The sequence below is a fragment of the Acidimangrovimonas sediminis genome, from assembly GCF_002871005.1.
Classification (GTDB): domain Bacteria; phylum Pseudomonadota; class Alphaproteobacteria; order Rhodobacterales; family Rhodobacteraceae; genus Acidimangrovimonas; species Acidimangrovimonas sediminis.
In genome coordinates, this window is record NZ_PHSN01000020.1 from 1 (window position 1) to 109,616 (window position 109,616).

The 109,616-nt window shown below is 68.1% G+C and carries 111 protein-coding genes (1 of these 111 running past the window's edge); 57 read left to right on the top strand and 54 right to left on the bottom strand.

Annotated features, from left to right (window positions below; genetic code table 11):
* Window positions 1-92: 92 nt before the first annotated feature.
* From def (CVV76_RS17585) to CVV76_RS17605, 5 genes are all read left to right on the top strand, one after another.
* Window positions 93-614, top strand: coding sequence for a peptide deformylase (gene def / locus CVV76_RS17585; protein ID WP_102226105.1), 522 nt, complete (start codon window positions 93-95; stop codon window positions 612-614).
* On the top strand, window positions 611-1,105 hold the full coding sequence (def, locus tag CVV76_RS17590; RefSeq protein ID WP_102225997.1) for a peptide deformylase: 495 nt from the start codon (window positions 611-613) through the stop codon (window positions 1,103-1,105). Before def (CVV76_RS17585) ends, def (CVV76_RS17590) begins: the two co-directional genes overlap by 4 nt.
* Entirely contained in the window at window positions 1,102-1,599 is a 498-nt protein-coding gene (gene def, locus CVV76_RS17595; protein ID WP_102225998.1) for a peptide deformylase, read from the top strand. The genes def (CVV76_RS17590) and def (CVV76_RS17595) overlap by 4 nt, the downstream gene beginning before the upstream one ends.
* Before the next feature lie 13 nt (window positions 1,600-1,612).
* On the top strand, window positions 1,613-2,509 hold the full coding sequence (gene fmt / locus CVV76_RS17600) for a methionyl-tRNA formyltransferase (protein ID WP_102225999.1): 897 nt from the start codon (window positions 1,613-1,615) through the stop codon (window positions 2,507-2,509).
* Between the two features lie 156 nt (window positions 2,510-2,665).
* Complete coding sequence (locus CVV76_RS17605; RefSeq protein ID WP_102226000.1) at window positions 2,666-2,902, top strand: GlsB/YeaQ/YmgE family stress response membrane protein; 237 nt, start codon at window positions 2,666-2,668, stop codon at window positions 2,900-2,902.
* A 90-nt stretch (window positions 2,903-2,992) separates the two neighbouring features.
* Here the strand turns inward: CVV76_RS17605 and ilvC are convergent, their stop codons facing one another.
* A complete protein-coding gene (gene ilvC, locus CVV76_RS17610; RefSeq protein ID WP_102226001.1) occupies window positions 2,993-4,015 on the bottom strand; it encodes a ketol-acid reductoisomerase in 1,023 nt (340 codons plus the stop codon).
* Window positions 4,016-4,142: 127 nt separating this feature from the next.
* Between ilvC and CVV76_RS17615 the strand changes: the two genes are divergently transcribed.
* Together CVV76_RS17615 and CVV76_RS17620 are read left to right on the top strand one after the other, a co-directional pair.
* A complete protein-coding gene (locus CVV76_RS17615) occupies window positions 4,143-4,601 on the top strand; it encodes an Lrp/AsnC family transcriptional regulator (protein WP_102226002.1) in 459 nt (152 codons plus the stop codon).
* On the top strand, window positions 4,598-5,056 hold the full coding sequence (locus tag CVV76_RS17620; RefSeq protein WP_102226003.1) for an Lrp/AsnC family transcriptional regulator: 459 nt from the start codon (window positions 4,598-4,600) through the stop codon (window positions 5,054-5,056). Before CVV76_RS17615 ends, CVV76_RS17620 begins: the two co-directional genes overlap by 4 nt.
* Here the strand turns inward: CVV76_RS17620 and CVV76_RS17625 are convergent.
* A complete protein-coding gene (locus tag CVV76_RS17625; RefSeq protein ID WP_102226004.1) occupies window positions 4,977-6,050 on the bottom strand; it encodes a Hint domain-containing protein in 1,074 nt (357 codons plus the stop codon). The two genes, CVV76_RS17620 and CVV76_RS17625, sit on opposite strands and share 80 nt — an antisense overlap.
* A gap of 164 nt (window positions 6,051-6,214) precedes the next feature.
* Here CVV76_RS17625 and CVV76_RS17630 point away from each other — a divergent pair, with 164 nt between their 5' ends.
* Window positions 6,215-7,342: an aminotransferase class V-fold PLP-dependent enzyme gene (locus tag CVV76_RS17630; protein WP_102226106.1), complete on the top strand. Its 1,128-nt coding sequence runs from the start codon at window positions 6,215-6,217 to the stop codon at window positions 7,340-7,342.
* Between the two features lie 66 nt (window positions 7,343-7,408).
* On the opposite strand, the gene CVV76_RS17635 is transcribed toward CVV76_RS17630, so the two are convergent.
* The 3 genes from CVV76_RS17635 to CVV76_RS17645 all read right to left on the bottom strand — a co-directional run bounded on the left by CVV76_RS17635 (window position 7,409) and on the right by CVV76_RS17645 (window position 9,757).
* Window positions 7,409-8,608: a UbiH/UbiF family hydroxylase gene (locus CVV76_RS17635; protein WP_102226005.1), complete on the bottom strand. Its 1,200-nt coding sequence runs from the start codon at window positions 8,606-8,608 to the stop codon at window positions 7,409-7,411.
* A 108-nt stretch (window positions 8,609-8,716) separates the two neighbouring features.
* Window positions 8,717-8,944: a hypothetical protein gene (locus CVV76_RS17640; protein WP_102226006.1), complete on the bottom strand. Its 228-nt coding sequence runs from the start codon at window positions 8,942-8,944 to the stop codon at window positions 8,717-8,719.
* A 132-nt stretch (window positions 8,945-9,076) separates the two neighbouring features.
* Entirely contained in the window at window positions 9,077-9,757 is a 681-nt protein-coding gene (locus CVV76_RS17645) for a pyrimidine 5'-nucleotidase (RefSeq protein ID WP_102226007.1), read from the bottom strand.
* A 255-nt stretch (window positions 9,758-10,012) separates the two neighbouring features.
* Between CVV76_RS17645 and CVV76_RS17650 the strand changes: the two genes are divergently transcribed.
* A complete protein-coding gene (locus CVV76_RS17650; RefSeq protein ID WP_102226008.1) occupies window positions 10,013-10,669 on the top strand; it encodes a GntR family transcriptional regulator in 657 nt (218 codons plus the stop codon).
* On the opposite strand, the gene CVV76_RS17655 is transcribed toward CVV76_RS17650, so the two are convergent.
* The 3 genes from CVV76_RS17655 to carA form a co-directional block, all read right to left on the bottom strand.
* Window positions 10,666-11,991, bottom strand: a complete 1,326-nt coding sequence (locus tag CVV76_RS17655; protein ID WP_199178642.1) for a glycosyltransferase family 2 protein — start codon at window positions 11,989-11,991, stop codon at window positions 10,666-10,668. The genes CVV76_RS17650 and CVV76_RS17655 overlap by 4 nt on opposite strands.
* Window positions 11,992-12,003: 12 nt before the next feature.
* On the bottom strand, window positions 12,004-12,645 hold the full coding sequence (locus CVV76_RS25220; protein ID WP_199178643.1) for a GspE/PulE/PilB domain-containing protein: 642 nt from the start codon (window positions 12,643-12,645) through the stop codon (window positions 12,004-12,006).
* An 88-nt stretch (window positions 12,646-12,733) separates the two neighbouring features.
* Window positions 12,734-13,903: a glutamine-hydrolyzing carbamoyl-phosphate synthase small subunit gene (gene carA, locus CVV76_RS17660; RefSeq protein WP_102226009.1), complete on the bottom strand. Its 1,170-nt coding sequence runs from the start codon at window positions 13,901-13,903 to the stop codon at window positions 12,734-12,736.
* Between the two features lie 196 nt (window positions 13,904-14,099).
* Between carA and CVV76_RS17665 the strand changes: the two genes are divergently transcribed.
* Both CVV76_RS17665 and CVV76_RS17670 read left to right on the top strand, forming a co-directional pair.
* The gene (locus CVV76_RS17665) at window positions 14,100-14,558 is read left to right on the top strand and encodes a GatB/YqeY domain-containing protein (protein ID WP_102226010.1); all 459 of its coding nucleotides are present in this window, start codon (window positions 14,100-14,102) and stop codon (window positions 14,556-14,558) included.
* A gap of 215 nt (window positions 14,559-14,773) precedes the next feature.
* Window positions 14,774-15,184 (top strand): DUF4864 domain-containing protein, encoded by a 411-nt coding sequence (locus CVV76_RS17670; RefSeq protein WP_102226011.1) that lies wholly within the window; start codon window positions 14,774-14,776, stop codon window positions 15,182-15,184.
* A gap of 19 nt (window positions 15,185-15,203) precedes the next feature.
* Here CVV76_RS17670 and CVV76_RS17675 read toward each other — a convergent pair whose 3' ends face one another.
* Window positions 15,204-16,076 carry a CHAD domain-containing protein gene (locus tag CVV76_RS17675; RefSeq protein WP_102226012.1) on the bottom strand — a complete coding sequence of 291 codons (873 nt, stop codon included), beginning with the start codon at window positions 16,074-16,076 and terminating at the stop codon, window positions 15,204-15,206.
* Between the two features lie 248 nt (window positions 16,077-16,324).
* Here CVV76_RS17675 and CVV76_RS17680 point away from each other — a divergent pair, with 248 nt between their 5' ends.
* Entirely contained in the window at window positions 16,325-18,619 is a 2,295-nt protein-coding gene (locus tag CVV76_RS17680) for a glycosyl hydrolase family 28-related protein (RefSeq protein ID WP_102226013.1), read from the top strand.
* Window positions 18,620-18,711: 92 nt separating this feature from the next.
* Here CVV76_RS17680 and CVV76_RS17685 read toward each other — a convergent pair whose 3' ends face one another.
* Entirely contained in the window at window positions 18,712-19,218 is a 507-nt protein-coding gene (locus tag CVV76_RS17685) for a HugZ family pyridoxamine 5'-phosphate oxidase (protein WP_102226014.1), read from the bottom strand.
* A gap of 451 nt (window positions 19,219-19,669) precedes the next feature.
* On the opposite strand from CVV76_RS17685, the gene acs reads away from it, so the two are divergent.
* Window positions 19,670-21,628: an acetate--CoA ligase gene (gene acs / locus CVV76_RS17690; protein ID WP_102226015.1), complete on the top strand. Its 1,959-nt coding sequence runs from the start codon at window positions 19,670-19,672 to the stop codon at window positions 21,626-21,628.
* Between the two features lie 20 nt (window positions 21,629-21,648).
* On the top strand, window positions 21,649-22,335 hold the full coding sequence (locus CVV76_RS17695; protein WP_102226016.1) for an adenylate kinase: 687 nt from the start codon (window positions 21,649-21,651) through the stop codon (window positions 22,333-22,335).
* A 1,210-nt stretch (window positions 22,336-23,545) separates the two neighbouring features.
* Here the strand turns inward: CVV76_RS17695 and truA are convergent.
* Complete coding sequence (truA, locus tag CVV76_RS17700; protein WP_102226017.1) at window positions 23,546-24,316, bottom strand: tRNA pseudouridine(38-40) synthase TruA; 771 nt, start codon at window positions 24,314-24,316, stop codon at window positions 23,546-23,548.
* 83 nt (window positions 24,317-24,399) lie between these two features.
* Here truA and CVV76_RS17705 point away from each other — a divergent pair, with 83 nt between their 5' ends.
* Together CVV76_RS17705 and CVV76_RS17710 are read left to right on the top strand one after the other, a co-directional pair.
* On the top strand, window positions 24,400-25,818 hold the full coding sequence (locus tag CVV76_RS17705; RefSeq protein WP_102226018.1) for a YcjX family GTP-binding protein: 1,419 nt from the start codon (window positions 24,400-24,402) through the stop codon (window positions 25,816-25,818).
* Complete coding sequence (locus CVV76_RS17710) at window positions 25,815-26,795, top strand: YcjF family protein (RefSeq protein WP_102226019.1); 981 nt, start codon at window positions 25,815-25,817, stop codon at window positions 26,793-26,795. Before CVV76_RS17705 ends, CVV76_RS17710 begins: the two co-directional genes overlap by 4 nt.
* A 210-nt stretch (window positions 26,796-27,005) precedes the next feature.
* Here CVV76_RS17710 and pstB read toward each other — a convergent pair whose 3' ends face one another.
* From pstB to pstS, 4 genes are all read right to left on the bottom strand, one after another.
* Window positions 27,006-27,776 (bottom strand): phosphate ABC transporter ATP-binding protein PstB, encoded by a 771-nt coding sequence (gene pstB, locus CVV76_RS17715; RefSeq protein ID WP_233193014.1) that lies wholly within the window; start codon window positions 27,774-27,776, stop codon window positions 27,006-27,008.
* An 86-nt stretch (window positions 27,777-27,862) separates the two neighbouring features.
* Complete coding sequence (pstA, locus tag CVV76_RS17720; RefSeq protein ID WP_102226020.1) at window positions 27,863-28,708, bottom strand: phosphate ABC transporter permease PstA; 846 nt, start codon at window positions 28,706-28,708, stop codon at window positions 27,863-27,865.
* A 13-nt stretch (window positions 28,709-28,721) separates the two neighbouring features.
* Complete coding sequence (gene pstC, locus CVV76_RS17725) at window positions 28,722-29,693, bottom strand: phosphate ABC transporter permease subunit PstC (RefSeq protein WP_102226021.1); 972 nt, start codon at window positions 29,691-29,693, stop codon at window positions 28,722-28,724.
* A 120-nt stretch (window positions 29,694-29,813) separates the two neighbouring features.
* Window positions 29,814-30,860: a phosphate ABC transporter substrate-binding protein PstS gene (pstS, locus tag CVV76_RS17730; RefSeq protein ID WP_199178644.1), complete on the bottom strand. Its 1,047-nt coding sequence runs from the start codon at window positions 30,858-30,860 to the stop codon at window positions 29,814-29,816.
* Between the two features lie 245 nt (window positions 30,861-31,105).
* Here pstS and CVV76_RS17735 point away from each other — a divergent pair, with 245 nt between their 5' ends.
* Window positions 31,106-32,539: a M20 family metallopeptidase gene (locus CVV76_RS17735; protein ID WP_102226023.1), complete on the top strand. Its 1,434-nt coding sequence runs from the start codon at window positions 31,106-31,108 to the stop codon at window positions 32,537-32,539.
* A gap of 202 nt (window positions 32,540-32,741) precedes the next feature.
* Here the strand turns inward: CVV76_RS17735 and parE are convergent, their stop codons facing one another.
* The 4 genes from parE to thyX all read right to left on the bottom strand — a co-directional run bounded on the left by parE (window position 32,742) and on the right by thyX (window position 36,444).
* Window positions 32,742-34,700, bottom strand: a complete 1,959-nt coding sequence (parE, locus tag CVV76_RS17740; protein WP_102226024.1) for a DNA topoisomerase IV subunit B — start codon at window positions 34,698-34,700, stop codon at window positions 32,742-32,744.
* Window positions 34,701-34,917: 217 nt separating this feature from the next.
* Window positions 34,918-35,244 carry an arsenate reductase family protein gene (locus CVV76_RS17750; RefSeq protein WP_102226025.1) on the bottom strand — a complete coding sequence of 109 codons (327 nt, stop codon included), beginning with the start codon at window positions 35,242-35,244 and terminating at the stop codon, window positions 34,918-34,920.
* Window positions 35,241-35,480: a hypothetical protein gene (locus tag CVV76_RS24740; RefSeq protein WP_146010327.1), complete on the bottom strand. Its 240-nt coding sequence runs from the start codon at window positions 35,478-35,480 to the stop codon at window positions 35,241-35,243. Before CVV76_RS24740 ends, CVV76_RS17750 begins: the two co-directional genes overlap by 4 nt.
* A 58-nt stretch (window positions 35,481-35,538) precedes the next feature.
* Window positions 35,539-36,444 carry an FAD-dependent thymidylate synthase gene (thyX, locus tag CVV76_RS17755; RefSeq protein ID WP_102226026.1) on the bottom strand — a complete coding sequence of 302 codons (906 nt, stop codon included), beginning with the start codon at window positions 36,442-36,444 and terminating at the stop codon, window positions 35,539-35,541.
* A 199-nt stretch (window positions 36,445-36,643) separates the two neighbouring features.
* Here thyX and CVV76_RS17760 point away from each other — a divergent pair, with 199 nt between their 5' ends.
* Window positions 36,644-37,072 carry a VOC family protein gene (locus CVV76_RS17760; protein ID WP_102226108.1) on the top strand — a complete coding sequence of 143 codons (429 nt, stop codon included), beginning with the start codon at window positions 36,644-36,646 and terminating at the stop codon, window positions 37,070-37,072.
* A 58-nt stretch (window positions 37,073-37,130) separates the two neighbouring features.
* Here the strand turns inward: CVV76_RS17760 and CVV76_RS17765 are convergent, their stop codons facing one another.
* The 3 genes from CVV76_RS17765 to CVV76_RS17775 form a co-directional block, all read right to left on the bottom strand.
* The gene (locus CVV76_RS17765; RefSeq protein WP_102226027.1) at window positions 37,131-37,628 is read right to left on the bottom strand and encodes a MarR family winged helix-turn-helix transcriptional regulator; all 498 of its coding nucleotides are present in this window, start codon (window positions 37,626-37,628) and stop codon (window positions 37,131-37,133) included.
* Window positions 37,629-37,823: 195 nt separating this feature from the next.
* A complete protein-coding gene (locus CVV76_RS17770) occupies window positions 37,824-38,099 on the bottom strand; it encodes an FAD assembly factor SdhE (protein ID WP_199178645.1) in 276 nt (91 codons plus the stop codon).
* Window positions 38,096-38,500 carry a helix-turn-helix domain-containing protein gene (locus CVV76_RS17775; RefSeq protein WP_102226028.1) on the bottom strand — a complete coding sequence of 135 codons (405 nt, stop codon included), beginning with the start codon at window positions 38,498-38,500 and terminating at the stop codon, window positions 38,096-38,098. The genes CVV76_RS17770 and CVV76_RS17775 overlap by 4 nt, the downstream gene beginning before the upstream one ends.
* 103 nt (window positions 38,501-38,603) lie before the next feature.
* Between CVV76_RS17775 and CVV76_RS17780 the strand changes: the two genes are divergently transcribed.
* Window positions 38,604-39,806 (top strand): pyridoxal phosphate-dependent aminotransferase, encoded by a 1,203-nt coding sequence (locus CVV76_RS17780; protein WP_102226029.1) that lies wholly within the window; start codon window positions 38,604-38,606, stop codon window positions 39,804-39,806.
* A gap of 17 nt (window positions 39,807-39,823) precedes the next feature.
* The gene (locus CVV76_RS17785) at window positions 39,824-40,252 is read left to right on the top strand and encodes a hypothetical protein (protein WP_102226030.1); all 429 of its coding nucleotides are present in this window, start codon (window positions 39,824-39,826) and stop codon (window positions 40,250-40,252) included.
* A 42-nt stretch (window positions 40,253-40,294) separates the two neighbouring features.
* Here CVV76_RS17785 and CVV76_RS17790 read toward each other — a convergent pair whose 3' ends face one another.
* The 3 genes from CVV76_RS17790 to CVV76_RS17800 form a co-directional block, all read right to left on the bottom strand.
* The gene (locus tag CVV76_RS17790) at window positions 40,295-41,677 is read right to left on the bottom strand and encodes an MATE family efflux transporter (protein ID WP_102226031.1); all 1,383 of its coding nucleotides are present in this window, start codon (window positions 41,675-41,677) and stop codon (window positions 40,295-40,297) included.
* Window positions 41,678-41,784: 107 nt separating this feature from the next.
* Window positions 41,785-42,381 carry an SAM-dependent methyltransferase gene (locus CVV76_RS17795; protein WP_102226032.1) on the bottom strand — a complete coding sequence of 199 codons (597 nt, stop codon included), beginning with the start codon at window positions 42,379-42,381 and terminating at the stop codon, window positions 41,785-41,787.
* A 223-nt stretch (window positions 42,382-42,604) separates the two neighbouring features.
* Window positions 42,605-42,811: a cold-shock protein gene (locus tag CVV76_RS17800; RefSeq protein WP_102226033.1), complete on the bottom strand. Its 207-nt coding sequence runs from the start codon at window positions 42,809-42,811 to the stop codon at window positions 42,605-42,607.
* A gap of 248 nt (window positions 42,812-43,059) precedes the next feature.
* Between CVV76_RS17800 and CVV76_RS17805 the strand changes: the two genes are divergently transcribed.
* Entirely contained in the window at window positions 43,060-43,419 is a 360-nt protein-coding gene (locus CVV76_RS17805; RefSeq protein WP_102226034.1) for a hypothetical protein, read from the top strand.
* Window positions 43,420-43,500: 81 nt separating this feature from the next.
* Here CVV76_RS17805 and thrS read toward each other — a convergent pair whose 3' ends face one another.
* Complete coding sequence (gene thrS / locus CVV76_RS17810) at window positions 43,501-45,459, bottom strand: threonine--tRNA ligase (protein WP_102226035.1); 1,959 nt, start codon at window positions 45,457-45,459, stop codon at window positions 43,501-43,503.
* A 263-nt stretch (window positions 45,460-45,722) separates the two neighbouring features.
* On the opposite strand from thrS, the gene CVV76_RS17815 reads away from it, so the two are divergent.
* The 3 genes from CVV76_RS17815 (at window position 45,723) to CVV76_RS17825 (ending at window position 48,829) form a co-directional block, all read left to right on the top strand.
* A complete protein-coding gene (locus CVV76_RS17815; protein ID WP_102226036.1) occupies window positions 45,723-47,048 on the top strand; it encodes an MFS transporter in 1,326 nt (441 codons plus the stop codon).
* A gap of 191 nt (window positions 47,049-47,239) precedes the next feature.
* Window positions 47,240-48,007, top strand: a complete 768-nt coding sequence (locus CVV76_RS17820) for an alpha/beta fold hydrolase (RefSeq protein ID WP_102226037.1) — start codon at window positions 47,240-47,242, stop codon at window positions 48,005-48,007.
* Window positions 48,008-48,118: 111 nt separating this feature from the next.
* Window positions 48,119-48,829, top strand: a complete 711-nt coding sequence (locus CVV76_RS17825) for an alpha/beta fold hydrolase (RefSeq protein WP_102226038.1) — start codon at window positions 48,119-48,121, stop codon at window positions 48,827-48,829.
* Window positions 48,830-49,002: 173 nt separating this feature from the next.
* On the opposite strand, the gene phaZ is transcribed toward CVV76_RS17825, so the two are convergent.
* A complete protein-coding gene (gene phaZ, locus CVV76_RS17830) occupies window positions 49,003-50,280 on the bottom strand; it encodes a polyhydroxyalkanoate depolymerase (RefSeq protein ID WP_102226039.1) in 1,278 nt (425 codons plus the stop codon).
* Window positions 50,281-50,389: 109 nt separating this feature from the next.
* Here phaZ and CVV76_RS17835 point away from each other — a divergent pair, with 109 nt between their 5' ends.
* From CVV76_RS17835 to CVV76_RS17850, 4 genes are all read left to right on the top strand, one after another.
* Window positions 50,390-52,195, top strand: coding sequence for a PHA/PHB synthase family protein (locus CVV76_RS17835; protein ID WP_102226040.1), 1,806 nt, complete (start codon window positions 50,390-50,392; stop codon window positions 52,193-52,195).
* A 160-nt stretch (window positions 52,196-52,355) separates the two neighbouring features.
* A complete protein-coding gene (locus CVV76_RS17840; protein ID WP_102226041.1) occupies window positions 52,356-52,805 on the top strand; it encodes a phasin family protein in 450 nt (149 codons plus the stop codon).
* Window positions 52,806-53,142: 337 nt separating this feature from the next.
* The gene (gene phaR / locus CVV76_RS17845) at window positions 53,143-53,706 is read left to right on the top strand and encodes a polyhydroxyalkanoate synthesis repressor PhaR (protein ID WP_102226110.1); all 564 of its coding nucleotides are present in this window, start codon (window positions 53,143-53,145) and stop codon (window positions 53,704-53,706) included.
* 121 nt (window positions 53,707-53,827) lie between these two features.
* Complete coding sequence (locus CVV76_RS17850) at window positions 53,828-54,442, top strand: GNAT family N-acetyltransferase (RefSeq protein ID WP_102226042.1); 615 nt, start codon at window positions 53,828-53,830, stop codon at window positions 54,440-54,442.
* Between the two features lie 7 nt (window positions 54,443-54,449).
* Here the strand turns inward: CVV76_RS17850 and CVV76_RS17855 are convergent, their stop codons facing one another.
* Window positions 54,450-55,817, bottom strand: a complete 1,368-nt coding sequence (locus CVV76_RS17855; protein WP_102226043.1) for an aminotransferase — start codon at window positions 55,815-55,817, stop codon at window positions 54,450-54,452.
* A gap of 308 nt (window positions 55,818-56,125) precedes the next feature.
* Here CVV76_RS17855 and CVV76_RS17860 point away from each other — a divergent pair, with 308 nt between their 5' ends.
* On the top strand, window positions 56,126-57,091 hold the full coding sequence (locus tag CVV76_RS17860; protein WP_102226044.1) for a LysR family transcriptional regulator: 966 nt from the start codon (window positions 56,126-56,128) through the stop codon (window positions 57,089-57,091).
* 76 nt (window positions 57,092-57,167) lie between these two features.
* Here the strand turns inward: CVV76_RS17860 and CVV76_RS17865 are convergent, their stop codons facing one another.
* The gene (locus CVV76_RS17865) at window positions 57,168-57,743 is read right to left on the bottom strand and encodes a YqgE/AlgH family protein (protein ID WP_233193007.1); all 576 of its coding nucleotides are present in this window, start codon (window positions 57,741-57,743) and stop codon (window positions 57,168-57,170) included.
* Between the two features lie 416 nt (window positions 57,744-58,159).
* Here CVV76_RS17865 and CVV76_RS17870 point away from each other — a divergent pair, with 416 nt between their 5' ends.
* Complete coding sequence (locus CVV76_RS17870) at window positions 58,160-58,846, top strand: protein-disulfide reductase DsbD domain-containing protein (RefSeq protein ID WP_233193008.1); 687 nt, start codon at window positions 58,160-58,162, stop codon at window positions 58,844-58,846.
* 132 nt (window positions 58,847-58,978) lie between these two features.
* Here the strand turns inward: CVV76_RS17870 and moaB are convergent, their stop codons facing one another.
* Both moaB and CVV76_RS17880 read right to left on the bottom strand, forming a co-directional pair.
* On the bottom strand, window positions 58,979-59,521 hold the full coding sequence (gene moaB, locus CVV76_RS17875; RefSeq protein WP_102226046.1) for a molybdenum cofactor biosynthesis protein B: 543 nt from the start codon (window positions 59,519-59,521) through the stop codon (window positions 58,979-58,981).
* The gene (locus tag CVV76_RS17880; RefSeq protein WP_102226047.1) at window positions 59,518-60,390 is read right to left on the bottom strand and encodes a uracil-DNA glycosylase; all 873 of its coding nucleotides are present in this window, start codon (window positions 60,388-60,390) and stop codon (window positions 59,518-59,520) included. Before CVV76_RS17880 ends, moaB begins: the two co-directional genes overlap by 4 nt.
* Before the next feature lie 213 nt (window positions 60,391-60,603).
* Between CVV76_RS17880 and CVV76_RS17885 the strand changes: the two genes are divergently transcribed.
* From CVV76_RS17885 to CVV76_RS17905, 5 genes are all read left to right on the top strand, one after another.
* On the top strand, window positions 60,604-61,566 hold the full coding sequence (locus CVV76_RS17885) for an aspartate carbamoyltransferase catalytic subunit (RefSeq protein ID WP_102226048.1): 963 nt from the start codon (window positions 60,604-60,606) through the stop codon (window positions 61,564-61,566).
* Window positions 61,563-62,174, top strand: coding sequence for a hypothetical protein (locus CVV76_RS17890; RefSeq protein ID WP_102226049.1), 612 nt, complete (start codon window positions 61,563-61,565; stop codon window positions 62,172-62,174). Before CVV76_RS17885 ends, CVV76_RS17890 begins: the two co-directional genes overlap by 4 nt.
* On the top strand, window positions 62,171-63,469 hold the full coding sequence (gene pyrC, locus CVV76_RS17895; RefSeq protein ID WP_102226050.1) for a dihydroorotase: 1,299 nt from the start codon (window positions 62,171-62,173) through the stop codon (window positions 63,467-63,469). The genes CVV76_RS17890 and pyrC overlap by 4 nt, the downstream gene beginning before the upstream one ends.
* A gap of 1 nt (window position 63,470) precedes the next feature.
* Window positions 63,471-64,106 (top strand): glycerol-3-phosphate 1-O-acyltransferase PlsY, encoded by a 636-nt coding sequence (plsY, locus tag CVV76_RS17900; protein ID WP_233193009.1) that lies wholly within the window; start codon window positions 63,471-63,473, stop codon window positions 64,104-64,106.
* Window positions 64,107-64,170: 64 nt separating this feature from the next.
* A complete protein-coding gene (locus CVV76_RS17905; protein WP_102226052.1) occupies window positions 64,171-64,581 on the top strand; it encodes a DUF805 domain-containing protein in 411 nt (136 codons plus the stop codon).
* Between the two features lie 22 nt (window positions 64,582-64,603).
* Here CVV76_RS17905 and CVV76_RS17910 read toward each other — a convergent pair whose 3' ends face one another.
* The 4 genes from CVV76_RS17910 to CVV76_RS17925 all read right to left on the bottom strand — a co-directional run bounded on the left by CVV76_RS17910 (window position 64,604) and on the right by CVV76_RS17925 (window position 68,430).
* Entirely contained in the window at window positions 64,604-65,974 is a 1,371-nt protein-coding gene (locus CVV76_RS17910; RefSeq protein WP_102226053.1) for a glutamate--cysteine ligase, read from the bottom strand.
* A gap of 275 nt (window positions 65,975-66,249) precedes the next feature.
* Complete coding sequence (locus tag CVV76_RS17915) at window positions 66,250-66,768, bottom strand: hypothetical protein (RefSeq protein ID WP_102226054.1); 519 nt, start codon at window positions 66,766-66,768, stop codon at window positions 66,250-66,252.
* Window position 66,769: 1 nt separating this feature from the next.
* The gene (locus CVV76_RS17920; RefSeq protein ID WP_102226055.1) at window positions 66,770-67,594 is read right to left on the bottom strand and encodes a GNAT family N-acetyltransferase; all 825 of its coding nucleotides are present in this window, start codon (window positions 67,592-67,594) and stop codon (window positions 66,770-66,772) included.
* On the bottom strand, window positions 67,591-68,430 hold the full coding sequence (locus CVV76_RS17925; protein WP_102226056.1) for a 16S rRNA (uracil(1498)-N(3))-methyltransferase: 840 nt from the start codon (window positions 68,428-68,430) through the stop codon (window positions 67,591-67,593). The genes CVV76_RS17920 and CVV76_RS17925 overlap by 4 nt, the downstream gene beginning before the upstream one ends.
* A 12-nt stretch (window positions 68,431-68,442) precedes the next feature.
* On the opposite strand from CVV76_RS17925, the gene ubiA reads away from it, so the two are divergent.
* The 3 genes from ubiA (at window position 68,443) to CVV76_RS17940 (ending at window position 72,275) form a co-directional block, all read left to right on the top strand.
* Window positions 68,443-69,426 (top strand): 4-hydroxybenzoate octaprenyltransferase, encoded by a 984-nt coding sequence (gene ubiA, locus CVV76_RS17930; RefSeq protein WP_233193010.1) that lies wholly within the window; start codon window positions 68,443-68,445, stop codon window positions 69,424-69,426.
* 218 nt (window positions 69,427-69,644) lie between these two features.
* Entirely contained in the window at window positions 69,645-71,888 is a 2,244-nt protein-coding gene (locus CVV76_RS17935) for an OmpA family protein (RefSeq protein ID WP_102226058.1), read from the top strand.
* Window positions 71,889-71,948: 60 nt separating this feature from the next.
* Window positions 71,949-72,275 (top strand): hypothetical protein, encoded by a 327-nt coding sequence (locus CVV76_RS17940; protein WP_102226059.1) that lies wholly within the window; start codon window positions 71,949-71,951, stop codon window positions 72,273-72,275.
* Between the two features lie 25 nt (window positions 72,276-72,300).
* On the opposite strand, the gene CVV76_RS17945 is transcribed toward CVV76_RS17940, so the two are convergent.
* The 6 genes from CVV76_RS17945 to CVV76_RS17970 all read right to left on the bottom strand — a co-directional run bounded on the left by CVV76_RS17945 (window position 72,301) and on the right by CVV76_RS17970 (window position 76,672).
* Window positions 72,301-72,753, bottom strand: a complete 453-nt coding sequence (locus CVV76_RS17945) for a molybdenum cofactor biosynthesis protein MoaE (RefSeq protein WP_102226060.1) — start codon at window positions 72,751-72,753, stop codon at window positions 72,301-72,303.
* Window positions 72,754-72,756: 3 nt separating this feature from the next.
* The gene (gene moaD, locus CVV76_RS17950) at window positions 72,757-73,005 is read right to left on the bottom strand and encodes a molybdopterin converting factor subunit 1 (RefSeq protein WP_102226061.1); all 249 of its coding nucleotides are present in this window, start codon (window positions 73,003-73,005) and stop codon (window positions 72,757-72,759) included.
* A complete protein-coding gene (gene pgsA, locus CVV76_RS17955; RefSeq protein ID WP_102226062.1) occupies window positions 72,998-73,603 on the bottom strand; it encodes a CDP-diacylglycerol--glycerol-3-phosphate 3-phosphatidyltransferase in 606 nt (201 codons plus the stop codon). Before pgsA ends, moaD begins: the two co-directional genes overlap by 8 nt.
* Window positions 73,604-73,723: 120 nt before the next feature.
* Entirely contained in the window at window positions 73,724-74,767 is a 1,044-nt protein-coding gene (choV, locus tag CVV76_RS17960; protein WP_102226063.1) for a choline ABC transporter ATP-binding protein, read from the bottom strand.
* Window positions 74,764-75,597, bottom strand: a complete 834-nt coding sequence (gene choW, locus CVV76_RS17965; RefSeq protein ID WP_102226064.1) for a choline ABC transporter permease subunit — start codon at window positions 75,595-75,597, stop codon at window positions 74,764-74,766. The genes choV and choW overlap by 4 nt, the downstream gene beginning before the upstream one ends.
* A 127-nt stretch (window positions 75,598-75,724) precedes the next feature.
* Window positions 75,725-76,672 carry a choline ABC transporter substrate-binding protein gene (locus CVV76_RS17970; protein WP_102226065.1) on the bottom strand — a complete coding sequence of 316 codons (948 nt, stop codon included), beginning with the start codon at window positions 76,670-76,672 and terminating at the stop codon, window positions 75,725-75,727.
* A gap of 206 nt (window positions 76,673-76,878) precedes the next feature.
* Between CVV76_RS17970 and betI the strand changes: the two genes are divergently transcribed.
* From betI to CVV76_RS17990, 4 genes are all read left to right on the top strand, one after another.
* The gene (gene betI / locus CVV76_RS17975; protein ID WP_102226066.1) at window positions 76,879-77,496 is read left to right on the top strand and encodes a choline-binding transcriptional repressor BetI; all 618 of its coding nucleotides are present in this window, start codon (window positions 76,879-76,881) and stop codon (window positions 77,494-77,496) included.
* Complete coding sequence (locus tag CVV76_RS17980; protein WP_102226067.1) at window positions 77,493-78,140, top strand: glutathione S-transferase family protein; 648 nt, start codon at window positions 77,493-77,495, stop codon at window positions 78,138-78,140. The genes betI and CVV76_RS17980 overlap by 4 nt, the downstream gene beginning before the upstream one ends.
* Window positions 78,140-79,810 carry a choline dehydrogenase gene (betA, locus tag CVV76_RS17985; RefSeq protein WP_102226068.1) on the top strand — a complete coding sequence of 557 codons (1,671 nt, stop codon included), beginning with the start codon at window positions 78,140-78,142 and terminating at the stop codon, window positions 79,808-79,810. The genes CVV76_RS17980 and betA overlap by 1 nt, the downstream gene beginning before the upstream one ends.
* Window positions 79,811-80,006: 196 nt before the next feature.
* A complete protein-coding gene (locus CVV76_RS17990) occupies window positions 80,007-80,246 on the top strand; it encodes a YdcH family protein (RefSeq protein WP_102226069.1) in 240 nt (79 codons plus the stop codon).
* Between the two features lie 81 nt (window positions 80,247-80,327).
* Here CVV76_RS17990 and CVV76_RS17995 read toward each other — a convergent pair whose 3' ends face one another.
* Window positions 80,328-80,762, bottom strand: a complete 435-nt coding sequence (locus CVV76_RS17995; RefSeq protein WP_102226070.1) for a DsrE family protein — start codon at window positions 80,760-80,762, stop codon at window positions 80,328-80,330.
* Between the two features lie 121 nt (window positions 80,763-80,883).
* Window positions 80,884-82,176: a serine--tRNA ligase gene (serS, locus tag CVV76_RS18000; protein WP_102226071.1), complete on the bottom strand. Its 1,293-nt coding sequence runs from the start codon at window positions 82,174-82,176 to the stop codon at window positions 80,884-80,886.
* Between the two features lie 275 nt (window positions 82,177-82,451).
* On the opposite strand from serS, the gene CVV76_RS18005 reads away from it, so the two are divergent.
* Together CVV76_RS18005 and CVV76_RS18010 are read left to right on the top strand one after the other, a co-directional pair.
* A complete protein-coding gene (locus CVV76_RS18005) occupies window positions 82,452-82,793 on the top strand; it encodes a hypothetical protein (protein WP_102226072.1) in 342 nt (113 codons plus the stop codon).
* Window positions 82,781-83,305 carry a lipocalin family protein gene (locus CVV76_RS18010; protein WP_102226073.1) on the top strand — a complete coding sequence of 175 codons (525 nt, stop codon included), beginning with the start codon at window positions 82,781-82,783 and terminating at the stop codon, window positions 83,303-83,305. The genes CVV76_RS18005 and CVV76_RS18010 overlap by 13 nt, the downstream gene beginning before the upstream one ends.
* Here CVV76_RS18010 and CVV76_RS18015 read toward each other — a convergent pair.
* On the bottom strand, window positions 83,293-84,165 hold the full coding sequence (locus tag CVV76_RS18015; RefSeq protein ID WP_102226074.1) for a helix-turn-helix domain-containing protein: 873 nt from the start codon (window positions 84,163-84,165) through the stop codon (window positions 83,293-83,295). The two genes, CVV76_RS18010 and CVV76_RS18015, sit on opposite strands and share 13 nt — an antisense overlap.
* Window positions 84,166-84,249: 84 nt before the next feature.
* Between CVV76_RS18015 and CVV76_RS18020 the strand changes: the two genes are divergently transcribed.
* Both CVV76_RS18020 and CVV76_RS18025 read left to right on the top strand, forming a co-directional pair.
* Window positions 84,250-84,483, top strand: a complete 234-nt coding sequence (locus tag CVV76_RS18020) for a DUF2061 domain-containing protein (protein ID WP_102226075.1) — start codon at window positions 84,250-84,252, stop codon at window positions 84,481-84,483.
* Entirely contained in the window at window positions 84,476-85,396 is a 921-nt protein-coding gene (locus CVV76_RS18025; protein ID WP_199178646.1) for a fatty acid desaturase, read from the top strand. Before CVV76_RS18020 ends, CVV76_RS18025 begins: the two co-directional genes overlap by 8 nt.
* 106 nt (window positions 85,397-85,502) lie before the next feature.
* Here CVV76_RS18025 and CVV76_RS18030 read toward each other — a convergent pair whose 3' ends face one another.
* A complete protein-coding gene (locus tag CVV76_RS18030) occupies window positions 85,503-86,477 on the bottom strand; it encodes a GlxA family transcriptional regulator (RefSeq protein ID WP_102226112.1) in 975 nt (324 codons plus the stop codon).
* 82 nt (window positions 86,478-86,559) lie between these two features.
* Between CVV76_RS18030 and CVV76_RS18035 the strand changes: the two genes are divergently transcribed.
* From CVV76_RS18035 to CVV76_RS18060, 6 genes are all read left to right on the top strand, one after another.
* Window positions 86,560-87,471 carry a BKACE family enzyme gene (locus CVV76_RS18035; RefSeq protein ID WP_102226077.1) on the top strand — a complete coding sequence of 304 codons (912 nt, stop codon included), beginning with the start codon at window positions 86,560-86,562 and terminating at the stop codon, window positions 87,469-87,471.
* A complete protein-coding gene (locus CVV76_RS18040) occupies window positions 87,468-88,232 on the top strand; it encodes an SDR family oxidoreductase (protein WP_332888548.1) in 765 nt (254 codons plus the stop codon). Before CVV76_RS18035 ends, CVV76_RS18040 begins: the two co-directional genes overlap by 4 nt.
* Before the next feature lie 12 nt (window positions 88,233-88,244).
* Complete coding sequence (locus CVV76_RS18045; RefSeq protein ID WP_102226078.1) at window positions 88,245-89,720, top strand: carnitine 3-dehydrogenase; 1,476 nt, start codon at window positions 88,245-88,247, stop codon at window positions 89,718-89,720.
* Entirely contained in the window at window positions 89,717-90,880 is a 1,164-nt protein-coding gene (locus tag CVV76_RS18050; RefSeq protein WP_102226079.1) for an acyl-CoA dehydrogenase family protein, read from the top strand. Before CVV76_RS18045 ends, CVV76_RS18050 begins: the two co-directional genes overlap by 4 nt.
* A 268-nt stretch (window positions 90,881-91,148) precedes the next feature.
* Window positions 91,149-93,152 (top strand): acetate--CoA ligase family protein, encoded by a 2,004-nt coding sequence (locus tag CVV76_RS18055; protein ID WP_102226080.1) that lies wholly within the window; start codon window positions 91,149-91,151, stop codon window positions 93,150-93,152.
* Window positions 93,149-93,946: a carnitinyl-CoA dehydratase gene (locus tag CVV76_RS18060; protein WP_102226081.1), complete on the top strand. Its 798-nt coding sequence runs from the start codon at window positions 93,149-93,151 to the stop codon at window positions 93,944-93,946. The genes CVV76_RS18055 and CVV76_RS18060 overlap by 4 nt, the downstream gene beginning before the upstream one ends.
* Before the next feature lie 290 nt (window positions 93,947-94,236).
* Here CVV76_RS18060 and CVV76_RS18065 read toward each other — a convergent pair whose 3' ends face one another.
* The 3 genes from CVV76_RS18065 to CVV76_RS18075 form a co-directional block, all read right to left on the bottom strand.
* Window positions 94,237-94,446 (bottom strand): cold-shock protein, encoded by a 210-nt coding sequence (locus CVV76_RS18065; protein ID WP_102226082.1) that lies wholly within the window; start codon window positions 94,444-94,446, stop codon window positions 94,237-94,239.
* Window positions 94,447-94,696: 250 nt separating this feature from the next.
* Entirely contained in the window at window positions 94,697-96,232 is a 1,536-nt protein-coding gene (gene dacB / locus CVV76_RS18070) for a D-alanyl-D-alanine carboxypeptidase/D-alanyl-D-alanine endopeptidase (RefSeq protein WP_102226083.1), read from the bottom strand.
* A 276-nt stretch (window positions 96,233-96,508) separates the two neighbouring features.
* Window positions 96,509-97,111, bottom strand: a complete 603-nt coding sequence (locus CVV76_RS18075) for a nicotinate-nucleotide adenylyltransferase (RefSeq protein WP_233193011.1) — start codon at window positions 97,109-97,111, stop codon at window positions 96,509-96,511.
* Window positions 97,112-97,317: 206 nt separating this feature from the next.
* Between CVV76_RS18075 and CVV76_RS18080 the strand changes: the two genes are divergently transcribed.
* From CVV76_RS18080 to CVV76_RS18090, 3 genes are all read left to right on the top strand, one after another.
* Window positions 97,318-98,220, top strand: coding sequence for a bifunctional helix-turn-helix transcriptional regulator/GNAT family N-acetyltransferase (locus tag CVV76_RS18080; RefSeq protein ID WP_102226084.1), 903 nt, complete (start codon window positions 97,318-97,320; stop codon window positions 98,218-98,220).
* Between the two features lie 328 nt (window positions 98,221-98,548).
* Window positions 98,549-100,204 carry an energy-dependent translational throttle protein EttA gene (gene ettA, locus CVV76_RS18085; protein ID WP_102226085.1) on the top strand — a complete coding sequence of 552 codons (1,656 nt, stop codon included), beginning with the start codon at window positions 98,549-98,551 and terminating at the stop codon, window positions 100,202-100,204.
* Window positions 100,205-100,371: 167 nt separating this feature from the next.
* A complete protein-coding gene (locus CVV76_RS18090) occupies window positions 100,372-100,848 on the top strand; it encodes an REP-associated tyrosine transposase (RefSeq protein ID WP_102226086.1) in 477 nt (158 codons plus the stop codon).
* A 152-nt stretch (window positions 100,849-101,000) separates the two neighbouring features.
* Here the strand turns inward: CVV76_RS18090 and CVV76_RS18095 are convergent, their stop codons facing one another.
* Entirely contained in the window at window positions 101,001-102,503 is a 1,503-nt protein-coding gene (locus tag CVV76_RS18095) for a TrkH family potassium uptake protein (RefSeq protein WP_233193012.1), read from the bottom strand.
* A gap of 37 nt (window positions 102,504-102,540) precedes the next feature.
* The gene (locus tag CVV76_RS18100) at window positions 102,541-102,963 is read right to left on the bottom strand and encodes a tellurite resistance TerB family protein (RefSeq protein ID WP_102226087.1); all 423 of its coding nucleotides are present in this window, start codon (window positions 102,961-102,963) and stop codon (window positions 102,541-102,543) included.
* 487 nt (window positions 102,964-103,450) lie between these two features.
* On the opposite strand from CVV76_RS18100, the gene CVV76_RS18105 reads away from it, so the two are divergent.
* Window positions 103,451-105,031 (top strand): lysine--tRNA ligase, encoded by a 1,581-nt coding sequence (locus tag CVV76_RS18105; protein ID WP_102226116.1) that lies wholly within the window; start codon window positions 103,451-103,453, stop codon window positions 105,029-105,031.
* Between the two features lie 245 nt (window positions 105,032-105,276).
* Here CVV76_RS18105 and CVV76_RS18110 read toward each other — a convergent pair whose 3' ends face one another.
* From CVV76_RS18110 to lipB, 4 genes are all read right to left on the bottom strand, one after another.
* Window positions 105,277-105,807, bottom strand: a complete 531-nt coding sequence (locus tag CVV76_RS18110; protein ID WP_102226088.1) for a DUF2244 domain-containing protein — start codon at window positions 105,805-105,807, stop codon at window positions 105,277-105,279.
* Window positions 105,808-105,821: 14 nt separating this feature from the next.
* Window positions 105,822-107,492 (bottom strand): cytochrome c oxidase subunit I, encoded by a 1,671-nt coding sequence (locus CVV76_RS18115; RefSeq protein WP_102226089.1) that lies wholly within the window; start codon window positions 107,490-107,492, stop codon window positions 105,822-105,824.
* A gap of 491 nt (window positions 107,493-107,983) precedes the next feature.
* Window positions 107,984-108,397: a c-type cytochrome gene (locus CVV76_RS18120; protein ID WP_102226090.1), complete on the bottom strand. Its 414-nt coding sequence runs from the start codon at window positions 108,395-108,397 to the stop codon at window positions 107,984-107,986.
* Between the two features lie 80 nt (window positions 108,398-108,477).
* Window positions 108,478-109,146 (bottom strand): lipoyl(octanoyl) transferase LipB, encoded by a 669-nt coding sequence (gene lipB / locus CVV76_RS18125; RefSeq protein WP_102226091.1) that lies wholly within the window; start codon window positions 109,144-109,146, stop codon window positions 108,478-108,480.
* Between the two features lie 118 nt (window positions 109,147-109,264).
* On the opposite strand from lipB, the gene CVV76_RS18130 reads away from it, so the two are divergent.
* A protein-coding gene (locus CVV76_RS18130; protein WP_102226092.1) for a peptidoglycan-binding domain-containing protein crosses the window boundary here: on the top strand, window positions 109,265-109,616 show its 5' end (the start). It continues 1,112 nt past the right edge of the window; only the first 352 of its 1,464 coding nucleotides appear in the window; its start codon is at window positions 109,265-109,267; the stop codon falls past the right edge of the window.

Consider the following 109,616-nt stretch of genomic DNA (forward strand, 5'->3'; position numbering starts at 1 on the left):
CGCGTGCACCCCTCTCTCGTAAGGCGCCGGACCGGCGCTTTGCCGCCCTCTCCCCCGTTGCGCGAGGCATCGCGATCGCCTACATCCGGGCCATGAGCCTCAAGACGATCCTGATCCATCCCGACCCGCGCCTGAAGAAGGTGACCGACCCCGTCGGCGCCATCACCCCCGAGGTGGGCAAGCTGGCCGAGGACATGCTTGAAACCATGTACGACGCGCCCGGCATCGGCCTGGCCGCGCCGCAGGTGGGTGTCATGTCGCGCCTGCTGGTCATGGATTGCGTCAAGGACCCGGAGGTCAGCCCGCGCCCGATGGTGCTGATCAACCCCCGGATCACCTGGTCGTCCGAGGATCGCAGCACCTACGAGGAAGGCTGTCTCTCGATCCCCGATCAATATGCCGAGGTCGAGCGCCCCGCCGAGGTGCGGGTGGAATGGACCGGCCTCGACGGCAAGACCCACGAAGAGGAGTTCGCGGGTCTCTGGGCGACCTGCGTCCAGCACGAGATCGACCACCTCGATGGAAAGTTGTTCATCGACTACCTCAAGCCGCTGAAGCGTCAGATGATCACCCGCAAGATGGTCAAGCTCAAGCGCGAGAAGGCCCGTTTGTGAGCCTTCTGCCCATCGTCACCTGGCCTGACCCGCGCCTGTCGCGCCGCTGCAACCCGGTGGCGACCGTGGATGACGGGATCCGCTCCCTCGCCGAGGACATGCTGGAAACCATGTACGACGCGCCGGGCCGGGGGCTTGCAGGGCCGCAGGTGGGGGCGATGTTCCGGCTTTTCGTGATGGACGCGACCTGGCGCGACGGCCGGCCCGCGCCCCGGATCGTGATCAACCCGGCAATCGTGGCCGGGTCGGACGAGACGGTGGCGATGGACGAAGTCTGCCTGTCGATCCCCGGCGTCACCGCGCGGGTTACCCGCCCCGCCCGGGTACGCATGCGCTGGACCGGGATCGACGGCGCGGCGCGAGACGAATGGTTCGACGGCCCCGCAGCGCGCATCGTGCAGCACGAGTTCGATCATCTCGACGGCATCGTCACCTTCCACCGCCTCGACCCCGAGGCCCGCGCCGCCGCCGAGGAAGGCTATTCCCCATGATCCGCCCCTTCGTTCCCTGGCCCGACAAGCGCCTGCGCACCGCCGCCGCCCCGGTGGAGGCCGTGACCGAAGAGATCCGCGCGATCTGGGCCGACATGGTGGAGACGATGGACGCGATGCCGGGCTACGGCCTTGCCGGGCCGCAGATCGGGGTGATGCAGGCGCTGGCCGTCGTCGATTGTTCCGAGAAGCGCGGGCAGGCGGTGAAGATGGCCAACCCACAGGTCCTGCATGCCTCCGTCCAGCTGCGCGAGCATGAGGAGGCAAGTCCGAACCTTCCCGGCGTCTCTGCTGTCGTCGAGCGGCCGCGCGCGGTGACGGTGCGGTTCCTCAACGAGGCTGGCGAGGTCGAGGAGCGCGATTTCGTGGGCCTCTGGGCGACCTCGGTGCAGCACCAGATCGACCACCTGCAGGGCAAGATGTATTTCGACCGGCTGTCCAAGCTGAAGCGCGAGCGGCTGGTGAAGCGCGCGGGCAAGATGGCCAAGGGCTGAGGAGGAGAGGCTGATGCGCATCGTCTTCATGGGGACGCCCGACTTCTCCGTCCCCGTGCTCGAATCGCTGGCCGAGCGGCACGAGGTGGTCTGCGTCTACTGCCAGCCGCCGCGCGCCGCGGGCCGCGGCAAGAAGGATCGCCCGACCCCGGTGCAGGCCAAGGCCGAAGCGCTGGGTCTGCCGGTGCGGCATCCCAAAAGCCTTCGCACGCCCGAGGCGCAGGCGGAATTCGCGGCGCTTGACGCCGATGTGGCGGTGGTCGTGGCCTATGGCCTGATCCTGCCGCAACCGGTGCTGGATGCCCCGCGCCACGGCTGCCTGAACATCCACGCCTCGCTTCTGCCGCGCTGGCGCGGGGCGGCGCCGATTCACCGGGCGATCATGGCGGGCGATACCGAAACCGGCGTGTGCATCATGCAGATGGAGGCGGGGCTGGATACCGGGCCCGTGCTGCTGCGGCGCGCCACCCCGATCGGGGCGGAGGAAACCACCGCCGACCTGCACGACCGGCTGTCCGCGATGGGCGCCGTGGCCATCGTCGAGGCGCTCGACCGGCTGGAGGGGCTGGTGCCCGAGGTGCAGCCGGAGGAGGGCGTGACCTACGCGTCCAAGATCGACAAGGCCGAGGCGCGGCTTGATTTCACGCGCCCCGCGGAAGAGGTCTGCCGCCTCGTGCGCGGTCTCTCGCCCTTTCCGGGCGCATGGTGCGAGGCCGCCGGAGAGCGGCTGAAGCTGTTGCGTTGCCGCGTGGTGGCGGGGGAAGGGGCGCCGGGCGAGGTGCTCTCGAACCTGACGATCGCCTGCGGCACCGGCGCGATCGAGGTGACGCAGGCGCAGCGCGAGGGCAAGCGCCCGATGCCCGCCGATGAGATTCTGCGCGGCTGGCACTTGCCCGAACGTCTTTCCTGACGCACCCCCCGTGTCCGCGGCGGCCGTTGTCCGTGGCCGGGCGCCCCGCCCCCGGTTCGATCCCCATTGGACGCGCGCGCGATCTGCGCTTAGCCTTGGCGGGAAGCGCGGGTTCCGTGCGCGGGTTGACCCGCGCCTTTCGTCAAAGGAGACAGCATGTTCCTGATCTATCTCGTGATCATCGGCGCGGCGGCGGGCTATGTCGCAACGCGGATGATGAACCTGCGCACCGGCCCCGTGCTGACCATCGTGATCGGCATCGTCGGCGCGGTGATAGGCGGATTGCTTCTGAAACTGTTCCTCGTGTTCCTCGGCCTTCTGGCCGCGCTGATCGGGGCGGTCATCGGGGCCGCCGTGCTGATCGGGATTTGGCAGGCGCTGGCCGGGCGCTGAGGCGGATAAGAAGAGGGGCGCCCCGAAGGACGCCCCCAAGTCGGTCAGAGCCGGTGTCCCGGCCTGACGGGGAATGCAAGTGAACGGCCGTCAGTTCTTGGCCTTGTCGACCATGCGGCCGGCCGAGATCCACGGCATCATGGCGCGAAGCTTTTCGCCCACGGCCTCGATCTGGTGCTCGTCGTTGCGGCGGCGGGTGGCCTTGAAGTAGGGCTGACCCACGGCGTTCTCGGCCATGAAGTTCGACACGAAGCGGCCCGACTGGATGTCTTCCAGAACCGCCTTCATCCGCGCCTTGGTCTCGTCGTAGGGCAGGATGCGCGGGCCCGAAACGTACTCGCCGTATTCGGCGGTGTTCGAGATCGAGTAGTTCATGTTCGCGATGCCGCCCTCGTAGATCAGGTCGACGATCAGCTTCACCTCATGCAGGCACTCGAAATAGGCCATCTCGGGCTCGTAGCCCGCTTCGACCAGCGTCTCGAAGCCCATGCGGATGAGCTCGACGAGGCCGCCGCAGAGAACCGCCTGCTCACCGAACAGGTCGGTTTCGCATTCCTGACGGAAGTTCGTCTCGATCACGCCCGAGCGGCCACCGCCGATGGCGGAGCAGTAGGACAGGCCGATCTCCATGGCCTTGCCCGAGGCGTCGTTGTGAACCGCCACGAGGCAGGGCACGCCGCCGCCCTTGACGTATTCGCCGCGCACGGTGTGGCCCGGACCCTTGGGGGCCATCATGATGACGTCGACGCCGGGCTTCGGTTCGATCAGGCCGAAGTGCACGTTCAGGCCGTGCGCAAACGCGATGGCCGAACCTTCCTTGAGGTTGTCGTGGACGTATTTCTTGTAGGTATCGGCCTGAAGCTCGTCGGGCATGGTGAACATGATCAGGTCGCACCAGGCCGCGGCCTCGGCGATGCCCATCACCTTGAGGCCCTCGGCCTCGGCCTTCGCTGCCGAGGGGGAGCCTTCGCGCAGCGCGATCACGAGGTTCTTGGCACCCGAATCGCGCAGGTTGAGCGCATGGGCGTGGCCCTGGCTGCCATAGCCGAGGATTGCAACCTTCTTGTCCTTGATCAGGTTGATGTCGCAATCACGATCGTAATAGACGCGCATCTTTTCCTCCTTGGTGTGCGTTGTGGGGCAGCATAGGGAAAAGCCTGTGATTGCCCGTGCAAAGTTCGATAATTTTGTTAAAAGTGCGCAAGGATCATTCTGAAATTATGTGAATGTCGGAAATATCATGCGTCTCGACGATACGGACCGTCGCATCCTGCGGCAATTGATGGCCGAACCCGACCTGTCGACCCCCGAGCTGGCGGCGCGCGCGGGGGTGACCGCGGCGACCTGCTGGCGGCGGCTTGAGAAGCTGCGCGAGCGCGGGGTGCTGAAGGGGCAGCAGGCGGTGATCGACTGGCGGGCGCTCGGATACGAGGTGGAGGTGTCCCTGCGGGTGACGCTGGACAAGACCCAGCCGCGCGCGTTTGAGGAGCTGATCGCGGGCGCCCGGCAGATCCCCGAGGTGATCGAGATCCAGACCTTCCTTGGCCAGGTCGATCTGCGCATCAACCTCGTGGCGCGCGACATGGCGCATTACCAGGAGGTGTACCGCGAGCGGATCCTCGCGCTGCCGCATATCGCGGATATCGAGGCGCTGATGCATGTCTCGATCATCAAGGCGAACGAGGGGTTGCCGCTGTGATCGCGCTCGACGATCTGGATCGCGCGTTCCTGCGGGCGCTGGTGGGGGATGCCACGCTGTCGGCGGGGGAGCTGGGCCGGCGCTTCGGCCTGTCGCAGCCCGCGGCGTGGCGGCGGCTGAAGCGGCTGACCGAGGCGGGGGCGATCCGTACCCGGCGGCTGGACCTGGATCGCGAGGCGCTCGGGTTCGGCGTGACCGTCTTCCTGGGGGTGAAGCTTGCCACCAAGGGGCGGGTCAGCCTCGAGGAATTCGAACGCGCGGTGACGGCGGTCCCCGAAGTGCAGGTGGTGCAGTATATCCTCGGGGCCTACGACTACCGCCTCCGGGTCGTGGCGCGGGACCTTGCCGATTTCGAGCGTGTACTGCGGCGCCGGATCATGACGCTACCGGGGATCGGGCAGGTGGATGCCAATGTCCTGCTGAGCGAGGAACGGCTGCCGGGTCCGCTTGGCTGACCCGCGGCCAGGCCGCGCGAAGGGCCTCCTGCGCCGTGCGCATCGTGAGGAAGGGCGCAGCGGCGCACGGGACAGGGCCCATGGCCCGGCGGATCCGGAGGCGTTGCGCCGGGGTCATTGCTCCCATCGCCATCTTCCCCGGCCAGAAGCTTTCGCAGGGCACCCCCTCGGCGAGGATCACGGCGTGCCGGGCCAGAACGATGTGGACATAGTCGATCCTTCCGGCTGCGCGCAGAGGCCCGATCCGGGGCAGACAGGTGAGGGCGCGCGCGGGAACGAGCGCGCCGATATCGTCGACCCAGACCCGGTGCTGGGGCGACAGCACGAGGTCGCGCGCCGGGCATCCGGGGCCGAGGGCGCCTGCGCGCAAGCGGACGGGCCGCCGCGCCGGGTTACCGCCCGCGTCGGCGCTGCTGTGAAGCACCAGGCGCACCGGCGCCGTGCCGCCGCCCGCCAGGCAGATCGCCTGACCGGGGCGCAGGTGACGCACCTCGGCCCAGCCGCCGGGAATGGCGATGCGGGTGCCGGCGGCAAAGCACGAGGGGGCCGAGTTGGCATAGGGGTAGAGGCCGGCCTGATTGTCGGCATGTCCGATGATGGTCAGCGCCTCGCCGGTGGGGGGCATCACGTCCTGGGCGACGAAACCCTGTATGTTGTAGGCGTCTTCGGCCATGGACACGAAAAGCAGCGTGTATTGCGTGCCGCTGCTGTCTTCGACCCTCAGGCTGTATTCCTGCTCGATCACCGTGCCGGCGGTATAATCCAGCCCGTTCAGGCTGATCCCCGTGGCAAGGACCTGCGCGGTGCCGGTGTCGTCGTCGAACGTGGCGTCGGTCGCGTCGGCGATGGTGATCGCCTGCGACAGCGCCCCGGGGGCGATCGTCACCGTGTCGGTGCCCAGCACGAACTGATAGCCCCCGTTGTTGGAGAAGCCGGCGGCGTCGCTCGTGGAAATATCCGACAGCGAGAAGATGTTGAGGGTTTGATCTGCCATGATCCCGGGGCCTGTTGAGAGCCGGCGGAGCTTAGGCCCGATGTCCCTAAGGCCGGGTTAAGCGCGGCGCCCACGGCACATTTCTGGGCCTCCGAGCGCCGCCGGGGGTGGTCGTGCAGCAGGTGGCGGGCTACACCTCGTGCAGGAACCAAATGGAGAGGCTCATGCCCGGCTTGCGTCCTGACGTCGACCCCGACGGTCTTCAGGAATTCTCGGTCGTCTTCACCGACCGCTCGCTCAACCACATGTCGGCGAAGTTCCAGCAGGTGATGCGCGACATCTCGGAAATGCTCAAGGAGGTCTACAACGCGGCCTCGGTGGCGCTGGTCCCGGGCGGCGGCAGTGCCGCGATGGAGGCGGTGGCCCGGCAATTCGCCTCGGGGCGCAACGCGCTGGTGGTGCGCAACGGCTGGTTCTCCTATCGCTGGACGCAGATCTTCGAGGCCGGCGGGTTTGCCGCCGAGACCACGGTGATGAAGGCCCGGCAGGACGGCAACGACACCAAGGCCCCCTTCGCCCCCGCGCCGATCGAGGAGGTGGTGGCGAAGATCCACGACGTGAAGCCCGACGTGGTTTTCGCGCCGCACGTGGAAACCGCCGCGGGCATCATCCTGACCGATGCCTACCTGTCCGCGCTGGCCGAGGCCGCGCATGACGTGGGCGCGCTGTTCGTTCTGGACTGTGTGGCCTCGGGTGCCGTCTGGGTCGACATGAAGGAGGTCGGCGTCGACGTGCTGATCTCGGCGCCGCAAAAGGGCTGGTCGGCCTCGCCCTCGGCGGGGCTTGTCATGCTGTCCGACCGGGCGCGGGCCCGGATCGAGACGACGGAGAGTACGTCTTTCGTGCTGGACCTCAAGAAGTGGCTGTCGATCATGGAGGCCTACGAGGGCGGCGGGCATGCCTATCATGCGACGCTGCCGACCGATGCGCTTCTGGGGTTCCGTGACGCCATGGCCGAGACGCGCGAGATCGGCTTTGCCAAGCTGAAGGATGCGCAATGGGCGCTGGGCAACGGCGTGCGGCGGATGCTGGCGGCGAAGGGGGTCACCTCGGTCGCGGCTGACGGGTTCGGCGCGCCGGGCGTGGTGGTCAGCTATACCGACGATCCGGACATCCAGAACGGCAAGAAATTCGCTGCGAAGGGCTTGCAGATAGCGGCCGGCGTGCCGCTGCAATGCGATGAGCCGGAGGGGTTCCGGACCTTCCGCCTCGGGCTTTTCGGTCTCGACAAGCTGACCGATGTCGAAGGCACGCTTGCGCGGCTGAAGAAGGCCGTCGATCAGGTGCTCTGACGTACTCGTCAGGCGCTTCGCTTCTCCTCGCGGGCCCGGCGTCACGGCCCGCGGGCGATTGCGCCGTCAGCTGACCCCCAGGCCTGCACGCATCAGCGTCCTGCGCACCGGTGCGACGGAATAAAGCGTGTTGAGCGCCCCGGCCCGCAGGTCGCGCAGGCCCTGTGCCCCGAGCATCGAGGCCCGGTTCAGCGCGTCGATCCCCGTCACCCGTGCCAGAACCTCGGCGTGGCGGCGGCGGTGGTAGGCCTCCAGCATCTTAGGCGTGCCAAGCTCGGCCGGCGCGGCTTCGGCGAGTTCGAGCAGCACGCGAAGATCGGCCAGGCTCATGTTCAGCCCCTGCGCCCCGATCGGGGGCACCACATGCGCCGCCTCGGCGATCAGGGCGGTGCGTTCGCCCGCCATCCGCGCCGCCAGCTGGGAAATGATCGGCCAGACCGTGCGGCGGCTGGCAAGCCTGAGCGGCCCGAACAGATGGCATGAGCGTTCCGACATCGCGGCCTCGAACGCGGGTTCGGGCAGGGCGGCGAGGCGAAGCGCCTCGGGCCCGCGTTCCATCCAGACGACGGCCGAGCAGGGCAGCCCGCCGCGATCGGGCAGCGGCACCAGGGTGAAGGGGCCGCCCGAGCGGTGGATCTCGGTCGAGACGCTTTCATGCGGGATCGGGTGCGTCACCGCGAAGGCAAGCGCCTTCTGGCCATAGCGCGTCGTACGAACCGGGATCTGCAACGCCTCGCGTACCGCCGAATTGCGCCCGTCCGCGCCGATCAGCAACCTGGCCGAGACGCGGCTGCCGTCCGACAACGTCACCAGTGCGGCGCTCTCGCGGGTCAGCACGGCCCGGGTCGCAGTGCCGGGCCGGAAATCGACATTCGGCATCTCTGCAAGCCGCGCCACCATCTCGCGCCGCAAAAGCCAGTTGGGAAGGTTCCAGCCAAAGGGCTGGTCCGAGATGTCGGAGGCGTCGAAATCCTTGACGATGCGCGGTTCCGGCTCGGCGCCGCCGGCATCGACGATGCGCATGATCTGCAGGGGGGCCGCGTGGGGCTCCAGCGCCTGCCACAGCCCCGCGGCCTGCAGCACGGGGATCGAGGGCTGGAGGAAGGCCGTGGTGCGCAGGTCCGCACCCTCGGCCGTCTCGTCGGTGACGGGCGGCGCGGGGTCGACGCAAATCACGGAATGACCCGCCGCGCCGAAGGCCGCCGCGGCCGTCAGCCCGGCGACACCGCCGCCGGACACCAGGATGTCAGTGCTGATGCGTTCCATCGCCGCCTTCCGTTCCGGGCTTCGTCTCAGCCAAGTCTTCTCTCGGGCCAAATCTATTCTCGAGCCAAGTCTAGCCCGGGAGGGCAGAGCGGGGAAAGCGGCGAAGCGTCACCCGTTGGTGATGGCGATCAGGGTGATCATCATCACGGGAACAAGGGCGAGCGCGGTCATCGACAGCGCGACCACGCCGAACATCATCGTCGCGATCGCCACGAGGCTTACCGCGCCGCCGATCGCGTACCAGATGTTCTCATGCCCCCTGTGCGCGATGTCGCTGGCGATCCATCCCAGGATCGGCAGGGCGAAGAAGGTGCGTTTGAGGGCCGCGGTCATCATGGATGGATCTCCTGTTCACGATCTCGCCGCCCGCTATAGCGGTCACGTTAAGATCACGGAAACGTCAGGAGGCGGGGCGCGACGGAATGCCGCGGCCCGGCCAAGCCTGTCCTCCGGAAGATGGCCGTGTCTTCAGGGATTTGCCGAGAGCGCCCCGAGAAAGCTGCGCAGGTCGTCGGTGTGATGATGGATGTGCGGCACGGGGACCGGAGCCGGGGCCACGAGAATCGTCTGCATCCCCATCGCATGCGGCGCGGCAAGGTTGCGCGGGTCGTCCTCGAACATCGCGCCGCGATCGGGGGCGATTTCCGCCCGGGCGAAGACCGTCTCGAAGGCGTCCCGCTCGGGCTTGGGGCGGAACCCGGCATGTTCCACCCCGAAGACGGCGTCGAACAGGTTGCCGAGGCCGCGCGCCTCCAGCACCCGTTCGGCATAGGGGGCGGAGCCGTTGGTGTAGACGATGCGGGTGCCGGGCAGGGCGCGGATATGCGCCGCCAGCAGGTCGTCGCGCTCCAGATGGTCGAGAGAGATGTCGTGCACTTCCGTCAGGTAGGGGCCCGGGTCGACCCCGTGTTCCTGCATCAGCCCGGCCAGCGTGGTGCCGTAGGTCGCCCAGTAATGCTTGCGAAGGCGGTCCGCCTCGGCCCGGTCGACGCGCAGCGTGTTCATTACCCAGGCGGTCATCTTCACCTCGATCTGGTCGAAGAGGCGGGCCTCGGGCGGGTAGAGCGTGTTGTCGAGGTCGAAGACCCAGGCGCGGACATGGGCAAACTGTGCGGCGTGCGAGCCGAGAGGGGGCGGTGGCGCTGTCATGGCCGCGAAACTAGGCGCGCGGAGGGGCATGGGCAAGGGGCGGCCAGAGGTCGCAGGCGGCGGGCGGGGCGCGGGGAGGGCGGGGCCTTGGTGCCTGGCAGAAGGCTTCCCGTGTGCGGGGAGGGCGGTCTGCCGCCCGGCCACGTCCTTTCGCGCGCCCACCCGGGTGGGCCTGAAGGCGGGGCAGGCTTGAAGGCGGGGCGGGGCAGGTCTAGGCTTTCGGGATCGCCCGGCCAGGGGCGGGAGGACGAAGAGATGCAGGACCTCAAGCCCGTCCAGAAGGACGCCTATTCGCTGATCCTCGAAGCGATCGACTCGGGGCTGTACCGGCCCGGAGACCGGCTGGTGGAATCCGAGCTGGCCGAACGCTTCGGCGTGTCGCGGACCCCGATCCGCGAGGCGTTGCAGCGGCTCGAGACCCAGTCGATGCTGACCCGCGACGGACGCAGCCTGATCGTGGCCTCGCTGGACCACAACCAGCTGGCCGAGCTTTACGCAGTCAGGACCGAGCTCGAGTCGCTCGCCGCCCGGCTGGCCGCGCGCCATGCCAGCGACGAGGAGATCCGCGTGCTGAAGGACATGGCCGCGGCGGACCGGCGGCTGATGGGGGATGCGCAGGCGCTCAGCCGGGCGAACCGGCGCTTTCACAAGCAGATCCACCTGGCCTCGCACAACCGGTTCCTGGTGCAGCAACTCGACCTGGTGCATCGGTCGATGGCGCTGCTTGCCACCACCTCCTTCTCGGCCGAAGGGCGCGAGGAGGTCGCGCTGGACGAGCATGACGCGGTGGTCGCGGCGATCGCCGCGCGTGACGAGGACGAGGCAGCGCGGCATCTGCGTCACCATATCTCGAAGGCGTTCGAGACGCGGCTGAAGCTGGACGCCGGGGAATTGCCGGTACGCAACCGCTAGGGCCGGTTCAGGCCTTGGGCAGGCGACGCGGGGGGCGCGCCTGTTCCGGTGTGGCGGCGGCTGGGCGGGGCGGAAGCCGTCGGGGGCGCGCTGCGGGGGGCGGACCGGGTATCGTCGTAGAGGCCGTGTTTCGTCTTGTCCCAGAAGAAGGGGCGTGCGGCGAGTTCCCAGATCGCCTTGTAGGCGGCCAGCGCGGCGAGGGGGAAGTAGAAGGTCAGCGTCGGGACCCATGGCATCAGGAACCTGTGCCGCTTTCCCGCGACGGCGATCAGCCCGAGGGCGAGGTTGACCGCTTCGGTGCCAAGGAACACCGTGGCCAGGGCGAAGCCGGTCCAGGCCGGGAAAGCGTCGAGCGGGTGCCAGAGGCCGAGGAACAGAAGCCAGTATGTCCAGAGGAGCGGCGCCAGAAGCTGCTGCGACAGCGTTCCCGCGAACAGCACCTGAAAGCCCAGGAAGCGGCGCCACCCCATCTGCCGCAGGGTCTTGCGGGGGCTGCGCATGTGCACCGCCCATGTCATCATGTACCCCTTGATCCAGCGCGAGCGCTGGCGGATCCACGGCACGACCCGGCAGTTGGCCTCTTCGAGGGTTTCGGTGTCGATCACCTCCGTCCGGTAGCCGTGGCGGGCTAGCCGGATGCCAAGGTCGGCGTCCTCGGTCACGTTGTGGGCGTCCCAGCCGCCGAGCGCCTCGAGCGCGGGGCGGCGGAAGAAAAGCGTGGTGCCGCCCAGCGGGATCGGCAGGCCCAGCCGTTGCAGCCCCGGCAGGACGAGGCGGAACCAGACCGCGTATTCCACGGTGAAGCAGCGCGACATCCAGTTGGTCCGCGGGTTGTAGTAGTCGAGCCGCCCTTGCAGGCAGGCGACCTCCGATCCGCGGTCGTGGAACTGGCGCACCACCTTCTGGATCTGGTCGCGGTCCGGGGCGTCCTCGGCATCCCAGACCCCGACGATCGATCCGCGGCAGAGATCGAGCGCGAAATTCAGCGCGCGCGGTTTGGTCTTCAGCGTGCCTTCCGGGGCGACGGCCACGCGCATCCACCGCGGCAGGCGGTGACCGGCCAGCGCGATGCGGGTGGCGGTATCCTCCTCCTCCACCACGAGGATGATATCCAGAAGCTCGCGGGGATAATCGACCTGCCCCAGCCGCCGGATCAGGTGGGGGGCGATGTCGGGCTCGTCGAACAGCGGGACGAGGACCGAGACGCACGGCAGGCGGGCGATCTGCGGCATCGGTGCGAGGGGGGGCTGCGCCGCTGCCCGGTCGCCCCGGGTCAGCATGGCGATTGCGGCGGCGGCCTTGAGGCCCATCAGCGCGACCATGGTCAGCGCGGCTCAGATCGTCATCGCTGCCAGGACGATTTCGGGGAAGCTCAGCATCAGGGGCACCCCCGCCGCGGCGGCGGCGAGGCGCAGGCCGATGCGGCGAGTGCGCCTGGGGCGACAGCTTTCCGCGGGGGCGACGCGGGTTTCGGCGCGCCGGGCGAGCGCGGGCGCGCGCAATGCCATGACCGCCTCGGTCAGTGCGGATTCGGCGGCGACGGCCATCGCCACGGGGCCGAAGAGGGCGGTCAGCTCCGCGCGGTGGCGTTCGAACAATTCGGGGCGTGCGGTCGCGATCACCACCACCCCGCCCGCCCGGCGCCATGGCGCCAGCCCCTCGGCCATGCACCTGTGGGCGCCGAGGCTGTCGATCAGCCGGGGGTCGGGCGGCGTGATGCGCAGATCGACGACCTGGGTTCCGAAAAGCTCCGCCTGTGCGTCGAGCAGCACCGCCTCGTCGACGAGGTCGCGGGCGGAGAGGATATCGGCAAGGCGGGTGTCCTGCCGCGCGGCCAGCGCGAGGACCTCGGCCGCCGCGGCGGGCTGCAGGGCGCCACGGGCGACGAGCAGGTCAAGAAGGCCCCGCGGTCCCTGCCGCGGGGGCCTTGCCAGCGGCATGTGCGCCCCGGCAGCCTGTCTCAACTTGGGATCCATCGTGCACCCTTCCGGCCATGGGGCCAGCATGGGTGTCCTTGCTTAAGGATCGGTTAACAGCACCCCGCAAGCGGCGGGGCGCCGAATGTCAGCCGGCGCGGCGGGCGCGCATTGCCTCGGCGAAACGATCGAACAGGTAATAGCTGTCCTGCGGGCCGGGGCTCGCCTCGGGGTGATATTGCACGCTGAACACGGGCTTGTCGGCCATGCGGATGCCGCAGTTCGATCCGTCGAACAGGCTGACATGGGTTTCCATCACGCCCTCGGGCAGGGTCTGGCTGTCCACGGTGAAGCCGTGGTTCATCGAGGTGATCTCGACCTTGCCGGTCTCCTGGTCCTTCACGGGATGGTTCGCGCCGTGGTGGCCGTGGTTCATCTTGACCGTGCGGGCACCAAGCGCCAGCGCCAGCATCTGGTGGCCGAGACAGATACCGAAGACCGGGATGTCAGCCGCCAGCACGCCCTTGATCGCGGGCACAGCATATTCGCCGGTCGCTGCCGGGTCGCCCGGGCCGTTCGAGAGGAACACCCCCTCGGGGTTCAGCGCCAGCACGTCCTCGGCGGTGGCTGTGGCGGGCAGGACGGTGACGTCGCAGCCGGCCGAGGCGAGGCAGCGCAGGATGTTGCGTTTCGCGCCGTAGTCGATGGCGACCACCTTCAGCCCCTCGCCCTCGCGCTTCTTGTAGCCGTCCGGCCAAGCCCACCGCATCTCGTCCCAGCGGTAGCTTTGGGCGCAGGTCACGTCCTTGGCCAGATCTAGGCCCACGAGGCCCTTCCAGCCGCGGGCCTTGGCCACAAGCGCCTCGAGGTCGAAATTGCCGTCGGGATCGTGGGCGAGGGCGACATGCGGCGCGCCCTGCTGGCGGATCGCGCGGGTCAGGCGCCGGGTGTCGATGCCGCCGATGCCGATCCGGCCCTTGCGGCGCAGCCAGTCGACGAGGTCGCCCGCGGCGCGCCAGTTCGACGGCTCGGTCGGGTCCCACTTCACCACCATGCCGTCGGCGACCGGGTTCGCGGTCTCGTCGTCTTCTTCGTTGACGCCGGTGTTGCCGATGTGAGGGAAGGTGAAGGTCACCACCTGTCCGGCGTAGGAGGGATCGGTCATGATCTCCTGATACCCGGTCATCGCGGTGTTGAAACAAAGTTCGGCAACCGTCACGCCGGTCGCGCCGAACCCCTTGCCGTAGAAGATCGTGCCGTCTGCCAGGGCGAGGCAGGCGGTCGGATGCGGTGCGGATTGCGGCTGGCTGGCGGGCATTGGGCGACTCCCGGGCTTAAATCCGGGGCAAACTAAGGGGAGGCGCTGGCAGGGTCAAGGTCCAGCGGTTAAATGAAATCCCGTTTGTTTTCAATGGGTTTGTCGCGAAGGTATAGGTTGTGTCGAGCGCCGCGGCGCTTTATCTTTGCGGCTTGCCCCCAAACGGGGCCGTCAGACCCGAGGACAAGTCTTCCCGATGAGCCTGCAAGACCGGATTTCCACGGCGCTCAAGAGCGCGATGAAGAACAAGGAGGCCGAGCGCCTCTCGACCCTGCGGCTGATCAATGCCGCGATCAAGGACAAGGACATCGCGCTGCGCGGCGAGGGTGCCGACCACGGGGTCGGCGATGCCGAGATCCTGGCGATCCTGGGCCGCATGGTGAAGCAGCGGCAGGAAAGCGCGCGCGCCTATGAGGAGGGCGGTCGGCTGGAACTGGCCGAGAAGGAGCGCGCCGAGATCGAGGTTATCGAGGGGTTCCTGCCGCGCCAGCTGTCCGAGACGGAGGCCTCTGCCGCGATCGACGCGGCGATCGCCGAGACCGGGGCGGAATCGATCCGCGACATGGGCAAGGTGATGGGTGCGCTGAAGGCCAAGTATACCGGCCAGATGGATTTCGCGACCGTCGGCCCGGCGGTCAAGGACCGGCTGGGCTGATCCATCGGCAGGGCGCGGCCCGCAGGCCGGCGCCCCAGCCGCGGTGATGCGGCGCCGGTCCGTCCGGCGGTTTGATGCCTCACGCTCATGTTGCGGTTTGTTTCAGCGGCCGTGTGTGCTAGCTTCCCGGTGGGGAGAAGACTCGGCCGGTGGTCCTTCGGGAGTGTCCGGCCACAAGGGGGGCAGGGACGCGACAGCGAGGGAGGAGACCCGCGATGCGGCACCTGTTTACGATGCTTGCTGCCGGGGCGGCGCTGGCTGCTCCCGCGGCCCGGGCCGAGGATCCCGGACAGGCGATCCGGACCGTCATCAGCGACCAGATCGCCGCCTTCCGCACGCAGGATTACGCCCGCGCGTTCGGCTATGCCTCACCCAACATCCAGGCCGCCTTCGGCAGCCCGACACGGTTCGGCGAAATGGTCGCCCATGGCTATTCCAGCGTGCTCGACCCCGCGGAAACGCGCTTTCTCGGCCATCATGCAGAGGGCGGGCACGAGGTGCAGCGGCTCATGGTGCGCGGGGCTGACGGGCGTGTCGTCCTGTGGGATTACCACATGGTCGAGGTCGACGGCCGCTGGCGCATCGACGCAGTGACGCCCGTTCAGGCGCAGGGTGTGGGCGTCTGACGCCGGGGGCGGCGAGGGATCAGCCTTCCTTGCGCCATAGCGACCACCACGCGCCCCAGCGCGCGGCCAGCGCGGTGCCATCCTCGGACAGGAGCTTGTCGGCGTCGGGAATGGCGATATCGCGAAGCTCGCCGTAGCGGGCATGCGCAAGGGCGAGGGCCTGTGCGCGTTCGCGGTCGGGCAGGTCCAGCGACTCGACATGGGCCGCGAAGACCGCGAGGTCGTTCATCTGGCCCAGTGTCTCGCCCAGCGGGTCGACGACCGCGCGGTGGGCGGTCATCATCGCGGGCCACACCGGTTCGAGCAGGCGCGCCTGATAGCCATGCGCCTTGATCCGCTTGCGGGTCTCGTGCATCGCGTGGGCATCGCCCGAGGCGCGTGCGGCGTGCCAGTCACGGCGGGCGCGGTCGAAGGTGGCGGCCACCCCGGCCTGCAGCACCAGCCGGCCCTTGCCCGACAGTTTCCATCGTGCCACGCGATCTTCGAGATCCCGGAGCGCCGCGCGATAGGCAGCAAGCCCGGTGTCGAGCACGCCGGGGCCGTGGGCATCCGCATGGGCGCGGTCGAGGGCCGCGCGCAGCGTTGGCAGGGCGTCACCGGGGGCGAGCGCCTCGAGGGTCTGGCGCATCACCTCGCTGTCGCGCGGCGCCGAGATGCCGCGGGCGGCATCGCGCAGCACCTTGTCCTCCTCGTCGGCGGTCGCAAGCCCCGGACGCACCAGCCGGATCAGCCCGCGCAGCTTCTTCACCGTGGTGCGCAGCTTGTGGATATCCTCGGCCGAGAGGGGGCGCCCCTCGTCGATCAGGGCCAGCGCGGGGCGGATCAACCCCGTCGCGATGCGCCGTGTTCCGCGTGCCAGTTTACCGTCGTCGCGGTCGAAAGCGTAGGCCATGGCGTCCCCCACCCAAGTGACCGTTTCTGCTTTGCCGACAAGTGTAACGCAATCATGACGCGGACGCAGGGTTAACGACACGTTAGTCGGCGATTGTTAGCCATTTTTGCGCCAGACGGTCGGGCTGGCATCTCATGGACAGAGCGGCGTCATGCGCGGTGGGGGCGGATCCCGTGCCCCGCCCCGGCCCCGCCTTGCCCTCCGCGCCCCGGCCCCGCCTGCAGAAGACCAAACATGGGGTAAGCTGAATGGATATCACGATCACCGATGGGCTGGCGCTGATGCCGCCGGCCTTCGCCGCGGGGCTGAACCTCTGGTCCCGGACCGACGGAACCCCGGGCACGCCGACCTGGGACGGCCAGGCCAATGCGGCGCTGGTAGCGGCCGATGCCGATTTCGGCGGCTGCGTCGAGATGGTGAAGACCGAGACGACCCAGCGCATGCGCTACATGGGTAACACGCCCCTGGTGCCGGGCCTTTACCTGCGGGTCACCGTGCGGATCAAGGCGGTGGCGGGCAACCTGCCCTCGGTCCGCATCGCGGCCTGGGCCGGGGATGCCGGCGGCAAGAACGTGGTCGCGGCCGACCAGATCGGGCCCTCGGTCGCGCTGACCTCCTATGGCGAGGTCGTCGAGGTCAGCGCGATCATCGGGGCGGGGAACCGCGAGGGTGTCGACATGGTCTGGGGGTCGAAGCCGGTCTTCGGCCATTTCGGGTTCGACCTGACCGGATCGAACGGCGGCACCCTCCGGATCGACGACATCCGGATCGAGGACGCCACCGACGTCTTCGCCCGCAAGCTGATGGATTGGGTCGACGTGCGCGACTATGGCGCCGTGGGGGACGGGACGACCGACGACACTGCGGCCTTCGAGGCCGCGGATTCCGATGCCGACGGCCGGTCGGTGCTGGTTTCCTCGGGGAACTACTATCTTGGCGGCAACGTGACCTTCGAAAGCCCGGTCCGGTTCGAGGGCACGGTGACGATGCCCGACAGTGCCAACCTCGCGCTGACCCGCAACTACGATCTGGCCACCTACGAGGCCGCTTTCGGGGATGAGCTGACGGGGTTCAGGAAGGCGCTGCAGGCGCTGTTCTCGTTCACCGACCACGCCACGCTCGACCTGTCGGGGCGGCGGATTGCGATCGACGCGCCGCTTGACGTGGCGGCGATTGCGGGGCTGAGCGGCCAGGCCTTCCAGATCCGCCGCGTGCTGCGCAACGGCAGCTTCGACGTGCAGGATTCGGCCGCCTGGGACACCCGGGTGGTGACCTCGCAGGCCACCTATGCCACCTCGAACCCGCAGAAGCTGACGGGCGTCGCGAATGTCTCGCAGATCGAGGTGGGCAGCCTCGTGCAGGGCAGCGGCGTGGGGCGCGAGATCTACGTCACCGCCCGCAACGTCGGTGCCGGCACGGTGACGCTGAGCCAGCCGCTTTACGGCGGGGGCGGCGTGCGGACCTACACCTTCAGCCGGTTTCGCTACGTCCTCGACCTGATCAACTTCGCCGCGCTGTCGAAGTTCGAGCTGCACGATATCGAGTTCAACCTGAACGGCTATGCCAGCGCGATCATGATGGCGCCGGACGGGATCATCTTCCAGGTCGGCAACTGCTTCTTCAACAAGCCGAAGGACCGCTGCCTCACCTCGATCGGCGAGGGTGACCAGGGCATGATGATCGACAATTGCCAGTTCCTGTCGAACGAGCAGGCGACCCCGGCGCAGGACCGGACCTCGGGCGTGCTGAACACCAACGCGAACGACATCAAGCTGCGGCAGAACAGGGTGGTCCGCTTCGGCTTCTTCGCGGTGATCGGCGGCAACGGCAGCCTGATCCTGGGCAACCACTTCTTCCACGGCGACAACGAGCAGGACGGCGTGCGCCGGGCCGGGATCGTGCTGACGGCGTCGAACTGCAAGACAACGATCAACGGCAATTACATCGACGATTGCTCGATCGAGTGGACCAACGAATACGATGTCGATCCCAACTTCACCTCGGGCTATTCCTTCGGCGGACTGACGGTGGAAGGCAACATCTTCACCGTCATCAACGTCAACCCGGCGTTCCGGTTCATGGTGATCAAGCCCTACGGGGCCGATCATTACCTGCAGGGCTTTTCCATGCAGGGCAACGTGTTCAAGCCGCTGAACGGGGCGATCGACCGGGTCGAGATGGTCGACACCACCTTTGCCGATCTGAACTATGGCCGGTTCCGCAACATCATCGTGCAGGGCAACAGCTTCAATTCGGTGAACCAGCTGACCATGAGCCCGGTGACCCTGGAGTTCAGCCAGAACAGCGCGGCGTCGGTCTGGACGGTCGGCACGCAGGGCTACATGCCCTTCGGCGGGCGGGCGCGCAACGTGGTCGGGCTGGTCGCCGAGAGCGCGATCAAGGACGCAGGCGGCAACCGCCTCACCGAGTGGCCCTATGTCAAAATCGAGCAGGGTGCGGACAAGCAGGACGTCACCGTGAACTGGTCGCAGGCGGCGCAGGGCAAGGTGCAGATCACGATCCGGGTCGATACGCCAAGCTGACGGCGGTCGGGCGGTGTTGCGGTTCGCCGGTGTGGGGCCGCCGGCGGAGTGCGGTCAGGGGGCGTCGGAAACGGCGCCCCCTTTCGCATGTCTCAGCGCGGCAGCAGGTCGGCGGGCGTCAGATGAAAGGCGCGGCCGAAGCCGCCGTTGAGGGCGGCGCCCGACGGATCGAACACGACGAAGCCGAAATCGGCGAAATCCGCGTAGAGCTTTGCCTTGGGGTGGGAGGCAAGGTAATGCGCGCGGAGCGCGGCGTGGTCGGGCCCGTCGCGCGGGATGAACCGGGCGGTGGCCTGAAGCGACAGCCGCGGGTGCGTCAGTGGATCGCCGCGAGGGCCCGGCTCGCCGATCAGCAGGGCGCAGCGCGGGTCGGCCTTCAGCGCCGCGGTATGGGCCGCCAGCGTCGAGATCAGCGTGACCGGCAGCCCCTCCGGGTCGAGCCCCAGCGCGATGCGGCTGACGAAGGGCGCGCCGCTGGCCGGGTCGGTCACGGCGAGGGCGGCGAAGGTCGCGCCCTGCAACAGATCGCGCGCCAGGGCGCGGGCCGCGTCGTCGGTCGGGCGGATCGGTGAAGGGCGGTCTTGGTCGGACTCTGTCATGGCGGATTTGACTTTGGCTTGGGGCGAACGACACTTTAGGTTGAAGGGAGGGCGGCTTCAACGGATCCTGCGCACCCGTCCGCAGGCCCGCGCGGCGCCGAATCGCCCGAAGGGCGGCAGGGGTGCGACCATAGGTGCCAGGGGGCGCCATGGCCCCGGGCAGGGCCGCCCGGCGCGCCCGGGGCGGTGAAAACCGCCGGCACGGCACGAAGGGCGTGCGAGGCATGGGGCTAAGGCGCTGGAATCGGGGATGATTTTCGGCGGATCGCCGGAAGGTTTGCAGAATTTACCACTCGAAAGTGAAGAAATTTACAGAAAAATCCATATTTAGAAAAGGGTTACCTAACGATTGACTTGACGTTACACTGACTTTCGGGATGGAGGCTTCCGCGCCCGGAAGCATGAGGAGAGACCGCGCGCCAGGGGCCGCGGATGGAGAGGAGAGGCATCCATGACGGATCAGGCACACGCGGCATTCGCCGCCCCTGAGGAATTCATCAAGCACGCCCATATCGACGCGGCCCGCTACGAGGAAATGTACAAGGCCTCGGTCGCCGACCCCGAGGGGTTCTGGGGCGAGCATGGCAAGCGGCTCGACTGGATCGAACCCTACACCAAGGTGAAGAACACCACCTTCGAGTTCGGCAAGGTCGACATCCGCTGGTTCGAGGACGGCGTGCTGAACGTCGCGGCGAACTGCATCGACAGGCACCTCGCCACGCGGGGCGAGCAGACCGCGATCATCTTCGAGCCCGACAGCCCCGCCGATCCGGCGCAGCACATCACCTACCGCGAGCTGCACGAGAAGGTCTGCCGTTTCGCCAACGTCCTTCTGAGCCAGGGCGTGATGCGCGGCGACCGCGTGGTGATCTACATGCCGATGATCCCCGAGGCGGCCTATGCCATGCTGGCCTGCGCGCGGATCGGGGCGATTCACTCGGTGGTGTTCGCGGGCTTCTCTCCCGATGCGCTGGCGAACCGGATCAACGATTGCGGCGCCAAGCTGGTGATCACCTCGGACACCGCGCCGCGGGGCGGGCGCAAAACCGCGCTGAAGTCGAACACCGATGCCGCGCTTCTGCACTGCTCGGACAAGGTGCGCTGCCTCGTGGTCAAGCATACCGGCGACCAGACGACGTGGATCGAGGGGCGCGACGTCGACGTGAAGGCACTGATGGCGACCGCGGCACCGGATTGCCCGGCCCGCCCGATGAAGGCCGAGGATCCGCTGTTCATCCTCTACACCTCGGGCTCGACCGGCAAGCCCAAGGGCGTGGTGCATACCTCGGGCGGCTACCTCGCCTATGCCGCGATGACGCATGAATACACCTTCGACTACCACGACGGCGACGTCTTCTGGTGTTCGGCCGATGTCGGCTGGGTGACCGGGCACAGCTATATCGTCTACGGGCCGCTGGCGAACGGCGCGACCACGCTGATGTTCGAGGGCGTGCCGACCTACCCGGATGCGGGCCGGTTCTGGGCGATCTGCGACAAGCACAAGGTGAATCAGTTCTATACCGCCCCCACCGCGATCCGTGCGCTGATGGGGCAGGGCGACGAATGGGTGGCCAAGTACGACCTGTCGACGCTGCGCCTGCTGGGCACGGTGGGCGAGCCGATCAACCCCGAGGCCTGGAACTGGTACAACGAGCATGTCGGCCGCGGCCGTTGCCCGATCGTCGACACCTGGTGGCAGACCGAGACCGGGGGGCACATGATCACGCCGCTTCCGGGCGCCATCGCGACCAAGCCGGGATCGGCGACCAAGCCCTTCTTCGGGGTGCAGCCGGTGGTTCTGGACGCCGTCGACGGCCACGAGCTGACCGAGACCGAGGCCGAGGGCGTGCTGGCCATCAAGGAAAGCTGGCCGGGGCAGATGCGCACCGTCTGGGGCGATCACGAGCGGTTCCAGGAGACCTATTTCCAGCAGTACAAGGGCTACTACTTCTCGGGCGACGGGTGCCGCCGGGATGCCGACGGCTATTACTGGATCACCGGCCGGGTGGACGACGTGATCAACGTTTCGGGTCACCGGATGGGCACGGCCGAGGTTGAATCGGCCCTCGTCGCCCATGCCAAGGTGGCCGAGGCCGCGGTGGTCGGCTATCCGCACAGCGTGAAGGGGCAGGGCATTTATGCCTATGTCACCCTGATGAACGGGATCGACCCGTCGGACGGCCTGAAGAAGGAACTGGAGGCCTGGGTCCGGACCGAGATCGGCCCGATCGCCAAGCCCGACCTGATCCAGTGGGCCCCGGGCCTGCCCAAGACGCGCTCGGGCAAGATCATGCGCCGGATCCTGCGCAAGATCGCCGAGAACGACTATGGCGCCCTGGGCGACACATCGACGCTGGCAGACCCTTCAGTGGTTGACGATCTGATCGAGAACCGGATGAATCGGGGATGACAGGTGAAAGGAGACCAGCCATGGCTGATGCGCCCGTGACGACCAAGCCGGCGGTCCTCATCCTTCTGGGGCCTCCGGGCGCCGGCAAGGGGACCCAGGCCCGCATGCTGCAGGAGGATTTCGGCCTCGTGCAGCTTTCCACCGGCGACCTGCTGCGCGCCGCCGTCGCCCAGGGCACGCCCGCGGGCCTTGCCGCGAAAGCGGTGATGGAGGCCGGCGGGCTGGTGTCGGACGATATCGTGCTGGCGATCCTGCGTGACCGCATGGCCGAGCCGGACGTGTCGCACGGCATCATCCTTGACGGGTTCCCGCGCACCGACGGCCAGGCCTCGGCGCTTGACGCGCTGCTCGACGAGACGGGGCAGAGCGTCACCGCCGCGATCTCGATGGAGGTCGACGACGGGGCGATGGTGGACCGGGTGGCCGGCCGCTACACCTGCGCCAAGTGCGGCGAGGGCTATCACGACAGCTTCAAGGTGCCGGCGAAGGCTGGGGTCTGCGACAAGTGCGGTTCCACCGAGTTCAAGCGGCGCCCCGACGACAACGCGGAAACCGTGCGCGCGCGGCTGGAGGCCTACCACGACCAGACGGCGCCGCTGATTGCCTATTACGAGGGGCAGGGCGTGCTGAAGCGCGTCGATGCCATGGGCGAGATCGCGGATGTGCGGGCGGAGCTGGCGGGGATCGTCAAGGACGTCGCGGGCTAAGCGGGTCGGTCAAGCCGGGGGCCGGGGGGCGCGGACAGGGAAGCGGGCCAAGGCCTGGCGGTGTGCACGGGTGGAGAGGCCGGGGGGCCAGCCCCCCGGACCCCCCGGGATATTTCCGCTCAGAAGAATGTTGGGTGGGCCTTGGCAAGCCCCTTGCCAGATATGTTGCACGAGGTGGCGGCCTGACCTGTGCAACTGAGCCCGCACGACAATCAAGCGATCGCGGAAATTTGCGAGCGCATTTCTTTCGATGGGTCGCCCGGTGGGCAAAGCTGCCACTCATTCTGGCGGACGCCGCGACCGTCTCGATCCGTGAAGATGGTCTTCGAGGTCGGCACGGCGAGGGGCTGGCCGTGGCCTCGTCGGTTTGTCAGCGCCGGAGCACAGCTTTTCACGATCGGCACACCCGAGGCATCGCGGGGGAAGGTCTTCGGCCCATCGGTCACGTCGAGGCAACGGGCGATGTACGCGCTTGCGCGACCAGCTTGCCGAAGCGCGCGATCCGGGCCGGGAACGGTCGTGGGAGGTAGATCTACACCGAGAGCAAAGCATGGCGTCCGGCTGATAGGCTGCGGAGATCCGCAACCGAGCGACTCGAAGCCTTGCCCGGGAAGCTGGCATTGGAAGGCGTAGTTCGCTCCCGGTTCGGTCGGCAGGAACTCGTCACTTGTATTGATACCCCGCGTCGGGGTGCTGGTGCGGATCTCGTGACCGGGGAGTTCCCAGCGCCTCGGGAATGCCGGTCTGATATTTGAAATTCGGGTCTGGGGCAGGTCGCGACCAGCCCTCCAAGGGTTTCGTCGGTGATCGTTTGATTGGGAAGACGGCACCTGCCGGGAAGATCCCCGCCAAGGTACGCGGGAAAATGAAGGCGATGAAAAGAGAACGCATGTCGTGGCCGAACCGAACGGATGTCCACGTCAGTTGAACATGTACCAGATGCAGTCTTCTGCCCGAAAATAGGCCGCTGCCGCACAAGTCAGCCGAGCAGAGGCGTTTTCGAGTGCCGCTCAAAGACGCCTGCACGCCCCAGACGGCGTGGAGTGCGGATCGTTCCCGGGCCTGTGCGATCGAGACGCCCGAACTTGGCCGCAGATGAGTGGGGCCTGCAAGAGCCGGGCCCGGCGCGGGCTATCGGATCCCTGAACGCACGACACATCTGGTAACGGGCTTGGGGTCTGGCCTGTGCCCCTTTTGTCTTGCCGGGGGCTCAGGCGGTGGCGAAGGGGTCGGGGTCGTAGACCACGCCGCAGAGGTAGAGACCCTGGGGCGGGCAGACCGGGCCGCAGGCGGCGCGGTCGGCCGCCTCGAGCGCGGTTCTCACCTGGTCGGGGTGCCAGGCGCCGGCGCCGACGCGTTCCAGCGTGCCGACGATCGAGCGGACCTGGTTGTGCAGGAAGCTGCGGGCGGCGAGGTGGAAACGGAATTCGGTGCCGTGGGGGTAATCCCGTGCCTCGATGTCGAGCCGGTCGAGCGTCTTCACCGGGGAATTCGCCTGGCACATGGTCGAGCGGAAGGTGGTGAAGTCGTGCAGGCCGATCAGGTGGCGCGCGGCCTCTTGCATCGGCGCGAGGTCGAGCGCGTTGCGGACCTGCCAGACCCGGCCCGCGTCGTGGGTGACGGGGGCGCGCCGCGCGATCAGGCGGAAGAGGTAGCGCCGGCCCATGGCCGAGAAGCGGGCGTGGAAACCGTCGTCGACCGGGGCCGCGTCGACCACCGCCACGGGGGCGGGCTTCAGGTGGTAGTTCAGCGCCTCCATCAGGCGGAACGGCTCCCACGGTTTGGCAAGGTCGCAATGGGCGACCTGCGCCGTGGCGTGGACGCCGGTGTCGGTGCGCCCCGCCGCGCCGATGCCCGGGGCGTCGGGTTCGAGGCGGCGGAGTGCCTCTTCCACCGTCTGCTGCACCGAGGGCTGACCGTTCTGCCGTTGCCAGCCGCAGAACGGGGTGCCGTCGTATTCGATCTTGAGGGCGTAGCGCATCCGGTTCCGTTAGCCGTTGCCGCGCCCCCTGTAAACTGCTGCCGTCCCTGCCTATCTTGTGCGCTGAAGCAGAGGGGCAGGGTTTGGTATTCACCAGCATCACGGACGGCATCACCCGGGGGATCGAGGAGATCGGCGCGCAGGTGTCCGGCGCCTTCATGGAGCCGACGATCCGGCTGGGGGTCACCGGCCTCAGCCGCGCGGGCAAGACCGTGTTCATCACCTCGCTGGTGGCAAACCTGATGGACCGGGGCCGGATGCCGCAGCTGCGGGCCGCCGCGAAGGGGCAGATCCGCACCGCCTATCTGCAGCCGCAGCCCGACGATACCGTGCCGCGCTTCGACTACGAGACGCACCTGGCCGCGCTGACCGGGGATGCGCCGCACTGGCCGGATTCGACCCGTTCGGTGAGCGAGTTGCGGCTGAGCTTCCGGGTGCAGCCCTCGGGGATCCTGGGGTCGGTGTCGGGGCCGCGGACGGTGCATCTCGACATCATCGACTACCCGGGCGAGTGGCTCCTGGACCTGACGCTGATGGAAAAGACCTATGCCGAGTGGTCGGCGGAGGTGCTGGGCCGGATCGGGGCGCGGCCGGGCGGGGCGGAGTACCTCGGCGGGGTGAGCGCCGAGACGGGTGCCGAGACGATGGACGAGGGCCGGGCCAAGGCGCTTGCCGCGGCCTTCACTGCGCATCTGGTCGAGGCGCGCAATGCGGGGTTTTCGGATTGCACGCCGGGGCGGTTCCTGCTGCCCGGGGATCTGGCGGGGTCCCCCGCCGTCACCTTCGCGCCGCTGCCCGCGCCGGACAAGCCCGCCCGCGGCAGCCTGTGGCGCGAGTTCGAGCGCCGGTTCGAGGCCTACAAGCGCGAGGTGGTGCGTCCCTTCTTCCGCAGCCACTTTGCCCGGCTCGACCGGCAGGTGGTGCTGATGGATGCGTTGGGTGCGATCCATGCCGGGCCGCGGGCGGTGGAGGACATGCGCCGGGTGATGGCCGAGATCCTGTCGGCCTTTCGCCCCGGGCGGTCGCGCTGGCTGGCCGATCTCGTGCTGGGCAAGCGGATCGACCGGATCCTCTTTGCCGCGACCAAGGCCGATCACCTGCACCATTCCCAGCACGCGCGGCTGGCCGCGATCATGGAGGCGCTGGTGCGCGACGCCCGCGACCGGGCCGATTTCGCAGGCGCCAAGACGGCCGCCATGGCGATCGCCAGTGTGCGCGCGACGGTGGAGACCAGCGTGGAGCAGGGCGGTCACAGCCTCGACTGCGTGAAGGGGGTGCTGATGGAGACGGGCCGGACGGCGGCCATGTATCCGGGCGATCTGCCCGAGGATCCCGCGCGGCTTCTGTCGCCGGCGCGGCAGGGGGCGGAGCGGTGGCTTGACGCCGATTATGCCGTCATGGGCTTTGCCCCGGCGCGGTTGAACCTGAAGCCGGGAGAGGGGCCGCCGCATATCCGCCTTGACCGGGCGGCGGAGTTCCTGATCGGGGACAAGCTGGCATGACACGGCGGCCGGTTATCTTCGAGCTGGAGGACGAGGCCGATCCCTCGGCCGCGCCCCCGGTGCCCGAGGCCGAGGCGCCCGAGGGCCGGGCGATGCAGGCGGCGGCGAGTTTCGCCGCGCGCAGGTCGTCGCGGCTGGGGCGGTGGTTCTGGGGGTTGCTGGCGTCGATCCTGGGGTTCGCGATCTCGGTCGCGGCCTGGACCTTCGTCACGGACCTGATGGCGCGGTATCCGCTGCTGGGCTGGATCGCGACGGTGCTGATCGCGGCATTCGTGCTGGTGGTGCTGGTGATCGCGGCGCGCGAGCTGTCGGCCTTTGCGCGGCTCAAGCGCGTGGACACGATCCACCGCGCGGCGGAAGAGGCGATCGCGGCGGCGGATCTGAAGGCGGCGCGCGGGGTGGTGGCAAAGCTCGACGCGCTTTATGCCCACCGGCCCGAGGTCGCGCTGGGGCGCGAGCGGCTGGCGGCGCGGCAGGAAGACAGCTTCGACGCCGACGGGCTGATCGCGCTGGCCGAGGACACGCTGCTGGCGCCGCTCGACGCGCAGGCGCTGCGCGAGGTCGAGGGCGCGGCGCGGTCGGTGGCCACCGTGACCGCGCTGGTGCCGCTGGCGCTGGCCGACGTGGTGACGGCGCTGGGGGCCAACCTGCGGATGATCCGGCGGGTCGCCGAGATCTACGGCGGGCGATCGGGGACGCTGGGGTCGTGGCGGCTGACGCGGTCGGTGATGACCCATCTGGTGGCGACCGGCGCGGTCGCGGTGGGCGACGATCTGGTGCATTCGGTGGCGGGGGGGCATCTTCTCGCCAAGGTCTCGCGCCGGTTCGGCGAGGGTTTCGTGAACGGGGCGCTGACCGCGCGGGTAGGCGTCGCGGCGATGGAGGTCTGCCGCCCGCTGCCGTTCCGCGCGGCCCGCAGGCCGTCGGTCTCGGCGGTGATCGGGCGGGCGCTTACGGGGCTGTTCGGACGGACGTGACCTTCGGTTGAGCGAGGAGAGCGGCGCCCGACCCCGGGTGGGCGGCGCTTCGCGACGTCCTGGGTCTTCGCTTTATCGTCTCACGTCCCTCTGCCGGTTGAACGCGCGGCGAGGTGCCAAATGCTCCCTACTGGAGGGAAGGTCGGGCCCTGCCCGGGCTGGTCGCCCGGGCAGAAGGGGGCAGGGTGCGTTTCGACGCACCCCACCACATCAGCCGAAGCGGCCGGTCACGTAATCGTTGGTCTTCTGATTGCTCGGCGCGGTGAAGATCTGCTCGGTCCGGTCGAACTCCACGATCTCGCCCAGGTACATGAAGGCGGTGTAGTCCGAGGTCCGGGCCGCCTGCTGCATGTTGTGGGTGACGATCGCGATGCAGTAATCGTCGGCGAGGCGGGTGATCAGATCCTCGATCTTCGCCGTCGAGATCGGGTCGAGGGCCGAGGCGGGCTCGTCCATCAGGAGAACCTCGGGCTTCACGGCCACCGCGCGGGCGATGCACAGGCGCTGCTGCTGACCGCCCGAGAGGCCGAGGCCCGACTGGTGGATCTTGTCCTTCACCTCGTCCCAGAGCGCGGCCTCGCGCAGCGCGGCCTCCACCCGGTCGTTCATCTCGCTCTTGGAGAGTTTCTCGTAGAGGCGGATGCCGAAGGCGATGTTCTCGTAGATCGACATCGGGAAGGGCGTGGGCTTCTGGAACACCATCCCCACCTTGGCGCGCAGGAGGTTCAGGTCCTCCTTCGGCGACAGGATGTTGCGCCCGTCGAGCAGCACCTCGCCCTCGGTCTTCTGGCCGGGGTAGAGATCGCAGATGCGGTTGAGCGTGCGCAGGAGCGTGGACTTGCCGCAGCCCGACGGCCCGATGAAGGCGGTCACCGTCTTGTCGTGCAGCTTGAGATTGATGTCCTTTAGCGCGTGATGGCCGTTCGCATAGTGGAAGTTCAGCGACTTCACCTCAAGCTTGACGGGACGGTCTTCGACCATCCGGCGGGGCTTGAGAGAAGACAGCGTATCGGTCACGGGGCGGTCTGCAAGATCGTTCATGTGCGTCGTATCCATAGGGCTAGCCTCTAGCGGCGGCGGTCGACAAGGGCGCGGGCGATGATATTCAGCGCCAGGATCGCGAATGTGATGATTAGGGCACCGGCCCAGGCCAGGCGCTGCCAGTCGTCATAGGGGCTCATCGCGAACTGGAAGATCACGGTGGGCAGGCTGGCCATGGACTGGCTCATGTTGGTCGACCAGTACTGGTTGTTGAACGAGGTGAAGAGAAGCGGCGCGGTTTCGCCCGAGATCCGGGCGACGGCCAGCAGGATGCCGGTCAGAATGCCGCTTTTCGCGGCGCGCCAGACGACGAAGGTCATCACCTTCCAGCGCGGCGCGCCAAGGGCGGCGGCGGCCTCGCGCAGGGTGTTGGGCACCAGCGCCAGCATGTCCTGCGTGGTGCGGTTGATCACCGGCAGGGCGATCACCGCCAGCGCGACACCGCCGGCCCAGGCCGAGAAGGTGCCGAAGGGCACGACGAGCAGCGCGTTGATGAAGAGGCCGATGATGATCGACGGCGCCGACAGCAGCACATCGTTGATGAATTTCGCGGCCTCGCCGATCTTCGACCCGCGGGCGTATTCCGACAGGTAGGTGCCGGCCAGAACGCCGATCGGGGTGGCGATGACGATGCCGGTCAGCGTCAGCACGATCGAGCCGTAGATCGCGTTGGCAAGCCCGCCGTCCGACCCCGGGGGAGGCGTCGATTCGGTGAAGACCTTGAGGCTGAGCCCGCCGACCCCGCGGCTTACCAGCGTCCAGAGGATCGCGGCGAGGATGAGAAGACCGATGGCGGCGGCGATGGCCGACAGCGCGACGGCGACCGCGTTGCGGCGGTAGCGGCGGCGGGTGATGGGGTTGAGAGTGCTCATGTCCTGCCTCCTCTCAATACGATTCGGTGCGGCCGATGAGCCACTTGGCCAGCGCCAGCACGGTGAAGCTGATGACGAAAAGGATCAGCCCCAGTTCCACCAGCGAGGCGGAGTAGAGCTTGCCCGAGGCCTCGGCGAATTCGTTCGCGATCGAGGCCGAGATCGTGGTGCCCGGCGCCATCAGCGAAGCCTTTACCCGGTGTGCGTTGCCGATCACGAAGGTCACGGCCATGGTTTCCCCCAGTGCGCGGCCGAGGCCCAGCATCACGCCGCCGACGAGGCCGAGGCGGGTGTAGGGGATGACGATGTGGCGCATCACCTCCCACGTGGTCATGCCCATGCCGTAGGCGCTTTCGCGCAGCATAACCGGCACGGTCTGGAACACGTCGCGGGTGACCGAGGTGATGAAGGGCAGGATCATGATCGCCAGCACGAGGCCCGCGGTCAGCATGCCGATACCGTAGGGCGCGCCGGAAAACAGCGCGCCGACGATCGGCAGGGGCCCCAGCACGTCGATCAGGAAGGGCTGGACGAATTGCTGCATCAGCGGCGCCAGCACGAAGAAGCCCCAGAGGCCGTAGATGATCGACGGGATGCCGGCCAGAAGCTCGATCGCGGTGCCGATCGGGCGGCGCAGCGGCTTGGGGCAGATCTCGGTCAGGAAGATCGCGATGCCGAAGCTGAGCGGGATGGCGATCACCATGGCGATGACCGAGGTGACGATGGTGCCGTAGATCGGTGCCAGCGCGCCGAAGATCTCCTTGGCCGGGCTCCAGCGTTCGGTCCAGAGGAACGAGAGGCCGAAGGTCCTGACCGCCGGGATCGATTCCCACACCAGCGAGAACAGGATCCCCAGAAGCACCACCACCACCAGCGTGGCCGATCCCCAGGCCAGCCAGAAGAACACCCGGTCCTGCCGCTGCAGGCGCCGGGTGGCGGCGTTCGGGTCGCGGGCCGCGTCGGGGCCCATGGTCGTCATCGTCATCGTCGCGCGTCTCCGATGGATTCTGCGATTGTCACTCGGGCGTCAAATACCGGGGCTTTCAACAGCCGAACGGGCGGGGGTTCAACCCCGCCCGCCGCAAGTCAGTCCAAGGCGTTTGCCTCAGTTGCCGGCATACACCGGCTTGCCGTCGGCCTTGATGTCGGACCAAGAGGCCTCGATCAGCTTGACGACGTTGTCGGGGATCGCGACGTAGTCGAGCGCCTTGGCTTCGGGCTTGCCGTTCTTGTAGGCCCAGTCGAAGAACTTCAGCGCGGCGGCCGCGGCCTTCGGGTCCTTCGGGTCCTTGTGGATGATGACCCAGGTCGAGGCGGCGATCGGCCACGACTTCTCGCCCGGCTGGTCGGTGATGATCACGTGGAAGTTCTTCGCGCCTTTCCAGTCGGCGTTGGCCGCGGCCGAGGCGAAGGTTTCCAGCGACGGCGACACGACCTTGCCGTCCTTGTTGATCATCTTCGAATAGCCCAGCTTGTTCTGGATCACGTAGGCATATTCGTTGTAGCCGATCGCGCCCTTGGTCTGCTTGACCATGTTGGCGACGCCTTCCGAACCCTTCGCGCCCAGGCCCGTCGGCCATTCGACGGCGGTGTCCGACCCGACCTGGTCGTCCCAGTCCTTCGAGATCTTCGACAGGTAGTTGGTGAAGTTGAAGGTGGTGCCCGACCCGTCCGAGCGGTGCACGACGACGATCGGCTCGTTCGGGAGCGTGACGTCCTTGTTCAGCGCCTTGATCGCCGGGTCGTTCCACTTGGTGATGTCGCCCATGTAGATCTTCTCGACGGTCTTGCCGTCGAGGACGAGCTGGCCCGGCTTCACGCCGTCGATGTTGTACATCATGACGATCCCGCCCGAGATCATCGGGAACTGGGTCATGCCTTGCTTGGCCAGCGTCGCGTCGTCGAGCGGCTTGTCCGAGGCGCCGAAGGTCACGGTCTTGGCGGTCACCTGCTTGATGCCGCCGCCCGAGCCGATCGACTGGTAGTTCAGCTTGACGCCGGTGGCCTTGTTGTAGGCTTCGCCCCATTTCGCGAACACGGGGTAGATGAAGCTCGAGCCGGCGCCCGAGATGTCGGCTTGCGCGGTCGCGGCCATGCCGAGGGTGAAGGCCGCGGCAGCGGTGCCCGCAACGATGGTCTTGATGAAGCTCACTGTCAGTCTCCTGGTCAGGGACGAGGTTGCCCGGAGAGCAGCCCCCGGGGATGAAGTGAGTGCCGGATACGGTTCGAGTACGACGCCTACATGACACTCGGCATCACCGGGCATCACGTTCAATCACGGAAAGGTGATCAGGCCGGAAGCGGCATGGCCGCGGCTTGTGGCCGGCCTGCGCCGGGCCTAGCGTCGGCGGCCAGAGGGCGGACCGGCCTCCTCCGGCGCCCGTCAAGGAGCAAGCCATGCAGAACACCGACCGCATCTGGGACATCGTCGAGGGGCACGGGCCCGACTTCACGGCGCTGTCCGACAAGGTCTTCGATACGCCCGAGATCGCCTATACCGAATATGCCTCGGCCGATGCCCACGCGGCGCAGCTGGAGGCCTCGGGCTTCCGCCTGACGCGCGGCCTTGCCGGGATTCCCACGGCGATGATGGGCGAGGCGGGCGAGGAGGGGCCCGTGATCGCGATCCTCGGCGAATACGACGCCCTGCCGGAACTGGGGCAGGAGGCCGGCGTGGTGGAGCCCTCGCCCGCGGGCGGCAAGGTGGGGCCGGGGCATGGTTGCGGCCACAACCTCTTTGGCGCGGCCTCGATGCTGGCGGCGGTGGCGCTGCGCGACTACCTGGCCGAGAGCGGGATCAAGGCGCGGGTGCGCTACTACGGCTGCCCGGCGGAAGAGGGCGGGGCGGCCAAGACCTTCATGGTACGCGCGGGCTGCTTCGATGACGTGGACGCTGCGATCACCTGGCATCCCTCGTCGCTGAACGGGGTGGATGACGCGATCTCGCTTGCCAATTCGCGTATCGACTACACCTTCACTGGCCGGTCTGCCCATGCCGCGGCGGCGCCCGAGCTGGGGCGTTCCGGCCTCGACGCGGTGGAGCTGATGAACATCGGCGTCAACTACATGCGCGAGCACATGCCGGATTCGGCCCGTGTCCACTATGCCTATCTCGATGCGGGCGGGGTGGCGCCGAACGTGGTGCAGGCGAAGGCCACGGTGCGCCAGCTGGTGCGTGCCTCGGACCTGGCCACGCTGCAGGATCTGATTGCCCGCGTCGACAAGATCGCCCAGGGGGCGGCGCTGATGACCGAGACGCAGGTGACGCGCAAGGTCGTGTCCGGCGTGTCGAACCTGCTGGAAAACCGGGTGCTGTCGGAGACGATGCAGGCGGCCTTCGACCGTCTCGGCGCGCCGGAGTTCGACGCCGAGGACCGGGCCTTTGCCGAAAAGATCCGCGCGACCCTGACACCCGGGCATATCGCGGCCTCGTTCAAGAAGATGGGCGCGGCGCCGAGGATGGACCTGCCGCTGGCCGATTTCGTGGCACCGCTGGTCCGGCCGCATGTCGGTGGCGAAGGCTCGACCGATGTGGGCGATGTGAGCTGGGCGGTGCCGACCGTGCAGGCGCGGGTCTCGACCTGCGCCGTGGGCACGCCGCTGCACACCTGGCAGATGACGGCACAGGGCAAGAGCCCGATGGCCCACAAGGGGATGATCCACGCTGCCAAGGTCATGGCCTCGACCGCGCAGGCGCTGATCGAGAAGCCCGAGCTGCTTAAGGCTGCCAAGGAGGCGCACGCCACCTATCTCTCGGCCAACCCCTACACCTGCCCGATGCCGGATGAGGTGCAGCCGCCGCTCCAGCCGCGCAAGGTGGCCGCGGAGTAATTGTCAGCCTTTTCAGGCTGCCGGGGGTTTCACACCCCCGGACCCCCGTGGGATATTTCCACTCAGAAGAAGGCCAGAAAGCTCTTGATCTTCTTCTGAGTGGAAATATCCCGGGGGTGCAGGGGGCAGCGCCCCCGCCGCCGCGCTCGACGCAAGTGCCGAAGGGCGTATGAGGCGCGCCAGTGCGAAGCGCTCGGGGCGCTCAGATGTCCAGCTCTTCCACGAACTGGGCGTTCTCCGAGATGTACTGGAACCGCAGTTCGGGCTTCTTGCCCATCAGCCGTTCCACGAGGTCGCCGGTCTCGCCCGGCTCGTCCTCGTCGATTGTCACCCGGATCAGCTTGCGCGAGTTCGGGTCCATCGTGGTTTCCTTCAGGTCCTTGGCGTCCATCTCGCCCAAACCCTTGAAGCGCGACACGTCGATCTTGCCCTTGCCGCCCAGACCCTTGGCCAACCAGGTCTCCTTCTCCGCCTCGTCCAGCGCGTAGATCCGCTTTGCCCCTTGCGTCAGGCGGAACAGAGGCGGGCAGGCGAGGTAGAGGTGCCCCTGGTCGATCAGCGGCCGCATCTGGGTGAAGAAGAACGTCATCAGGAGCGAGGCGATATGCGCCCCGTCGACATCGGCGTCGGTCATGATGATGATCTTGTCATAGCGTAGGTCGTCGAGGCGGAACTTCGTCCCCAGCCCGGTGCCAAGCGCTTGCGACAGGTCGTTGATCTCCTGGTTGGTCCCGAGCTTGGACGAGGCCGCGCCCAGCACGTTCAGGATCTTGCCGCGTAGTGGCAGCAGCGCCTGGGTATTCCGGTTGCGCGCCATCTTGGCCGAGCCGCCGGCCGAGTCGCCCTCGACGATGAACAGCTCGGTCCCGTCGCGGTTCGTGGCCGAGCAGTCCACAAGCTTGCCGGGAAGGCGCAGCTTCTTGGTGGCCGATTTGCGCGCGGTCTCTTTCTCCTGCCGCCGCCGCAGCCGTTCCTCGGCGCGCAGAACGAGGAAATCGAGGATCGCGCCGGCGGATTTGGTGTCGGACGCCAGCCAGTTGTCGAAATGGTCGCGCACCGCCCCCTCGACGAGGCGCTGCGCCTCGGTCGTGGCCAGACGGTCCTTGGTCTGGCCGACAAACTCGGGCTCGGCGATGAAGGCCGAGATCAGGGCACAGCCGCCGCCGATCAAATCCTCGCGGCTGATCTGCGCGGCTTTCTTGTTGTTCACCAGCTCACCATAGGCGCGGATCCCCTTCAGGATCGCGGCCCAGAACCCGGCCTCGTGCGTGCCGCCCTCGGGCGTGGGGACGGTGTTACAGTAGCTCTGCGTGAAGCCGTCGCGCATTGGCGTCCAGTTGATCGCCCATTCCACCCGGCCCGGCACGTTGAACTTTTCCTGAAACTCCACCCGGCCCGCGAACGGCCGGTCGGCATAGGTCGAGGTGCTGCCCAGCGTCTCGTTCAGGTAATCGGCGAGGCCCCCGGGGAAGTGGAAGGTCGCCTCCATCGGCGTGTCGCCATCCTCGATCGCCGATTTCCAGCGGATTTCCACCCCCGAGAAGAGGTAGGCCTTCGACCGCACCATCTTGAACAGCCGCGAGGGCTTGAAGCGGAGGTGGCCGAAAATCTGTTCGTCGGCGTGGAAGGAGGTCGAGGTGCCGCGCCGGTTCGGCGTCTGGCCCAGATGCTGCAACGGCCCCTGAGGAATGCCGCGGGAAAACTCCTGCGCCACCAGCTCGCGGTTGCGCGCCACCTCGACCCGCATCTTGTCGGAAAGCGCGTTCACCACCGAGGCGCCGACCCCGTGCAGGCCGCCCGAGGTCTGGTAGGCCTTGCCCGAGAACTTGCCGCCCGCGTGCAGCGTGCACAGGATCACCTCGAGCGCCGACTTGCCCGGAAACTTCGGGTGCGGATCGAACGGCATGCCGCGGCCGTTGTCGCGGATCGTGATGGTGTAATCGGCCGCAAGCTCCACCTCGATCCGGGTGGCATGGCCCGCGACGGCCTCGTCCATCGAGTTGTCGAGGATCTCGGCCACCAGATGGTGCAGCGCGCGTTCGTCCGTGCCGCCGATATACATGCCGGGGCGCTTGCGCACCGGTTCCAGCCCTTCGAGCACCTCGATCGAGGAGGCGTCGTAATTGGTGGACTCGTCGGCGGAGAGGAGGTCGTCGGCCATCGGGTGGTGTGCTCGGATTCTTGTGGATTGGTTCCGGCGACTATCCCATCCTTGGGGGCGCCGATCAAGGCAAATGCCCAGATCTGGGGGTGGCGCACGCGCAGGTGCCCAGGGCGGCGGCGGCGGCGGTCGGGGCAGGGGCAGAGGTAGGGGGGGGCGAAGGTGCGCTGAAGCGCACCCTACGGTATGGGAGGCGATGCCGCGCGCGCCGCGTGGGTCAGAGCCCCCAGGCGGCTTGTTCCGAGGTCTCCCACCCCAGCGTCATCTTTTCGCCGTCGACGATGAGCGGGCGTTTCATCAGGGTGGGCTGGGCCAGCAGCTGCGCATCGGTGTCGGATTCGCGCAGCCAGTCCGACAGCCCGCGCCATGTGGTGGACTTGCGGTTCACGAGGTTCGACCCGAACTCGGCGATGAAGGGCGCCCATTCGTCCTCGGTCAGCGGCTCGGCGCGGATGTCGTGGAAGGTCACTTCATGGCCCGCGGCTTGCAGCGCCTTCAGGGCCTTCTTGCAGGTGTCGCAGGTGGGGATGCCGTAGAGGATCATTGATTTTCTGCCTTCCGGTCGTCTTGCGTCAAAAGTCTATCGAGCCGTGCAAGCACTTCAGAGATTCCCAGAAAAATGAGAGCTATCGCCAGTATAAGAAAAGGCGAGGCGCGATTGCGAGACGTCCCCGCATAGCGCCGTACTGCCTCATCTGCACCGAAGAGCTTGATCGCAATGTTTGTGACTGATGCTACGCAGAGAAGCCAGCCGCACCCACCAAGAAGCCATTTGAGCATCAACCTCTCCTAATGCGGAAACATTCCATCCTTTTGGCAAAGCGCGCTCAAACGGGCCTCACCCGATCACCCCCATAAACTCCCGCCACTCGCCCTTGGACATGCCCGAGGTCTCTTGCGTGACCTCTTCGCCCTTGAGCATCCGCCGGACGCACTCCAGCGCCTTCGACGACAGGGTCGCGCCGCCCATCCGGTAATCCTCGAACGCGGCGTAGGCCAGCGGCACCCAGTCGGCCACGACCTTGCAGATCGCGTCGGCATAGACGCGGATCTCGTATTGCGCGTGGGCGTCGGCGCGCAGGCGCAGGAAGTGGAAGAGGTTGTGAAGATCCACCTTCCAGTACCATTGGGTGTAGATGTTCGCGGGCAGGTTCATCCGCGCCAGCTCACGCGCGAGGCCCTGCTGGCCCTCTTGGCTCAGCATCGCCTCGTAATGATCGTAGGCGCGGCCGGCGTCGGATTTGAGAAGCTCCAGCACGCGGGCCGCCTCTTCGCCCGTCAGAACCTCGCCCCGGCCCTGGTTGTTCACCGTGGATTGCGCGGCCAGCTGCTCGGGCGCGGGGATATAGAACTCCCGGTCGAGAATCGAATAGCGGGCCGAATATTCGTTCACGTTGGCGGTGCGGTGGCGGATCCACTGGCGGGCGACGAAGACCGGCAGCTTCACGTGCAGCTTCAGTTCGCACATCTCGAAGGGGGTCGAGTGCCAGTGACGCATCAGGTAGCGGATCAGCCCCTCGTCGTTCGACACATGCTTGGTGCCCGCGCCGTAGCTGACGCGCGCGGCCTGCACGATCGCCGAATCGTCGCCCATGTAGTCGATCACCCGCACGAATCCGTGGTCGAGCACCTCGTGCGCCTTGTAGAGATGCGCCTCCATCCCTTCGCTGACGGCGCGGAGCGTCGTCCGGGAGGTGGCGCGGGCGGCCTCGATCTCGGCGATCTGGTCTTGGGTCAGCGGCATGGGGGCTCCTGTCAGCGGGCGAGTCGGTGAGATCAGAGGGCGACTATATCTATGGGGTGCGCCCAGGGGAACATCCATATCCGGTATAGTTTTGCAAAGGCGGCGCTGGGGCAACAGGATCGTCCCCGGCCGGGGCTGACACGGCGGCCCGGTGTGCTATCTCATGGGCCGACAAGGACATGAGATGACGGAGGAACGGATGCAGGTGAAATATCTCCACACGATGGTGCGGGTGAAAGACCTGGAGGCGACGAAGAAGTTCTTCGAGCTTCTGGGGCTGCAGGAGACGCGGCGGATCGACAACGATAAGGGCCGCTTCTCGCTGGTGTTCATGGCGGCGCCGGGGGACGAGGATTGCCCGGTCGAGCTGACCTACAACTGGGACGGGGACGAGGGGCTGCCGTCGGACAGCCGGCATTTCGGCCATCTCGCCTACCGGGTCGAGAACATCTACGAGATGTGCGACCACCTGCAGAAGAACGGCGTGACGATCAACCGCCCGCCGCGCGATGGCCACATGGCTTTTGTCCGCAGCCCCGACAACGTGTCGGTGGAGCTGTTGCAGGCCGGCGACGCGCTGGCGCCGGCCGAGCCCTGGGCCAGCATGGGCAACACCGGCCACTGGTAGGTGCGGCATTGGCGGTGCCCCGGCAACGGGGCGCCGCCGTGAGCCGGGCGCGGCCCGGTCAGTAGATGTAGCGGATCTGGTCCGTCCAGAAGCGTTCCATCAGGCGCAGCGAGCCGTTCAGCCGGTCGAGCCCGTCGATCGCCAGCACGCCCTTGCTTTCCATCCCCTCGGACTGGCGCGCGAAAAGCTCGGTCACGATCTGCCGGATCCGGTCGCCCCGCGGCGTCAGGCGCACGCGGACCGAGCGGCGATCGACCTCGGACCGCTCGTGGTGCATGTAGCCGAGGTCGACCAGCTTCTTGAGGTTGTAGCTGACATTCGAGCCCTGGTAGTAACCGCGGCTCTTGAGCTCCCCCGCGGTCACCTCGTTATCGCCGATGTTGAACAGCAAAAGCGCCTGCACCGCGTTGATTTCCAGCACGCCGAGACGTTCGAACTCGTCCTTGATGACGTCAAGCAGCAGGCGGTGAAGCCGTTCGATGAGGCCAAGGCTGTCGAGGTAACTGTCCATGTAGGCCGGGCCCGGCGCCCGTGCCGCCTGTGCGTGCATGCTCATCCTGGTCTCCGTCGGGGTCTGCGGGGGCACCCTGGCGCGGAAACGGAAAGATAAGGTTAATCCGGCCCTAAGCCGCCGTGCGGCCCATCGCCGGCGGCAGGGGGGACCCCGCCGGGGGCATGCCGTAGCCACGACGGGGCACCCGGCGGGGCTGAGGAGGGGCAAGACCTGTCAGGGCCAGACCTGTCAGGGGGCTCAGGGGCGGGCGCGCAGCCGGTCGCGCGCGAAGACCCCGATCCTGTCGAGCAGCGGGGCAAGCCGTTCGGGTGCCGCCGACTGGCCGGTGATCCAAGGGTAGAGATCCTGGTCATTCTCGTCGAGGAGCACCTCGTAGAGATCGAGCGTCGCCGGATCGAGCGACGCGAGATGCGCGTCCGACCAGGGGCCGAGGATCAGGTCCATCTCCTTGGTGCCGCGGCGCCAGGATCGCATCTTCAGTCGTTTCAGCCGGTTGTCTTGCGTCTCGCTCACAGCGGGTTTTCCTTCAACAGGGTACGCAGGCGCTTTTCCATCCGTCCGATCCGTTCCGCAAGGTCCTGCGCGTCGGTGCGGGCCTTGCGCAGGTCGGTCAGCAGCCTCTCGGCACTGGGGTCCAGCCGCTCCGGCTCCACCGGGCCGTCCAGCCCCTCGCCGCGCCCGGTCAGCAGCCACATGATCGAGACGTTGAGCATGCCCGCCATCATCTGGAGCTTGTTGGCGCGCGGTTCGCGCAGGTCTTCCTCCCAGCCATGGACGGTCTTGAGCTTGACCCCCAGCCGCTGGGCGAAATCCTCCTGCGTCATGCCCGCCGCCTCGCGCGCGCCGGCCAGCCGGTCGCCGAAGGTCGCGGCCTCTTCGCTGTACCAGCCGCCGTTCGTGCTTTCGTCCGTCATTCTCGTCCCTCCACTTCCGCCGGAGCCTCTGGGGCCACTTGATCGTGGTCGGAGCGCACCCTAAGACAGGTCTCCGGCAACATCAAACCGGAGGCCCTCCCCAATGCCGTTCCTGTCCGACCAGCTTTCGCGCGTGAAACCTTCGCCGACCATCGCTGTCACCACCAAGGCGGGAGAGCTGAAGGCCGCCGGGCGCGACGTCATCGGCCTTGGCGCAGGCGAGCCGGATTTCGACACGCCCGACAACATCAAGCAGGCCGCGATCGCCGCGATCAACGCCGGCAAGACCAAGTATACCGCGGTCGACGGCCTGCCGGAGCTGAAGCGCGCGATCTGCGAGAAGTTCAAGCGCGAGAACGGGCTGGAGTATCAGCCGAACCAGATCTCGGTCGGCACTGGCGGCAAGCAGACGCTCTACAACGCGCTGGTGGCCACGCTGAACCCGGGCGACGAGGTGATCATTCCCGCGCCCTATTGGGTCAGCTATCCCGACATGGTGCTGCTTGCGGGCGGCGAGCCGGTCGCGGTGCCCTGCCCGATGGAGAACGCCTACAAGCTGACGCCTGAGGCGCTCGAGGCGGCGATCACGCCCAAGACCAAGTGGTTCATCTTCAACTCGCCGTCGAACCCGACCGGCGCGGGCTATTCGCGCGACGAGTTGAAGGCGCTGACCGACGTTCTGATGCGCCACCCGCATGTCTGGGTGCTGACCGACGACATGTACGAGCACCTCGTCTTCGACGATTTCGAATTCTGCACGCCTGCACAGGTGGAGCCCGGCCTTTATGACCGGACGCTGACCTGCAACGGCGTCTCCAAGGCCTACGCGATGACCGGCTGGCGCATCGGCTATGCCGCCGGCCCGGTGGAGCTGATCAAGGCGATGGCCAAGATCCAGTCGCAATCCACCTCGAACCCCTGCACGATCAGCCAATGGGCCGCGGTCGAGGCGCTCAACGGCCCGCAGGATTACATCGGCGAAAGCCGCGCCGCCTTCCAGCGCCGCCGCAACCTTGTGGTCGAGATGCTGAACGCGGCGCCGGGCGTCACCTGTCCGGTTCCGGAGGGGGCTTTCTACGTCTATCCCGATATCTCGGGCTGCATCGGCAAGACCTCTGCCGGCGGCGCGAAGATCACGGATGACGAGGCCTTCGCCACCGCGCTGCTGGAAGAGACCGGGGTGGCCGTGGTGTTCGGCGCGGCCTTCGGTCTTTCGCCGGCGTTCCGCGTCAGCTACGCTACCTCGGACGAGGCGCTGAAAGACGCGTGCACGCGGATCCAGACCTTCTGCAAGGGTCTGCAATAGGGGCAGAAGGGGCAGGGATGGCGGGCGAACTCCCCGAGTTCTACTTCCGTATCCGCGAGAATGGCGCGGCGGTTTTCCGGGTCGATACCGAGAACCGCCAGCGCCGGATCGAGATGGACCAGATCGCGGTCGTCAACGTCAAGAACGGCGAGATCAAGCCGCAGGGCGACCGCACCCTCTCGCGCGAGGAGACGAAGGCGATCCGCGACTGGCTGGCGGCCCGGCGGGCGCTTTTGGCCCGGCGCGACATCGACGACATTCATCGCGCGGTGGATTACCTCAACCTCACCACGCAATGGGTGCAGTCGAAGGCCACCGATCCGCAGCTGGAGATGGTGACCGACGCGCTTTTGCTGGCGATGCACGATCTGCGCTCGGTCCTCGTGCGCAAGAAGGCCGAGCGGATCATGGGCAAGCAGGGCGCGAAGGACGAGGAGACGGAGTGAGCGCGGTCCAGGCCCGGCCCCGGGGCGGCCATGGCTGGTGGGTCAGGCCGGCACGCCGGGGACGCCCTCGGCCGCGGGCCGCGGTGCGCGGCGCCAGAACCGGGTCATCATCATCGCCGCGGCCAGGCTGAGCCCGACGACGAGGCCAAGCCAGACGCCGACGCCCCCCAGCCCGAGCGGGAAGGCCAGCACGTAGCTGGCGGGGATCCCCACCAGCCAGTAGCTGATCGCCGCCTGGATCATCGGCACCCGCGTGTCACGCAGGCCGCGCAGCAGCCCCAGCGCCATCACCTGCGCCGCGTCGGTCAGCTGGAACAGCGCCGCCACCATCAGAAGGCGCGTGCCGAATGCGAGTATCTCGGGCTTCAACTCGGAATGCGGGTCGATGAACAGGCCCAGAAGCTGGTGCGGAAGCGCCAGCATCGCGGCGACCGAGATCAGCCCGAACCCGGCCGAGAGGATCAGCGCGGCCTGCGCGCTCTGCCGCAGGCCGGCCGCATCGCGCCGGCCCTGGGCGCGGCCGGTGCGCACGGTGGCGGCGGTCGACAGGCCGACATGCACCATGAAGGCGATCGAGGCGATCTGCAGCGCGATCCCGTGCGCGGCCAGCGCCACGGTGCCGATCCAGCCCATCATGATCGCCGTGGCCGAAAACAGCCCGCCCTCGGCGAGGCTGGTGATGCCGATCGGAAGGCCCAGCCGGAACACCTGCCCCAGTGCCTGCCAGTCCGGCCGCCAGAACCGCACGAAAAGCTGGTAGGCGCGGAATTCCTTAGGCACGGTGACGAAGGCCACCGCGAACACCAGGATCAGTGTCTGGGTCGAGAGCGAGGCGATCGCCGCGCCCTGAAGGCCCATCTCGGGCAGGCCGAAATTGCCGAAGATCAGGCCGTAGTCGAGGATCCCGTTCAGCACCGCCCCCGTCATCGTGGCCCAGAGGATCATCCGTGCCCGCTCCATCGCGGCAAGGAAGGCGATCAGCACCTGCACGATCAGCGCGGGCACCACGACGAAGCCGAAGACCCGCAGGTAGGCCTGGGTTTCCATTGCCAGCGCGGGCTTCTGCCCCAGCGCAAGCAGGATCGCGCCGGAATGCCAGGTCACGGGGATCGACACCGCGGCAAAGGCCAGCGACAGCCACAGCCCCATCCGCGTGGCGCGCCGCGCCTCGGTCTGGTCGCCGGAGGAGGCGGCCTCGGCCACCATCGGCATCACCGCCATGGCGAAGCCCTTGCCGAGGATGAAGAGCAGGAAATAGAAGGAAAAGCCCAGCGTGCTCGCGGCCAGGGCCGGCACCGAGTACCAGCCCAGCATCACCGTGTCGGTGATCCCCAGCGCCATCGTCGCAAGGTTCGAACCGATGAGCGGCAGGCCAAGCCCCAGCGTCGCGCGAAGCTCGGCGCGGAATGTCCTGTCCTGCACCATACTTGCCCCTTAGCCGAGCCCCGTGCACCAGTCCAGCGCCAACGTGAGCGACGGTGAAAAGCCGCTCAGGCACGGCTCTGTCCCGTCCCCCCGCCCGTCGGCGCCGTTCAGCCGGCCTTGCGCGCGACGAAGTCGATCAGCGCGGATTGGCCGGAATGGCCCTCGCCCTCGTCGACATGGGCCTCATAGGCCTCGAGGCGGTCGATCTCGAAGCCCGGCAGCTCGGCCCTGAGCTGATCCTCGGTATAGAGGTTCTCCACCGCCTTCGGTCCGCCCGTGCCGTAGTCGAGCTGTTTCGGCGTGTAGCCGTGCAGCAAGAGGATTCCGCCGGGGCGCAGGGTGCGGCGGATCCCCTCGAAGACCGCGCGCCGGGCCTCGGGGCCGACGAACTGGATGAAGATCGCGGCCACTGCGTCATAGGCCTCGGGTGTCCAGTCCCAGGTGCCGATGTCGGCGACGTGGAACTCCACCGTGACGCCGCGCGCCGCGGCAAGCTTGCGGGCCTTGGCGACGGCGTTCGGCGCGCCATCCATCGCGGTCACCTCGTGGCCGAGGCCGGCAAGGTACACCGAATTGCGCCCCTCGCCGTCGGCCACCATCAGAACGCGCGACCCGGGCGGGATGCGCTCCGCCTCAGCCCGCAGGAAGGCCGCGGGTTCGGTTCCGAAGAGGTAGGCATCACTCGCGTAGCGGTCGTTCCACATGGCAGATCCCCCCGTTGCTGTGGCCGTTGCTGTGGCCGTTGTTGCAGACGTTCCCGTGGCCATTTCCGTGGCGGTCAGGTAGGGCGCGGCCCGGACCCCGGCAAGCGGGGCGGGCAGGAACCCGGCGCGGTGATCCGGGGCAGCCGCCCGGCAACGCAAAAGGCCCGGGCTTGCCCGGGCCTCGAAGCGGCGGTCGGCAGGCAGGCGCCCGGCCGTTCCGCTGTCAGAGCAGCTTGAGATCCGAGGCCGAGGACCGCCCGTCGCGGCCGGCCTGCAGTTCGTAGCCGATCTTCTGGTTGTCGTTCAGGCCCTTGAGGCCGGCGCGTTCGACCGCAGAGATGTGCACGAACACGTCCTTGCCGCCATCGTCGGGCGCGATGAAGCCATAACCCTTGGTGCTGTTGAACCACTTCACGGTGCCGGTGGGCATGCCGTTTCTCCCTATCAGTTTCCCCCGGCGGGATTGCCGCGGGCCGTGCAGCCAGGTCCTTCGAGTCTTCCGGCTGCCTGAATCAGGAGGCGGTCGCGCAGAAAGTCTGTTGTCACGCTGAAAAATGATGACCGAACTCACGAAAAAATCAAGAAAACATTCAATGACACGGAGGCCGTCCGGGGCCTTGGCGTTGCAGGGCGCCGCGAAGTGCCTATATCGGCCTGACGTTTGCAGGAGGCGCACGCATGCGCAACGCGGCACTGATCCTCGGCATCATCGGCGGCCTCTGGGGCATGCTGGTGGGCTTTTTCAGCTACGGCTACACCGTGTTCGTCGATATGTTCGGCAACGACGTCGGTGACCTCGCCCATCAGGTCGATAATCCGCAGTTAATTCGTGTAGTTAGCCTGATCGCGCCGATCCTCGCGATCGCCGGTGGCGCGATGGCGCGGTCACAGAACATCGCCGCGGGCGTGCTGCTGATCGCCTCGGCCGCGGGGATGTATTACGCCTTCGGATACGGGGTCTTCACGATGTTCCCGATCGCCATGTGCGGCATCGGCGGCCTTTTCGCGCTGATGGCGATTCGGCCGGACCCGCATTAAGCGCCAGCAAGTCACGTTCCACCCCCGCCCGGCGGAAACCGGCTGCCCGGGCAGGGCCGGCCGGCCGGGTCGATTCGGGCCTCAGCGCAGGTCGGGCGGCGTGCCCTCGGCGGCGAGATCGGCCACCACCTGGTCGAGCGTCACGGTCTCGGTCCGGTTCTCGCCGAGGCGGCGCAGGGACACGGTACGCTCCTCGACCTCCTTCATGCCGACGGCAAGGATCGCGGGGACCTTGCCCAGCGAATGCTCGCGGACCTTGTAGTTGATCTTCTCGTTGCGGATGTCGGCCTCGGCCCGCACCCCCGCGGCCTTCAGCGCGGCCACGACCTCGTGCACATAATCGTCGGCATCCGAGACGATCGAGGCGACGACGGCCTGGCGCGGCGCCAGCCACATCGGCAGGCGGCCCGCGAAGTTTTCGATCATCATGCCGATGAACCGCTCGAACGAACCCAGCACCGCGCGGTGCAGCATGAAGGGCCGGTGGCGTTCGCCATCCGCGCCCACGTAATCTGCATCCAGCCGCTCGGGCAGGTTCGGGTCAAGTTGCAGCGTGCCGCACTGCCAGTCGCGCCCGATCGCGTCGGTCAGCACGAATTCCAGCTTGGGCGCGTAGAAGGCGCCTTCGCCCTCGAAGATCTCGTAGGGGCGGCCGGCCATGTCGCAGGCGTTGGCCAGCGCGGCCTCCATCTTGTCCCAGCTCTCGTCCGAGCCCACGCGCTTTTCCGGCCGGGTCGACAGCTTCACCCGCCACTTGTCGAACCCGAGGTCGGCGTAGATGCCGGCCAGGAACTCGATGAACTTGGCCGATTCCGCCTCGATCTGGTCGGCGGTGCAGAAGATATGCGCATCGTCCTGGGTGAAGCCGCGCACCCGCATGATGCCGTGCAGCGCGCCCGAGGGCTCATAGCGGTTGCACGAGCCGAACTCGGCCATGCGCAGCGGCAGGTCGCGGTAGCTTTTCGTGCCCACGTTGAAGATCTGCACATGGCAGGGGCAGTTCATCGGCTTCAGCGCGTTCACGGTCTTCTCGCGCGCGTGGTCTTCCTCGACCTCGACGATGAACATGTTCTCGCCGTAGTTGTCCCAGTGGCCCGAGGCTTCCCACAGCTTGCGGTTCACGACCTGGGGGGTGTTCACCTCGACATAGCCGTCGGCGCGCTGCTTGCGGCGCATGTAGTCCTGCAGCGTGGTGTAGATCGTCCAGCCGTTCGGATGCCAGAAGACCTGGCCCGGCGCCTCTTCCTGCATGTGAAACAGGTCCATCTCGCGGCCCAGCTTGCGGTGGTCGCGCTTGGCGGCCTCTTCCAGCATCGTCAGATGAGCCTTGAGGTCGTCGCGGTTGCGGAAGGCGACGCCATAGATGCGCTGGAGCATCGGGCGATTGCTGTCGCCGCGCCAGTAGGCGCCCGCCACGCTCATCAGCTTGAATGCGTCGGCGGGCAGCTGGCCGGTGTGTTGCAGGTGCGGCCCGCGGCACAGATCCTGCCAGTCGCCGTGCCAGTACATCCGGATCTTCTGATCCGCCGGGATCGCCTCGACCAGCTCGACCTTGTAGTTCTCGCCGTTGGCCTTGTAGTAGGCGATCGCGCGGTCGCGGTCCCAGACCTCGGTGCGGACCGGATCGCGGAGGTTGATGATTTCCTTCATCTTCTTCTCGATCGCCCCCAGATCCTCGGGCGTGAACGGCTCTTCGCGGTCGAAGTCGTAATACCAGCCGTCCTTGATCACTGGGCCGATCGTGACCTTGACGTCGGGCCACAGCTCCTGCACCGCGCGGGCCATCACGTGAGCCAGGTCGTGGCGGATCAGTTCCAGCGCCGGGGCCTCGTCGGCCATGGTGTTGATGGCGATCTTCGCGTCCGCGTCGATCGGCCACTGCAGGTCCCAGTGCTGGCCGTCCACCTTGGCCGAAATCGCCTTCTTCGCCAGCGACTTGGAGATGTCGGCGGCAACTTCGGCGGGGGTCACGCCGGCGGCGTAATCGCGCGAATTGCCGTCAGGGAATGTCAGGGAGATGCGGGACGTGTCGAGGCTCATCGGCCTGTCTCCTCGTCGGTTTGGCGCCCACGGAGCGCCCGGTTGCGGGTTATGTCCGGGCGTGATGCGCCCGGCGCCCGGCGAAGTCAACCGCGAATGCGGGCGGGGCAGGGGCCGAGGCGATCGCGCCGCGGCCCCGTGGGCACACCCGCCCCTCCGGCGGTCGTCGGCGGGTGGGAAAGACAAGGCGCGGCGTGTCAAAGCTGCGTGGCCGTGGCACCATGCGCGGGAACCCGCCGGGGAGATCCCGCATTGGAACCAGCATGAGCGACACTGCATCCTCACCAGACACCAACGGAACCCGGGACGACGGCCTTGCATGCGCCGTCTTCGACCGGGTCGCCGGCGAAAGCGAGACCGATGACCTCGCTCCCGGGATCCGCGCGCAGGAGCCTGCGAACTTCCTGCGCCATGTCAGCGCGCTGAGCCTGACGAAGGCTGCCGACGGTCTGATCGACCCGAAGCTTGTGCTGAGCTGGCTTCTGACGCAGGGCGGCGCCGGGGCTGGCTTCGTGGGCTTCCTCGTGCCGATCCGCGAGGCGGGCGCGCTGCTGCCGCAGCTGTTCGTCACCGACAGGATCCGGCGGATGGCCCGGCGCAAATGGGCCTGGGCCGGGGGCAGCGCTGTGCAGGGGCTCGCGGCGGCGGCGATCGGTCTGGCGGGGTTCATGCTCTCGGGCCCGGCGCTCGGCTATGCGATCCTGGGGGCGCTCGCGGTGCTGGCGGTGGCGCGCTCGGTCTGCTCGGCCAGCTACAAGGACGTGCTGGGGCGTACCGTCGCCAAGGGGCGGCGCGGCACGGCCTCGGGGATCGCCGGGTCGGTCGCGGCGGGGGCGGTACTGATCTTCGCGCTTGTGCTGCTCTCGGGGCTGGCGCCGCGCCGGGGCGTGGTGCTGGTCGCGCTCGCGCTGGCGGCGCTGTTCTGGCTCGGCGGCGGCACGCTGATGTCGCGCATGGCCGAACCCTCGGAACCCGCCAAGGCGCAGGGCGGGGGCGTGCGGGCCGCGCTGGGTCAGCTCCATCACCTGCGCGACGATTGGCGGCTGCGGCGCTTCGTGCTGGCCCGCGGCCTTCTGACCGCGACGGCGCTGTCGCCGCCCTATATCGTGCTGATGGCGGGCGAGGGGGCCAGGGGCGCGTTGGGCGGAGAGCTGGGCGCGATGGTGCTGGCATCCTCGCTGGCGGCGCTAGTGTCGTCCTACGTCTGGGGGCGGCTGTCGGACCGGTCGAGCCGCTGGGTGCTGATGCTCGCGGGCGTCATGGGCGCGGCGGGCATGGGGCTGGCCCTGGGGTTCGGGGCCGCGGGCCTAATGGGTACGGTCTGGGCACCGGCGGCGGCGCTCTTCGTGCTGAACCTCGCCCACCAGGGGGTGCGGATCGGGCGGTCGACCTACCTCGTCGACATGGCGCGCGAGGATCTGCGCGCACCCTATACCTCGGTCGGGAACACGGTGATCGGGGTGATCCTGCTCGCCTCGGGTGCCTTCGGGGCGCTGGCGGCCGCCTGGGGGGCCGAGGCCACCCTCGCGCTCTTCGCAGCCATGGCGATCGCGGCGGCCCTCGTGGCGCGCGGCCTGCCGGAAGCCTGAGCGCCCGCCCCTGCGATAGGGCGCCGCCCCTTCCGACCCGGACCACCGACCGCCCTTTCATTGTTCCCCAAATACGCAAACCACATCCCGGGCCCCTCGACCGGCCCGATACATGGCACCGGCCCCCTCCGCTCCGCCGCCTTTCATTCGCCGCCCCGCCGCGCTAGGCAGGACGAAACGGAGGGCAGGACATGGCAGAGCCGCAGCATCTGGAACCGCAGTATCTGGAAACGCCGCAGGGCCGGCGCATCGCCTATCACCGGACCGGGGGCACGGGGCCGGGTGTCGTCTTCCTCGGCGGTTTCAAGTCCGACATGGAGGGCACGAAGGCCGTCCACCTTCAGGGTTGGGCCGAACGCACGGGCCGCGCCTTCCTGCGGTTCGACTATTCCGGCCATGGCCAGTCTTCCGGGGATTTCCTCGAGGGGTGCATCGGCGACTGGGCCGAGGATGCGGCCGCGGCGATCTCGGCCCTGACCGAGGGGCCGCAGGTCCTTGTCGGGTCCTCGATGGGGGGGTGGATCTCGCTCCTGATGACGCGGCGACCGGGCGCGCGGGTGGCGGGCCTCGTGGGTATCGCCGCGGCGCCCGATTTCACCGAGGACAGCATGTGGGCGGGCTTTTCCGAGGCCCAGCGGCAGGAAATGGCCGAGACGGGCCGGGTCGCGCTGCCGTCGGAATACGACGACGGCCCCTACATCATCACCCGGCGGCTGATCGAGGAGGGCCGCGACCGGCTGGTGCTGCGCGATCCCCTGCCGCTGGCGTTTCCGGTCCGGTTCCTGCAGGGCACTGCCGATGCCGACGTGCCGCAGGAGGTGGCGCTGCGGCTTCTGGGCCATGCCGAGGGGGCGGACATCCGGCTGACGCTGGTCAAGGGGGCCGATCACCGGTTCTCGACCCCCGAGTGTCTCGCGCTGGTCGAGGCGACGGTGGAAGAGGTGCTGGCGGCGGTCTGAAGGCGCCGGATTACCGGGGAAGTGACGGGGGCGCGGCCACCGGAATGTCATCCCCCGACGTCCCGAAATATCGTAGACATGGCGCGAGCAGACGCGCGGAAAGACCCCACGATGCCTGAACCTCTTGTGCTGATCCCCGGCATGATGTGCGACGCCCGGGCCGTCTGGCACCAGACCATCGCCCTGTCGGCCGAGCGTGCGGTCACCGTCGCGCCGCCGGTTGCGGGCACCACGGTCGAGGAGATGGCGGTCGCGACCCTCGACCAGTCGCCCGCGCGCTTCGCGCTGGCGGGGCAGGGGCTTGGGGCGAATGTGGCGCTGGAGATGCTGCGCCGCGCGCCGGAGCGGATCAGCCGGATCGCCCTCATAGCCTTCTCGGCGCAGGCCGACCCCTCGGCCCAGTCGGTGGCGCGCGAGCCGCGCATCGTCGGCGCGCAGGCCGGGCGCCTGGCCGAGGTGATGCGCGAGGAGGTGCCCGAGGCCTGGCTTGCCGATGGCGATGCGCGGCCCGAGATCCTGGGCATGCTGCGCGACATGGCGCTGACGCTGGGCGAGGGGGTCTTTGTCCGCCAGAGCCGGGCGTTGCAGCGCCGGGGCGACCAGCAGGCGGTGCTGCGGCGCGCGACGCTTCCGGCGCTGGTGATCTGCGGCGCCGACGATCCCGCCACGTTGCCGCGGCGGCATCACTTCATGGCGGAACTGATGCCGCAGGCGCGCTGCGTCGAGATCGTCCTGTGCGGCCACCTGCCGACGATGGAGCAGCCGGAGATCGTCACCGGTGTGCTCGAAGACTGGCTGCGCGCGCCGCTACCGGCACGCTGAGAAGTTCGACAGGCTGCGAAGTCCGGAGCCTGAGATCCTATGCGGTGAGAGGCCCGGCGCACTTGGGTCGGTCGCACTGAGAGGCCCGCAACGCTGAGGAACGGCGCGCCGTTCCCAGTGCCCTGCTCCCGGTTCCCTGCTCCCCGTGCGTCGCGCCCGGGCCCCCGGGCCGTTCAGGCGGAGGCGGCGGAGGTGACGGCGCGCACCTTGGGGCGCGGGGCGTCGGCGTTGGCGTCGATGAAGTTCAGCACGAGCGGGCGGATGTTGTTGCGCCAGGACTTGCCGGCGAAGATGCCGTAATGGCCCGCACCGGGTTCGAGGTGGCTGGCCTTCTTCTCGTCCGGGAGCCCGGTGCAGAGGTCGAGCGCGGCGATGCACTGGCCCGGGGCCGAGATGTCGTCATTCGCGCCCTCGACCGTCTTCACCGCGACCTGGGTGATCTTGCCGATGTCGACGCGCTTGCCGGCCACTGTGAACTCGTTCTTCGCCACCTCGCGGTTCTTGAAGATCCGCTCGACGGTGGAGAGGTAGAATTCCGCCGTCATGTCCATCACGGCGAGGTATTCGTCGTAGAAGCGGTTGTGGGCGTCGCCGTCCGAGGCATCGCCCTTCGCCTCACGCAGGATCTGGTCGAAGAACGCCTTGCCGTGGCGGTCGGCATTCATCGAGATGAACGAGGTCAGCTGCAGAAGGCCGGGGTAGACCGGCCGGCCGACGCCCGCGTATTTCATCCCCACCCGCTGGATCGCCATGTGCTCCAGCTGGCCCATGGTGACCCGCCGGCCGAAATCCGTCACCTCGGTCGCTGCGGCGTCCGGGTCGATCGGGCCGCCGATCAGCGTCAGCGTGCGCGGCTGCGCCTCGGGGTCCTCCTCGGCGAGGTAGGCGGTGGCTGCCAGCGTCAGCGGCGCCGGCTGGCAGATCGCGATGACGTTGGTGTCGGGGCCGAGGTGGCGCATGAATTCCACGAGGTAGAGCGTGTAATCCTCGACGTCGAACTTGCCCATCGAGACCGGGATGTCGCGGGCGTTCTTCCAGTCGGTGACGTAGACCTCGTTGTCGACGATCAGGCTTTTCACGGTGGATCGGGTGAGCGTGGCGTAGTGGCCCGACATCGGCGCGACCAGCAGGATCTTGCGCTTGCAGGGCTTGCGGCCCGACACCTTGAAGTGGATCAGGTCGCCGAACGGGCGGTCGAGCACGGTCTCGACCGAGACCAGGTGATCGCGGCCGTCCTCGCCCGTGAAGGTGCGGATGCCCCAGCTGGGTTTCGCCACCATGCGCGAAAAGGCGCGTTCGGTCACCGCGCCCCAGGCGGCGGTGAGATTGACCAGCGGAGAGGGCACCATGCCGAACATCGGGTAGCCCGCCAGCGCGCGCGCCGAGGCGCCCAGCCACTCGTTCGTGTTGCGCGCGGTCTCCATCAGGTCGTAGGTCATGAGGTTCTTCATCGCGGTCCCTTTCCCAGGCTGCTCCTCCCGGTGGGTTGAGCCATGGCGCCTTTCCCCAAAGGGACTCGGGCGCTATGATTGGACGAGAAGATAGGGGGGAAACCTTAACATGACAACTGATGATGCAGCCGCAGAAACCCGGCTGGACCGTCTGAACGCCAATCTTTCCAAGGTTGACGAGTTGTCCCGACGGCTGGCCACCGTGCTGTCGCAGAAACGGCAGATTCCCTCGGCTCTGCAGGGGCCGAGCCAGGATTTGTTCCTGCGCGCGGCCGCGGCCTACATGGCCGAGATGATGAACAACCCGTCGAAGATCATCGAGCAGCAGGTCGGTTACTGGGGCAAGACGCTGAAACATTACGTAGAGGCGCAGGAGCAGCTTGCGCACGGCAAGTTTACCGCACCGCCCGACCTGACCGCCGCCGACCGTCGGTTCCAGAACCCGCTGTGGGAGACCCACCCGTGGTTCAACTTCATCAAGCAGCAGTACATGTTCAACGCCGAGGCGGTGGAGCGCGCGGTGCATGACCTCGACGATCTTTCGCCGAAAGATCGCTCCCGGGTCGAGTATTTCACACGCCAGATCCTCGACATGATGTCGCCCACGAATTTCCTCGGGACCAACCCCGACGCGCTGGAACGCGCCGTCGCCACGGACGGCGAATCGCTGGTGCAGGGGCTGGAGAACCTGGTGCGCGACCTTGAGTCGAACAAGGGCGACCTGCTGGTCACGCTGGCCGATCGCGACGCGTTCAAGGTGGGCGAGAACCTTGGCACCACGCCCGGCTCGGTGGTCTTCCGCAACCGCATGCTGGAGCTGATCCAGTACGCGCCCGCGACCGAGAAGGTGCACAAGACCCCGCTGGTGATCTTCCCGCCCTGGATCAACAAGTACTACATCCTCGACCTGAAGCCGCAGAACAGCTTCATCAAGTGGCTGACGGAACAGGGCTTCACCGTCTTCATCGCCAGCTGGGTGAACCCCGATCCCAGCTATGTCGACGTGGGTCTCGACCAGTATATCGAGGAGGGCTACCTCGCCGCCTTCGACGCAGTGCAGAAGATCACCGGCGAGAAGAAGCTCAACGCCATTGGCTATTGCATCGGCGGCACCACGCTGGCGCTGACCCTGGCCTACCTGGCCAAGCGCGGCAGGAACCCGGTGAAGGCCGCGACCTTCTTCACCACGCTCACCGATTTCTCGGACCAGGGCGAGGTCGGGGTGTTCCTGGCCGATGATTTCGTCGACGGGATCGAGGCCGAGGTCGGCCATGCCGGGATGCTGCCCGCCTTCTACATGTCACGCACCTTCTCGTTCCTGCGCTCGAACGACCTGATCTACCAGCCCGCGATCAAGAGCTACATGATGGGCGAGGCCCCCCCCGCCTTCGACCTGCTCTACTGGAACGGCGACTCGACCAACTTGCCGGGCAAGATGGCGGTGGAGTACCTGCGCCGCCTGTGCCAGCAGGACGCCTTCGCGGCGAAGGGCTTCGAGGTGTTGGGCGAGACGGTCCGGATTTCCGACGTCAACGTGCCGCTCTGCGCCATCGCGTGCGAGACCGACCACATCGCCGCCTGGCGGTCGAGCTTCAACGGCATCAAGCAGATGGGGGCGAAGGACAAGACCTTCATTCTGGCGCAGTCGGGCCATATCGCAGGGATCGTCAACCCGCCGTCCAAGGGCAAGTACGGCCATTGGGTCGGCGAGACGCCCGCCGGAACGCCAGAGGCGTGGAAGGAGGCGGCGGCGTTCCACCAGGGCAGCTGGTGGCCACGCTGGCGCGACTGGCTGGCGACGATGTCGGGCCCGATGGTGGCGGCTCGCGTTCCGGGCGATTCGGGGGGAGAGGTGCTCGCCCCCGCGCCGGGCACCTATGTCGTCTCTCAGCCAAGTGCCCGTGCCGCCGAATAATTTACCTTGCGTCAGCCATTTGCTGCTGCGTCGCAGCAATGTCACTTGAAATGCTGCACTGCAGCATCTATCTTGATTGCCAGGACGAAACGCGGGACCGCAGATGCGGCCAGACCGTGGCCGCCCGCGAAGTGACACGCGAACCCAAGGAGTTGTTGTTATGGCGAAGACTCAAGATTTCACCAAAGTCATGCAGGACATGATGGCCGCTTTCCCGGTCGACACCAGCGCGTTCCAGGACGCCTTCAAATCGACCGCCGCGTTCGGCGAGAAGATGGCGAAGGTCAACCTCGAGGCGGCCGAGAAGTCGGTCGAGATCTCGAACAAGTGGACCAAGGACACGCTGGGCAAGATCGCCGACATGTCGAAGGCCAAGACCGAGCCGGCGGAATACACCAAGGCGATGACCGAATTCGCTTCGTCGCAGGCCGAGATGGCCGCCGAGAACATGGCGGCCTTCGCCGAAGTGGCGAAGAAAGTGCAGATGGAAACCGTCGAGCTGATGCTCGCTGCGGGCAAGGACATGCAGGAAGAGACCTCGGCCGCCGTCAAGAAGGCGACGACCGACATGTCGACCGCTGCCAAGAAAGCCGCCACCGCGGCGAAATAATCCCCCCAAGGGATGCGAAGCGCCTCGTGCCGGACCTCCTCCCCCGGTATACGAGACGCCGAAGGGCGGGCCCGTGTGGTCCGCCCTTTTTCATGTGACCCAATCGCGCCGAAGCGGGGGCCCGCAGCTGTGGAACCTGCGGTCCGTTAGTCCGTGCAGGTGGAGTCGCGACGTTACGCGGCGGTGCGGTTCCGTGGGGGTCGGCGGGGGGGGCAGCGGGGGGATGGCAAGGGGCGCGATTGCTGCGTCTGCAAACGAGGCCGCGGAAATCCTTTCCTTTTTTTCTGCGCTGCCCTAGGCTTTTCTGCCAGTGCACAGTCCCGGGGAGGGGATGAAGATGGCAGATACGGAAAAGCCGCTTCTGATCAAGCGATACGCGAGCCGCCGGCTCTACAACACCGAGACGAGCGACTACGTCACGCTGGACGACATCGCCAAGTTCATCCGCGCCGGGCGCGAGGTGCAGATCGTCGACCTGAAGTCCGGCGACGACCTGACCCGCCAGTACCTTCTTCAGATCATCGCCGAGCACGAGAGCAAGGGCGAAAGCGTGCTGCCGATCACCGTGCTGACCGACCTCGTGCGAAGCTACACCACGAATGCGCAAAGCGTGGTGCCGCAATTCCTGGCGGCGTCGTTCGAGATGCTGCGCGAGGGGCAGTCGAAGATGCTGGAGAACCTGGGGACGATGCCGAACCCGATGGCCAGCGTGCCCGGGTTCGAGGCGATGCAGCGCCAGCAGGAGGCGTTCCTCAAGTCGATGATGGGCGGCTGGGCGCAGGCCAAGGGCACCCAGCCCGAGGCCGAGAGCGACGCCGCCGGCGCGGGCGACAAGGACGCCGAACTACGCCAGATCAAGAAACAACTCGCCGACCTGCAGTCGAAACTCTCGAAGCTTTGAGCCGGGACGGGGCTCCTCTTCGGCCCCGTTTCCCGGTCGCGCGGCGTCCACCGCGGATCCGGGCTCAGGTGATGCGCCCGTCAAGGCAGGGCAGACAGGGCCGCGCCATGCAGGTGGTCGGGTGAAGACGGCCCGGCTGGATCTGCGCCCGCCGCGGCTTGCGGATATTCCAGACCTTTTCAGCTTCCTCGGTGATCAGGCTGCGATGTCCCTTACCCATGCGGATGCCGACCTGCGGGCCTGCCGGCGCAGCGTGATGGTGCATGAATGGTTTCGCCGCAGGGACGGGTGCGGCCCCTGGGTCGTGCGGGCCGGCAACCCAGGCGGCGGGGACGGCCCGAGAATCATCGGGTGGGGTGGCCTGTACCAAGACCCGTTCGACCCGGGCTGGGGGTTCGAGGTCGGCTACTACTTTCATCCGGCGGGCTGGGGAAAGGGCTACGCGTCCAAACTGGTCGCCTGCGCCCTGCGGGTGGCGGATGACGTGCTTTCGCTGCCGGAGGTTTGGGCCATGGCGCATCCGACAAACGCGGCGTCACGGCGCGTGCTCGAAAAGGCGGGGTTCACAGTCGAGCGGACCTTGCCGGAGCGGGAGCGGCTGCTGTTTCGACGGGAAGGGCCGGGTGAGGGGGCAGGTGAGGCGCCAGGCGGGGAGCGCGGCCCCCACTGCCACGGCATCGATCGACGCGGTCCCGGGGTGGCCCCGGCCCCGACGATGCGGGGCCGGAGATGCTGAAGCGGCGTCAGGCGACCTCGGCAAACACCTTGGTCAGCGCCTTTTCCAGCTTGCCGAACATCTCATCCAGCTGCGCGGGCGTCGTGATGAACGGCGGGCAGAGCACGATCGCCTGCCCCAGCGGACGGCAGATCAGGCCCATGTCGGTGCAGGTATTGGCGATGCGTTCCGACACGGACAGCTTGCCGTCGAACGGCGTCTTGGTGTCCTTGTCCTGCACCGCCTCCAGCGCCCCCATCAGGCCCTTGCCGCGCCATTCGCCGATGTTCTTGTTCTCGGCCAGGCGCTTCATGCCCTCTTCGAACAGCGGCGTCAGCGTGTTCACGTTGTCCGCCAGCCCCTCGTTCATGATCACGTCGATCGCTTTCAGCGCCACGGCGCAGCCGACCGGGTGGCCCGAGGCGGTGAAGCCGTGCGGAAACTCCTCGATCGCCTCGCTGGCGGCTTGAACCCGATCCGACAGCTCCGGCCCGAGGATGATCGCGCCCATCGGGAAGAAGCCCGCGGTGATGTTCTTCGACGAGATGATCGCGTCGGGCACGAAGTCGTAGGTCTGGCAGCCCCAGGTATTGCCGGTGCGCCCGAAACCGCAGATCACCTCGTCCGCCACCAGCGGGATGCCGTAGCGTTTCAGCACCTTCTCGACCGCCTGGAAATAGCCCTTGGACGGCGGGATCACCCCGCCCGCGCCCATCACCGGTTCGGCGACGAAGGCGGCGATGGTGTCGGGGCCCTCGGTGATGATCGTGGCCTCCAGTTCCTTCGCCATGCGCTCGGTGAACTGTTCTTCGGTCTCGCCCGGCTTGCCGAAGCGCCAGTAATGCGGGCACCCGACGTGGATGAAGCCGGGCAGCGGAAGGCCGAAGACCGAGTTGTAGGGCTTCGCCGTCATCGAGGCAGAGACCGCGGTGACACCGTGGTAGCCGTTCACGCGGGTGATGATCTTGCGGCGCTGCGGGTTGCCCTCGACGTGGTTCAGCATCCACAGGATCTTCACCAGCGTGTCGTTCGCCTCGGATCCCGAGTTGGTGTAGAACACCCGCCCGCGGTCGTAGGGCGAAACCTCGACCAGCTTTTCCGACAGCATCACGGTCTGGTCCGACATCCGGCCGAAGAAGGCGTGATAGCCGGGAAACTTGTCGTACTGGGCCTTGGCGGCCTCGGTCAGGCCGGGGTGATCGAATCCCGCGACCATGTTCCACAGGCCCGAATTCGCGTCGAAGTATTCCTTGCCGTGAACGTCGTAGATGTAGGGACCCTTGCCGTGGGTCACCACGACGGCCCCGCGTTCATGGATCGAGGGCAGGTCAGTGAAGCCGTAGAGCGAGAAGCTGTCGGCGCGTGATTCCCAAGAATTGGGCGAGTCGTCCCGCATGGTCCGTCCTTTCCTGTGTCTGTTTGGGCGCCAAGCTATCCGGGCGCCCGAGCGGGCGCAATCGGCGCGCGGAAAGCTCGCGCGCGCGTGAGGGCGGTGAAACAATCGTGGTCCGCGCCGGCGCGGCTCCCGCTCGAAGACGAGGCCCAGGGGGGCAGCGCCCACGCCGGCCCGCCCCCTGCATCAGGACTGTCGCCAGAGCGGGGGCTAGGGGGCAGGCTCCGCAGCCGCGATGCCCTCAGCGCAATTGTGCACCTGCGGCATCCGGGATAGCCTGCGGCCCGGGTATCGGACGGAGGAGCCCCGGCATGGTCGAAGCACAGGGGCGGCTGACGCTCTGGGCAATCGAGGTCTTCCTCGTCACCGCGGAGGAGGGCACGGTCTCGGCTGCTGCGCGCCGGCTTGGGGCCTCGGTCTCGGGGGTCAGCCAGCAGCTTTCCGCGCTCGAATCGGCCCTGGGTGCCGATCTCTTCGACCGTTCGGCCCGGCCGCTGCGCCTGACCCCGGCGGGTGAGCTGTTCCGGCGCCGGGCCAGGACCATCGCGATCGAGGTAGCCGAGGCGCGGGCAGAGCTCGCCTCGGGCGATCTGGCCGGCCTTACCCGTTTCCGCCTCGGCATGATCGAGGATTTCGACGCCGACGTGACGCCGCGCCTGCTGGCAGCCATGGCCGAGCAGCTGAAGGGCTGCCAGTTCCTGCTCGAGACCGGGCCGAGTCACCGCCTGCTCGACCAGCTCGACAGCCGCGCGCTGGACGTGGTGGTGGCCGCCGAGATGGGGCCGGTGGCGGATTGGATGGAGGTGCACCCGCTGTTGCAGGAACCCTTCGTCGCGGCGGTGCCGCAGGGCGTTGTCGACCCCGGTGGCGACGTGCTGGCCCAGCTCGAAGCGTTGCCTCTGATCGTCTATTCCTCGCGCCATGCCATGGGCCGGCAGATTGCGGCGCATCTGATGCGCGAGGAGATCCGGCTGGACCACCGGTTCGAGATGGACAGCTATCACGCGATCATGGCGATGGTGTCGGAGGGGCTTGGGTGGACCATCCTCACGCCGCTGGGCTACCTGCACGCGGCGCGGTTCCGCGACCGGGCCGACGTGCTGCCGCTGCCCTTCGCGCCGCTCTCGCGCCGGATCCTGCTCAGCGCGCGCAAGGGGGTGCTGAAGTCGATGCCCGGCGAGGTGGCCGACCGGCTGCGCGGCCTTCTGCAGGAACTGATCGTGACCCCGGCACTGGGCCGGCTGCCCTGGCTCGAGGGGGAGCTGCGGGTGCTCTAGCTGCGGCAGAACGGGAGAGTGGGTCGGCGTGCGGTCGGTAGCGCGGCCCGCGCCGTGGCGGCCCGTTTCGCGCGGGTCAGGCGCGGCCGGCGGTCGAGGACAGGGTGATGGCGTCGATCCCGAGGGTCTTGAGCGCGCGTTCCCATTTCGTGGCATTGTCGCCCGAGAACACGATCTCGGCGCTGGCGTCGGCGGTGATCCAGCCGTTCTGGAGGATCTCCTCCTCGATCTGTCCCGGCCCCCAGCCCGCGTAGCCGAGCGCCAGCAGTGCCCGGGCCGGCCCACGCCCGGCCGAGATATCCTCGAGCACGTCGAGCGTCGCGGTCATGGCGAATTCGTCGCCCACCTCCTGGGTGCCGAGGGCGCTGTTGTAATCGGGCGAATGCAGCACGAAGCCGCGGCCGTTCTCGACCGGGCCACCGAAATGCACGCGGATGCCGCGCGCGCCGGGGCCGACCTCGATCTCCAGCTGTTCCAGAAGCCGGGCGAAGGGCAGGTCGGGCACGGGCTTGTTGACGATCAGCCCCATCGCGCCGCGGTCGGAATGTTCGCAGACGAAGATGACGCTGTGTTCGAAGCGGGGATCGCCCATGCCGGGCATGGCGATCAGCAACGTCCCGGTCAGGTTCATGGGCGGGGGTGCATCGGTCATCATCCCTCAAGGATGGGGTGCGCGGCGCACATGTGCAAGGTCGCCGGTGGCCCCGGGCGACGGGAGGCGCGGGTTTCCCCCGAAAGTGATTCCCCCGAAAGTGATTTCCCGCCGCCGCGCGGTCGACTAGGATCGCACGGATGACACGCATTCATGCCCCCCTCGCAAATCCTGGCCGCCGTCAATCTGGCCGCCGTCAATCTGGCCGCCCAGATCCCCGCCATGTGCCGCGCGCCGCGAGGCTGCGCGCCCGCTTCGGCGCGCCGGGGGGGGCAGGTCGCCAAGTCCTGGCGCTTGCGGCCTCGCTTTTCCTGGCGCCCGCCGCGCTGATCGGGGTTTCCGCGCTGCCGGCGTCCGCCTCGGGGCAGCCCGATGTTGCGCAGATCGTTCATGCCGAGGTCTTGCCGGGTTGGCGCATGAACGATGGGCACCGCATGGCGGCGCTGAAACTGACGCTGGCGCCGGGGTGGCACACCTACTGGCGCGCGCCGGGAGATGCCGGGATCCCGCCCTCCTTCGACTGGTCGAAAAGCACCAACCTCAAGGCGGTGGCGATTCACTGGCCGGTGCCCAGGACGTTCGATCTCGGCGGCCTGCGCTCGATCGGGTACGAGGGCGGGCTGGTGCTGCCGATCGAGCTTACGCCGAAGGCGGCGGGCAAACCGATCGCGCTGGAGGCGCAGATCGACATCGGCGTGTGCAAGGACATCTGCCTGCCCGCCTCGCTGTCCCTCAGGGCCGATCTGTCCGGGCCGGGGAAAAAGGGCGGCGCGATCCGCGGCGCCCTGACCGACGGCCCGGAAAGCGCGGCGAAGGCGGGGGTGAAAGATGTGAGCTGCACGGTGGCGCCCTCCGCCGACGGGCTGGCGCTGACCGCGCGGCTGCGGATGCCGCCGCTGCCGGGCAAGGAGCTGACGGTGGTCGAGCTGCCCGACCCCGCGATCTGGGTGTCGGAGGCAAAGACGACGCGCCAGGGGGATACGCTGACCGCGGTGGCCGATATCGTTCCGCCGTCGAAATCCTTCGCGCTGGACCGGTCGCAACTGACGATCACGGTGCTGGGGCAGGGCAGGGCGGTGGAGTTGCACGGCTGCGCGGGCTGACAGGGGGCCTCTTCGCGTGCCCTTCGGGGCTGCGAGGTGGGGCCGACAGGTAGTGTTCGGGTCGGGGCTTCGATGAGCGTCGTAGGCCATGAAGAGCCCCCTCCGAAGCCCCCCGCCCGCCACGGTCCGGCGCTACTTGCGGCGCAGGTGTTCGTCGAGCCGGGGCAGGATCTCGACGAAGTTGCAGGGCCGGTGGCGGTAGTCGAGCTGGAACTTCAGGATCTCGTCCCAGGCGTCCTTGCAAGCCCCCGGGCTGCCCGGCAGCGCGAAGAGGTAGGTGCCCCCCGCGACGCCGCCGGTCGCGCGCGACTGCACCGCCGATGTGCCGATCTTCTGCATGGACACCATCGTGAAGACCGTGGCGAAGGCCTCGATCTCCTTCTCGTAGACGTCACGGTGCGCCTCGACCGTCACGTCGCGCCCGGTCAGCCCGGTGCCGCCGGTCGAGATCACCACGTCGATGCCGGGATCGGCCACCCAGGCACGCAGCTGTTCGGCGATCCGCGTGCGTTCGTCTGGCAGGATCGCGCGGGCGACCAGGGAATGGCCTGCCTCGGTCAGGCGGGCGACCAGGGTGTCGCCGGAACGGTCCTCGGCTGCGGTCCGGGTGTCGGACACGGTCAGGACGGCGATCCGGACGGGGACGAAATCGCGGCTGTCGTCGATGCGGCTCATGTCTGTCCTTTCAGCCGGGCCTGCAGCGACAGAAGATCGGCCCAGGCCTCGCGCTTGGCGGCGGGGTTGCGCAGGAGGTAGGCGGGGTGGAACATTGGCAGCACCGGCAGGCCCGGCAGCGGCAGCTCGGGCGCCTCGGTCCACTTGCCGCGCATCCGTGTGATGCCGCGTCGGCCCAGCACGGCCGCGCAGGGCGTGTTCCCCATCAGGACAAGCACCTCGGGCGCGGCAAGCTCGACGTGGCGGGCGACGAAGGGCATCATCATGGCGATCTCGGCCGCCTCGGGGTCGCGGTTGTGCGGCGGGCGCCAGGGCAGGATATTCGAGATGTAGACGGCGTTTTCCGCATCTGGACCGGAACGCGAGAGGCCGATCGCCCCCAGCATCCGGTCGAGGAGTTTCCCGGCGCGCCCGACGAAGGGCTTTCCCTGCATGTCCTCGTCGCGGCCCGGCGCTTCGCCCAGGATCATGACCCGCGCGGCGGGGTTGCCGTCGGCGAAGACGGTGTTCTTCGCACCCTTCTTCAGATCGCAGAGGTCGAAGGCCGCGATCGCCTCGGCCAGCGCGGGGAGGTCGGTGGCGGCCCGGGCGGCCTCGCGCGCGGCGGCGACCGGGTCGGGGCCGTCGTTCTGCGGCGGCGCCATCGGCATCGGTTCGGGCGCCTGCCCCGTACGCGGGGCCGTGGCGCGGGGCTCCCCGGCGCGGGCTTCCCCGGCACGCGCTTCCTCGGCGCGGGCGGCCTCGTAGCGGTTGACCGGGGTTTCCGAGAGCGTCTCGTCGGCGCCAAGCTCCACCTGCCACGCCAGCATGGCGAGGGCGGTGTCGAAATCGAGGTCGCTCGCTGCGTCGATGTCGGGGCCGAGATCCATGGCCGGAAGCTAGGCGATTCCCCCGCGGGGGGGAACCGGATTCGGCGCGGCTGCGGAGCGTGGCGTTGCCGGGTGCGTCGAAACGCACCCCATGGGGCGCCTCGTCTCCGGTCCTCTCGTCTCCGGTCCCCTCGTCTGGCCCCTCGTGCCTTCCGGCCCCTTGTCCCTTCCGGCCGCGCTTCCTATAACCGGGCGAACCGGACCGGAGGCCCCATGACGTTCCGCGCGCGCCATCTTCTCGGCATCGAACATCTCGCGCCGGAGGAGATTCGCACCCTCCTCGACCTGGCCGAGACCTACGTCGACCTCAACCGCCGCACGATCAAGAAGACCGATGTGCTGGCGGGCATGACCCAGATCAACATGTTCTTCGAGAACTCGACCCGCACGCAGGCGAGTTTCGAGCTGGCGGGCAAGCGCCTTGGCGCCGACGTGATGAACATGGCGATGTCGCAGTCGAGCGTGAAGAAGGGCGAGACGCTGATCGACACGGCGCTGACGCTGAACGCGATGCATCCCGACCTGCTGGTGGTGCGGCACCAGAATTCGGGCGCGGTGGATCTGCTGGCGCAGAAGGTGAACTGCGCCGTCCTGAACGCCGGCGACGGCAGGCACGAACACCCGACGCAGGCGCTTCTCGATGCGCTGACCATCCGCCGGGCCAAGGGGCGGCTGCATCGCCTGACGGTCGCGATCTGCGGCGACATCGCCCACAGCCGGGTGGCGCGGTCGAACCTGATCCTGTTGGGCAAGATGGAGAACCGGGTGCGGCTGATCGGGCCGCCGACGCTGATGCCCCCGGGCGTGGCCGAGCTGGGCTGCGAAGTCTACGACGACATGAAGGCGGGGCTCGAGGGTGCCGACGTCGTGATGATGCTGCGCCTTCAGAAGGAGCGGATGGATGGCGGCTTCATCCCGTCCGAGCGCGAATATTTCTACCGCTTCGGGCTGGATGCCGAAAAGCTCGGCTATGCCAAGGATGATGCGATCGTCATGCACCCCGGCCCGATGAACCGCGGGGTCGAGATCGACGGCACGCTGGCCGACGACATCAACCGCTCGGTGATCCAGGACCAGGTCGAGATGGGGGTGGCCGTCAGGATGGCCGCGATGGACCTGCTCGCGCGCAATCTCAAGGCTGCGCGGGGGGCGGAAGCCGCGGGGGTGATGGTGTGAGCGACACGATGCAGATCCCGACCGGAGAGCGTGGCGTGGTGCGCCTCTTCGCGCTCGACCTGCCGCCCGACGCGGTCGCGAAGGCCGCGGCCGAGGAGGACGCCGCGACTGTGCGCGGCGCTCTCGGCGCCGAGACGCTGGACCCTGCTTATGTCGAGGTGTTCGACGCCCGCGACGTGGCCGAGATCGGCCTTGCCGCCTACCTTGTGCAGGGGGCGGGCATCCCCGAGGCGGCCCTCGCGGAGGACCGCGGCCGGCTCGACGCGCTGACCGGGCCGCTGGTCGTGGTCACCTCCGGCGCCTTCGGGGGCCATGCCCAGACCATCGCGCCGCGCGCGCCGCTGCGCTGGATCGGCACCTGGGCCGAGGATCTGCCCCCGGTCCATTTCGAGGCCCTGCCCGATGCCTCGGCACACGGGGCCGTCCATGGCGCCGCCCCCGGCGCCGTCCAGCCGGTGCAGCTGACCGATGCCGCCCCGCCGGAGGAGGAGGGCGCCGCCGGCCCGGCGACCACCCCCGCGCAGCGGCGCTTGGCCTTCGCCATCGTCGCCGCGATCGCCGTCGTCGGCATCGCCCTGGCCCTTCTTGTGATGAGCTTGCACGGATGACCCTGTATCTTTCTGACGCCCGCATCGTCGATCCGGCGGCTGGCACCGAAACCCACGGCAACATCGTGCTCGACGGCGGCGTGATCGCGGCGATCGGCGACATGGGCCCGCCGAAGGGTGCCGAGGTGATCGACTGCCGTGGCAAATGCGTGGCCCCCGGGATCGTCGATCTCGGCGCCAAGGTCTGCGAACCCGGCGAGCGGCACAAGGAAAGCTTCCGCTCCGCCGGTCTCGCGGCGGCGGCGGGCGGCGTGACCACGATCATCGCGCGCCCCGACACGCTGCCTGCGATCGACAATCCCGAGACGCTGGAATTCGTCACCCGCCGCGCGGCCGAGGCCAGCCCCGTGCGCATCCGCCACATGGCGGCCCTGACCAAGGGGCGCGAGGGGCGCGAGATGACCGAGATCGGGTTCCTGATGGATGCCGGCGCGGTGGCCTTCACCGATTGCGACCATGTCGTGACCGACAACAAGGTGCTGTCCCGGGCGCTTAGCTATGCGCGCAGCCTGGGCGCGCTGGTGATCGGCCACCCGCAGGATCCGGGCCTGTCGAAGGGTGCCGCGGTGACGAACGGAAAGTTCGCCTCGCTCCGCGGGCTGCCGGGCGTCTCGCCCATGGCCGAGCGGATGGCCTTCGACCGCGACATGGCGCTGGTCGAGATGACGGGCGCGCGCTACCACGCCGACCAGATCACGTGCGCCCGCACCCTGCCGGCGCTGGAGCGGGCCAAGGCGAACGGCCTCGACGTCACTGCCGGGGTTTCGGTCCATCACGTCACGCTGAACGAATTCGACGTGGGCGATTACCGCACCTTCTTCAAGCTGACCCCGCCGCTCCGCCCCGAGGACGACCGGATCGCGGTGGCGCAGGCGCTGGCCTCGGGGGTGATCGACATCCTGTGTTCGATGCACACGCCGCAGGACGAGGAATCGAAGCGCCTGCCCTACGAGGAGGCCGCCGCCGGCGCCGTCGCGCTGGAGACGTTCCTTCCCGCCGCGCTGCGCCTCGTTCATGACGGCACGCTGACGCTGCCGCAGCTGTTCCGGGCGATGGCGCTGAACCCGGCCAGGCGGCTGGGCCTGCCGCAGGGCCGGATGGAGCAGGGCGCGCCCGCCGACGTGATCCTGTTCGATCCGGACGCGCCCTTCGTCCTCGACCGTTTCACCATGCTCCGGTCGAAATCCAAGAACACGCCCTTTGACGGGGCCCGGATGCAGGGTAAGGTGCTGGCTACTTTCGTCGGCGGGCAAAGGGTTTATGCCGCCGACACGGTTGCGCAGGCGGGGGGCTGAAGTGCCGCATATCATCCATTCCTTTCCGCTGCTCGCCGTCGTGGCGGTGCTGGCCTACCTGTTGGGCGCCGTGCCCTTCGGCATCGTCATGGCGCGGATCTTCGGGCTGGGCGACCTGCGCGCCATCGGCTCGGGCAACATCGGGGCGACCAACGTCCTGCGCACCGGCAACAAGCTGGCCGCCTTCCTCACGCTGATCCTCGATGCCGGCAAGGGCGCCATCGCGGTGGGTCTGGCCTGGGCGCTGTTCCGGCAGCCGGGGCAGATGCCCTACATGGTGGATGCCGCGCAGGTGGCGGGGTTCTTCGCCTTTCTCGGCCACATCTACCCGGTCTACCTGCGGTTCCGCGGCGGCAAGGGGGTGGCGACCTTCCTCGGCACGCTGCTGGCGCTGTCCTTTCCGCTGGGGCTGGCCTGCTGTGCGACCTGGCTGGTCGTCGCGGTGATTACCCGCTACTCTTCGCTGGCCGCCCTGGCCGCGGCGGCGCTGTCGTCGCTGTGGATCCTGCTTCTCGGGCAGGGCGGGTTGCTCTTGCTGATGGTGCTGTTCACCATCCTGATCTACCTGCGCCACTGGCAGAACATCACCCGCCTGCGCGCCGGGACCGAGACGAAGATCGGCGCCAAGAAGGGTTAGGCGCGCCACACCCACGCACCACACCCGCGACCCGGGGCGGCGCCGGAAGGGGAGGATACGATCCATGGGACCGATCGCCGCCATTCGCCGGTGCTTCGCGGCCTACGTCACGTTCTCGGGGCGGGCGTCTCGGCCGGAATTCTGGTATTTCGCGCTTTTCGTCTGGTTGGGCCTGGCGGTGCTTGGCGCGATCGACATCGCGCTGACCGGGACGGTGGAAACCGGGCCCGGCGGCTTCGTCGCCGAGACCGACACGCCGATCCTGTCGGGGCTGTTCGGCCTGCTGACATGCCTGCCCGCGCTGTCGGTGCTGGTGCGGCGGCTGCACGATACCGACCGTAGCGGCTGGTGGTACTGGATCCTCCTGATCCCGCTGATCGGCCCGATCGTGCTGCTCGTCTTCCTTGCCAGCCGCGGCACGCCCGCGCCGAACCGCTTCGGCCCTGCACCGGGGACGGCGACGGAGGTGGGCTGAAGCCCCCTCCGGTCAGGTCACGTCAGTAGCTGTAGGCGTCGTAGATCCGGCTCAGGTCGCCGTTCCAGTCGCCATGGTAATGGGCCAGAAGCTCGTCCGCCGGGGTCTGACCGCTTTCCACGCTTTCCTTCAGCGCGTCGAGGAAATGTGTCTCGTCCGGGATCAGCCCGTTCGCGCCGGGCATGGCGCGGGCCTTCAGCCCGCCCTCCGAGATCGCCACCGCCTCGCGCGCGAGGTCGAGCATCTCGATCCCTTCGACCTTGGCCTGCAACCCGTCCTTGGAGGCGGCGATCCGCAGTGCCTCGCGCTGTTCGGCGCTCCAGCCCTTCACGAGGTCCCAGGCGGCGTCGAGTGCGCCCTGATCGTACATCAGCCCCACCCAGAAGGCGGGTAGCGCGCAGAGGCGGCGCCACGGGCCGCCGTCGGCGCCGCGCATCTCGATGAACTTCTTCGCGCGCGCCTCGGGGAAGGCGGTGGTCATGTGGTCGGCCCAGTCGGACAGCGTGGGTTTCTCGCCCGGCAGCGCCGGCAGCTCGCCCTTCAGGAAGTCGCGGAACGACTGGCCGAGCGCGTCGATGTACTTGCCATCGCGGTAGACGAAATACATCGGCACATCGAGGATGTAGTCGACGTACCGCTGGAACCCCATGCCCTCCTCGAACACGAAGGGCAGCATGCCGGTGCGGGCCGCATCGAGGTGGCGCCAGACGTAGGAGCGGTAGCTCTTCATCCCGTTCGGCTTGCCCTCGAAGAAGGGCGAGTTGGCGAACAGCGCGGTGGCGACCGGCTGCAACGCCAGCGCCACGCGCAGCTTCTGGACAAAATCGGTCTCGGACCCGAAGTCGAGGTTTACCTGCACCGTGCAGGTGCGCCGCATCATCGTGGTGCCGGTGGTGCCGACCTCCTGCATGTAGCGATCCATCAGGCGGTAGCGGCCCTTGGGCATCAGCGGCATCTGGTCGTGCATCCACTCGGGCGCGGCGCCAAGGCCGATGAAGCCCGCGCCGATCCGGTCGGAAACGGCCTTCACCTCGCGCAGATGCTCGTTCACCTCGTCGCAGGTCTGGTGAATGGTCTCGAGCGGCGCCCCCGACAGCTCCAGCGCGCCGCCGGGTTCGAGGCTGACATTGGCGCCATCCTTGGTCAGGCCGATCAGGTGACCGCCTTCCTCGACCGGATCCCAGCCATAGCCGTCGCGCAGCCCTTCCAGCATGGCGCGGATCGAGGCGGGGCCGTCATAGGGCAGCGGCAGGTGGCTGCCCTCGATATAGCCGAACTTCTCGTGCTCGGTGCCGATCCGCCAGTCGGCCTTGGGCTTGCAGCCGGCCTCCATGTATTCGGCCAGTTGCTCGAACCGTTCGATCGGCCCGCCGCCGGATTGAGGAATGGACATGCAAGGCTCCGATCGTTGGCGTGTCCGTGCAGGACTTGAAGCGACCATGTGGTCAAGTCAAGGGCGCTCGGGAAATGACCGCGCAAGGTGAGGAGACCGCCCCCGCCGCCCCCCGGCCGCACCCAGACCTGCCGGATATTCGTGCGGCAAAGAAAAGGGAGCCTCCCGTCCCTTCATCTTGGTGCAAATACTCCACGGGGGTGCGGGGGGTATGCCCCCCAGCGGATGCGGCGGGTGCGGGGGTGTGAAACCCCACGGACGAGGGGCCTCTGGGATCAGTGCAGCATCCGCCGCGCCAGCCTGCGGCGCCAGACGATGCGTGCGGCAAGCTCGGGTCCGTCGAGGGCGGCGATCAGCGCCGGGGTCTCCAGGCCGGGCAGCCCGGCGAAGGCGTCGAACAGCGCCTCGGCACCGGCGGCGTCCACCGGGATGGCAAGGAGGGTGCCGTCGCCCTGCGCCAGGCGCCAGGCGCGCCCGCTGCCGCGGCTGACGAGGGCAAGCTCGTCAAGGTCGGCCAGCGCGACGTAGCCGCCGCCGTGGGGGCCGAAATAGCCGATCTGGCCCTCCACGACCTCGACCAGCCCCGGCGCGCCCGTGCCCCGGGCGAACCGCATCCGGCGTCGGGCGATCAGGCCGAGCCCCGCACCCGTCAGCGCGATCGCCGCGCCGAGGGCGGCAAAGAAATAGCCGCCCCAGAAGACGATCCAGACGCCACCCGCGGCGATTGCTGCGGCGGCGATGGCTTCGCGCCAGCGATGCAGGAGGGCGGTGGCCTCGGGGCGGAGAAATGCCATCTCAGCTCCCCAGAAGAACCGGGTCGGCATGGAACACCAGCCGGTAGTCGCCCGCGGGCCGAAAGCCGATCGCGCCATAGGCATGGGCCGCGCGGGCGGAGGCCGCGAAGAGCACGGCGGAGGTGGTGCCGCGGTCGCGGGCCTCGGCAAGGTGCAGCGCGACGGCGCGGCGGGCATGGCCGCGGCCACGCAGCGCGGGCGGTGTGTAGACGCCGCCGACCTGCACCCGGTCGGGCAGCACCGCGTTGAAGGCGCAGATCGCGACCGGGACGCCGTCCTCCTCGAGCACGCGGGCATTGTCCTCGGCGATCAGGCGGCGCAGCTGACCCTCGGCCGCGCGCGCCGCGCGATCGCCCAGGATGTCGGCCATGGTCTCGTTCAGATAGGCCGCACGCCAGGGCACGAGGGCGGGCAGGTCGTCGCCGGTGAGCGGCCGCAGCGTGCTCGTCCCCTCGGGCAGCACCAGGGTCGAGAGGTCGAGGGTGAAGAGCGGCTCGACCCGGTCCAGCGTGGCGGGATGGCGGTCGATCCCGAGCCCCGCGAGGGCGGGCGCGACGCAGTCGGGCCGGCCGTTCACGCCATGGCAGGGCCGGCCGCGGAGGCGGTGGCGCAGGGTGGCCCAGTCGTCGTCGCTCAGCCCGGGGGCGAGGGTGAGGAAGAAATCCTGCGAGGACAGCTGCACGACCCCGGAGGGCGGGTCGCCGCTGAGCCAGAAACCGCCCCGGCCGCGCGCATGTTCCACGGCCATGAACATCGCGTGCTGCGGCGCGCGCGCGATCAGCGCGGCGATCGTCGGGCGGTCCTCGGGCGTTGCCGGGCGGATCATCCCCGATCTCGATCCTGGTCCTGGCCCTGGTTCCAGTCGCCGTGGCGGAGCTGCCAGAGGGTGAGAGCGGCGACGGCGGCGGTGTCGGCCCGCAGGATGCGCGGCCCGAGCGCGGTGGCCACCGCCTGCGGCAGCGCGGCGAGGCGTCGGCGCTCGGCCTCTGAAAAGCCGCCCTCGGGGCCGATCAGGATGGCCCAGGGCGCGCGGCCCGGGGTGCCTCGTCGCGCGCCTTCCGGCGTCTCCTCGTCTGTCCGGGCCTCGTTCTGTCCTTCCCGGTCCGCCCGCTCGGGATCGGCGAGGAGATGCCGGGAGGCATCCGACGAGAGCGCCTCGTCGCAGAACATCAGCTGCCGTTCTGCTGGCCAGTCGTCCAGCAGCCGCGTCAGCGGCACGAGGTCGGTCACCTCGGCCACGGTCGTGGCGCCGCATTGCTCGGCCGCCTCGATGGCGTGGGCTTGCAGGCGGTCCTGCCGGATCCGCTCGGAATTGGTGAACTCGGTCTGCACCGGCACGATCCGGGCCGCGCCCATCTCGGCCGCCTTCTCGACGATGAAATCGGTGCGCGCCTTCTTGATCGGGGCGAACAGCAGCCACAGGTCGGGCGGCGGTTGCAGCGGCCGGGTGCGCTCGGCACAGACCAGCGTCCCGCCCTTCTTGCCTGCTTCCGCCACCTCGGCGCGCCATTCGCCATCCTGCCCGTTGAACAGGAGGACCTGGCCGCCCGCCGACAGCCGCATCACCCCGAAGAGGTAATGCGCCTGCTCCCGCGACAGGGCGACGGATTGCCCCGCCCCCAGCGGGTGATCTACATAGAGCCTGATCTTTGCCACCGACATGAGGCGGAACTTATGCCCGACCCCACCGGAACGCCAGCGGGAACACCGCCCAGCCAGGGCGAGGTCTACGATGCCTACAAGGGCAACTGGGTCGACCGGTACGCGCCGGCCTGGTCCCGGCCCTACCTGAGGTTGTCGCGCGCCGACCGGCCGATCGGGACGTGGCTTCTGCTGCTGCCCTGCTGGTGGGGCGTGGCGCTTGCCGCCGCGGGGGATCCGGCGGGGGCGGGCTGGCGCGATCTTTGGATCGCGGTGGCCTGCGCCGCGGGGGCGTTCCTGATGCGCGGCGCGGGCTGCACCTGGAACGACATCACCGACCGAGAGTTCGACGCCGCCGTCGCCCGCACGCGCTCCCGCCCGATCCCCTCGGGGCAGGTGAGCGCGAAGCAGGCCGCGGTCTGGATGGCCCTCCAGGCGCTGATCGCCTTCTGCCTTCTGCTCACCTTCAACGGTGCCGCGATCGCGCTCGGGGTGCTGTCGCTCCTGCCGGTCGCGGTCTATCCCTTCGCAAAGCGCTTCACCTGGTGGCCGCAGGTGTTCCTGGGGCTCGCCTTCAACTGGGGCGCGCTGCTGGCCTGGACGGCGCATGGCGGAAGCCTGGGCTGGCCGGCGGTGATCCTTTACCTCGCGGGGATCGCGTGGACACTGTTCTACGACACGATCTATGCCCACCAGGACAAGGAGGACGATGCGCTGATCGGGGTGAAGTCGACTGCGCGGCTGTTTGCGCAGAACACAAAGCCGTGGCTGCGAGCCTTCCTGATGATCTCGGTCGCGCTGATGGCCATCGCGGTGATCGTGGCGCTGGTCGATACCGCGAACGTCCTGGCCATGGTGCTGGCGCTGGCGGGTGTCTGGGGGTTCGGATGGCACATGGCGTGGCAGTTGCGCCGGCTCGACATCGACGCGCCGGACCTGTGCCTGACGCTTTTCCGAAGCAACCGCGACACCGGGCTGATCCCTGCGCTGTTTCTTGCCATCGCCGCCCTGGTCTGATTGAAGCGGAGCCTGTGCCCGGGTAACCATCGCGGACCCCGCCGCGACCGGGCCCCGATCCCCCGGTCTCCGATCCCCGGCAACGACCCATGTCGACCGTGGAATGCCGGAGCGGAGGGTGACGCAAGACGGCCATCGAGGATGGCCCCGAGAACATTCCGGGCGTGGCCGCTGGGTAACCACCCGAGCCGGCCACCACGGACACCAGAAGGACCCAGATGCGCGTCTCCCAGAACCTGCTCGCCCTCGCCGCCTTCGCGATCGCCGCGGTGCTCTGTTATGCTGGCGCGGTCTGGGGGGTCGGCGTGGTCGAGACCCGCTCGACCGAGATGGTGCACCAGCGGCTAAGCCAGGCCGGTCTCGACTGGGTCACGGTCACGCCGGACGGGTTGCAACTGCATCTCGGCGGCAAGGCCCCGGACGAAGCGGCGCGGTTCCGGGCGATCTCGGTCGCCAGTTCGCAGGTCGATCCCAACCGGATCCAGGACGACATGAGCGTGACGCCGCCCAAGGCGATCCAGGCGCCGCGCTTCTCGGTGGAGCTGTTGCGCAACGAGAACGGGATCTCGCTGATCGGGCTGGTGCCAGCGTCGACCGGTCACGACCCGATCCTCGACAAGGTCGACCCGGTGATGGGCAAGGACCGCGTCACCGACATGCTCGAGACCGCGGATTATCCCGCGCCCGACGAGTGGTCGGACGCGCTGAGCTTCGGCCTTGAGGCGCTGGCGAAGCTGCCGCGCTCGAAGATCTCGATTTCCTCGGACCGGGTCTCCGTCACCGCGATCTCCGAGTCGCTGGCGGCCAAGCGCCGGATGGAGGCGGAGCTTGCGCAGATGGCGCCGAAGGGGCTGAAGCTGTCACTCGACATCTCGGCGCCGCGGCCGGTGATCACGCCGTTCACCCTGCGCTTCGTGATCGACGATTCGGGGCCGCGCTTCGATGCCTGCTCGGCCGATACCGACGACGCGCGGGCGCGCATCGTGGCGGCGGGCCGCAAGGCCGGGGTCGAGGGCAAGATCAGCTGCACCGTCGGCCTTGGCGTGCCGTCGCCGCAATGGGCCGAGGCAGCGGTCGAAGGGATCGACGCGGTGAAGACGCTGGGTCATGCCTCGGTCACCTTCTCGGATGCCGACGTGACGCTGCTGGCCGAGGCCTCGGTCGGGCAGGCGAATTTCGACCGGGTGGTGGGCGACCTTCAGGCGCGGCTGCCCGATGTCTTTTCGCTCAAGGCGACGCTGGCCGAGAAGAAGGCGCAGAAGAAGGGCCCGGCCGAGTTCACTGCGACGCTGAGCGCGTCGGGGCAGGTGCAGATGCGTGGCCGGATCGGCAGCGCGCTGACCCGCGACGCGATCACCAGCTATGCCAGGGCGGCGTTCCCCGATGCCGGCGTCTACAACGCCACCCGCATCGACAAGGAATTGCCCGACGGGTGGCCGGTGCGGGTGCTGGCGGGGCTGCGGGCGCTGTCCTTCCTCGACCACGGCGCGCTTCTGGTGCGCAACGACACGGTGAACGTGAGCGGGGTCTCAGGGCACAAGGATGCCAGCGATCAGATCTCGCGCGTGCTGTCGGACAAGCTGGGGCAGGGCAAGGCATTCAAGATCTCGGTCCAGTACGACAAGAAGCTCGACCCGCTGGCGGGTCTGCCCAGCCCGCAGGAATGCGTCGACGGGGCCAACGCGATCCTCAAGAAGCACCAGATCACCTTCGATCCGGGCTCCGACCGGTTGGACGCGGCGGCGGCGAAGGTGATGGACGACCTCGCCGACGAGCTCAAGCAATGCACGCGGGTGCCGATGGAGATCGGCGGTTATACCGACAACCAGGGCCGGGCCGAGATGAACCTTGCCCTCAGCCAGAAGCGGGCGCAGGCGGTGGTGAACGGCCTGCTGTCGCGGCGCGTGCCGGTCGCGAATTTCCACGCCAAGGGCTATGGCGAGGCCGACCCGATCGCCGACAACTCGACCGAGGCGGGGCGCGAGGCGAACCGGCGGATCGAGTTCTCGCTGATCGACGCCGGAGGCGCCAAGAAGAGCGGCCAGACGGGTGATACATCCGGAGATGCCGCGGCCGCGAATGCTGAAGGCGGGAATGCTGCGGCCGGGGATGCCGGGGGCGGCGATACCGCAGGACCGGACGCCCAGGGGGGCGATCAGGGGGCGGATCAGGCGACCGGCGACACGGACGGACAGGGCGCGGATCAGGTGGCGCCGGACAATCTGCCCGACGGGTCGGGAGACGACGGCGCGGATGTGGCCGGCCCCGCGCAGGCCGGTGATAAGGGGTCGGCCGATCAGGGCGCAGCCGACCAGGGGTCCGGCGATCAGACGTCCGGCGATCAGGCCGGGGCCCAAGTTGGGGCACAGGACGGCGGGTCGGTTCCATCGGCGGAGCCGGGCACGACGGATCAGGCGCCGAAGAAACCGACGGTGCGGCCGAAGCTCAGGCCAGCGAAATAACGGTGAAGTGACGCCCGCGCCGAGACGGGCGCGGTACGAGACGGGGAAGGAACGCACAGAATGAACCGCACGGAATTCATCTTCGCCACGGCGATCATCCTTTTCGTGGCCTTCGCGCTTGGCTGGTTCGCGCATTGGCTGATCCACCGCTTCACCCGCGTGAGCCAGGCCGACGTGTCAGAGCTCGACAAGATGGCGCAGGACCTGCACGAGGCCGAGGAGACGCGCGACCAGGCGCTGACCTACATCCACGCCCGCGAGGCGGAGCTGACCAACCAGCTGTCGCAGACCGAGGCCGAACTGCGCGCGGCGATGGACGGCCTGCGCGAAGCCCGCGCCGAGGCCGAGCACATGCGGGCCCATATCGACCGGTCGCTGAAGAGCTAGGGCCCCGTTATTGGCATTACTGGCGCTACCAGCGCTTCAGCGCGTCCTCGTCACTGTCCTTGGCGGCGACCCATTCGGCACCCTCCGCGGTGATCTCCTTCTTCCAGAACGGAGCGCGGGATTTCAGGTAATCCATCAGGAATTCCGCCGCGGCGAAGGCTTCGGCCCGGTGGCCGGCGGCGGTGGCGACCATCATGATCGGCTGCCCCGGGGCCAGCGCCCCGTAGCGGTGGATCACCAGGCAGTCGGTCAGATCCCAGCGGGTGCAGGCTTCGGCCGCGATCCCGGCGATCGCGCGTTCGGTCATGCCGGGGTAATGCTCGATCTCCATCGCGGTCAGGTCGCCGCCCGCAAGGTCGCGCACCACGCCCGAGAAGGTGACGATGCCGCCGGTTCGGGGCTGCGCGCCGAAGGCGGCAAGCTCTGCCCCTGTGTCGAAGGTCTCCGTCTGCACCCGGATGCGCGGTGTGCAGGCCATGGCTCAGCCCCCCGTCATCGGCGGGAAGAAGGCCACCTCGCGCACGCCCATCAGCGGCGCGTCCATGTCGGTCAGCTCCTGGTCCAGGGCCACCCGGATCGCCGAGAGGTTCTCGAACGCGACGGCATAGCGCTCTTCGCGCGCGACGAGTTCGGAGACCAGCTCGCGCACCGTGGCGGCCCCGGTCTCGACCGTCTCGCGCGGGGTGCCGATCCGTTCGCGCAGCCAGGCGAAATACAGGATCTCAGTCATTCTTCGACCCCTTCAGGAAGGGCAGCGCCTTGAGGAAATAGTCGAGCCCGGTGACGAAGGTCAGCGCGGCGGCAACCCAGATCAGGACGAGGCCCGCGACCGTCGCCTCGGACGAGGTCCAGCGCATGACGCGTTCCTGCGTGTTCTCGACATAGCCGAGGCCGGTGCCGAGGAACAGCACGGCGATCGCCAGCATCTGGAAGGTGGTCTTCCACTTGGCAAGCTTCGTGACCTTGAGAAGCCCCGCCTTGTCGCCCAGGTATTCGCGCAGCCCCGAGACGAAGACCTCGCGGAAGAGGATCACCGTGGCGGGCAGGATGAGCCAGGGGTTCATGCCGGAGTAGCCGGTGATCACGACGAGGGCGATCACCACCATCGCCTTGTCGGCGATCGGATCCAGCATGGCGCCGAATTTCGATTCCTGCTGCCAGCGGCGCGCGAGGTAGCCGTCGATCCAGTCGGTGACCGAGGCGATGACGAAGAGTGCCAGCGCGAACCAGTCTGCCGCCGGGCGGGCAAAGTACAGGAACATCACCGGTACGCCGGGGGCCGCGAACAGCCGCAGCACGGTCAGGGCATTGGGAATCCACCATCTCATGGCATCTACCTAGTGCGAAGCCGGTCGGCAGGGAAGGGGGGCAATGTCACCTGAGGCGGCGCGGCAGGGTGCGGGGGCTGCGTATTTTGGGAACAATGAAAGGCAGGGGCGGCAGGAGCGTCATCCGGTGCGCCCGCCCGCGGGATCGAGGAGGCGGCCCAGCACGCTGTCCCGGGTGACCTCGCCGATCAGGGTGCCGGCCTCGGTCACGCCGACCGGGGTGTCGGTGGAGCAGACGCGCGACATCACCTCCTGGATCGGGGTTTCCGCGGGCAGGGTGATTGCCGGGGTGCCGCTTGCCGCCTGCATCGCGTCGCGCGCGGTCAGCACACCCAGAGGGTTCATGTGGGCGACGAAATCGGCGACGTAGTCGGACGAAGGGTTCTGGAAGATCTCGCGCGCGGTGCCGCACTGGACGATCCGGCCGCCTTCCATCAGCGCGATGCGGTTGCCGATCTTGAAGGCCTCGTCGAGGTCGTGGCTGACGAAGATGATCGTGCGCCGGAGCTTGCCCTGCAATTCGAGGAGTTCGTCCTGCAGCTTGGTGCGAATGAGCGGGTCGAGCGCCGAGAAGGGTTCGTCCATCAGGAGGATCGGCGCTTCGGTGGCGAAGGCGCGGGCCAGGCCCACGCGCTGCTGCATGCCGCCCGAAAGCTCTCCGACCTTGCGGTCGGCCCAGTCGGCGAGGCCGACGAGGGAGAGCTGCGCCTCGACCTTCTCGCGCCGTTCAGACCGCGACATGCCGCCGAGTTCGAGACCGAGGCCCACGTTCTCGCGCACCGTGCGCCATGGCAGCAGGCCGAACTGCTGGAACACCATGGCGACATGATGCAGGCGCATCCGGCGCAGGGTGGCGGGGTCGGCGTGGGTGACGTCGACCAGCGTCTTGCCATCGGAGACCTGGGCCGCGCCGCGCACCACCGGGTTCAGCCCGTTGACCGCGCGCAGCAGCGTGGACTTGCCCGAGCCGGACAGGCCCATGAGCACGAGGATCTCGCCCTCGGCCACGTCGAGCGAGCAGTTGTGGACCCCCAGCACCTGATCGGTGGCGGCCTGCACCTCCTCGCGGGACTTGCCCTGGTCCATCAGGGGCAGGGCGGTCTGCGGCTTCTCTCCGAAGACGATGGAGACGTTGTCGAAGCGGACGGCGGTTTTCTCGGTCATTTGCGCGTCACCCTCAGCATGCGATCCAGAAGTACCGCCACCACGACGATGATGAAGCCCGATTCGAACCCGAGGGCGGTGTTCACAGACCCGAGCGCCCGCACCACCGGCACGCCAAGGCCGTCGGCGCCGACGTAGGCCGCGATCACGACCATGGAGAGCGAGAGCATGATGGTCTGGTTCAGCCCGGTCATGATCTGGGGGAAGGCGTAGGGAAGTTCGACCTTCCACAGCCGCTGGTGCGGGGTGGCGCCGAAGGCGGTGGCGGCCTCGGTCAGCGCGCTTGGGGTGTTGACGATGCCCAGCTGCGTCAGGCGAATGGGGGCGGGCAGGACGAAGATCACCGTGGCGATCAGGCCCGGCACCATGCCGAGGCCGAAGAAGATGATCGCGGGGATCAGGTAGACGAAGGGCGGCAGCGTCTGCATCAGGTCGAGCACCGGCGAGACCACGGCGTAAAGCCGGGGGCGGTGCGCCACGAAGATGCCGATCGGCACGCCGAGGCCCATGCAGACGACGCAGGCCGACAGCACCAGCGTCAGGCTTTCCGTGGTCTGCACCCAGTAGCCCTGGTTCAGGATGAAGAGGAAGGCGACCAGCACGAGGAGGCAGGTCTTCCACGATTTCTGCAGCACCCAGGTCAGCGCCACGAAGACCGCGACGATGACCAGGGGCGGCGGCGATTGCAGGCACCACAGGATCGCGTCGATCATGGTTTCCATGACGGTCGAGAGGCCATCGAAGAACCATGTCGCATGGCCCTGAAGCCAGTCGAAGGCGACCTCTGCGGTCTTCCCTACCGGAATCTTGGTGTCGGTGATCCAGTTCATCGCGCGTCCCCCGTATCGGCCCGGTGGTGAATGGGTCAGTCAGGTCTTGTGGCTCCGTTCGGGCGGAACCTTATGCAAGGGACCCCGGGCGCGCCGTGCGCCGGGGCCCCGAGACGTCAGGCCGGAGTTACATCCCCAGCGCCTTGTCGACCGCTGCGACTGCGTCGCCGCCGTCCTTGGTGGTCACGCCCTTCAGCCAGGGCTTGATCGCATCCGGGTGGGCCTTCAGCCATTCCTTGGCGGCGGCCTGCGGCTGTTCCCCGTCATCGAGGATCTTGCCCATGATGGTGTTTTCCATGTCGAGCGTGAAGGACAGGTTTTCCAGCATCTTGCCGACGTTCGGGCATTCCTTGACATAGCCGGCGCGGGTGTTGGTGTAGACCGTGGCGCCGCCGTAGTTCGGACCGAAGTAATCGTCACCGCCTGACAGGTAGGTCATGTGGAACTTGGTGTTCATCGGATGCGGCTCCCACCCCAGGAACACGATCGGCTTCTCACGCTTGTCGGCGCGGGCGACCTGCGCCAGCATCCCCTGTTCCGAGCTTTCGACAAGCTTGATGTCCTTCATCCCGAAGGCATCCTTCTTGATCATGCTCAGGATCAGGCGGTTGCCGTCGTTGCCCGGCTCGATGCCGTAGATCTTGCCGTCCAGCTCATCCGCGTGCTTGGCGATGTCGGCGAAGGTCTTGATGCCGAGCTTGGCGCCGTATTCGTTGGTTGCCAGCGTGTACTTGGCGCCCTCGAGGTTGGCGCGCACGGTGTCGACCGTGCCCTTTTCCTTGTAGGGTTTGATGTTGGCTTCCATCGACGGCATCCAGTTGCCGAGGAAGACGTCGACATCGCCCTTGGCCATGGATTGGTAGGTCACGGGGACGGACAGCTGCTTGATGTCGGTCTTGTAGCCCATGGCGTCGAGCATGAAGGTCGTCACCGCGGTGGTCGAGGTGATGTCGGTCCAGCCAACGTCGGAGAAGGTCACGTCGTCGCAGCCCTTTGCAAGGGCGGGGGTGGCGGCCAGCGGCAGGGCGAGGGCAAGCCCCGCGATCATGGCCAGGAACGTCGAACGGATGGTCATCGGTCAGGCTCCCTGTCTTTGTCGGTTTCGGTCTTGTTCTGCTACGGTCGCATGCACGGCCGGCGCGTGGCCCGCAGCGGCATTGCGCCGCAACCCTAGCGCGCGGCCCCTAGCATGCAAGCGCGGTTTCGGATTGCAAGGGCTTCTTGATTGACGAGTCAATAAACGATGCGCTAGCCACGGGACGAAGCGAACAGGAGAAGACGATGCCACGGCTCGGGATGGAACCCATTCGCAAGGCGGCCCTCGTGGAGGCGACGATCACCGAGATCGGCCGCGCCGGCAGCCTTGATGTCACGGTGGCGCAGATCGCGCGCCGGGCCGGGGTGTCCTCGGCGCTGGCGCATCATTACTTCGGATCCAAGGAGCAGCTTTTCCTTGCCGCGATGCGCCACATCCTGTCGCTCTACGGTGCCGAGGTGCGCGGCGCCCTGGCTGTGGCCGATACCCCGGCCGAGCGTCTGCGCGCGGTGATCCGGGCGTCGTTCGCGGCGTCGAGCTTCCGGCGCGAGGTGATCGGGGCCTGGCTGAACTTCTATGTTCTGGCCCAGACCGTGCCCGAGGCGCAGCGACTTCTCAGGATCTACCAGATCCGGCTGGCGTCGAACCTGCGCGGGCCGCTCCGGCGGGTCGCCCCCGGCCGCGAGGTGGCACTGGCAGACGGCCTTGGCGCGATGATCGACGGCGCCTACCTGCGCGAGGTTCTGGGGGCCACGCCCCCCGACGGGGCGCAGGCGGCGGCGATGGTGCTGGGCTATCTCGAGGCCGAACTGGCCCGGACGCCGCAGCCGCGACAGCAACCCCAGGAAGGAGGTGCGGCATGATCCGGATCCTCGGACGCGCGACCTCGTCCAACGTGCAGGCGGTGATGTGGGGCGTGGGCGAGCTTGGCCTCGCGCATGAGCGGCTGGACTATGGTCACGTTTTCGGCGGGACCGACACGCCCGAGTTCCGGGCGATGAATCCCAACGGCCTTGTCCCGGTGCTGGTGGACGGCGACCTGACGATGTTCGAAAGCTGCGCGATCCTGCGCTATCTCGCCGCACGCTATGGTGATGGCGGGGCGTTCTGGCCCGCCGACCCAGTGGCCCGCGCGCCTGTCGACATGTGGGCCGAGTGGGGCAAGACCTCGTTCAACGCGGCCTTCACCGGGCCGATCTTCTGGCTGCGCGTGCGCACTGCCGCGAAGGACCGAGACGAGGCCGCGCTGGCGCGCAACCTTGCCACATTCGAGGCGCGTCTCGACATCCTCGAGGGGCAGATCGGGGCCGGGCCCTGGGTCTGCGGCGCGGCGTTCACGCTTGCCGACATCGTCATCGGTCACGTGCTTTACCGCTGGTTCGACATCGACGTGCCGCGCAGGCCCCGCCCGGTGATCGAGGCCTATCACGAGCGGCTCAGGGCCCGTCCGGCCTTCGCCGAGCACGTGATGATCTCCTATGACATACTGAAGGTGGAGGGCGCATGATGGAAGCCGATTACGTCATCGTCGGCGCCGGCTCCGCCGGTTGCGCGCTTGCCTACCGCCTGGCCGAGGCCGGGCGCGAGGTTCTGGTGATCGAACATGGCGGCACCGATGCCGGGCCGTTCATCCAGATGCCGGCGGCGCTCAGCTATCCGATGAACATGTCGCGCTATGACTGGGGCTACCAGTCCGAGCCCGAGCCGCACCTCGGCGGGCGCCGCATCGCCGTGCCGCGGGGCAAGGTGATCGGCGGGTCGTCCTCGATCAACGGGATGGTCTACGTGCGCGGCCATGCCCGCGACTATGACCACTGGGCCGAGCAGGGGGCGACCGGCTGGGGCTATGCCGACGTGCTGCCCTATTTCAAGCGGATGGAGCATTGGCACGGCGACGAGGCGGGCAAGGGCGGCGGCGATGCCGACTGGCGCGGCACGGAGGGCCCCCTGCACATCTCGCGCGGGCCACGGAAAAACCCGCTGTTCCATGCCTTCGTCGAGGCCGGGCGCGAGGCCGGTTACCCGGTGACCGACGACTACAATGGCCGCCAGCAGGAGGGCTTTGGCCCGATGGAGGCAACGATCTGGCGCGGCCGGCGCTGGTCGGCCGCGAATGCCTATCTCAAGCCTGCGCTGAAGCGGCGGAACGCCACGCTGGTGCGGGCGCTCGCGCAGAAGGTGGTGATCGAGGAAGGCCGCGCCACCGGGGTCGAAGTGATCCGGGGTGGCACGCGCGAGGTGATCCGGGCGCGGCGCGAGGTGATCCTTGCGGCCTCGTCGGTCAACACGCCGAAGCTTCTGATGCTGTCGGGCATCGGCCCCGCCGCGCATCTGGCCGAGCACGGGATCGAATTGGTGGCGGATCGTCCCGGCGTCGGGGCGAACCTGCAGGACCACCTCGAGATCTATCTTCAGATGGCGGCGACGCAGCCGATCACGCTCTTCAAGTACTGGAACCTGTTTGGCAAGGCGCTGATCGGGGCGCAGTGGCTGTTCACCAAGGGCGGCGGTCTTGGCGGGTCCAACCAGTTCGAGAGCGCGGCCTTCATCCGCTCGCGCGCAGGCATCGAATATCCCGACATCCAGTACCACTTTCTGCCGATCGCGGTGCGCTATGACGGCAAGGCCGCGGCCGAGGGGCATGGCTTCCAGGCCCATGTCGGGCCGATGCGGTCGAAGTCGCGCGGGTCGGTCACGCTCCGGTCCGCCGATCCGGCCGAGGCACCGGTGATCCGCTTCAACGCCATGTCCCAGCCCGAGGATTGGGAGGAGTTCCGCGCCTGCGTCCGGCTGACGCGCGAGATCTTCGCCCAGCCGGCGTTCAAGCCCTTCGCCGGGCACGAGATCCAGCCGGGTGCCGCGCTGCAATCGGATGACGAGATCGACGGTTTCATCCGCGAACACGCGGAAAGCGCCTATCACCCCTGCGGCACGGCCCGGATGGGGCGCGCGGCGGATCCGGGCGCGGTGGTCGACCCGGAATGCCGTGTGATCGGGGTCGAGGGGCTGCGCGTCGCGGACAGCTCGATCTTCCCGCGCATCACCAACGGCAACCTCAACGGCCCGTCGATCATGGTGGGCGAGAAGGCGGCGGATCACATCCTTGGCCAAGGCATGCTGGCGCCGGGCAATGCCGAGCCGTGGATCAACCCCGACTGGCGGGTCTCGCAGCGGTAGGGGCCCACGGCCGCGCCCGAGGCCCCGCCGCCCCGCGTGCGGCGAGGGGATTTGCGTATTTGCGGAACAATGAAAGGCAGGGGGCCGAGACGGTGGGGGCGTTCGGGCCCGGTCGCGCCGGTTTGACACGGGTCAAGGAAACCGCGCGCCCATGTGTCTAGCCTGTCGTCGACATCATGGACACAGGAGGCGAAACATGGCCCACACCCCGCATGCATTGGCCGAGGATTTTCCCGAGGCGGCCGACCGGATCGCCGCGCTGAAGGCCGCGAACGCGCATTTCGCGCGGCTGGTGGAGGAATACCAGGAGGTCAACCAGGCCGTGCACACCGCCGAGACCCTGGCCCAGCCGACGGCCGAGGAGCACGAGGCGGAGCTGCGCCGCAAGCGGATGCAGCTCAAGGACGAGATCTGGAAGATGCTGCAGGAGGCCTGACCGGAGGGCCGACCGGGTCTTGCCTTCGCGGCAAGGCGGCCCTGTGCCGGGATCTGGCCCGGCACAGGGTTTCACGTTGGATCAGGGCTTCACGTAGGAATAGCCGTCTTCTTCCAGCTCGACGATCTTGGCGACGCCGGCGGGCACCACCGTCGCCTCGTCGACCAGCGTCAGCTTGTGGCCCGCCTTCTTTTCCATCCCCATGAGCGTGTTGTGGCAGGCGTCGAATTCCAGCCCGTCGAATTGCAGCGACATGGCCGAGATCCGCTCGGCCACCGGGCTGTCCTTGAGGAGCATCTTCAGCCCGGGGCCATAGGCCACGACGTGAACCTGCGCCGTGTCGCCCTTCTTGGCGTAATACTCCTCGATGTTCTGGACGTTGTTGAGCAGCAGGGTCATGCGGCCCGGGTCGGCGTCGTCGATCTGGAAGACGACCTTGTGCTCGGCGGCCGAGGCGGTGGCCGCGCCCAGCAGCATGAACGTCAGGGCCGCGGCCGCGGCAAGCTTTCTGGACATCTCTTTCCTCCCAAAGCGACATTCCGTCGCATAGAGTTATGCGACTTCGATGATGCGATCGCAAGGATGGCGTTCCCACCGAAGCGCCGGGACGGGGGCGCCTGGGCGCCCCCGCGGTGTGTCAGGCAAGCGCGCCCTCGGGGGTGATCCGGGTCTTGCCGCCAAGGTAGGGGTGCAGCGCCTCGGGCAGCACGACCGAGCCGTCCGCCCGCTGGCCGTTCTCCAGCACCGCGATCAGGGTGCGGCCCACGGCCAGCCCCGAGCCGTTCAGCGTGTGTACGAACTCGGGCTTGCCACCGCCTTCGGGGCGGAAGCGGGCGTTCATCCGGCGGGCCTGGAAATCGCCGCAGACCGAGACCGACGAGATCTCGCGGTAGGTGTCCTGCCCGGGCAGCCAGACCTCCAGATCATGGGTCTTCTTCGCGCCGAACCCCATGTCGCCGGTGCAGAGCACGACGACGCGGTAGGCAAGGCCCAGCTTCTGCAGGATCGCCTCGGCGCAGCCGGTCATGCGCTCATGCTCGGCCAAGCTTTCGTCGGGGTGGGTGATCGACACCATCTCGACCTTCTCGAACTGGTGCTGTCGCAGCATCCCCGAGGTATCCTTGCCCGCGCTGCCCGCCTCCGAGCGGAAGCACTGGGTATGCGCGGTCATGCGGATCGGCAGCTGCCCCGCATCGAGGATCTCTCCCGAGACGGTGTTGGTCAGCGTCACTTCCGAGGTCGGGATCAGCCACCAGCCATTCGTCGTCTGATAGCTGTCCTCGGCGAATTTCGGCAGCTGGTTGGTGCCGTACATCGCCTCTTCCTTGACCAGGACCGGGGTCCAGGTCTCGGCCAGGCCATGCTCCTCGACATGGGTGTCGAGCATGAACTGCGCGAGCGCCCGGTGCACGCGGATCACCGCGCCCTTCAGCACCACGAAGCGCGAGCCCGACAGCTTGGCCGCGGTCTCGAAATCCATCCCCGGCTTCACGCCCGCGATGTCGAAATGCTCCTTCGGGGCGAAGTCGAAGGCGGGCGGGGTGCCCCAGCGGCGCAATTCGACGTTGTCGTCCTCGTCCGCACCCTCGGGCACCTCGTCCAGCGGCAGGTTCGGCAGGCCCATGAGGAGGTCGCGCAGCGCCACGTCCTCGGCCTGCGCCTCTTCGTTGAGGCTGGCAATCTCGGCCTTCTTCTCGGCCACCAGCGCGCGCAGACGTTCGAATTCCGCCTCGTCGCCCTTCGCCTTGGCCGCGCCAACCTGCTTGGAGGCAGCGTTCTGGGCGGCCTGCGCGGTCTCGGCGGCCAGGATCTTGGCGCGCCGCGCCTCGTCGAGGGCGAGGATCTGCGACGACAGCGGCGACATCCCCCGGCGGCCGAGGCCGGCGTCGAACTGGGCGGGGTTCTCGCGGATAGCGCGGATGTCGTGCATGTCTGTCACCTTGTCTAAAGCCAAGCGCCGAGACGCCTAGCAGAAAGCCGAGCGCCGGGGAAGACGGTGGGGCCGGGAAGACGGTGGGGCCGGGAAGACGGTGGGTTGGGGGTTACCCATGCCGGTCGCCCGGTGCAGGCCGGGGCCGATTGGGCGCGTCCGGGCCCTGCCTCCGCCGCACGCGGTTCTGACCGGGCGTGCCGTGCCCGCCGATCGCGCCCCCTTGCACCGGGCGCGCAATCTGCGTCACTAGGGGCACCCCTTCCGGAGCCGCCATGATCCGCGCCGCGCCCCTTCTTCTTGCCCTTGCGCTGGGGCCCCTTGCCGCCTGCCAGCTGGGCGACACGCCGCCGCAACTGCCCCCTACGGGCAAGGCCATGGCCACCCAGGATGACGATCGGTGCCTGGCCTCGGGCGGGGTCTGGAGCCATGAGGACGGCAAGGCCCGGGTCTGCATCCACTACACCAAGGACGCCGGCAAGATCTGCACGAGGTCGAGCGAGTGCGATGGCGCCTGCCTTGCCCGCTCGGGCACCTGTTCCCCGGTGAAGCCGTTGCTCGGCTGCCAATCGATCCTGACAGATTCAGGCATGAGGATGACCCAATGCGTCAACTGACCCTTCCGGGGATCGCCGCCCTAGCCGCCCTCGCGGTGCTGGCCGCCTGCACCCAGGCGCCGATGAACAGCGGTCGCGGCGGCTATCGCACGCCCGGCAAGCTCTATTCCCTCGCGGGGTTCCAGCCGAAGCGGCTGGCCGGCAGCTGGCACGAGGTAGCGGGCTTCTACGATCCGTCACGGCAATCCTGCGCGCTTGGGCTGACCGGTGCAAAGACCACCGCCACCGGGCTGGAGGTGACGCTGTCCTCCTGCGCGGGTCCCGCCGCCACGGTCGCCGCACCGCAGATCGTGCCGGGCCGCTTCGCGCCCGATCTCGCGGATGCGCGGGGCGAGACCTGGTACGTGCTCTGGGTCGATGCCGATGACCGCACGGTGGTGATCGGCACCCCCTCGGGCCGCTGGGGCGCGATCCTGAACCGCCAGCCGCAGATCCCCGCCGACCGGCTGGGTGCCGCGAAGCGGATCCTCGAGTTCAACGGCTACGACCTGTCCCGGCTTCAACCGCACTGATCCGGGATCCGGGCGCGCAGGCGGCGCAGGTGGTCGGGCAGGGCATGCGCCTCGACCGCCGCCTCGCGCACCAGCCAGTCGAACTGCGCCGAGAAGGCCGCCACCCGGTCGCTGTCGCGAAACGCAAGATAATGGCGCCCGACATAGACCACGGCAAGGAGCGGCCCGAACACCGTGATCGGCGCCGAGAACACCCGCCGCGCATCGAAGAGCGTGATCCGGAGCGAGGGGTAAAGCTGCTCCCCCAGCCGTATCAGCCGGTCGATCTGCGCCAGCCGCACCCCGGCGGGCAGGCCCGCGTAATAGCCCGTGGCATCGGTGAAATCCTCGAATTCGTGCAGGGGCAGGGCGATCTCGTAATCCGATCGGGCGCCGCGCATCCACGCCAGCCGGTCCTCCGACGCGCCGATCGCCTGGTCCACGGTGCGCCCGAGATGCGGCGTGTATTCCCATTGCAGCATCTCGCGGGTCTTGAACATGTCGGGCAGCGCGGCGGGCACGTGGCGAATCTTGTAGCCCGCCGCCTCGCGGTGCCAGGCGAAGATCTGTTCGTCGACCAGAGCGCGCGGCGCCGCCGTCATGCTGAGCGAGGTTGCCAGAAGGTCGGCCAGCTTTTCCGGCCGGTCCGACAGCCCCAGCAGCCAGTCCGCGCTGACCCCCAGCGCGGCGGCGCATTCCGCGGCCACCTGCGCATTCGGCAGACGCGCCACACTGGGCGAAAGAAGTTGCGACACGGTCGAGCGGTCCACCCCCACGGCACGGCCAAGCGCGCTCTGGCTCATCCCCTTTTCGGCCATGGCGGCGGCAAGGCGGCTGCGGAACAGATCCGATCGGTCACGTTTGTCGAGTCTTTGCTGCATGTGGTTATAAATATCACCAGATGCGATGTTTGTTAAGCAAACACGGAATTCCGCAACGCAGCAAATTCCGCAAGTCTTTGCCCCATGGGGACAATTTCTGAAACACGGGGACGCACCCTCCTGAAAGCGGTGCTGTGGAACCTTCTCGGGCTGGCCGTGATGGCCGGCGTCGGGTTGGCGATGACCGGGTCGGCGACGCTTGGCGGAACGATGGCGCTGGTGAACGCGGCGCTGGGGCTACTTTGCTATTTCCTTTACGAACGCGCCTGGGCGCATGTCCGCTGGGGCCGGGTCGAGGGGGAGGCGCGCCATGGCTGAGCTGTCGCGCACCCCGACCCGTCTCTGGCGCGACGAGGCGCCGACGCTGGCGCTGCTCGCGCTGGTCTACCTGCTTTGGGGCTGGGGCACCTCTGGTCTCTGGTCCTGGTCGCCGCTTCTCGGCTGGGGGCTGACCGCGCTGGCGATCGTCCAGTTTTCATCGCTTCAGCACGAGGTGCTGCACGGGCACCCGTTCCGCTCGCGCCGCCTGAACGAGGCGCTGGTGTTTGCCGGGCTCACCCTCTTCGTCCCGTACCGGCGGTTCCGCGACACCCATATCGCGCATCACCGCGACCCGATGCTGACCGACCCTTATGACGACCCCGAGACGAACTTTCTCGACCCCGACGCCTGGGCCCGACTGAGCCGCCCCGTGCAGAGGCTGCGGCGCCTGAACAACACGCTGCTGGGGCGGGTTCTGCTGGGGCCGGTCATCGGCACCGTTGCCTTCGTGCAGTCGGACCTGGCGCTGGCGCGCGCGGGCGACCGGGGAATCGCCAGGGCCTGGATCCTGCATGGCCTGGGGGTGCTTCTGGTGCTTGCCTGGCTCTGGACCCTTGGCGCGATGCCGCTCTGGGCCTACCTGCTGGCGGCCTACGCGGCTTTCGGCGTGCTCAAGATCCGCACCTTCCTCGAGCACCGCGCGGAAGAGGAGGCCGCCCATCGCACCGTGCTGGTCGAGGACCGGGGGCCGCTGGCGTTCCTGTTTCTCTTCAACAACCTGCATGCGGTGCACCATCTTTACCCCGGCGTCGCCTGGCACCGCCTGCCCCGGGTCTATGCCGAGGGCCGCGCACAGTTCCGCGCGCAGAACGGCGGTTACGTCTACCGCTCCTACGCCCAGATCATCCGCCGCCATCTCCTGACCCCGAAAGACCCGGTCCCGCATCCGTTCTACCGCCCCGGACGCTAGGGATCGCCCTTCCGTCCTGCCGCGGAAAGACACCTCCACCTCCCTTCATCTTGGCGGAAACACTCCACGGGGGGCGGGGGTGCGGGGGTATGAAACCCCAGGGGCCTCATCCCCTCCGCACGGCCGACGGGCTGAGGCCAAAGCGCCTCCGGAACGCCCGCGAAAACGCCGATTGCGAGGTGAAGCCCGTGCGCAGCGCCACCTCCTGGAGCGGGTGGGCGGTGTCGGCCACCAGCCGCCGCGCCGCCTGCAGCCGCAGGTTCAGCGCATAGGCGCCCGGGGGTTGGCCCAGCTCCTTGCGGAACAGCATCTCCAGCCGCCTTGGCGTCAGGTTCAGGGCCCGGGCGGTCTCGGCCATTGGCTCGGGATCGTCGAGGCGGCCCTCCCAGCGGGCGATGGCGGCGGTGACGCGGGCATCGGCCCGGGCGGGCAGGGGGGCCGTGCGCGCGCTCTGCTGCGGCTCTGACCCGTCACGCGCGGCGGTGATGAAACTGCCCGCCACCTGCAGGGCGGTGGCGGCATCGTGGCGGGCACGGATCAGGTGCAGCATCAGGTCGGTCGCGGGCCCAGCACCCCCCGCTGTCATCCGGCTGCCCGAGATGACGAAACGGTCCGGCGCCACCTCGATCTGCGGATGCGCATGGGCGAGGTCCTCCAGATCCTCCCAATGCACCGTCGCGCGGTGCCCATCCAGAAGGCCCGCCCGTGCCAGCACCCAGGAGCCGGCGTCGATCCCGCCCACCGCGCGAAACCGCGACGCCAGCCGGCGCAGGTCGCGGATCAGCGGGCGCGTCGCCATCTCGGCCTGCCGGAACCCGGCGATCACGATCAGCGCATCCGCCCCTTCCGCGGCGGAGAGCGGCCCCGTGGCGGGCAGCGACAGCCCACAGGTCAGCGGCACCGCGTTGCCATCGGGCGAGACGACGCGCCACTGGAACGCATCCCGCCCCAGGTGGCGGTTGGCGCTGCGCATCGGGTCGAGCGTCGCGGCCACCGTCAGGATCGAGGCCTGCGGCAGCACCAGAACGGCAATCGACAGGGGGGCTTTCGCCGGGGCAAAAATCGTTTCGGAATTGCGCATGAAGATTTCGTAATTCGTCAAATGAACGGATGCAACAGGCCTATGCTCCGGCCAAATCCACATCCGATGGAGGGAGACTCCGATGCCGCTTGCCATGAACCGAGAGGTCTTCATCACCTGTGCCGTCACTGGCTCCGGCGGGACGCAGGACCGCAGCCCCCACGTGCCGCGCAGCCCCGCCCAGATCGCCGAGAGTGCGATCGAGGCGGCGCGCGCCGGGGCCGCGGTGGTCCATTGCCACGTCCGCGACCCCGAGACCGGCGCGCCCTCGCGCGATCCGAAGCTCTACCGCGAGGTCACCGACCGGATCCGCGAATCCGAGGTCGACGTCGTGCTGAACCTCACTGCCGGGATGGGCGGTGACATGGTTTTCGGCCCGACCGAACGCCCGCTGCCCTTGCAGGAAAAGGGCACCGACATGATCGGCGCGGCCGAGCGCGTGGTGCATGTCGCCGAATGCCTGCCCGAGATCTGCACCCTCGACTGCGGCACGATGAACTTTGCCGAGGCCGATTACGTCATGACCAACACGCCCGGCATGCTGCGGGCCATGGGCGCGATGATGACGGAACTCGGCGTGAAGCCCGAGATCGAGGCCTTCGATACCGGCCACCTGTGGTTCGCCAAGCAGCTGGTGAAGGAGGGCGTTCTGAAAGGCCCCGCGCTGGTGCAGCTGTGCATGGGCGTGCCGTGGGGGGCGCCCGATGACCTCAACACCTTCATGGCGATGGTCAACAACGTGCCGGACGACTGGACCTTTTCGGCCTTCTCGCTGGGGCGCAACCAGATGCCCATCGCCGCGGCCTCGGTCCTTGCGGGCGGCAACGTGCGCGTGGGGCTGGAGGATAACCTGTTCCTCGACAAGGGCGTGCTGGCCACCAACGCGCAGCTTGTCGACCGTGCTGTCGGCATCGTCGAACGCATGGGTGCCCGGGTGATCGGCCCGGACGAGGTGCGTGCCAAGCTGGGCCTGACCAAGCGGGCGCCGAAGTGAGCCTGAAGGCCGCCCGAGTCCTGATCACGGCGGGGGCGGGTGGCATCGGCCTCGCGCTCGCCCGTGGCTTTCTGGCCGAAGGGGCCCGCGTCGCGATCTGCGATCTTGACGCGGCGGCGGTGGCGGCGGTGCCCGAGGGCATCCGCGCCTTCACCGCCGACGTGACGGACGAGGGGCAGATGACCGCGCTCTTCGACCGGCTGGACGCCGATTGGGGCGGGGTCGATATCCTCTGCGCCAATGCCGGGACCGGCGGGCCTGCGGGCGGCATCGACACGCTCGACTTCGACGGCTGGCGTGCCTGCCTCTCGGCCAATCTCGACGGCGCGTTCCTCGCCTGCCGCTGGGCGGCGGGGCACATGAAACGGCAGGGGGCGGGGCTGATCCTGCTGACCTCGTCGACCTCGGGCCTTGGCGGCTGCCCGAACCGCAGCCCCTACGTCACCGCGAAATGGGGCGTCATCGGCCTGATGAAGACGCTGGCGATGGAGCTTGGCCCCCATGGCATCCGGGTCAATGCGCTCTGCCCCGGCTCGGTCGAGGGCCCCCGGATGGAGCGGGTCCTGAAGATGGAGGCCGAGGCGCGCGGCACCACCCCCGAGGCGGTGCGCGAGATCTACGTCGCAGGCACCTCGCTGAAGACATGGGTCACGGCCGAGGACGTCGCCGCGATGGCACTTTTCGTCGCTTCGCCCGCCGGGGCCCGGATCTCGGGTCAGGCGCTGGCGATCGACGGACATACCGAAACACTGAACGGATAGGAGATCTTCGTCATGACGAAGACGGCGGCAATCATCGGCGGGGGCGTAATCGGCGGCGGCTGGGCCGCGCGCTTCCTGATCAACGGCTGGGACGTGGCGGTGTTCGATCCCGACCCGCAGGCGGAACGCAAGATCGGCGAGGTGCTGGCCAACGCGCGCGCCTCGCTCCCTGCGCTGTCGGACGTGCCGCTGCCGCCCGAGGGGGCGCTGCGGTTCTGCAAGACGCTGGAAGAGGCCGTGACCGGCGCCGATTACATCCAGGAATCGGTGTCCGAGCAGCTGGCGCTGAAGCACCGTGTCTATGCCCAGATCCAGGCCGCGGCACCGGACACGCTGCTGGGCTCCTCCACCTCCGGGTTCAAGCCCTCGCAGCTGCAGGAAGGGGCGGTGAACCCCGGCACGATCTTCGTGGCGCACCCGTTCAACCCGGTCTACCTGCTGCCGCTGGTCGAGGTCGTGCCCTCGCCGCAGACCCCGCCCGAGGTGGTTGCCGCCGCCAAGGCCGCGCTGACCGCGATCGGCATGTACCCGCTGCACGTCCGCAAGGAGATCGACGCCCACATCGCCGACCGCTTCCTTGAGGCCGTGTGGCGCGAGGCGCTGTGGCTGGTGACCGACGGGATCGCCACCACCGAGGAGATCGACGAGGCGATCCGCATGGGCTTTGGCCTGCGCTGGGGCCAGATGGGCCTGTTCGAGACCTACCGTGTGGCGGGCGGCGAGGCGGGCATGAAGCATTTCATGGCGCAGTTCGGCCCGGCGTTGGAATGGCCCTGGACGAAGCTCATGGACGTGCCCGAGTTCACCGAGGAACTCGTGGACCTGATCGCCGGGCAGTCGGACGCCCAATCTGGCCACCTGTCGATCCGCGAGTTGGAGCGGGCGCGCGACAGCAACCTCGTGGGGTTCCTTCGGGTGCTGAAGGATCGCGACTGGGGCGCGGGGAAGGTTCTGCGCGACCACGACCGCGCGCGGCAACCCGCGGCGGTGGCCGAGGTGTCGGATCCGGCGGGCAAGGGCGCCGCCCCGCTGGAACTGGCGCCGATGCAGGTGCTGCCCGGCTGGATCGACTACAACGGCCACATGACCGAAAGCCGATATCTCTTTGCCTGCTCCGAGACGACCGATGCCTTCCTGCGGCTGATCGGCTCTGACATGGAGTATGTGAAGGGCGGTCACAGCTACTACACTGCCGAGACGCATATCCTGCACAAGGGCGAGGCAAAGCTGGGCGACCGGTTGATAGGCACGTTGCAGGTGCTGGCCGCGGACGAGAAGCGCCTGCATGTCTTCGTTCAGATCCTCAAGGACGGCGAGACGGTGGCGACGATCGAGCAGATGCTTCTGCATGTCGACATGAAGGCCGGCCGCGCCTGCCCGGCGGCGCCCGAGATCCTCGCCCGCCTGATGCCGATCGCGAAGGCGCACGAAGCCCTACCGAAGCCCGAGGGCGCGGGCCGCTTCGTCGGCGAAAGGAGGGCGAAATGAACTTCGGCCTGACCGAGGAACAGAGCCTGATCGTCCAGACCACCCGCGCCTTCGTGGAGAAGGAGCTGTACCCCCACGAGGCCGAGGTGGAACGCACCGGCCACCTGCGGATGGATCTGGTTCGGGAGATCCAGGCCAAGGCGATGGATGCGGGCCTCTATGCCGCCAACATGCCCGAGGAGGTGGGGGGCGCCGGCCTCGATACCCTGTCGTGGCTGCTCTACGAACGTGAACTGGGGCGGGCGAATTATGCGCTGCACTGGACCTGCGTCGCGCGCCCCTCGAACATCCTGCTGGCGGGCACGCCCGAACAGCGCGAGAAATACCTCGTGCCCTGCATGAAGGGCGAGACCTGGGATTGCCTCGCCATGACCGAACCGGGCGCGGGGTCCGACCTGCGGGGAATGAGCGCCTCGGCCCGGCCTGATGGCGATGACTGGATCCTGAACGGCACCAAGCACTTCATCAGCCACGCCGACATCGCGGGCTTCACCATCGCCTTCATGGCGACGGGCGAGGAAGAGACGCCGCGCGGCAAGAAGAAGCTGATCACGGCCTTTCTCGTCGACAAGGGGACGCCCGGTTTCACGGTGCGCGAGGGCTACCGCAATGTCTCGCACCGCGGCTACACCAACTCGATCCTGGAATTCGACGATTGCCGGGTGCCGGCGTCCCAGATCCTGGGCGAGGTGCACAAGGGCTTCGAGGTGGCCAACACATGGCTCGGCGCCACCCGCCTGCAGGTCGCGGCCACCTCTCTGGGCCGTGCCGATCGTGCTCTGTCGCATGCGGTGGACTACGCCGCGCAAAGGCGCCAGTTCGGCCAGCAGATCGGCAAGTTCCAGGGTGTGTCGTTCCATCTGGCCGACATGGCGACGGAACTGCGCGCGGCAGAATTGCTGACCTGGGCGGCGGGCTGGAAGTTCGACGAAGGCACGGTGACCGAAGCCGACATGTCGATGGCCAAGCTGAAGGCGACCGAGGCGCTTGCCTTCATCGCCGACGCGGCGATCCAGATCCACGGCGGCATGGGCCTGATGGACGAGTTGCCGCTGGAACGCATCTGGCGCGACGCCCGGGTGGAGCGGATCTGGGAGGGCACCTCGGAGATCCAGCGCCACATCATCAGCCGCGAAATGCTGCGGGCGGTCGGCGGGTGATGAGGCCAGAGCAGGGGGGCCGTCTGCCCCCCTGCACCCCCCGAGGATATTTTTGAGCAGAAAGTGAGAAGATGGGCGCGCGTGGTAATGTCTTGTTAACGCTAAGCCGCAAGACTCAGGGTGCGGTACAGGCGGGGACGCCGATGACCGCAGCAGGAAGTGGCACCCTGTCGTCGCCACGAGGGCAGGGTGCTCTTTCTTTCTGCTCGGAAATATCCCCGGGGGTCCGGGGGCAGGCGGCCCCCGGCGCCGCCTTCGGGGCCGGCGCATGAGTCGGGATCTCTCGCGCCTTCTGCGGCCACGGTCGATCGCGGTGCTTGGCGGAAGCTGGGCCGCGAACGTGGTGGAGCAGACCCGCAAGATGGGTTTCAGCGGCGAGGTTTGGCCGGTGCACCCGGCGAAGCCTGAGATTGGCGGGGCGCGTGCCTATCCGTCGGTCCGGGAATTGCCCGGGGTGCCGGATGCGACCTTCATCGGCGTCAACCGGCATGCCACGCTCGATGTCGTGGCGGAACTGGCCGCCGTCGGGGCGGGGGGCGCGATCTGTTTCGCCTCCGGATGGCGCGAGGCGGGCGAAGCGGCGTTGCAGGACCGGCTGGTCGTCGCGGCGGGCGGGATGCCGGTGCTGGGGCCAAATTGCTATGGCGTCATAAACTATCTCGATGGGGCTTTGCTGTGGCCCGATCAGCATGGCGGCAGGCGGGTCGAGCGGGGCGTGGCGCTGCTCAGCCAGTCGTCGAACATCGTGATCAATCTGACGATGCAGGCCCGGGGGCTGCCGGTGGCCTATGTCGCCTGCCTGGGGAATGCCGCGCAGGTGGGGCTGGCGGAGTTGGGCGCCGCGCTGCTGCACGACGAGAGGGTGACGGCGCTGGGGCTTTATGTCGAAGGGATCGGCGATGCCCCCGCCGTTGCCGCGCTGGCCGAGGCGGCGCGGGCGTCGGGCAAGGGGATCGTGGCGTTGAAATCCGGCAAGGGGGCCAAGGCGCAGGCGGCGGCGGCCTCGCATACCGCTGCGCTTGCAGGGGGAGGGGCGGCGAGCGCCGCTTTCCTCGCCCAGGCCGGCATGACCGAGGTGGCGACCCTCGAGGAGATGCTAGAGGCGCTGAAGATCGTCCATGTGCATCGTGGCCTTCCCGGGCGCCGGATCTGTTCGCTCAGCTGTTCGGGGGGCGAGGCGGGATTGGTGGCCGACCTGGCCGAGGGGCGGGCACTTGATTTCGCGCTGCCTGCGGAGGCGCAGGCCGAGGTTCTGGCGGCCGAGTTGGGGCCGCTCGTCACGATCGCCAACCCGCTGGATTACCATACCTTCATCTGGGGCGACGGGCCGCGCACGACCAAGGTCTTTTCGACCATGCTGGCGGGGTATGACGCGGGTCTCTTCCTGATCGACCCGCCGCGGCCCGACCGTTGCGATCCGGCCTCGTTCCGGCCCGCGCTGGAGGCGATCGGGGCGGCGCAGGAGATCACGGGAAAGCCCGCTTTCCCGGTCGCCTCCCTGCCCGAGAATTTCGACGAGGGGCTGGCCGAGGCGCTGATCGCCCGTGGCGTGGCCCCGCTGATGGGGCTGCCTGCGGCCCTGGGCGCGCTTGAGGCGCTGGCCCTGACCCGGGCGCCGGAGAAGGGCTGGCGGCCCTGGCCTGCGGCGCCGGAGCGGGGGGGGCGAGTGCTGCCCGAGGGCGAGGCCAAGGCCCGGCTGGCGGCGGCGGGAATCGTGGTGCCCCGGGGTGTTTCCGCCCCGACGTTGCAGGCCCTGGGGCCGCTTGCCGCCGACCTCGATCCGCCCCTTGCGCTCAAGGGGCTGGGGTTCGTGCACAAGTCCGAGGCCGGGGCGGTTCGGCTGGGGCTTGCCTCGCTTTCGGGGCAGGCGGAGATGCCGGGGGCCACGGGCTACCTTGCCGAGGAGATGGCAACCGGCGGGGTGGCGGAGCTTCTGCTTGGCGCGCGGCGGGACCCGGTCTATGGCGCGACGCTGACCCTGGGTCTTGGCGGCGTGACGGCGGAGCTGATGGCCGATACGGTCACCCTCGTGCTGCCGGTGAGGGCCGAGGAGGTCGAGGGTGCGCTGCGGCGCCTGCGCCTGTGGCCGCTGCTTGATGGCTACCGGGGGCGCCCGAGGGCGGATGTGGGTGCGGCGGTCGCGGCGGCGCTGGCGTTGCAGGGCATGTTGGCCGAGGGGCCGGAGCTGGAAGAGATCGAGATCAACCCGCTGATCCTGCGCCAGGAGGGCGCGGTGGCGGTGGATGCGGTGATACGGGAGACCGAGGCATGAGCTGGGACAGGAACGAGGGGCCGGTGAAGACCCGGGTCGAGGGTGCGGTGCTGGAGGTGACGCTGGATCGCCCCAAGGCGAACGCGATCGACCTGGTGACCAGCCGGATCATGGGCGAGACCTTCCGCGCCTTCCGCGACGACGACGCGCTGCGGGTCTGCCTGCTGCGGGCCGAGGGCGACAAGTTCTTCTGCCCCGGCTGGGACCTCAAGGCCGCGGCCGACGGCGACGCGGTGGATGGCGATTACGGCGTGGGGGGCTTCGGCGGTTTGCAGGAGCTGCCGCAGATGAACAAGCCGGTGATCTGCGCGGTCAACGGCATCTGCTGTGGCGGCGGGCTGGAGCTGGCGCTGAGCTGCGACATCATCCTGGCGTCGGAGACCGCGACATTCGCGTTGCCCGAGATCCGGTCGGGCACGGTCGCCGATGCGGCCTCGATCAAGCTGCCCAAGCGCATTCCCTATCACGTCGCGATGGACCTGCTGCTGACGGGGCGCTGGTTCGATGCCGAGGAGGCACTGCGCTGGGGCCTTCTGCGCGAGATTTGCACGCCGGGGGATCTGCTGGCGAAGGCGTGGGACCTGGCGCGCTTGCTGGAGAGCGGTCCGCCGCTCGTCTACGCCGCGATCAAGGAGGTGGTGCGCGAGGCCGAGGACATGCGGTTCCAGGATGCGCTGAACCGGATCACGCGGCGGCAGTTCGCGACCGTCGACCGGCTCTATTCCTCCGAGGACCAGCTGGAGGGTGCGCGCGCCTTCGCCGAGAAGCGTGACCCGGTGTGGAAGGGGCGCTAGCGAAGCCTGGCAGAGTGATCCGAGCTTTTCCCGCAGAGCTCTCCGATTGCGCCAAGGGTGGTGGCCGAACCTGAGCCGGACCGTCGGGATGCGGGTGGCCTGCACTTTATCGTTTCACGAACTTCCGGCGTCTAAATGCGCGAAGACGCTGCCGCGCGCCCTCCCGGGGGGGGCGGTCGCTGCCCGGGTGCCGGAGAGGCAGGTGACGCCCAGTCACAACAGGCCCCGCAAAAGCAAAAGGGGCGGTTGCCCGCCCCTTCCGTAAACTTCCTGTCGCGGGTGGCGACAGTTCAGTCGATCAGCGCCAGTTTGCTGGCCGACTCGCGGCCGTCACGGCCGGCTTCGAGTTCGTAGCTGATCTTCTGGCCGTCGTTCAGGCCGCGCAGGCCCGCACGCTCGACGGCGCTGATGTGGACGAAGACGTCCTTCGAGCCGCCGTCGGGCTGGATGAAGCCGAAGCCTTTGGTGGCGTTGAACCATTTCACGGTGCCGGTGGCCATCGTGTTCTCTCCTTCAGTGTCGTGCCGCCCACGGGATGCGGCGGCGTGGCTCGGTAGTTCCAGATCGAGGGACTGTAGCCGGTAAGGGAGAACAGTGGTCGATAGGCGTAACGTTGCGAGTGGCGATATTGTCGATCGTACCGCGAATCGCAAGAAAAATCTGTGGCACAGGCGGATCCCGGCGCAGCGAAGGCCCCGGGGAAAACGCTTTGCGGGGCAGGTCCGGGGGGCGCGCGGCCGGCTGCAGGGGCTAGGCTTCGCGGTAGAGCGCGGCCCAGGTCTCGATCAGGTTCTGCTGCAACTGGCGCGAGTGCCGGGTCCAGGTCCGCATCCCCGGGGGGCGCTCGCGATTGGATCCGCGGGCCGCGTCGCGCTTGTCCATGTTCGCGGTGAGGATGGCGAAGACCAGCTCCTGCTGCGCCGGCCCCACGACATACCCGGCCAGCCCCGAGACGAAGTTCAGCGTGCCGGTCTTGGCATGCACCGTCAGCGGGCTGTTCCTGATCAGCCGGCCGCGGGAATCGAGCAGGTGGATCTGCTTGAGGAGGCTGCGGAACTGGTCGTCGGTGCTTGCGATGCTCAGCATCCGGCCCAGCTCGGCCGCCGTGACCCTGGTGCCGGGGGCAAGACCCGAATGGTCGCCGAAACGCGGAGAAACGCCGTAGGTCGCCTTGATCCAGGCCGCCATCTCGGCGGCCGAGGCCTCAAGCGTGCTGGGCGCCTGCCGGGTGGGGGAGGCGGCGGCCGACGCGGCAAGGCCCACCAGTTCGGCCGTCAGGTTGGTCGAGTAGTAGAGCATTTCCTTGAGGACATGCGTCAGCGCATCGCTCTGGTGGGTGACCAGCACGGCGGCCCCGTTCGGCGTGTTGCCCGGCGCGGCCACCGGCAGCCGGATCGAATAGGCCGCGGCGACCTCGCGGAATACCGCCGCCGCGTAGGGGGCGGGGTTGCTTACCGGTAGCCAGCGCGCCCCGTGGCGGCCCAGCACCCCGCCGGCGACCGTCCAGCTTTCGCTTTGGGCGCCGACCTTGTGGGTGTAGACCGGGCGCGTCCGGTCGACGATCTGCATGGTGATGTCGGGGGTCGCGGGCTGCACCCGGTCGCCGCGCGCATCCATCTGCACCTGATAGCCGCCGCTGACGCGCTTCCACTGGAAATGCACGCGGTTGAAGTTGAGGTTCAGCCCGGAAAGCCCGGGGTTGTAGCCCTCCTGCGGGGGCTGGTCGGGATCCATCGCCTCGAAATGGGGGATCGCGCTCGCGTCGTAGAGGTAGCGCCCGGTTACGCCGCGCACGCCCTTGGAGGCCAGCGCGGCCGCCATGTCGGCAAGGTCGTCCGAGGTCAGCGTGGGGTCGCCGCCGCCCAGAAGGATCAGGTCGCCCTGTACCACGCCGCCGCTGATCGGCCCGGTCGCCACGACATGGGTCTGGAACCGGTGATCCGGTCCCAGCCGGTGCAGCGCGTAGAGCGTGGTGAACGTCTTGGTGATCGAGGCGCAGGGAAGCGGGTGGTCGGCGTTGTGGCTGTCGAGCACACGGCCGTTCTTCGGGTCGACCACGACGTAGCCGACGGTGCCGCCAAGGCCGGCCCGGTCGATCAGCTCGGCAGGGCTGGGCACGTCCGGCCGTCCCGAGGAGGCCAGCGCCGCATGGGCGCCGGGCCGAGAATGGGGGCGCAGCGAAACGCGCGGCGCATCGGCCAGCGCGGGCCAAGCCGCCTGGGCCGCCACACCGGCGAGAAGGCCGCCCAGCAGGCGGCGTCGGGAAATCGGATCGCGTGTCGTCATGGGGGAAACTAAACCTCAGCGGGGGCGGGGCGGCAAGGGCCCTAGCATGGGCTTCGGCACGGCCGCCAATCACGGAACGGTCAGCCCGGCGTCATCCGCGATGGTCCCGCGCGATCGCCTGGTCCGGGGCGGCGAAGGGGAACGCCGCGCCTCCCTGCATTGCCGGGTGCTGGTGGCGCCGACGGCAGGCGCGCGGCAGGGAAAAAGGGGGTGGTGGAAACCCGCTGGGTGCGGCGCTCCGGGCGCGGTCCGGGCGGTGGGCCGTGGCCGGAGGGCTCAGCGGCGGCGCCACTTCCCCTGGGCGCGGATCGCGCTCGACGAGATCGGCATCAGCGGCACGTTGATGTAGCACCAGGCCGGGGCGGGGCGGTGCCCCAGTCGCCGCGCGGCCGAGGGTGGAACGCGGTACTGATGATACCGGTCGGCGGCGGGCGACAGCCGCGCCGCGATCCCCGATCCGGGCCGGGCAATCACCCCGATCGGGACATGCTCCATGATCCAGCGCCAGCTCTGCCAGCGGTGGAATTGCGCCAGGTTGTCGGCGCCCATCAGCCAGACGAAGCGCACCCCGGGATACAGCGCGCGCAGCCGGCGCAGGGTTTCGGCGGTGTACCGGGTGCCGAGGCGCGATTCGATGTCCGTGACCACGACGCGGGGGTCGTGCATCACCTCCCGCGCCTCGGCCAGGCGCCGGGCCATGGGCGCGGGCCCCTCGGCCTTCAGCGGGTTGCCGGGGCTCACCAGCCACCACACCCGCGTCAGCCCGAAGTGACGCAGCGCCTCGCGCGTGATATGGGCGTGGCCCGCATGCGCGGGGTCGAAGGAGCCGCCGAGCAGGCCGATCACCTGCCCCGGTCTGGCCACCGGAAATCCCTGCACCTCGGTTCTGCCCCTCTCCGCCCGTCAAGGCGTCTTTTTGACGCCCGGGCGGGAGGGTGTCAACGCATCGCCGGACACCGCGGCCCCCGGAACGGCGATTTCCCGGGCGGCATTCCGGTCCGCCCCGGCAGGCGGCCCGGAGCAATTCGGGGCTTGCATTCGGCAATTGTCTGACTAAAGTCAGGCAAAAATCGAAGGGCCCGGACATGACCGAGATTCACCCCGAAGACCCGGTGGCGCGGATCCGCCGCTTCAATCGCGCGGTGACGCGCGAGGTGGGGGTGCTGGACGCGTCGTTCCTCGGCCGCGGGCGCCCGCTGGGGGCGGCGCGGGTGCTCAACGCGATCGGCCGGGGCCGGGGCGAGGTGGCGGCGATCCGCGATTACCTCGGTCTCGACAGCGGGTTGATGAGCCGCCTCCTGCGCGGGCTGGAGGCCGAGGGGCTGGTCGAGACAGCGGCGGACGAGGGCGACGCCCGGCGCCGGGTGGCACGGCTGACGCCAGCGGGGGAGGCGGAGTTCGCGGCCTACGAGGCGCTGTCGGACAGCCAGGCCGCAGCGATCCTCGCGGCTCACCCGAAACCGGCCGCCCTGCTGGCTGCGATGGACCTCGTGGCCTCGGCGCTGGGGCGGGGCGACGTCACGCTGGAGGAGGCCGATCCGCGTACCCCCGCGGCGCGCGGCTGCCTCGAGGCCTATTATGCCGAGCTCGCACGGCGCTTCGCGGACGGGTTCGAGGTCTCGCTGTCGCGCGACCCGGAGGCCACCGACATGATCCGCCCGCGCGGCCTGTTCCTGGTCGCGATATCCGACGGCCTGCCGGTCGGCTGCGCCGGGCTGAAGGGGCACGACGACCTGGTCGAGGGGGCCCGCTGGGGCGAGGTCAAGCGGCTCTGGGTGTCGCCCTCCGCCCGCGGGCTGGGACTGGCCGGGCGGATGATGGCCCGGATCGAGGTGGCGGCACAGGAGTTGGGGATGGCGCGGCTCCGGCTCGACACCAACTCGGCGTTGCCGGAGGCGGTCGCGATGTACCGCAACGCCGGCTGGACCGAGATCGACCGGTTCAACGACGACCCCTACCCGGATTTCTTCTTCGAGAAGCTGCTCTGACGGATCGCTCGCCCGCCGCGCCGCTCCTGGTCCTTCAGCATCGAAGGCACGGGGATCCAGCGGTGCGCGTGGCGGCGATGGCAGGGCCGGCGGGCGCGCTGCCCCCTGCGCCCCCGGGATATTTCCGCTCAGAAGAAGGGTGGGGCACTCCTTTCTTCTGAGCGGAAATATCCCACGGGGGTCCGGGGGTGTGAAACCCCCGGCCTTGACGTCGAAGAGGGGGCAGCCGGTCGCGAGGTGCCGCCAGCATCGCGCGGGCCTTACCGCATTGCTCTTGCCCGCGGCCTCCACTACATGGGGCGCAACCCCATTCCCCAAGGAGGTCCGCATGGCATCCTATCAATACGTCTACCACATGGACGGCGTCTCGAAGACCTATCCCGGTGGCAAGAAGTGCTTCGAGAACATCCGTCTGAATTTCCTGCCCGGCGTCAAGATCGGCGTCGTGGGCGTCAACGGCGCGGGTAAGTCCACGCTGCTGCGCATCATGGCCGGCATCGACAAGGATTTCTCTGGCGAGGCCTGGGCCGCCAAGGGCGCCAAGGTCGGTTACCTGCCGCAGGAGCCGCAGCTCGACGAAAACCTCTCGGTCCGCGAGAACGTCATGCTGGGCGTGGCCGAGAAAACCGCCAAGCTGGAGCGGTACAACGAGCTGGCGATGAACTACTCGGACGAGACCGCCGAGGAAATGGCCCAGCTGCAGGATGAGATCGACGCGCAGAACCTCTGGGATCTGGACAGCCAGGTCGACGTCGCGCTCGAGGCCCTGCGCTGCCCGCCGGACGAAGCCGACGTCGCCACCCTTTCGGGCGGGGAGCGCCGCCGGGTCGCGCTGTGCAAGCTGCTGCTTGAAGCGCCGGACATGCTGCTGCTGGACGAACCGACCAACCACCTGGACGCCGAGACTATCGCCTGGCTGCAAAAGCACCTGATCGAGTACAAGGGCACGATCCTCTGCGTCACGCACGACCGTTATTTCCTTGACGACATCACCTCGTGGATCCTCGAGCTGGAGCGCGGCCGGGGCATTCCGTGGGAAGGCAACTATTCCAGTTGGCTGGAACAGAAGGCCAAGCGGATGGCGCAGGAAGCGCGCGAGGACAAGGCCAAGCAGAAGGTCCTTGAAAAGGAACTCGACTGGATCCGTTCGGGCGTCAAGGCGCGTCAGTCCAAGTCCAAGGCGCGGATCGCCGCCTACAACAAGATGGCCGAGGAATCGGTCAAGGACCGGGTGGGCACCGCCCAGATCGTCATCCCCAACGGCCCGCGCCTCGGCAACAAGGTGATCGAGGTCGAGGGGCTGTCAAAGGCCATGGGCGACAAGCTTCTGATCGACGATCTGTCGTTCTCGCTGCCGCCGGGCGGCATCATCGGGGTGATCGGCCCGAACGGCGCCGGCAAGACCACGCTGTTCCGCATGCTGACCGGGCAGGAGACGCCGGACAAGGGCAAGGTCGAGATCGGCGAGACGGTGAAGATGTCCTTCGTCGACCAGTCGCGCGATGCCTTGGATCCCGAGCACAACGTTTGGGAGGAGATCTCGGGCGGGGCGGAGATGATCTCGCTCGGCGATGCGCAGGTGGCCAGCCGCAGCTATGTCGGTGCCTTCAACTTCAAGGGCGGCGACCAGCAGAAGAAGGTGGGCCTTCTGTCGGGCGGTGAGCGTAACCGCGTGCACATGGCCAAGCTGCTGAAGGACGGCGGCAACCTCTTGCTCCTCGACGAACCGACCAACGACCTGGACGTCGAGACCCTGCAGGCGCTGGAAGCGGCGATCGAGGATTTCGCGGGCTGCGCGGTGATCATTTCGCACGACCGCTTCTTCCTCGACCGCCTGTGCACGCATATCCTGGCCTTCGAGGGCGATGGCCATGTGGAGTTCTTCGAAGGCAACTTCGAGGATTACGAGGCCGACAAGATCCGCCGCCTCGGCCCGGATTCGGTCGAGCCGAAGCGGGTGAAGTACAAGAAGTTCTCGCGCTGAGGCGAGGGGGCCGCCGTCCCGCCGGAATTGCCGAACGCCCCTGCGGGAGACCGCGGGGGCGTTTTGCGTTGGGGGGGGCTTCGCAGGATGCGTTTGAACGCACCCCACTAGCGACAACGCCTATCGGCGGTAATGCTGTGTTAACCATGCGGGGGCATCCTGCGGGCATGTCGCAGTACCGCCGCCCTGTCGTGCCCGGAGGCACCGTCTTCTTCACCGTCTGTCTGGCGCAGCGGGGCTCGTGGCTGCTGGTGGACGAGATCGAGCGGTTGCGCGCGGCGGTACGTGACACCCGGGCGGCACAGCCGTTCCGGATCGACGCCTGGGTGGTGCTTCCCGATCATCTTCACTGCATCTGGACCCTGCCCGAGGGGGTGGAGGATTTCTCGCGCCGCTGGGCCGGGATCAAGGCGCGTTTCTCGCGCGGGCTGCCTGCCGGGCCGCGCCGCCCGAGTCACGTCCGCCGGGGGGAGAAGGGGATCTGGCAACGTCGGTTCCGGGAGCACCAGATCCGTCACCCGGCCGAACTGGCGCTGCATCTGCGGTACTGTCACCTGAACCCGGTGCGTCACGGGCTGGTCGAGAGTCCTGACGACTGGCCCTATTCCTCGATCCACTGGCGGGATGGAGGAAGCGCCGCGTGAGGTGCGTTGAAACGCCCCCTACCGGTCGGGCTGCGGGGGGCATGTTGCGATGAAGCGCGCGCGTCCAGCCAGCCCCGGCCTCCGTAGGCCGCGTTGCGACGCACTCCGGTTCACCTTCGGCCGCCTGCCTCCGGCTGTTCATCCGTGACCGGTCAGCCCCGCCAGAACCGCGGCAGCAGCAGCACATAGCCTGCGACCATCCCCAGCCGGCCCATCAGCATGGCGATGATCATCAGCCATTTCGCGGTGTCGTCGAAATCCACCATCGTGCCGGTGGGCTGCGTGGCCGAGCCGAAGACGTAGCCGATGTTGCCGATCGACGTCCAGACAGCCATCAGCGCGCTTTCGATGTCCACGCCGGTCAGGCTGACCCCGATCGACAGGATCATGATCGTGACCAGGTAACCGGTCAGATACATGATCAGCGGGTTCATCACCTCGGCGTCCAGCACCACGCCGTCATAGCGCACCACCATCATCCGCGAGGGGGAATGCACCTTGGAGATCTGCGCCCGGATCGCGGCAAAGAGGATCTGCGTGCGGAACACCGAAAACGCGCCGGAGGATGAGGAGGAACACCCCCCGATCAGCCCCACGGCCAGCGCCACCACCACCGCGAACGGCCCCCACGAGTTCACGTCGGCCGAGGAAAACCCGGTGCCGGTGAAGATCGACACGATGTTGAACAGCGACTGGCGCACGATCGTCTCGATCGGCGCGTTCGAGGTCAGCACGCGGTAGAGCACGGTGATGCCCACCGCGATCGTCACCCAGCGCAGGAAGGCATGGACCTGCGGGTCGCGCAGCATCGGGCGGTAGGCCCCGCCCATCATCTGGACGAAGCGGATGTAGGGCAGCGCGGACAGGATCATGAAGAAGGCCCCGGCATATTCCGCAGGCCCCGCGTATTTTCCGAACGAGGCGTCGGAGGTCGAGAACCCCCCCGTCGCCACGGTGGCGAAGGCGTTCACCACCCCGTCGAAGAGGGTCATGCCGAACAGCACATAGGTCACGATGCAGGCCAGCGTCAGCAGCACGTAGAACGCCAGCAGCCTTTGCGCGATATCGGTCGCGCGCGGCAGCACCTTGCCCATCGTGTCGAAGCCCTCGGTGCGGAAGAACTTCATTCCGCCCACCCGCATCACCGGCAGGAAGATCATCGCGACGAAGGCGATCCCGAGGCCCCCCAGCCAGTTCAGGATGCCGCGCCACAGAAGCACCCCGGGCGGCAGCAGGTCGAGATGTGGAAAGACCGAGGACCCGGTGGTGGTGATCCCCGACACGGCCTCGAAATAGGCGTCGGTGAAGCCCGCGTGCGGGGCGCCGGTGATGAAGGGCAGGGCGCCGAAGACCGGGGCGAAGACCCAGATCCCGGTGGTCAGCAGAAAGGCCTCGCGCACCGTGAACTCGTCGTCGCTGTCGAGACCGGAGCGGCAGGCCACCGAGATCATCGCGCCGGTGAGCGAGGTGAAGACCGCGGCCTCGAAGAACGCCTGCCAGTTTCGCGACCCGTCCCAGAGGTCGACCGCCAGGGGTGCCAGCATCGCGGCCCCCAGCGCGGTCAGCAGCAGCCCCAGGACAAAGCCCACCGGGCGCAGATCGATCAGCGCCTTACGACGGGCCTGGTGGCCGGTGGGCCGCAGTTCGATCCTCACGCCGATGTCCCCGGCCCTTGCCGCGCGCCGTCCGCCGTCACGCCGGGGCGAAGCGCGCCCGCGCCCCACGCTCGATCGCGGCGGCGTGCAGGCGGTCGATGTCCAGCTCGTAGCGGATCTCCTCGAGCAGGCGAAGCTCGGTATCATCCAGCGCGCCGTCCGCCGCCGCCACGTCGCACGACAGCGCGTAGGCGGTCTCGTAGAGCTTTTCAGGCAGCGCGTCGCGGATCAGGCCGAACAGCGCGTCCAGCCCGTCCTCCTCCTCGAAGAGGTCGAACACGGTCTGCGAGATCTGCTTGAAGCGGTCGGCGTCGTAGCCCTTGAACACGGGCAGGGTGTTGACGATGCCCTGGATCATGAACAGCTCGGCCGAGCGGATCGTCTCGTCGGAGGCCGAAACCGCGACCATGAGCGCGATCAGGCTGTCCTGCGGGGTCATCGAGGCGGTGTCGAAGCTCATCGCTGGGTCCTTCGCTGCGGGTCGCCGCCAAGATAGGGGGGGGGCGGGCTAGGGGCAAGGCCCGCCGTCATCCTGCCCCGCAAGCCATCGCCCCCGCTCCCCAGGCGCCGCCGCACCCCCGCCCGTTGCGCTCCCGGCACGAACGCCCAGGCAGATTCCCCTTTCATTGTTCCCCAAATACGCTTCTGCGCCCACCAACCTTGCGCCGCCGGGCGACCGTACCACTCGACTCATTCCGTTCTCTTCAAGGTGGGCCGCCTCGGTTTCGGCTTCCGCCATGAGTCAGAAGCTGTATCGTCTTCTTGTTAGGCGAAGCTTCGCCCCCCGCGAACACCCGGCGACCTGGCGCCTCTCCCCCTCAGCCGGTGACTGGTCCGAGGGTCCGGGACCCCTTTGGATGCTGGGGAATGTTGACCTCCGCGTCCGGCTCCCCTAGGTAGCGGAGCTTGCGGGACATGGGGTTCCGCGTCCACTGAAAGCCGTGATGATGACCACCCTGCGCGACGCCGCGATGAGTTCCAAAGCCTGGCCCTTCGAAGAGGCCCGCCGGATCCTCAAACGCTATGAAAAGGCGCCGCCGGAGAAGGGCCATGTCCTGTTCGAGACCGGCTACGGCCCCTCGGGCCTGCCGCATATCGGCACCTTCGGCGAGGTGGCACGCACCACGATGATCCGCCGCGCCTTCGAGGCGATCTGCGACATTCCCACGCGGCTGATCTGCTTCTCGGACGACATGGACGGGATGCGCAAGGTTCCCGAGAACGTGCCGAACCAGGACCTGCTGAAGGCCAACATCCAGAAGCCGCTGACCTCTGTCCCCGATCCGTTCGGCGAGTATGAGAGCTTCGGCCACCACAACAACGCCATGCTGCGGCGTTTCCTCGACACCTTTGGGTTCGAGTACGAATTCTATTCGGCGACCGAGTTCTACAAGACCGGCAAGTTCGACGAGGTGCTGCTGCGCGCCGCCGAACGCTATGACGCCGTGATGAAGGTCATGCTGAAAAGCCTGCGCGACGAGCGGCGCGAGACCTATTCGATTTTCCTGCCGATCCACCCCGAGACCGGCCGCGTCCTCTACGTGCCGATGAAGCATGTCGACGCGAAGGCAGGCACCATCACCTTCGACGACGAGGACGGGCGCGAATGGACGCTGCCGGTTACCGGCGGTAACGTGAAGCTGCAGTGGAAGCCCGATTTCGGTGCCCGCTGGGCGGCCCTCGACGTCGATTTCGAGATGTATGGCAAGGACCATTCGACCAACACGCCGATCTACGATTCGATCTGCGAGATCCTTGGCGGCCAGAAGCCCGAGCATTTCACTTATGAACTCTTCCTCGACGAGAACGGCGAGAAGATCTCCAAGTCGAAGGGCAACGGCCTGACCATCGACGAATGGCTGACCTATGCCTCGACCGAGAGCCTGTCGTACTACATGTACCAGAAGCCGAAGACGGCGAAGCGGCTCTATTTCGATGTGATCCCCAAGGCGGTGGATGAATACCACCAGCAGCTGCGTGCCTATCACGACACCGACGATATCGAGAAGCGCGTCAACAACCCGGTCTGGCACATCCACAACGGCAACCCGCCGCAAAGCCATATGGTGGTGCCCTTCGCGATGCTCCTGAACCTCGCCTCCGTCGCGGCGGCCGAGGACAAGGCCGGGCTCTGGGGTTTCATCAAGCGCTATGCGCCCGAGGCCAGTCCCGAGGCGAACCCGGATCTGGACGCGGCGGCGGAATTCGCGGTGCGCTACTTCCGCGATTTCGTGGCTCCGACACGGACGTTCCGTGCGCCGACGGAACAGGAGCGCGCCGCGATGGAGGATCTGATCGTCCGGCTGAAGGCCTGGGACGGCGGTCTCGATGCCGAGGAGCTGCAGTCGATGGTGTTCGCGGTGGGCAAGGAGCACGGCTTCGAGAACCTGCGCGACTGGTTCAAGGCGCTCTACGAGGTGCTGCTGGGTCAGAGCCAGGGGCCCCGCTTCGGCGGCTTCATCGCGCTCTACGGCGTGGGCGAGACCGTGGCGCTGATCGAGAAGGGGCTGGCGGGCGAGCTGGCCTGAGGCCCGGGGCTCAAGAGGCGTACCTGCCGCCCTTTTTGCCCGGGCGCCCAGCCCGGGCCGCGCCCGACCCTGCCCCGGGAGGGCGCATTGCAGCGTCCCCGCGCGATCAGGCGCGGGAGGGGCGTGCCAGGATAAAGTGCAGACCACAATCGCCGGGAAAGCGCCCGTCCAGGGTCGGGCGCTGCCCTGCGCGCCAAGGCCCCTCAACGCCCCCCAAGGCCCCCAAGGACCTTCGTCTTGGTGCTTCACCCCGTCCGTACCCGGGCCAGTGCCTCGGTCAGCTCGTCGCGCAGCCGCACCCGTTCCTCGGGCGCGAGGAAGGCGCCCAGCTCCACCTCACGGCCCGCGCCCTTGAGGGTCAGGTAGTCGGGGACCGGCCCGGCGGAGGGATGCAGCGTCAGCGTCACCCAATAGGGGTTGGCCCGCCATTCCTGCCGCGGCCCGCCGGGGTTGTGGCGTACCAGCCGGATCGTGTCGCGGCTCAGTCGCAGTTCCTCGATCGTCTCGCCGTCGCGGTAGCTGCGCCCGAGCGCCCACCAGAGCCCCCCTCCGGTCAGCACAGCGAAGGGCAGGAGCCCCCACAGCACCGGCGTGCCCAGCACCTCGACCAATGGCAGCATCAGGAAGGCGGACATTCCGCCGATGACCCAGACGAAGCCCCGCCGGGGCAGTGAGCGGTAGGGCCAGAGGTGCAGCACCGCCTCCTCCTGCGACGGCAAGGGGGCTCCGGATCGCTCCGGAGCCCCCTCGATGCGGCTGACCCACTCATAGGGCATCCGCGGACATCGCCCTAGTGGCCGTGGCCGTGATCCCAGTCCGACCGCTGCGGCAGGATCTCGAACGTGTGTTCGGGCGGGGGCGAGGGCAGGGTCCATTCCAGCGTGTCGGCGTATTCGTTCCAGTAATTCGCCTGGGTCACCCGCTTGCCCTTCAGCAGGGTCCAGGCCACCACGCCGATGAACCACAGGAAGGAGGCGAAGGCGATGAAGGCCCCGATCGACGACACGTGGTTCCAGAGCGAGAACGCCTCTGGGTAATCGAGGATCCGCCGCGGCATCCCCTGCCGGCCGAGGAAGTGCTGCGGAAAGAACGTCAGGTTCGAGCCGATGAACATTCCCCAGAAATGGATCTTGCCGGCCCATTCCGGGTATTGCCGCCCCGACATCTTGCCGATCCAGAAATAGATCCCCGCGAAGATCGCATAGACCGCGCCAAGGCTCATGACGTAGTGGAAATGCGCCACGACGTAGTAGGTATCGTGGTAGTAGCGGTCGACGGCGGCCTGGCTGAGGATCACCCCCGTGACGCCGCCCACGGTGAAGAGGAACAGGAACCCGGTGGCGAACAGCATGGGCGTCTTGAACTCGATCGAGCCGCCCCACATCGTGGCGATCCAGCTGAACACCTTGATGCCGGTAGGCACCGCGATCACCATTGTCGCCAGCATGAAATAGCTTTGCTGCGTCAGGCTGAGGCCCACGGTGTACATGTGATGCGCCCAGACGACGAAGCCCAGTACCCCGATCGAGACCATGGCGTAGACCATCGGCAAGTAGCCGAAGATCGGCTTTTTCGAGAAGGTGGAGATCACGTGGCTGATGATGCCGAACCCCGGCACGATGATGATATAGACCTCGGGGTGGCCGAAGAACCACAGGATGTGCTGGTAAAGCACCGGGTCGCCGCCGCCCGAGGCCTCGAAGAAGGTGGTGCCGAAGTTGCGGTCGGTGATCAGCATGGTGATCGCGCCCGCCAGCACCGGCAGCGACAAGAGGATCAGCCAGGCGGTGACGAAGATCGACCACGGGAACAGCGGCACCTTGTGCAGGGTCATGCCCGGCGCGCGCATGTTGAGGAAGGTGGTGATCATGTTGATCGCGCCCAGGATCGACGAGGCCCCCGAAAGGTGCACCGCGAAAAGCGCAAGATCGGTGGAATAGCCCCCCTCGTGCGTCGACAACGGCGGGTAGAGCACCCAGCCAAGGCCGGACCCGGCCTGGTTCGCCCCGCCCGGCGCGAAGACCGAGGCGATCGCCAGCGAAGTGCCCGCGACATAGAGCCAGTAGGACAGATTGTTCATCCGCGGAAACGCCATGTCGGGCGCCCCGATCTGCAGCGGCATGAAGTAGTTGCCGAATCCCCCGAAGAGCGCGGGGATCACCACGAAGAACATCATCAGGATGCCATGCGCGGTGATGATCACGTTCCAGAGGTGGCCGTTCGGGGTGCAATCGGCGCCCGAGGGCAGCACCCGCATCCCTTCCATGCACATGAGCTGGGCGCCGGGCGCCATGAGCTCCATCCGCATGTAGACGGTGAACAGGACCGACACGAAGCCCACCGCCGCGGCGGTGAACAGGTAGAGGATCCCGATGTCCTTGTGATTGGTCGACATGAACCAGCGCGTGAAGAAATTGCGCCGGTCGTGCGCGTCGTGCCCTCTGATGGCTGCATCCGCCATGAAGTGCCCTCCCTCCCTGAGGTCGCTTCGCGCGGGTCTCCCTTCCTCACGCGAAGGTCGTCTGCATTCACATGTTAGTGTGTTTCTGCGTGATCTGACAATCGTGCAGTTCGCAGGAGCGGTTTCCGGGCCGTTGGCGAAGGCGGGAAGGGGGTGCAGGGACGGGTTTGACCGGGAAACCGTCTTGGTCGGGGTGACGGAAGGGCGGCGCCCGACCCTGGGTGGGTGCCGTCGCGTCGCATGTGGTCATCGCTTTATCGGGCCACGTCCCTCGGGCGCCTGCATGCGCGGTGACGTTGCAATCCACCCTCCCGGGGGAGGGGCGGGCGCCGCCCGGGGCTGGGCGCGCCGGGCAAGATCACGCTACGCGCCACAGCTTCGCCGATGCCTCTCCCGAAACAACATGCCCCGAAACACAACGGCCCCGCATGTCCTGCGGGGCCGTGTCGATGATCATCCGTCCGGGGTGGCGCTTTCGCCACCAGGGCGGATCACTTCGAGAAGGTCGCCAGATAGGCCGCGACGTCCTCGCCGCCCTTCGACAGCCTGTAGGTCATCTTGCTGTGCGCCTTGTCGTCGCCGGTGTACTTCTGCAGGAACTTCGTCGGATCCTGGACGTATTCCGCGATCTCTTCCTGGTTCCAGACAAGGCCCTTTTCGGCCGCTTCCTTGATGCCCGCGCCGTAGTTGAAGCCCTCGGCACTTGCCGCCTTGCGGCCGACGACGCCGAACAGGTTGGGGCCGACCTTGCCGCCGCGCACGATCGCCTTGCCATCGGCACCGGTGATCGAGTGGCAGGCCTTGCACCGCATGAACGTCTTTTCCCCCTTGGCGGCATCGCCCGCCGCCAGGGCGGGGCTGGCCAGGGCGATCGCGGCCAGCGCCGCGAGCATCTGGGTCTTCATAATCCTGCTTCTCCTCAAGACTTGGGTTGCGCGCCGGGACTGAGCCTAGCCAAATACCGGCCGTCAGGAAAAGCCCGGGATTATACGGTTTTGGCAGGAAGGTCCTGAAAGACACGGCCGAAGGTCCGCTTCAGCGCGTCGTCGACATCCCCGAGTGTCACCGGAAGCCCAAGGTCGACGAGGCTGGTCACCCCGTGGTCGCGGATGCCGCAGGGCACGATGCCGCCGAAATGCGACAGGTCCGGCTCGACGTTGATCGACAGGCCGTGAAAGCTCACCCACCGGCGCAGCTTCACCCCGATCGCGGCGATCTTGTCCTCGGGCACCGCGCCGTCGGGGCCCGGAGGGCGCTCGGGGCGCTGCACCCAGACGCCGACGCGGCCCTCGCGGATTTCGCCCTTCACGTTGAACTCGTCCAGCGCGTCGATGACCCAGGTTTCCAGGGCGTGGACGAAGGCGCGGACGTCGCGGCCCCGGCGGTTGAGGTCGAGCATGACATAGGCCACGCGCTGCCCCGGCCCGTGATAGGTATACTGCCCGCCCCGCCCCGCGACATGAACCGGAAAGCGGTCCGGCTCCACCAGATCCTCGGCCCGGGAAGATGTGCCGGCGGTGTAGAGCGGCGGGTGTTCAAGCAGCCAGATCGCCTCGTCCGCCTCGCCGCGGGCGATTCGCGCGACCCGGTCCTCCATCGCCGCCAGCGCCTCGTCATAGGGCACGAGGCCGGGCCAGTTGCGCCATTCCACCATCGGATGCATCCCTTTTCCACGGCACTTCCGTCCACCGCCGGGAGATTTCACGCACCCGTGAGGGCGGCTGGTGGTACACTCGGGGCGATTTGAAAATGCCTTTTCCGGGAGTGATGTGATGAACAAGAAGAGAATTGCAACCTTGTGCCTTGTTTCCGTGGTCGCCGCCGTGCCGGCGCAGACGGTCCGGGCCGGTGGCGGCGACGCGCTGGTCGGTGGCGTGATCGGCGGCATCATCGGCGGCGTCATCGTGAACGAGGGCAACCGTCACCGCAGCACCCACCGCGTCTACCGCGCACCGGCGCCGCGAATGTCCTCGGCGCAGCGGCAGTACAATCGCGATACCCAGGTCGCGCTGAACTACTTCGGCTTTCCCGCGGGCACGCCCGACGGTGTGATGGGCAGCCAGTCGCGCGCCGCGGTGTCGAACTACCAGGCCTTCATGGGCTACCCGCCGACCGGACAGATCT

Bases quoted from the DNA above. Each gene is read 5' to 3' on its own strand.
- def (WP_102226105.1), top strand. From the start codon at position 93: ATGAGCCTCAAGACGATCCTGATCCATCCCGACCCGCGCCTGAAGAAG.
- def (WP_102225998.1), top strand. From the start codon at position 1,102: ATGATCCGCCCCTTCGTTCCCTGGCCCGACAAGCGCCTGCGCACCGCC.
- fmt (WP_102225999.1), top strand. From the start codon at position 1,613: ATGCGCATCGTCTTCATGGGGACGCCCGACTTCTCCGTCCCCGTGCTC.
- CVV76_RS17605 (WP_102226000.1), top strand. From the start codon at position 2,666: ATGTTCCTGATCTATCTCGTGATCATCGGCGCGGCGGCGGGCTATGTC.
- ilvC (WP_102226001.1), bottom strand. From the start codon at position 4,015: ATGCGCGTCTATTACGATCGTGATTGCGACATCAACCTGATCAAGGAC.
- CVV76_RS17615 (WP_102226002.1), top strand. From the start codon at position 4,143: ATGCGTCTCGACGATACGGACCGTCGCATCCTGCGGCAATTGATGGCC.
- CVV76_RS17625 (WP_102226004.1), bottom strand. From the start codon at position 6,050: ATGGCAGATCAAACCCTCAACATCTTCTCGCTGTCGGATATTTCCACG.
- CVV76_RS17630 (WP_102226106.1), top strand. From the start codon at position 6,215: ATGCCCGGCTTGCGTCCTGACGTCGACCCCGACGGTCTTCAGGAATTC.
- CVV76_RS17635 (WP_102226005.1), bottom strand. From the start codon at position 8,608: ATGGAACGCATCAGCACTGACATCCTGGTGTCCGGCGGCGGTGTCGCC.
- CVV76_RS17640 (WP_102226006.1), bottom strand. From the start codon at position 8,944: ATGATGACCGCGGCCCTCAAACGCACCTTCTTCGCCCTGCCGATCCTG.
- CVV76_RS17645 (WP_102226007.1), bottom strand. From the start codon at position 9,757: ATGACAGCGCCACCGCCCCCTCTCGGCTCGCACGCCGCACAGTTTGCC.
- CVV76_RS17650 (WP_102226008.1), top strand. From the start codon at position 10,013: ATGCAGGACCTCAAGCCCGTCCAGAAGGACGCCTATTCGCTGATCCTC.
- CVV76_RS17655 (WP_199178642.1), bottom strand. From the start codon at position 11,991: ATGGTCGCGCTGATGGGCCTCAAGGCCGCCGCCGCAATCGCCATGCTG.
- CVV76_RS25220 (WP_199178643.1), bottom strand. From the start codon at position 12,645: ATGGATCCCAAGTTGAGACAGGCTGCCGGGGCGCACATGCCGCTGGCA.
- carA (WP_102226009.1), bottom strand. From the start codon at position 13,903: ATGCCCGCCAGCCAGCCGCAATCCGCACCGCATCCGACCGCCTGCCTC.
- CVV76_RS17665 (WP_102226010.1), top strand. From the start codon at position 14,100: ATGAGCCTGCAAGACCGGATTTCCACGGCGCTCAAGAGCGCGATGAAG.
- CVV76_RS17670 (WP_102226011.1), top strand. From the start codon at position 14,774: ATGCGGCACCTGTTTACGATGCTTGCTGCCGGGGCGGCGCTGGCTGCT.
- CVV76_RS17675 (WP_102226012.1), bottom strand. From the start codon at position 16,076: ATGGCCTACGCTTTCGACCGCGACGACGGTAAACTGGCACGCGGAACA.
- CVV76_RS17680 (WP_102226013.1), top strand. From the start codon at position 16,325: ATGGATATCACGATCACCGATGGGCTGGCGCTGATGCCGCCGGCCTTC.
- CVV76_RS17685 (WP_102226014.1), bottom strand. From the start codon at position 19,218: ATGACAGAGTCCGACCAAGACCGCCCTTCACCGATCCGCCCGACCGAC.
- acs (WP_102226015.1), top strand. From the start codon at position 19,670: ATGACGGATCAGGCACACGCGGCATTCGCCGCCCCTGAGGAATTCATC.
- CVV76_RS17695 (WP_102226016.1), top strand. From the start codon at position 21,649: ATGGCTGATGCGCCCGTGACGACCAAGCCGGCGGTCCTCATCCTTCTG.
- truA (WP_102226017.1), bottom strand. From the start codon at position 24,316: ATGCGCTACGCCCTCAAGATCGAATACGACGGCACCCCGTTCTGCGGC.
- CVV76_RS17710 (WP_102226019.1), top strand. From the start codon at position 25,815: ATGACACGGCGGCCGGTTATCTTCGAGCTGGAGGACGAGGCCGATCCC.
- pstB (WP_233193014.1), bottom strand. From the start codon at position 27,776: ATGGTCGAAGACCGTCCCGTCAAGCTTGAGGTGAAGTCGCTGAACTTC.
- pstA (WP_102226020.1), bottom strand. From the start codon at position 28,708: ATGAGCACTCTCAACCCCATCACCCGCCGCCGCTACCGCCGCAACGCG.
- pstC (WP_102226021.1), bottom strand. From the start codon at position 29,693: ATGACGATGACGACCATGGGCCCCGACGCGGCCCGCGACCCGAACGCC.
- CVV76_RS17735 (WP_102226023.1), top strand. From the start codon at position 31,106: ATGCAGAACACCGACCGCATCTGGGACATCGTCGAGGGGCACGGGCCC.
- parE (WP_102226024.1), bottom strand. From the start codon at position 34,700: ATGGCCGACGACCTCCTCTCCGCCGACGAGTCCACCAATTACGACGCC.
- CVV76_RS17750 (WP_102226025.1), bottom strand. From the start codon at position 35,244: ATGATCCTCTACGGCATCCCCACCTGCGACACCTGCAAGAAGGCCCTG.
- CVV76_RS24740 (WP_146010327.1), bottom strand. From the start codon at position 35,480: ATGCTCAAATGGCTTCTTGGTGGGTGCGGCTGGCTTCTCTGCGTAGCA.
- thyX (WP_102226026.1), bottom strand. From the start codon at position 36,444: ATGCCGCTGACCCAAGACCAGATCGCCGAGATCGAGGCCGCCCGCGCC.
- CVV76_RS17760 (WP_102226108.1), top strand. From the start codon at position 36,644: ATGCAGGTGAAATATCTCCACACGATGGTGCGGGTGAAAGACCTGGAG.
- CVV76_RS17765 (WP_102226027.1), bottom strand. From the start codon at position 37,628: ATGAGCATGCACGCACAGGCGGCACGGGCGCCGGGCCCGGCCTACATG.
- CVV76_RS17775 (WP_102226028.1), bottom strand. From the start codon at position 38,500: ATGACGGACGAAAGCACGAACGGCGGCTGGTACAGCGAAGAGGCCGCG.
- CVV76_RS17780 (WP_102226029.1), top strand. From the start codon at position 38,604: ATGCCGTTCCTGTCCGACCAGCTTTCGCGCGTGAAACCTTCGCCGACC.
- CVV76_RS17785 (WP_102226030.1), top strand. From the start codon at position 39,824: ATGGCGGGCGAACTCCCCGAGTTCTACTTCCGTATCCGCGAGAATGGC.
- CVV76_RS17790 (WP_102226031.1), bottom strand. From the start codon at position 41,677: ATGGTGCAGGACAGGACATTCCGCGCCGAGCTTCGCGCGACGCTGGGG.
- CVV76_RS17795 (WP_102226032.1), bottom strand. From the start codon at position 42,381: ATGTGGAACGACCGCTACGCGAGTGATGCCTACCTCTTCGGAACCGAA.
- CVV76_RS17800 (WP_102226033.1), bottom strand. From the start codon at position 42,811: ATGCCCACCGGCACCGTGAAGTGGTTCAACAGCACCAAGGGTTATGGC.
- CVV76_RS17805 (WP_102226034.1), top strand. From the start codon at position 43,060: ATGCGCAACGCGGCACTGATCCTCGGCATCATCGGCGGCCTCTGGGGC.
- thrS (WP_102226035.1), bottom strand. From the start codon at position 45,459: ATGAGCCTCGACACGTCCCGCATCTCCCTGACATTCCCTGACGGCAAT.
- CVV76_RS17815 (WP_102226036.1), top strand. From the start codon at position 45,723: ATGAGCGACACTGCATCCTCACCAGACACCAACGGAACCCGGGACGAC.
- CVV76_RS17820 (WP_102226037.1), top strand. From the start codon at position 47,240: ATGGCAGAGCCGCAGCATCTGGAACCGCAGTATCTGGAAACGCCGCAG.
- CVV76_RS17825 (WP_102226038.1), top strand. From the start codon at position 48,119: ATGCCTGAACCTCTTGTGCTGATCCCCGGCATGATGTGCGACGCCCGG.
- phaZ (WP_102226039.1), bottom strand. From the start codon at position 50,280: ATGAAGAACCTCATGACCTACGACCTGATGGAGACCGCGCGCAACACG.
- CVV76_RS17835 (WP_102226040.1), top strand. From the start codon at position 50,390: ATGACAACTGATGATGCAGCCGCAGAAACCCGGCTGGACCGTCTGAAC.
- CVV76_RS17840 (WP_102226041.1), top strand. From the start codon at position 52,356: ATGGCGAAGACTCAAGATTTCACCAAAGTCATGCAGGACATGATGGCC.
- phaR (WP_102226110.1), top strand. From the start codon at position 53,143: ATGGCAGATACGGAAAAGCCGCTTCTGATCAAGCGATACGCGAGCCGC.
- CVV76_RS17855 (WP_102226043.1), bottom strand. From the start codon at position 55,817: ATGCGGGACGACTCGCCCAATTCTTGGGAATCACGCGCCGACAGCTTC.
- CVV76_RS17860 (WP_102226044.1), top strand. From the start codon at position 56,126: ATGGTCGAAGCACAGGGGCGGCTGACGCTCTGGGCAATCGAGGTCTTC.
- CVV76_RS17865 (WP_233193007.1), bottom strand. From the start codon at position 57,743: ATGACCGATGCACCCCCGCCCATGAACCTGACCGGGACGTTGCTGATC.
- CVV76_RS17870 (WP_233193008.1), top strand. From the start codon at position 58,160: ATGAACGATGGGCACCGCATGGCGGCGCTGAAACTGACGCTGGCGCCG.
- moaB (WP_102226046.1), bottom strand. From the start codon at position 59,521: ATGAGCCGCATCGACGACAGCCGCGATTTCGTCCCCGTCCGGATCGCC.
- CVV76_RS17880 (WP_102226047.1), bottom strand. From the start codon at position 60,390: ATGGATCTCGGCCCCGACATCGACGCAGCGAGCGACCTCGATTTCGAC.
- CVV76_RS17885 (WP_102226048.1), top strand. From the start codon at position 60,604: ATGACGTTCCGCGCGCGCCATCTTCTCGGCATCGAACATCTCGCGCCG.
- pyrC (WP_102226050.1), top strand. From the start codon at position 62,171: ATGACCCTGTATCTTTCTGACGCCCGCATCGTCGATCCGGCGGCTGGC.
- CVV76_RS17905 (WP_102226052.1), top strand. From the start codon at position 64,171: ATGGGACCGATCGCCGCCATTCGCCGGTGCTTCGCGGCCTACGTCACG.
- CVV76_RS17910 (WP_102226053.1), bottom strand. From the start codon at position 65,974: ATGTCCATTCCTCAATCCGGCGGCGGGCCGATCGAACGGTTCGAGCAA.
- CVV76_RS17915 (WP_102226054.1), bottom strand. From the start codon at position 66,768: ATGGCATTTCTCCGCCCCGAGGCCACCGCCCTCCTGCATCGCTGGCGC.
- CVV76_RS17920 (WP_102226055.1), bottom strand. From the start codon at position 67,594: ATGATCCGCCCGGCAACGCCCGAGGACCGCCCGACGATCGCCGCGCTG.
- CVV76_RS17925 (WP_102226056.1), bottom strand. From the start codon at position 68,430: ATGTCGGTGGCAAAGATCAGGCTCTATGTAGATCACCCGCTGGGGGCG.
- ubiA (WP_233193010.1), top strand. From the start codon at position 68,443: ATGCCCGACCCCACCGGAACGCCAGCGGGAACACCGCCCAGCCAGGGC.
- CVV76_RS17935 (WP_102226058.1), top strand. From the start codon at position 69,645: ATGCGCGTCTCCCAGAACCTGCTCGCCCTCGCCGCCTTCGCGATCGCC.
- CVV76_RS17940 (WP_102226059.1), top strand. From the start codon at position 71,949: ATGAACCGCACGGAATTCATCTTCGCCACGGCGATCATCCTTTTCGTG.
- CVV76_RS17945 (WP_102226060.1), bottom strand. From the start codon at position 72,753: ATGGCCTGCACACCGCGCATCCGGGTGCAGACGGAGACCTTCGACACA.
- moaD (WP_102226061.1), bottom strand. From the start codon at position 73,005: ATGACTGAGATCCTGTATTTCGCCTGGCTGCGCGAACGGATCGGCACC.
- pgsA (WP_102226062.1), bottom strand. From the start codon at position 73,603: ATGAGATGGTGGATTCCCAATGCCCTGACCGTGCTGCGGCTGTTCGCG.
- choV (WP_102226063.1), bottom strand. From the start codon at position 74,767: ATGACCGAGAAAACCGCCGTCCGCTTCGACAACGTCTCCATCGTCTTC.
- choW (WP_102226064.1), bottom strand. From the start codon at position 75,597: ATGAACTGGATCACCGACACCAAGATTCCGGTAGGGAAGACCGCAGAG.
- CVV76_RS17970 (WP_102226065.1), bottom strand. From the start codon at position 76,672: ATGACCATCCGTTCGACGTTCCTGGCCATGATCGCGGGGCTTGCCCTC.
- betI (WP_102226066.1), top strand. From the start codon at position 76,879: ATGCCACGGCTCGGGATGGAACCCATTCGCAAGGCGGCCCTCGTGGAG.
- CVV76_RS17980 (WP_102226067.1), top strand. From the start codon at position 77,493: ATGATCCGGATCCTCGGACGCGCGACCTCGTCCAACGTGCAGGCGGTG.
- betA (WP_102226068.1), top strand. From the start codon at position 78,140: ATGGAAGCCGATTACGTCATCGTCGGCGCCGGCTCCGCCGGTTGCGCG.
- CVV76_RS17990 (WP_102226069.1), top strand. From the start codon at position 80,007: ATGGCCCACACCCCGCATGCATTGGCCGAGGATTTTCCCGAGGCGGCC.
- CVV76_RS17995 (WP_102226070.1), bottom strand. From the start codon at position 80,762: ATGTCCAGAAAGCTTGCCGCGGCCGCGGCCCTGACGTTCATGCTGCTG.
- serS (WP_102226071.1), bottom strand. From the start codon at position 82,176: ATGCACGACATCCGCGCTATCCGCGAGAACCCCGCCCAGTTCGACGCC.
- CVV76_RS18005 (WP_102226072.1), top strand. From the start codon at position 82,452: ATGATCCGCGCCGCGCCCCTTCTTCTTGCCCTTGCGCTGGGGCCCCTT.
- CVV76_RS18010 (WP_102226073.1), top strand. From the start codon at position 82,781: ATGCGTCAACTGACCCTTCCGGGGATCGCCGCCCTAGCCGCCCTCGCG.
- CVV76_RS18015 (WP_102226074.1), bottom strand. From the start codon at position 84,165: ATGCAGCAAAGACTCGACAAACGTGACCGATCGGATCTGTTCCGCAGC.
- CVV76_RS18020 (WP_102226075.1), top strand. From the start codon at position 84,250: ATGGGGACAATTTCTGAAACACGGGGACGCACCCTCCTGAAAGCGGTG.
- CVV76_RS18025 (WP_199178646.1), top strand. From the start codon at position 84,476: ATGGCTGAGCTGTCGCGCACCCCGACCCGTCTCTGGCGCGACGAGGCG.
- CVV76_RS18030 (WP_102226112.1), bottom strand. From the start codon at position 86,477: ATGCGCAATTCCGAAACGATTTTTGCCCCGGCGAAAGCCCCCCTGTCG.
- CVV76_RS18035 (WP_102226077.1), top strand. From the start codon at position 86,560: ATGCCGCTTGCCATGAACCGAGAGGTCTTCATCACCTGTGCCGTCACT.
- CVV76_RS18045 (WP_102226078.1), top strand. From the start codon at position 88,245: ATGACGAAGACGGCGGCAATCATCGGCGGGGGCGTAATCGGCGGCGGC.
- CVV76_RS18050 (WP_102226079.1), top strand. From the start codon at position 89,717: ATGAACTTCGGCCTGACCGAGGAACAGAGCCTGATCGTCCAGACCACC.
- CVV76_RS18055 (WP_102226080.1), top strand. From the start codon at position 91,149: ATGAGTCGGGATCTCTCGCGCCTTCTGCGGCCACGGTCGATCGCGGTG.
- CVV76_RS18060 (WP_102226081.1), top strand. From the start codon at position 93,149: ATGAGCTGGGACAGGAACGAGGGGCCGGTGAAGACCCGGGTCGAGGGT.
- CVV76_RS18065 (WP_102226082.1), bottom strand. From the start codon at position 94,446: ATGGCCACCGGCACCGTGAAATGGTTCAACGCCACCAAAGGCTTCGGC.
- dacB (WP_102226083.1), bottom strand. From the start codon at position 96,232: ATGACGACACGCGATCCGATTTCCCGACGCCGCCTGCTGGGCGGCCTT.
- CVV76_RS18080 (WP_102226084.1), top strand. From the start codon at position 97,318: ATGACCGAGATTCACCCCGAAGACCCGGTGGCGCGGATCCGCCGCTTC.
- ettA (WP_102226085.1), top strand. From the start codon at position 98,549: ATGGCATCCTATCAATACGTCTACCACATGGACGGCGTCTCGAAGACC.
- CVV76_RS18090 (WP_102226086.1), top strand. From the start codon at position 100,372: ATGTCGCAGTACCGCCGCCCTGTCGTGCCCGGAGGCACCGTCTTCTTC.
- CVV76_RS18100 (WP_102226087.1), bottom strand. From the start codon at position 102,963: ATGAGCTTCGACACCGCCTCGATGACCCCGCAGGACAGCCTGATCGCG.
- CVV76_RS18105 (WP_102226116.1), top strand. From the start codon at position 103,451: ATGACCACCCTGCGCGACGCCGCGATGAGTTCCAAAGCCTGGCCCTTC.
- CVV76_RS18110 (WP_102226088.1), bottom strand. From the start codon at position 105,807: ATGCCCTATGAGTGGGTCAGCCGCATCGAGGGGGCTCCGGAGCGATCC.
- CVV76_RS18115 (WP_102226089.1), bottom strand. From the start codon at position 107,492: ATGGCGGATGCAGCCATCAGAGGGCACGACGCGCACGACCGGCGCAAT.
- CVV76_RS18120 (WP_102226090.1), bottom strand. From the start codon at position 108,397: ATGAAGACCCAGATGCTCGCGGCGCTGGCCGCGATCGCCCTGGCCAGC.
- lipB (WP_102226091.1), bottom strand. From the start codon at position 109,146: ATGGTGGAATGGCGCAACTGGCCCGGCCTCGTGCCCTATGACGAGGCG.